The sequence below is a fragment of the Salinifilum aidingensis genome (assembly GCF_054782015.1).
On sequence record NZ_BAAGTH010000004.1, the window covers coordinates 1 to 115,343 of the forward strand.

General features: G+C 71.5%; 92 protein-coding genes and 2 pseudogenes (1 of these 94 running past the window's edge). 56 read left to right on the forward strand and 38 right to left on the reverse strand.

Annotated elements, in window-relative coordinates:
• The 3 genes from dapA to ACYVJE_RS07045 form a co-directional block, all read right to left on the reverse strand.
• A partial coding sequence (gene dapA, locus ACYVJE_RS07035; RefSeq protein WP_461143801.1) for a 4-hydroxy-tetrahydrodipicolinate synthase occupies nucleotides 1–1,111 on the reverse strand: 1,111 nt, incomplete at its 3' end.
• A gap of 240 nt (nucleotides 1,112–1,351) precedes the next feature.
• The gene (locus ACYVJE_RS07040) at nucleotides 1,352–2,740 is read right to left on the reverse strand and encodes an LLM class flavin-dependent oxidoreductase (RefSeq protein WP_461143802.1); all 1,389 of its coding nucleotides are present in this window, start codon (nucleotides 2,738–2,740) and stop codon (nucleotides 1,352–1,354) included.
• Nucleotides 2,741–3,124: 384 nt separating this feature from the next.
• Complete coding sequence (locus tag ACYVJE_RS07045; protein ID WP_461143803.1) at nucleotides 3,125–3,919, reverse strand: IclR family transcriptional regulator; 795 nt, start codon at nucleotides 3,917–3,919, stop codon at nucleotides 3,125–3,127.
• A 596-nt stretch (nucleotides 3,920–4,515) separates the two neighbouring features.
• Here ACYVJE_RS07045 and ACYVJE_RS07050 point away from each other — a divergent pair.
• The gene (locus ACYVJE_RS07050) at nucleotides 4,516–5,154 is read left to right on the forward strand and encodes an MFS transporter (RefSeq protein ID WP_461144025.1); all 639 of its coding nucleotides are present in this window, start codon (nucleotides 4,516–4,518) and stop codon (nucleotides 5,152–5,154) included.
• 315 nt (nucleotides 5,155–5,469) lie between these two features.
• Here the strand turns inward: ACYVJE_RS07050 and ACYVJE_RS07055 are convergent, their stop codons facing one another.
• The 4 genes from ACYVJE_RS07055 to ACYVJE_RS07070 form a co-directional block, all read right to left on the reverse strand.
• A complete protein-coding gene (locus ACYVJE_RS07055) occupies nucleotides 5,470–6,255 on the reverse strand; it encodes a 2-keto-4-pentenoate hydratase (protein ID WP_461143804.1) in 786 nt (261 codons plus the stop codon).
• 1,201 nt (nucleotides 6,256–7,456) lie between these two features.
• Complete coding sequence (locus ACYVJE_RS07060; RefSeq protein ID WP_461143805.1) at nucleotides 7,457–8,986, reverse strand: aldehyde dehydrogenase (NADP(+)); 1,530 nt, start codon at nucleotides 8,984–8,986, stop codon at nucleotides 7,457–7,459.
• A 49-nt stretch (nucleotides 8,987–9,035) separates the two neighbouring features.
• Nucleotides 9,036–9,536: a flavin reductase family protein gene (locus tag ACYVJE_RS07065; protein ID WP_461143806.1), complete on the reverse strand. Its 501-nt coding sequence runs from the start codon at nucleotides 9,534–9,536 to the stop codon at nucleotides 9,036–9,038.
• Nucleotides 9,537–9,569: 33 nt separating this feature from the next.
• Nucleotides 9,570–10,871 (reverse strand): flavin monoamine oxidase family protein, encoded by a 1,302-nt coding sequence (locus ACYVJE_RS07070; protein WP_461143807.1) that lies wholly within the window; start codon nucleotides 10,869–10,871, stop codon nucleotides 9,570–9,572.
• A gap of 432 nt (nucleotides 10,872–11,303) precedes the next feature.
• On the opposite strand from ACYVJE_RS07070, the gene ribA reads away from it, so the two are divergent.
• Nucleotides 11,304–12,518, forward strand: a complete 1,215-nt coding sequence (gene ribA / locus ACYVJE_RS07075; RefSeq protein ID WP_461143808.1) for a GTP cyclohydrolase II — start codon at nucleotides 11,304–11,306, stop codon at nucleotides 12,516–12,518.
• A gap of 114 nt (nucleotides 12,519–12,632) precedes the next feature.
• Here the strand turns inward: ribA and ACYVJE_RS07080 are convergent, their stop codons facing one another.
• Nucleotides 12,633–13,484: a fumarylacetoacetate hydrolase family protein gene (locus tag ACYVJE_RS07080; RefSeq protein WP_461143809.1), complete on the reverse strand. Its 852-nt coding sequence runs from the start codon at nucleotides 13,482–13,484 to the stop codon at nucleotides 12,633–12,635.
• A 191-nt stretch (nucleotides 13,485–13,675) separates the two neighbouring features.
• On the reverse strand, nucleotides 13,676–14,560 hold the full coding sequence (locus tag ACYVJE_RS07085) for a GAF and ANTAR domain-containing protein (protein WP_461143810.1): 885 nt from the start codon (nucleotides 14,558–14,560) through the stop codon (nucleotides 13,676–13,678).
• A 482-nt stretch (nucleotides 14,561–15,042) separates the two neighbouring features.
• Here ACYVJE_RS07085 and ACYVJE_RS07090 point away from each other — a divergent pair, with 482 nt between their 5' ends.
• From ACYVJE_RS07090 to ACYVJE_RS07100, 3 genes are all read left to right on the forward strand, one after another.
• A complete protein-coding gene (locus tag ACYVJE_RS07090; RefSeq protein WP_459156190.1) occupies nucleotides 15,043–15,246 on the forward strand; it encodes a DUF2795 domain-containing protein in 204 nt (67 codons plus the stop codon).
• A gap of 104 nt (nucleotides 15,247–15,350) precedes the next feature.
• The gene (locus tag ACYVJE_RS07095) at nucleotides 15,351–16,385 is read left to right on the forward strand and encodes a baeRF2 domain-containing protein (protein ID WP_461143811.1); all 1,035 of its coding nucleotides are present in this window, start codon (nucleotides 15,351–15,353) and stop codon (nucleotides 16,383–16,385) included.
• A gap of 47 nt (nucleotides 16,386–16,432) precedes the next feature.
• Nucleotides 16,433–16,759 carry a DUF2795 domain-containing protein gene (locus ACYVJE_RS07100; protein ID WP_459156188.1) on the forward strand — a complete coding sequence of 109 codons (327 nt, stop codon included), beginning with the start codon at nucleotides 16,433–16,435 and terminating at the stop codon, nucleotides 16,757–16,759.
• 137 nt (nucleotides 16,760–16,896) lie between these two features.
• Here the strand turns inward: ACYVJE_RS07100 and ACYVJE_RS07105 are convergent, their stop codons facing one another.
• On the reverse strand, nucleotides 16,897–18,039 hold the full coding sequence (locus ACYVJE_RS07105) for a hypothetical protein (protein WP_461143812.1): 1,143 nt from the start codon (nucleotides 18,037–18,039) through the stop codon (nucleotides 16,897–16,899).
• Nucleotides 18,040–18,238: 199 nt separating this feature from the next.
• Between ACYVJE_RS07105 and ACYVJE_RS07110 the strand changes: the two genes are divergently transcribed.
• From ACYVJE_RS07110 to ACYVJE_RS07120, 3 genes are all read left to right on the forward strand, one after another.
• Nucleotides 18,239–18,721 carry a Dps family protein gene (locus ACYVJE_RS07110; RefSeq protein ID WP_461143813.1) on the forward strand — a complete coding sequence of 161 codons (483 nt, stop codon included), beginning with the start codon at nucleotides 18,239–18,241 and terminating at the stop codon, nucleotides 18,719–18,721.
• A gap of 204 nt (nucleotides 18,722–18,925) precedes the next feature.
• Nucleotides 18,926–19,114 carry a hypothetical protein gene (locus tag ACYVJE_RS07115; protein WP_461143814.1) on the forward strand — a complete coding sequence of 63 codons (189 nt, stop codon included), beginning with the start codon at nucleotides 18,926–18,928 and terminating at the stop codon, nucleotides 19,112–19,114.
• Nucleotides 19,115–19,428: 314 nt separating this feature from the next.
• On the forward strand, nucleotides 19,429–21,381 hold the full coding sequence (locus tag ACYVJE_RS07120) for an FAD-dependent monooxygenase (RefSeq protein WP_461143815.1): 1,953 nt from the start codon (nucleotides 19,429–19,431) through the stop codon (nucleotides 21,379–21,381).
• Nucleotides 21,382–21,400: 19 nt separating this feature from the next.
• Here ACYVJE_RS07120 and ACYVJE_RS07125 read toward each other — a convergent pair whose 3' ends face one another.
• On the reverse strand, nucleotides 21,401–22,432 hold the full coding sequence (locus ACYVJE_RS07125; protein ID WP_461143816.1) for a bile acid:sodium symporter family protein: 1,032 nt from the start codon (nucleotides 22,430–22,432) through the stop codon (nucleotides 21,401–21,403).
• A 102-nt stretch (nucleotides 22,433–22,534) separates the two neighbouring features.
• Between ACYVJE_RS07125 and ACYVJE_RS07130 the strand changes: the two genes are divergently transcribed.
• Together ACYVJE_RS07130 and ACYVJE_RS07135 are read left to right on the forward strand one after the other, a co-directional pair.
• A complete protein-coding gene (locus ACYVJE_RS07130; protein WP_459156182.1) occupies nucleotides 22,535–23,386 on the forward strand; it encodes a LysR family transcriptional regulator in 852 nt (283 codons plus the stop codon).
• Between the two features lie 188 nt (nucleotides 23,387–23,574).
• Nucleotides 23,575–24,468 carry a TIGR03620 family F420-dependent LLM class oxidoreductase gene (locus ACYVJE_RS07135; RefSeq protein WP_461143817.1) on the forward strand — a complete coding sequence of 298 codons (894 nt, stop codon included), beginning with the start codon at nucleotides 23,575–23,577 and terminating at the stop codon, nucleotides 24,466–24,468.
• Nucleotides 24,469–24,575: 107 nt separating this feature from the next.
• Here ACYVJE_RS07135 and ACYVJE_RS07140 read toward each other — a convergent pair whose 3' ends face one another.
• The gene (locus tag ACYVJE_RS07140) at nucleotides 24,576–25,664 is read right to left on the reverse strand and encodes a sulfite oxidase (protein WP_461143818.1); all 1,089 of its coding nucleotides are present in this window, start codon (nucleotides 25,662–25,664) and stop codon (nucleotides 24,576–24,578) included.
• Nucleotides 25,665–25,731: 67 nt separating this feature from the next.
• Nucleotides 25,732–27,099, reverse strand: a complete 1,368-nt coding sequence (locus ACYVJE_RS07145) for an aspartate aminotransferase family protein (protein ID WP_459156179.1) — start codon at nucleotides 27,097–27,099, stop codon at nucleotides 25,732–25,734.
• A gap of 259 nt (nucleotides 27,100–27,358) precedes the next feature.
• Between ACYVJE_RS07145 and ald the strand changes: the two genes are divergently transcribed.
• The 3 genes from ald (at nucleotide 27,359) to ACYVJE_RS07160 (ending at nucleotide 31,501) form a co-directional block, all read left to right on the forward strand.
• The gene (ald, locus tag ACYVJE_RS07150; RefSeq protein WP_461143819.1) at nucleotides 27,359–28,474 is read left to right on the forward strand and encodes an alanine dehydrogenase; all 1,116 of its coding nucleotides are present in this window, start codon (nucleotides 27,359–27,361) and stop codon (nucleotides 28,472–28,474) included.
• Between the two features lie 96 nt (nucleotides 28,475–28,570).
• Nucleotides 28,571–30,052, forward strand: a complete 1,482-nt coding sequence (pdxR, locus tag ACYVJE_RS07155; RefSeq protein ID WP_461143820.1) for a MocR-like pyridoxine biosynthesis transcription factor PdxR — start codon at nucleotides 28,571–28,573, stop codon at nucleotides 30,050–30,052.
• Nucleotides 30,053–30,475: 423 nt separating this feature from the next.
• Entirely contained in the window at nucleotides 30,476–31,501 is a 1,026-nt protein-coding gene (locus tag ACYVJE_RS07160) for a phosphotransacetylase (RefSeq protein ID WP_461143821.1), read from the forward strand.
• A gap of 205 nt (nucleotides 31,502–31,706) precedes the next feature.
• Here the strand turns inward: ACYVJE_RS07160 and ACYVJE_RS07165 are convergent, their stop codons facing one another.
• A complete protein-coding gene (locus ACYVJE_RS07165; RefSeq protein ID WP_461143822.1) occupies nucleotides 31,707–33,266 on the reverse strand; it encodes an APC family permease in 1,560 nt (519 codons plus the stop codon).
• Nucleotides 33,267–33,758: 492 nt separating this feature from the next.
• Nucleotides 33,759–34,568, reverse strand: a complete 810-nt coding sequence (locus tag ACYVJE_RS07170) for an IclR family transcriptional regulator (protein ID WP_459156174.1) — start codon at nucleotides 34,566–34,568, stop codon at nucleotides 33,759–33,761.
• 171 nt (nucleotides 34,569–34,739) lie between these two features.
• Here ACYVJE_RS07170 and xsc point away from each other — a divergent pair, with 171 nt between their 5' ends.
• Nucleotides 34,740–36,548 carry a sulfoacetaldehyde acetyltransferase gene (gene xsc / locus ACYVJE_RS07175; protein ID WP_461143823.1) on the forward strand — a complete coding sequence of 603 codons (1,809 nt, stop codon included), beginning with the start codon at nucleotides 34,740–34,742 and terminating at the stop codon, nucleotides 36,546–36,548.
• A 112-nt stretch (nucleotides 36,549–36,660) separates the two neighbouring features.
• Here xsc and ACYVJE_RS07180 read toward each other — a convergent pair whose 3' ends face one another.
• Nucleotides 36,661–37,458, reverse strand: coding sequence for an IclR family transcriptional regulator (locus ACYVJE_RS07180; protein WP_461143824.1), 798 nt, complete (start codon nucleotides 37,456–37,458; stop codon nucleotides 36,661–36,663).
• Nucleotides 37,459–37,557: 99 nt separating this feature from the next.
• On the opposite strand from ACYVJE_RS07180, the gene ACYVJE_RS07185 reads away from it, so the two are divergent.
• From ACYVJE_RS07185 to ACYVJE_RS07200, 4 genes are read left to right on the forward strand one after another with little or no spacing between them, the layout of a single operon-like run.
• Nucleotides 37,558–38,106, forward strand: a complete 549-nt coding sequence (locus tag ACYVJE_RS07185) for a thioesterase family protein (protein WP_461143825.1) — start codon at nucleotides 37,558–37,560, stop codon at nucleotides 38,104–38,106.
• Nucleotides 38,107–38,131: 25 nt separating this feature from the next.
• Nucleotides 38,132–39,292: an acyl-CoA dehydrogenase family protein gene (locus tag ACYVJE_RS07190; RefSeq protein WP_461143826.1), complete on the forward strand. Its 1,161-nt coding sequence runs from the start codon at nucleotides 38,132–38,134 to the stop codon at nucleotides 39,290–39,292.
• 6 nt (nucleotides 39,293–39,298) lie between these two features.
• A complete protein-coding gene (locus ACYVJE_RS07195) occupies nucleotides 39,299–41,380 on the forward strand; it encodes an acetate--CoA ligase family protein (protein ID WP_461143827.1) in 2,082 nt (693 codons plus the stop codon).
• A complete protein-coding gene (locus ACYVJE_RS07200; protein ID WP_461143828.1) occupies nucleotides 41,373–42,158 on the forward strand; it encodes a carnitinyl-CoA dehydratase in 786 nt (261 codons plus the stop codon). Before ACYVJE_RS07195 ends, ACYVJE_RS07200 begins: the two co-directional genes overlap by 8 nt.
• 2 nt (nucleotides 42,159–42,160) lie before the next feature.
• Here the strand turns inward: ACYVJE_RS07200 and ACYVJE_RS07205 are convergent, their stop codons facing one another.
• Complete coding sequence (locus ACYVJE_RS07205; RefSeq protein WP_461143829.1) at nucleotides 42,161–43,810, reverse strand: amidohydrolase; 1,650 nt, start codon at nucleotides 43,808–43,810, stop codon at nucleotides 42,161–42,163.
• 143 nt (nucleotides 43,811–43,953) lie between these two features.
• A pseudogene (locus ACYVJE_RS07210) lies at nucleotides 43,954–44,476 on the reverse strand (APC family permease); the annotation flags it as partial.
• Nucleotides 44,477–44,693: 217 nt separating this feature from the next.
• On the opposite strand from ACYVJE_RS07210, the gene ACYVJE_RS07215 reads away from it, so the two are divergent.
• Nucleotides 44,694–45,626, forward strand: a complete 933-nt coding sequence (locus ACYVJE_RS07215; protein ID WP_461143830.1) for an MBL fold metallo-hydrolase — start codon at nucleotides 44,694–44,696, stop codon at nucleotides 45,624–45,626.
• On the opposite strand, the gene ACYVJE_RS07220 is transcribed toward ACYVJE_RS07215, so the two are convergent.
• Complete coding sequence (locus ACYVJE_RS07220) at nucleotides 45,568–46,536, reverse strand: AraC-like ligand-binding domain-containing protein (protein ID WP_461143831.1); 969 nt, start codon at nucleotides 46,534–46,536, stop codon at nucleotides 45,568–45,570. The two genes, ACYVJE_RS07215 and ACYVJE_RS07220, sit on opposite strands and share 59 nt — an antisense overlap.
• A 211-nt stretch (nucleotides 46,537–46,747) precedes the next feature.
• Between ACYVJE_RS07220 and ACYVJE_RS07225 the strand changes: the two genes are divergently transcribed.
• Together ACYVJE_RS07225 and ACYVJE_RS07230 are read left to right on the forward strand one after the other, a co-directional pair.
• Nucleotides 46,748–48,196: an aldehyde dehydrogenase family protein gene (locus tag ACYVJE_RS07225; protein ID WP_461143832.1), complete on the forward strand. Its 1,449-nt coding sequence runs from the start codon at nucleotides 46,748–46,750 to the stop codon at nucleotides 48,194–48,196.
• A 106-nt stretch (nucleotides 48,197–48,302) separates the two neighbouring features.
• A complete protein-coding gene (locus ACYVJE_RS07230; RefSeq protein ID WP_461143833.1) occupies nucleotides 48,303–49,037 on the forward strand; it encodes a hypothetical protein in 735 nt (244 codons plus the stop codon).
• Here the strand turns inward: ACYVJE_RS07230 and ACYVJE_RS07235 are convergent.
• From ACYVJE_RS07235 to ACYVJE_RS07250, 4 genes are read right to left on the reverse strand one after another with little or no spacing between them, the layout of a single operon-like run.
• Entirely contained in the window at nucleotides 49,026–50,093 is a 1,068-nt protein-coding gene (locus tag ACYVJE_RS07235; RefSeq protein WP_461143834.1) for an electron transfer flavoprotein subunit alpha/FixB family protein, read from the reverse strand. The two genes, ACYVJE_RS07230 and ACYVJE_RS07235, sit on opposite strands and share 12 nt — an antisense overlap.
• Nucleotides 50,094–50,096: 3 nt before the next feature.
• Nucleotides 50,097–50,861: an electron transfer flavoprotein subunit beta/FixA family protein gene (locus tag ACYVJE_RS07240; protein ID WP_461143835.1), complete on the reverse strand. Its 765-nt coding sequence runs from the start codon at nucleotides 50,859–50,861 to the stop codon at nucleotides 50,097–50,099.
• Nucleotides 50,862–50,874: 13 nt separating this feature from the next.
• Nucleotides 50,875–53,391 (reverse strand): GcvT family protein, encoded by a 2,517-nt coding sequence (locus ACYVJE_RS07245; protein WP_461143836.1) that lies wholly within the window; start codon nucleotides 53,389–53,391, stop codon nucleotides 50,875–50,877.
• 37 nt (nucleotides 53,392–53,428) lie between these two features.
• Complete coding sequence (locus ACYVJE_RS07250) at nucleotides 53,429–54,142, reverse strand: GntR family transcriptional regulator (protein WP_461143837.1); 714 nt, start codon at nucleotides 54,140–54,142, stop codon at nucleotides 53,429–53,431.
• A 534-nt stretch (nucleotides 54,143–54,676) separates the two neighbouring features.
• Here ACYVJE_RS07250 and ACYVJE_RS07255 point away from each other — a divergent pair.
• The 9 genes from ACYVJE_RS07255 to ACYVJE_RS07295 all read left to right on the forward strand — a co-directional run bounded on the left by ACYVJE_RS07255 (nucleotide 54,677) and on the right by ACYVJE_RS07295 (nucleotide 63,493).
• Entirely contained in the window at nucleotides 54,677–56,302 is a 1,626-nt protein-coding gene (locus ACYVJE_RS07255) for a BCCT family transporter (protein WP_461143838.1), read from the forward strand.
• Between the two features lie 248 nt (nucleotides 56,303–56,550).
• On the forward strand, nucleotides 56,551–57,267 hold the full coding sequence (locus ACYVJE_RS07260; RefSeq protein ID WP_461143839.1) for a GntR family transcriptional regulator: 717 nt from the start codon (nucleotides 56,551–56,553) through the stop codon (nucleotides 57,265–57,267).
• 2 nt (nucleotides 57,268–57,269) lie between these two features.
• On the forward strand, nucleotides 57,270–58,403 hold the full coding sequence (locus ACYVJE_RS07265; RefSeq protein ID WP_461143840.1) for an LLM class flavin-dependent oxidoreductase: 1,134 nt from the start codon (nucleotides 57,270–57,272) through the stop codon (nucleotides 58,401–58,403).
• Nucleotides 58,400–59,011 (forward strand): amino acid synthesis family protein, encoded by a 612-nt coding sequence (locus tag ACYVJE_RS07270; protein ID WP_461143841.1) that lies wholly within the window; start codon nucleotides 58,400–58,402, stop codon nucleotides 59,009–59,011. Before ACYVJE_RS07265 ends, ACYVJE_RS07270 begins: the two co-directional genes overlap by 4 nt.
• Nucleotides 59,008–59,565 (forward strand): amino acid synthesis family protein, encoded by a 558-nt coding sequence (locus tag ACYVJE_RS07275; protein ID WP_461143842.1) that lies wholly within the window; start codon nucleotides 59,008–59,010, stop codon nucleotides 59,563–59,565. Before ACYVJE_RS07270 ends, ACYVJE_RS07275 begins: the two co-directional genes overlap by 4 nt.
• Nucleotides 59,562–60,323: an alpha/beta fold hydrolase gene (locus ACYVJE_RS07280; protein ID WP_461143843.1), complete on the forward strand. Its 762-nt coding sequence runs from the start codon at nucleotides 59,562–59,564 to the stop codon at nucleotides 60,321–60,323. The genes ACYVJE_RS07275 and ACYVJE_RS07280 overlap by 4 nt, the downstream gene beginning before the upstream one ends.
• Before the next feature lie 5 nt (nucleotides 60,324–60,328).
• The gene (locus ACYVJE_RS07285) at nucleotides 60,329–61,855 is read left to right on the forward strand and encodes an aldehyde dehydrogenase (protein ID WP_459156153.1); all 1,527 of its coding nucleotides are present in this window, start codon (nucleotides 60,329–60,331) and stop codon (nucleotides 61,853–61,855) included.
• 16 nt (nucleotides 61,856–61,871) lie between these two features.
• Nucleotides 61,872–62,399, forward strand: coding sequence for a flavin reductase family protein (locus ACYVJE_RS07290; protein ID WP_461143844.1), 528 nt, complete (start codon nucleotides 61,872–61,874; stop codon nucleotides 62,397–62,399).
• Nucleotides 62,396–63,493, forward strand: coding sequence for a 3,4-dihydroxy-2-butanone-4-phosphate synthase (locus tag ACYVJE_RS07295; protein WP_461143845.1), 1,098 nt, complete (start codon nucleotides 62,396–62,398; stop codon nucleotides 63,491–63,493). The genes ACYVJE_RS07290 and ACYVJE_RS07295 overlap by 4 nt, the downstream gene beginning before the upstream one ends.
• A gap of 110 nt (nucleotides 63,494–63,603) precedes the next feature.
• Here the strand turns inward: ACYVJE_RS07295 and ACYVJE_RS07300 are convergent, their stop codons facing one another.
• The 3 genes from ACYVJE_RS07300 to ACYVJE_RS07310 all read right to left on the reverse strand — a co-directional run bounded on the left by ACYVJE_RS07300 (nucleotide 63,604) and on the right by ACYVJE_RS07310 (nucleotide 66,607).
• On the reverse strand, nucleotides 63,604–64,605 hold the full coding sequence (locus ACYVJE_RS07300) for a proline racemase family protein (protein ID WP_459156150.1): 1,002 nt from the start codon (nucleotides 64,603–64,605) through the stop codon (nucleotides 63,604–63,606).
• 32 nt (nucleotides 64,606–64,637) lie between these two features.
• The gene (locus tag ACYVJE_RS07305; RefSeq protein ID WP_461143846.1) at nucleotides 64,638–65,606 is read right to left on the reverse strand and encodes an ornithine cyclodeaminase family protein; all 969 of its coding nucleotides are present in this window, start codon (nucleotides 65,604–65,606) and stop codon (nucleotides 64,638–64,640) included.
• 95 nt (nucleotides 65,607–65,701) lie between these two features.
• Nucleotides 65,702–66,607 (reverse strand): dihydrodipicolinate synthase family protein, encoded by a 906-nt coding sequence (locus ACYVJE_RS07310; RefSeq protein WP_461143847.1) that lies wholly within the window; start codon nucleotides 66,605–66,607, stop codon nucleotides 65,702–65,704.
• 142 nt (nucleotides 66,608–66,749) lie between these two features.
• On the opposite strand from ACYVJE_RS07310, the gene ACYVJE_RS07315 reads away from it, so the two are divergent.
• The 11 genes from ACYVJE_RS07315 to ACYVJE_RS07365 all read left to right on the forward strand — a co-directional run bounded on the left by ACYVJE_RS07315 (nucleotide 66,750) and on the right by ACYVJE_RS07365 (nucleotide 82,792).
• On the forward strand, nucleotides 66,750–67,424 hold the full coding sequence (locus tag ACYVJE_RS07315; protein WP_461144026.1) for a GntR family transcriptional regulator: 675 nt from the start codon (nucleotides 66,750–66,752) through the stop codon (nucleotides 67,422–67,424).
• 143 nt (nucleotides 67,425–67,567) lie between these two features.
• The gene (locus ACYVJE_RS07320) at nucleotides 67,568–69,187 is read left to right on the forward strand and encodes an adenosine deaminase family protein (RefSeq protein WP_461143848.1); all 1,620 of its coding nucleotides are present in this window, start codon (nucleotides 67,568–67,570) and stop codon (nucleotides 69,185–69,187) included.
• 223 nt (nucleotides 69,188–69,410) lie between these two features.
• Nucleotides 69,411–72,356 carry a BTAD domain-containing putative transcriptional regulator gene (locus tag ACYVJE_RS07325; RefSeq protein WP_461143849.1) on the forward strand — a complete coding sequence of 982 codons (2,946 nt, stop codon included), beginning with the start codon at nucleotides 69,411–69,413 and terminating at the stop codon, nucleotides 72,354–72,356.
• Nucleotides 72,357–72,597: 241 nt separating this feature from the next.
• Complete coding sequence (locus tag ACYVJE_RS07330; protein ID WP_461143850.1) at nucleotides 72,598–73,431, forward strand: alpha/beta fold hydrolase; 834 nt, start codon at nucleotides 72,598–72,600, stop codon at nucleotides 73,429–73,431.
• Between the two features lie 53 nt (nucleotides 73,432–73,484).
• Entirely contained in the window at nucleotides 73,485–74,576 is a 1,092-nt protein-coding gene (locus ACYVJE_RS07335; protein WP_461143851.1) for a class I SAM-dependent methyltransferase, read from the forward strand.
• Nucleotides 74,577–74,600: 24 nt separating this feature from the next.
• Complete coding sequence (locus ACYVJE_RS07340; protein ID WP_461143852.1) at nucleotides 74,601–75,182, forward strand: OsmC family protein; 582 nt, start codon at nucleotides 74,601–74,603, stop codon at nucleotides 75,180–75,182.
• Between the two features lie 584 nt (nucleotides 75,183–75,766).
• Complete coding sequence (locus ACYVJE_RS07345; RefSeq protein WP_461143853.1) at nucleotides 75,767–77,401, forward strand: Na+/H+ antiporter NhaC family protein; 1,635 nt, start codon at nucleotides 75,767–75,769, stop codon at nucleotides 77,399–77,401.
• 178 nt (nucleotides 77,402–77,579) lie between these two features.
• On the forward strand, nucleotides 77,580–78,509 hold the full coding sequence (locus ACYVJE_RS07350) for a pseudouridine-5'-phosphate glycosidase (protein WP_461143854.1): 930 nt from the start codon (nucleotides 77,580–77,582) through the stop codon (nucleotides 78,507–78,509).
• A 15-nt stretch (nucleotides 78,510–78,524) separates the two neighbouring features.
• Nucleotides 78,525–79,409, forward strand: coding sequence for a carbohydrate kinase family protein (locus ACYVJE_RS07355; protein WP_461143855.1), 885 nt, complete (start codon nucleotides 78,525–78,527; stop codon nucleotides 79,407–79,409).
• Between the two features lie 421 nt (nucleotides 79,410–79,830).
• Nucleotides 79,831–81,006 carry a geranylgeranyl reductase family protein gene (locus ACYVJE_RS07360; RefSeq protein ID WP_461143856.1) on the forward strand — a complete coding sequence of 392 codons (1,176 nt, stop codon included), beginning with the start codon at nucleotides 79,831–79,833 and terminating at the stop codon, nucleotides 81,004–81,006.
• Nucleotides 81,007–81,433: 427 nt separating this feature from the next.
• Nucleotides 81,434–82,792, forward strand: a complete 1,359-nt coding sequence (locus tag ACYVJE_RS07365) for an MFS transporter (RefSeq protein WP_461143857.1) — start codon at nucleotides 81,434–81,436, stop codon at nucleotides 82,790–82,792.
• A gap of 138 nt (nucleotides 82,793–82,930) precedes the next feature.
• On the opposite strand, the gene ACYVJE_RS07370 is transcribed toward ACYVJE_RS07365, so the two are convergent.
• Nucleotides 82,931–83,455 (reverse strand): nitroreductase/quinone reductase family protein, encoded by a 525-nt coding sequence (locus ACYVJE_RS07370; protein WP_461143858.1) that lies wholly within the window; start codon nucleotides 83,453–83,455, stop codon nucleotides 82,931–82,933.
• A 153-nt stretch (nucleotides 83,456–83,608) separates the two neighbouring features.
• Between ACYVJE_RS07370 and ACYVJE_RS07375 the strand changes: the two genes are divergently transcribed.
• A complete protein-coding gene (locus ACYVJE_RS07375) occupies nucleotides 83,609–89,950 on the forward strand; it encodes an SDR family NAD(P)-dependent oxidoreductase (RefSeq protein ID WP_461143859.1) in 6,342 nt (2,113 codons plus the stop codon).
• A 167-nt stretch (nucleotides 89,951–90,117) separates the two neighbouring features.
• Here the strand turns inward: ACYVJE_RS07375 and ACYVJE_RS07380 are convergent, their stop codons facing one another.
• The 3 genes from ACYVJE_RS07380 to ACYVJE_RS07390 form a co-directional block, all read right to left on the reverse strand.
• Nucleotides 90,118–91,401 (reverse strand): ABC transporter substrate-binding protein, encoded by a 1,284-nt coding sequence (locus ACYVJE_RS07380; protein WP_461143860.1) that lies wholly within the window; start codon nucleotides 91,399–91,401, stop codon nucleotides 90,118–90,120.
• A 25-nt stretch (nucleotides 91,402–91,426) separates the two neighbouring features.
• Entirely contained in the window at nucleotides 91,427–92,221 is a 795-nt protein-coding gene (locus tag ACYVJE_RS07385; RefSeq protein WP_461143861.1) for a carbohydrate ABC transporter permease, read from the reverse strand.
• A gap of 64 nt (nucleotides 92,222–92,285) precedes the next feature.
• Nucleotides 92,286–93,260 (reverse strand): carbohydrate ABC transporter permease, encoded by a 975-nt coding sequence (locus ACYVJE_RS07390; protein WP_461143862.1) that lies wholly within the window; start codon nucleotides 93,258–93,260, stop codon nucleotides 92,286–92,288.
• A 607-nt stretch (nucleotides 93,261–93,867) separates the two neighbouring features.
• Between ACYVJE_RS07390 and ACYVJE_RS07395 the strand changes: the two genes are divergently transcribed.
• From ACYVJE_RS07395 to ACYVJE_RS07405, 3 genes are read left to right on the forward strand one after another with little or no spacing between them, the layout of a single operon-like run.
• Nucleotides 93,868–94,974: a Gfo/Idh/MocA family protein gene (locus tag ACYVJE_RS07395; RefSeq protein WP_461144027.1), complete on the forward strand. Its 1,107-nt coding sequence runs from the start codon at nucleotides 93,868–93,870 to the stop codon at nucleotides 94,972–94,974.
• Nucleotides 94,975–94,976: 2 nt separating this feature from the next.
• Complete coding sequence (locus ACYVJE_RS07400; protein ID WP_461143863.1) at nucleotides 94,977–95,894, forward strand: DUF6807 domain-containing protein; 918 nt, start codon at nucleotides 94,977–94,979, stop codon at nucleotides 95,892–95,894.
• Nucleotides 95,895–95,944: 50 nt separating this feature from the next.
• Nucleotides 95,945–96,682, forward strand: a complete 738-nt coding sequence (locus ACYVJE_RS07405; RefSeq protein ID WP_461143864.1) for a cupin domain-containing protein — start codon at nucleotides 95,945–95,947, stop codon at nucleotides 96,680–96,682.
• 434 nt (nucleotides 96,683–97,116) lie between these two features.
• On the opposite strand, the gene ACYVJE_RS07410 is transcribed toward ACYVJE_RS07405, so the two are convergent.
• Nucleotides 97,117–97,671: a TetR/AcrR family transcriptional regulator C-terminal domain-containing protein gene (locus ACYVJE_RS07410; protein ID WP_459156133.1), complete on the reverse strand. Its 555-nt coding sequence runs from the start codon at nucleotides 97,669–97,671 to the stop codon at nucleotides 97,117–97,119.
• Nucleotides 97,672–97,774: 103 nt separating this feature from the next.
• Between ACYVJE_RS07410 and bioB the strand changes: the two genes are divergently transcribed.
• The 8 genes from bioB (at nucleotide 97,775) to ACYVJE_RS07450 (ending at nucleotide 106,882) form a co-directional block, all read left to right on the forward strand.
• On the forward strand, nucleotides 97,775–98,848 hold the full coding sequence (bioB, locus tag ACYVJE_RS07415; RefSeq protein ID WP_461143865.1) for a biotin synthase BioB: 1,074 nt from the start codon (nucleotides 97,775–97,777) through the stop codon (nucleotides 98,846–98,848).
• Nucleotides 98,848–100,107 carry an adenosylmethionine--8-amino-7-oxononanoate transaminase gene (locus tag ACYVJE_RS07420; RefSeq protein ID WP_461143866.1) on the forward strand — a complete coding sequence of 420 codons (1,260 nt, stop codon included), beginning with the start codon at nucleotides 98,848–98,850 and terminating at the stop codon, nucleotides 100,105–100,107. The genes bioB and ACYVJE_RS07420 overlap by 1 nt, the downstream gene beginning before the upstream one ends.
• Nucleotides 100,104–101,318 (forward strand): 8-amino-7-oxononanoate synthase, encoded by a 1,215-nt coding sequence (locus tag ACYVJE_RS07425; protein WP_461143867.1) that lies wholly within the window; start codon nucleotides 100,104–100,106, stop codon nucleotides 101,316–101,318. The genes ACYVJE_RS07420 and ACYVJE_RS07425 overlap by 4 nt, the downstream gene beginning before the upstream one ends.
• Nucleotides 101,315–101,989 (forward strand): dethiobiotin synthase, encoded by a 675-nt coding sequence (gene bioD / locus ACYVJE_RS07430; protein WP_461143868.1) that lies wholly within the window; start codon nucleotides 101,315–101,317, stop codon nucleotides 101,987–101,989. The genes ACYVJE_RS07425 and bioD overlap by 4 nt, the downstream gene beginning before the upstream one ends.
• Before the next feature lie 71 nt (nucleotides 101,990–102,060).
• Nucleotides 102,061–102,810, forward strand: a complete 750-nt coding sequence (locus ACYVJE_RS07435) for a DUF427 domain-containing protein (protein WP_461143869.1) — start codon at nucleotides 102,061–102,063, stop codon at nucleotides 102,808–102,810.
• Between the two features lie 108 nt (nucleotides 102,811–102,918).
• On the forward strand, nucleotides 102,919–103,617 hold the full coding sequence (locus tag ACYVJE_RS07440; RefSeq protein WP_461143870.1) for a mycothiol-dependent nitroreductase Rv2466c family protein: 699 nt from the start codon (nucleotides 102,919–102,921) through the stop codon (nucleotides 103,615–103,617).
• A gap of 264 nt (nucleotides 103,618–103,881) precedes the next feature.
• The gene (locus ACYVJE_RS07445) at nucleotides 103,882–106,341 is read left to right on the forward strand and encodes a heavy metal translocating P-type ATPase (RefSeq protein WP_461143871.1); all 2,460 of its coding nucleotides are present in this window, start codon (nucleotides 103,882–103,884) and stop codon (nucleotides 106,339–106,341) included.
• Nucleotides 106,342–106,450: 109 nt separating this feature from the next.
• On the forward strand, nucleotides 106,451–106,882 hold the full coding sequence (locus ACYVJE_RS07450) for a MerR family DNA-binding protein (RefSeq protein WP_459156123.1): 432 nt from the start codon (nucleotides 106,451–106,453) through the stop codon (nucleotides 106,880–106,882).
• A gap of 197 nt (nucleotides 106,883–107,079) precedes the next feature.
• Here ACYVJE_RS07450 and ACYVJE_RS07455 read toward each other — a convergent pair whose 3' ends face one another.
• The 4 genes and pseudogenes from ACYVJE_RS07455 to ACYVJE_RS07470 form a co-directional block, all read right to left on the reverse strand.
• The gene (locus ACYVJE_RS07455; protein ID WP_461143872.1) at nucleotides 107,080–107,406 is read right to left on the reverse strand and encodes a Crp/Fnr family transcriptional regulator; all 327 of its coding nucleotides are present in this window, start codon (nucleotides 107,404–107,406) and stop codon (nucleotides 107,080–107,082) included.
• Nucleotides 107,407–107,518: 112 nt separating this feature from the next.
• Nucleotides 107,519–107,848, reverse strand: a pseudogene (locus ACYVJE_RS07460) (cyclic nucleotide-binding domain-containing protein); the annotation flags it as partial.
• Nucleotides 107,849–107,921: 73 nt separating this feature from the next.
• Nucleotides 107,922–108,365 carry a hypothetical protein gene (locus ACYVJE_RS07465; RefSeq protein ID WP_461143873.1) on the reverse strand — a complete coding sequence of 148 codons (444 nt, stop codon included), beginning with the start codon at nucleotides 108,363–108,365 and terminating at the stop codon, nucleotides 107,922–107,924.
• A 240-nt stretch (nucleotides 108,366–108,605) separates the two neighbouring features.
• A complete protein-coding gene (locus ACYVJE_RS07470; RefSeq protein ID WP_461143874.1) occupies nucleotides 108,606–108,938 on the reverse strand; it encodes a glutaredoxin domain-containing protein in 333 nt (110 codons plus the stop codon).
• A gap of 108 nt (nucleotides 108,939–109,046) precedes the next feature.
• Here ACYVJE_RS07470 and ACYVJE_RS07475 point away from each other — a divergent pair, with 108 nt between their 5' ends.
• The 3 genes from ACYVJE_RS07475 (at nucleotide 109,047) to kynU (ending at nucleotide 112,091) form a co-directional block, all read left to right on the forward strand.
• The gene (locus tag ACYVJE_RS07475) at nucleotides 109,047–109,841 is read left to right on the forward strand and encodes a class I SAM-dependent methyltransferase (RefSeq protein WP_461143875.1); all 795 of its coding nucleotides are present in this window, start codon (nucleotides 109,047–109,049) and stop codon (nucleotides 109,839–109,841) included.
• A 112-nt stretch (nucleotides 109,842–109,953) separates the two neighbouring features.
• Entirely contained in the window at nucleotides 109,954–110,832 is an 879-nt protein-coding gene (locus tag ACYVJE_RS07480; protein ID WP_461143876.1) for a tryptophan 2,3-dioxygenase, read from the forward strand.
• A gap of 23 nt (nucleotides 110,833–110,855) precedes the next feature.
• Nucleotides 110,856–112,091, forward strand: a complete 1,236-nt coding sequence (gene kynU / locus ACYVJE_RS07485) for a kynureninase (RefSeq protein ID WP_461144028.1) — start codon at nucleotides 110,856–110,858, stop codon at nucleotides 112,089–112,091.
• Nucleotides 112,092–112,197: 106 nt separating this feature from the next.
• Here the strand turns inward: kynU and ACYVJE_RS07490 are convergent, their stop codons facing one another.
• The 3 genes from ACYVJE_RS07490 to ACYVJE_RS07500 all read right to left on the reverse strand — a co-directional run.
• Complete coding sequence (locus ACYVJE_RS07490) at nucleotides 112,198–113,109, reverse strand: MBL fold metallo-hydrolase (protein ID WP_461143877.1); 912 nt, start codon at nucleotides 113,107–113,109, stop codon at nucleotides 112,198–112,200.
• Nucleotides 113,110–113,478: 369 nt separating this feature from the next.
• Nucleotides 113,479–115,230 carry an FAD-dependent oxidoreductase gene (locus ACYVJE_RS07495; RefSeq protein WP_461144029.1) on the reverse strand — a complete coding sequence of 584 codons (1,752 nt, stop codon included), beginning with the start codon at nucleotides 115,228–115,230 and terminating at the stop codon, nucleotides 113,479–113,481.
• Between the two features lie 5 nt (nucleotides 115,231–115,235).
• Nucleotides 115,236–115,343, reverse strand: partial view of a maleylacetate reductase and hydroxyquinol 1,2-dioxygenase domain-containing protein gene (locus ACYVJE_RS07500; RefSeq protein WP_461143878.1) — the 3' end only. 1,842 nt of this gene lie beyond the right edge of the window; the window shows 108 of its 1,950 coding nt (coding positions 1,843–1,950); the start codon falls outside the window, past its right edge; its stop codon occupies nucleotides 115,236–115,238.

Below are 115,343 nucleotides of genomic sequence, written 5' to 3' on the forward strand. Positions count from 1 at the left end.
CGGCCACCGCCCGATCCACATCAGCGGCCGTGCCCGCAGGCACACCGCACAACACCTCCTCCGAACACGGATCAACCACCTCGATCACGCGGTCCGACGAAGCCTCCACGAACTCCCCGTCCACGAAGTGCTGGGCCGGTGGGAAGCTCGTCGTGGTGCGCCAGGGGGGCACGTCGCCGGCGCGGCGAACCGCGGCCGCCGTGCTCCCCACCGAGGTGCGCGGGGAGTGCGGCTTCAGCGCGGACACCTGAGCAGAGACCTTCTCCGCCGCGGCGGAGTCGAGCTCGAGCAGCGGCTGCCGGGGCCTGCCGCTGGGCAGTCCGAGCGCGTTCAGCGCCGTCTTGATGGCCGGGATGAACGGTACGGACATCAGCACATCCAGCAACGGGGAAATCCGCGACCACTCGGCGCGGGCGCGGTCGACCTCACCGTCGCGCAGCGCCTTGTGGACGGTGGACAGCTCGGCCGGGAGCACGTTCGCGCTGCCCGCCACGACACCGGCGGCGCCCTCGGTGAGCGCGGACAGCGTGAGCGTGTCCCACCCGCCGAAGGTGGAGACGACGTCGCCGCAGTGGTGGATCAACTGCCGGAGCTGGGAGAGGTCGGCACCGGTGTCCTTGATGTAGCGGATGTTGGCGACTTCCCGGCCGAGCTTGCCGACCAGCTCGGGCGTGAGGTTGACGCCCGTGGCGTCCGGCAGGTTGTAGAGCATGATCGGCAGGTCGACGCTCTCGGCCACCGTGCGCAGGTAATGCAGCGTCTCGTCGTGGGTGAGCGGTTCGTAGTACGGGGCGACGAGCATCAGCACCGAGGCGCCGGAATCCTGCGCGTGCCGCGACAGTTCGATCGCTTCGGTCGTGCTCACCGCACCGGTCTGCGCGACGACCGGCACGCGCCCGGCCGCCTGCTCGACCACGGTCTCCACGACCAGGCGCCGTTCCGCGCCGCTCATCGCGGCGAACTCGGCGGTGGAACCGCAGGCGACGACACCGTCGACGCCGCCGTCGATGCTGTGGTCGACCAGGCGGCGCAGGGCGTGCGCATCGACCTGCCCGTCCGGTGCGAACGGAGTGGGAAGGGCGGTGAGAATACCGCTCAACTGTGCTGACATGCGGGAATCCTCGCTCCTCGTTTCTTCTGGCAGCGCTGTGCCGTGACCGGCAACTGCGAGCACCTGCGCGGCGGGTGGAATGATCGGAGGTCGGGAACGCGGTTCGACGGCGGGTCCTCGCCCGAAGGTGCGGGAACGCGTGAACCGGCTACTGGGGGACGGGTGGCCGCGGGGTGCGGCACCCGTCCTCGAACGCGGTGGATCGTGCGAGCACCGGGCCGTGCCCGCACGCCGCCCGCATCAGCCGTGCGCGGAGGCGGTCTCGCGGATGGAGAACCGGTGTCCCGGGTGGTCCTCCTGCAACCGCGCGGTTCCGGGGCCGTACAGCTTCTCGCGCATCGTCGAGCCCTCGTAGTCGGACCACACGACGCCGCGCTTCTGCAGCTCGGGCACGACGAGCTCGGCGAAGTCGGCGATGTCCTGGTACTTCACGGCATGTCCGAGGTTGAACCCGTCGATGCCCGTTTCGTCCATCCACCGGATCAGCTCGTCTGCGACGGTGGTGGGGGAGCCCACGATCGTCGGCCCGCTGCCGCCGATTCCCAGGAAGTCCGCGATGTCGCGCGGAGTCCACTGCTTGTCCGGGTCCATCTTGGCGAAGAGGTCGATCATGGTCTGCCCGGCGTCGGTCTTGACGTGCTCGAGGGGGACGTCCGGGTCGAACTGGGCCATGTCGAGGGCCGTCCAGCCGCTGTAGCGGGCCATCGCCCCGACGTAACTGACGAGTTCGCGGTAGGACTCGTACTTGGCGCGGGCGAGTTCGTCGGTGGGCGCGCACACCACGTTGAGCATCTGCAGGACCTTCAGGTTCTGCGGCTCGCGCCCGTGCTCCGCGGCGAGCTCGCGCAGCGAGTCGACCTGCCGCTTGAGCGCGGGCGTGGACACGGCGTTGACGAACACCGCTTCGGCGCTCGACGCCGCGAGCGCCCGGCCCCGGGGGGATCCGCCTGCCTGGAAGATCACGGGGGTCCGCTGGGGGGAGGGCTCCCAGAGGGCGAAGCCGGGCACGTCGAAGTACCGCCCGTGGTGCTCGATGTCGTGGACCCGCGAGGGGTCGACGTACATGCCGCGGTCCGCGTCGCGGACGACCGCGTCGTCCTCCCACGAGGACTCCCACAGCTTGTAGCAGACCTCGAGGTACTCGGCGGCCATGTCGTAGCGCTCGTCGTGGGGGACCAGGTTTCCGCTCGCGAAGTTGCGCGCCGCGCTCTGGGCGTAGGAGGTCACCAGGTTCCAGCCCACCCGTCCGTTCGTGAGGTGGTCGAGCGAGGTGAACTTGCGGGCCAGGGCGTACGGGGTCTCGTAGGTGGTCGAGCCGGTCACGCCGAACCCGAGGTTCCGCGTCACGCCCGCCATCGCCGAGATCACCAGGGTCGGATCCAGGGAGGGGATCTGCGCGGCGTCGGAGAGGGCGGCGTTCGCGTTCCCCTCGTAGACGTCGTGGTACCCGTGCGAGTCGGCGAAGAAGATCCCGTCGAACCGGGCCTCTTCGAGCATCTTGGCGTACTCGGTCCAGAACGTGAGGTCCTTGTAGCGGTGGCCCTGGTCGTGCTCGTGCCGCCACATCCCCGCGGAGAGGTGCGCTGGACCTTGGAACTCGAAGGCGAACAGCCGCATCCGTCGTGTCATGACACCATCCGTTCAATATACGAACGTAATGTTCATTTGATGGAGGTCAATGTATGACGGGCACGTGCCCTCGTCAAGAGCGCTCGGAGCCGGCGCGACCTGCCGGCGGGGGCGCGACCCGCCGCGGGGGCGCGACAGGTCGCGCGGAGGCGGGGAGCGGAGTCGCGGGGGCGCCTCCCGGCCCGGTGGGGACGGACCGCGAGCCGGGGAGTGCGGAGCTGCGCGACGGGGAACTGCGAGTGCGGGGCTCGCTGGTCGACGCGCGTCGGTGCTCGACGGGGCGGGTGCCGCCCGCGAACGGCAGCGGAGGGGCTCACCGCGAGGCGTGGTGGTGCACCGGAACCCGGGGAGGGGAGTCCGGCGAGGCGCGGACCGGCGGCGAGCTCAGCCGGACGCGGTGTCGCGCCAGAACAGGTCGATCAAGCGGTCGACGATGCTCTGCATCTGGTGCAGGGCATCGGGGATGTGGGCGCGGCCGAACCGGTTCCGCGGACCGTTGAGGGTCAGGATGGCGACGAGCGTTCCCGCCGAGTCCCTGATCGGGCGGGAGAGCGAGAGCAGCTCGTACTCGAGCTCGTTGTCGATGATGGCGAAGCCCTGCTCCCGCACCTGCTCGAGCTCTTTGAGCAGGGTGGCCCGGTCGGTGATGGTGTGCGGGGTGAAGGCGTCGAGCTCCTCGGGCAGCATCCGCTGCAGCTTGTCGGCGGGTTGCTCCGCGAGCAGCACCTTGCCCGTGGAGCTGGCGTGCATCGGGTAGCGCTGGCCGACCATGTTGCGGGAGAGGACGCCGACCACGTGCGAGCCGGCGGCTTCGGCGATCAGGTCGAGACCGTCCTGCGCGTTCGGCACGGAGAGGGTCACCGACTCGTTGAACGCGTCGGCCAGTTCCTGCAGCAGGGGCTGGGCGTGGGCGACCAGCCCCGCGTAGGGGTCCGCGTGGCGCCCGAGCCGGGCGAGCTCCCAGCCGAGGACGTAGTTGGTGTCGAGCCGGTCCACCAGACCGCCCTGCTCGAGGCTGTGGAGCAGGCGGAACGCGGTCGGCCTGGTCAGTCCCGCCTCCTTCGCGAGGGTGGTGACCGTGGCCCCCGTGCGCGGTTGTGCAGCCAGTTCGCGGAGCAAGCGGACGGCTTTGGTCACCGACTTGTTGGTCATCTCCGCCTGCTCGGGCGCCTCGCCCACTACCGCCTCCTCGAACGCGTCGATGTCCTGGACCGCTCGGGCCAGGGCACACGTTCAGTATAACGTCCGCGTTCACTTAATGGACGCGGGTCGAGTGCATCGCTGCCCTGGTGGCGGCTCGGCAGCGCTCCCGGGGCGTCGGGCCGCGCGTAGCGCGGACGTGAGCTCGGGCGGACGCGGGGAAGCAGGATGCGCAACGTGCACAGCACCGGGGCGCGCTCGGGTCCGCCCGCGCGGGGCAGGCGACGGCCGGACCGGTGGGTGGGCGACGCCGCAGCCGGCCGCCGAGCGCTCAGCAGCTGTTGCTCGGCGACCGGGGGCCGTGCGGCCGCGTCCGCGTTCGCGGCCCGAGGGGGTCGTCGCAGGAGGTCGGAGCCCGGTGAACGGTATCGGGAGGATCGGGTCGCGCTCCTTCGCGAAAAACACATCCGCATCATGAACACTGCGTTTGCCGAATCTGGCTCCCGCCGAACGGCATCGCCTGTTAATGCGGCGCTCTCGAGATGAATTCTTGACGATCCCGAACGGCTCTGCGGCAGCTATCGGTCATCGCGTTCACATTATGAACTTTCGGTGATCCCGGGCATAGGTGCCCGCTGGATCTTCGCCGTTCCGCACCACATCTCGATCCACCTCGCCCGCGGTACTGGCGCGCCACCGCCTTCATCTCGGTGTTCTGGTTCTGCACCGTGACCCCCTACTTCGCGATCGCCACGTTCTCGGCCAGCGTGCTCGAGCAGTACGGGCTCGGCGAGGACGGCCTGGTCGGTGCGATCGGCGTCAACGGCGTGGCATTCGCCGGCGTGGTCGTGTCCACTCTGCTCATCGAGCGCATCGGACGTCGCAAGCTCACCATCCCCCAGCAGTGGGTCTGCGCCGTCGTCCTCGTGGTCATCGGAGTTTGGGCGTCCGCACCGCCGCTGCTCATCCTGACCTGCTTCCTGGTCTTCGCCTTCGCCAACGCCATGTGCACCGCTCTGACCGGCGTCTACCCCGGTGAGGTGCTGCCGACCGAGATCCGGGGCATCGGAACGGGTTTCGCCACGGCCGTCAGTCGCGTCGGCGCCGGTGTCGGTACGTTCCTGTTCCCCTGGGCCATGCAGGACCTCGGCGGAGGGGTGACGATGGTCATCGCCGCGGGGGTTTGCGTCCTCGGCGCCGTCGTCTCCCAAGCCCTGGCTCCCGAGATGACGGGACGCACGTTGAACGACGCCTCCGCCGCGGGCGAGCGATGACGGGAACCGCACCGGTCCTCCGCCGAGCTGGTCCCGGGTGGTCATCCAGGTGATGTGCGGCGTCCTGGCAGCACTTCGCCCGTGCGACCGGGACGGCGGAGCGGGACGACGCCCTCTCCGGCCGCTCGGGGGAGACGACATGGGCGGAGTTGCGGCGACGGCGTGTTGAGTCGCACCCGCGCGGAGAAGCTCCTCGCGGGACACCGCGTTCGATCCAGGGATTTCACGTGGCCGCGCGCTCGTCGTCGGCGAGTGCGAGTCGGGCCGCGCGGCGGAATCGGTGAGCGGGAAGGGTCCGGAACCGAGACCGCGTGCTCACACGAACACGTCGAATTCCACCGTTCCCCAGTTCTCGAAGCTTCCCGACCAGCGTCCGGATTGGTTCATCGGAACCGCTTCCAGGCAGCTTCCGGGAAGGACGACCTCACCGGGGGAGAATCCGATGTCGTAGGTGGCGAGCCTGTTGCACAGCCACGCCGTGGCGGCGAGGGGGTTGCCCAGAATGTTCTTGGTGTTCCCCGCCATCACGCGACGACCGTTGAATTCCAGCGCGCCGCGCGTGCCGCCCAGGTCGACCTCGGAAATGCGCCGCGGGGATCCGCCGAAGATGACCGCTCCCGTCGAACCGTTGTCGGCGAGGGTGTCCGGGAGGTCGATGGCCCAGTCCTGGACGCGGGAGTCGATGATCTCGATCGCTGGAACGGTGTACTCGATCGCGCCGATGACGTCGGCGACTGTGGTGTTGGGACCGCGGAGGTGGCGGCCGAGGATGAAAGCCGGCTCCAGCTCGACGAACGGAGCGATGAAGCGGGCCCGGTCCACCGGGGTGCCTTCGTGCGCGAGCGTCGTGGCGAGCAGGAAGCCGTAGTCGGGCTGGTCCAGGCCGAACGCGTCCTGCATGACCTTCGCGATGTTCCCCAGCTTGTAGCCGACGAGGCGGTCGCCGCCGGCGAGGGCCGCTTCGACGTTGATCCGCTGGATCTCGAACGCGCTGTCCGGGTCGAGACCGGGCCACGTCTTCGTCGGCGCGGTGACCGGCGCGCGCTCGGCCCGCGCGGTGCGCAGCGTCGTGGCGATGTCGCGGAGTTCGGAGGGCTGCATCGGGTCGTCCCCTTCCGGGCTGAGTTCAGGGCGGAGTGAACAGGGGTGTCGGGGGTTCCGCGGCCCGGGAGGAGTTCGGACCGCGGCACCGGGGAGCGCGCGGTTCTCGCGGGAGGCCCGCGCGCTCGATCCGCGTCGCGGTGCGGACGTGGAGCTCGGGGAGGCGAGTCGGGTGCGCGGTGCGCGTTCCACGACCCGTCGCTGAGGAGGTGGGTCTCGTGCTGGCTGAGACCGCTTCAGCCGCGGACCAGCGGTGCGTCGCGCGCGCCGGCCGCGCTCCCCGGCAGGAGCGCGCTGTGTCGTGCGCGCTGCGGCGGATGCCCCGTGGGCAGTTGACTCCGCAGGGGCGCGACCGGCGTTCCGGAGGACGTCCGGTCGTGGTCGGTGCGCGCGAGGGCCCGGCTGGTCATCCGGCCAGCACCGCCGCACGTCCGGCTCGCCGCCGGGGTGGTCGGGCGCGGGGGAGTTCTGCCCTGCTGGTTCGCGCGGTGCGCCGGGCGGCTCGACTGCGGAGCGCTGCCCGGTCCGCTACCGGCGGGGGTCTGCTGGGGCTCGGTACCAGCTCGTCGAGCTGCTCGTGCGGGGCCGAGCGGGGCGAGCCGGACCCGGTGCTCCCCGAACTGCTCGTCGTCGTGGGGAGGCGGGAGGTTTCGTCGTGCGCGCTGGTTTCGCTGCAGCCCGCCGAGATGCGGGCCGGAGCCGAGGGCGCGACGGCGGGCGGGCGCATGCGGTGAGACGGCATTGTCTCCCCCATTTGTCGATCGAACATTTTGTTCGACATGCGAACGTAACTGTGGAGGTGGTGGAGCGGCCCGCCAGCACGAGGCGCTGGTGCGCCGAGCGGTGGGACGTGGGCGCGCGGGGCGGCGCGGTGTTGCCGGCCCCGGGCGCATCGGTGCTGCGCCCGTTGTTCGGGCGATCGCCGGGCGGATCACCGCGGAGGCACCGGCGACCCGCCCGCCTGAGGGCGGTACCCGTGATCGGGACGCGCTCGTGCCGGCCGAAGTCCCTGTCCGGCCGGCACGAGCGAGGAGCGGCTGTTCACGCGCTCCGGGCGCCAGCGCCCCCGCCGTCGCGCGCGAGGGCCACGACCGTCGACGAGCGGCCGCGTCACTGCGGACGCCGGCGGTCGTTCCCAGCGGTGCACCGATCCCGGGTACCGGGGTGGGACCGCCTCGGCACACGGCAGGTGCCGCGGGTTTCACCGCTGCGGCGAGTCCCAGCGGCGCGAAACCCCCGCCTCGTTGACCGTCCTGGGCAGACCGAGCGGGTTCGCCTCGCGGAGAGCGGGCGGCAGCAGGGAGTCCGGCGTGTTCTGGTAGCTCACCGGGCGCAGGAACCGGTCGATGGCCGCCGTCCCCACCGAGGTGTGCGAAACCGCGGTGGTGGCGGGGTACGGACCGCCGTGCTGCTGGGCCGGGGTCACCGACACCCCGGTCGGCCACTCGTTGAACACGACCCGACCGGAGTGCGCTGCTGCCAGTTCCACGATCCCGGAGAGCCGTTCCCGCTCGGCGTCACCGGGTTGGGCCGCGGTGTGCGCGGTGACGGTCAGGCTCCCGGCCACGGCGGCGAGGAGCTCCTGCACGTCCTCCGCGGAGTCGTACTCGGCCACCACGGCGGAGGGGCCGAAGGTCTCCTCCAGGAGGGCGGAGCTGTGCTCGTTCAGGTTCTTCACCGAGCCGGCGTGGAACAACGTCGGCGCGAAGGCGGGGACGCCGGACGGGTCCGCGGACTCGCTCCCGTCGGCGAGCACCTCGACCCCCGGGGTCTTCGCGATCTCGTCGACCCGCTCGCGGTAGCGCTGGGCGATCCCGGAGGTGAGCAGCCTGGCGGCGGGGGCTCGCCCGAGCAGTTCGGCCAGACGTGCCGGCAGTTCCGTGCCCCGCGGCAGCAGGAGCACTCCCGGCTTGGTGCAGAACTGCCCCGCCCCGAGGGTGAAGGACCCCACGAACCCCTCGGCGATCTGCTCGCCGCGCTCGCGCTCCGCCTCGGTGGTGACCACCGCTGGGTTGATGCTGCCGAGCTCGCCGAAGAACGGGATCGGGTGCTCGCGGGAGGCGGCGATGTCGAACAGCGCCCGGCCGCCGGCCACCGAGCCGGTGAACGCGCCCGCGGTCACGCGCTGGTCCTGCAGCGCCCGCACACCCGCCTGCCGGCCGGTGATCACCTCGAAGGTCCCCTCCGGGGCGCCGTTCGCGGTCAGGGCCGAGCGCACGATCTCCGCCGTTCGCTGCGAGGTGCGCGGATGCCCGGGGTGGGCCTTCAGCACCACGGGGCAGCCGGCCGCGAGCGCGGAGGCGGTGTCCCCGCCGGCGACCGAGAACGCGAACGGGAAGTTGCTCGCCGCGTACACGAGCACCGGGCCGAGGGGAGCCAACCAGCGGCGGAGGTCGGGGCGGGGACCGAGGATGAAGTCGGGGTCGTGCCGATCGATGACGATCCGCAGGTAGGACCCGTCGCGCAGCACGTCCGCGAACATGCGCAGCTGGACCGTGGTGCGCTTCAGCTCACCGGTGAGCCTGCCTTCGCCGAGCCCGGTCTCCCGCACGGCCTCGGGGACCAGGGTCGCCGCCTCGGCGTCCAGCGCGTCCGCGACGGCCGAGAGCGCGTACGCGCGCTGGTGCGGGGTCTGCTTCCCCCAGACAGCCCCCGCTGCCGCGGCGGCGTCCAAGCACCGGTCGAGCTGCTCCTGCGTTTCTTCGGGTTCGGTCTGGTCGATCGTGGTCATCCGGGTGCGCTCTCAGTTCCTCGCGTCGCGTCGGGTGTGCTGCTGGGGATCAGATGTCGCGGTACCCGCCGAGGCGGCCGCGGTGGAAGACCAGGGGCTCGCCCTCGCCCTCGTCCATGGCGGAGACGTGCGCGATCACGATGAGATGATCGCCGCCGTCCAGCTCCTGCTCGACGGTGCAGTCGATCCAGGCGTGCGCCCCCGAGATCCGCGGAGCGCCGTCCGCGGATTCGTGCCAGTCCACCGCGGCGAACTTGTCGTCGCGCTTGCTGGACAGCGCCCGGCACACGTCGTTCTGCTCGCTGGCGAGGACGCTGGCGCTGAACCGCGCTGCCGGGCGGATCTTCGGCCAGCTGCTGGAGCTCCGGTCGACGCTGAAGCTGACCAGGGGCGGGTCCAGCGACAGGGATTGGAAGGTCCCGACCACGAGTCCGGCCGGGCCTCCGGTGGGTACCTCGCGCCCGGCCACGACGACGACGCCGGTGGGCAGGTGTCCCATCACGTTCCGGTAGTGGTGCTGGTCGATGGTTGTCGAAGGCGAGATGGTCACGGTCGGATCCCTCCCACTCTCGGGTTGGTTCGGTCAGCGCTGCGGGTCGAGCTGCGCGGTGAGTTCGCCGGCGACGTGCAGGCCGCTCTCGATGGCCCCGTCGATGAAGCCGCCCCACACGTTGGCGTAGTCGCTCCCCGCGAAGTGCAGTGCGCCCTCGGGGCGCTGCTGCGCCCGGAAGTACCGGGTGAGCTGGTGCGGTCGCTGGATCAGCCACGTCTCCCGGGAGTACTGGTCGGCCATCCAGTCGTGTCCGGTGACCTCGAGGACCTCCAGGTCGTCGCGCCACACGCGCAGCGCCTCCTGGACGGCACCGCGGTCGTGGGGGGAGATCTTCCCGGCATCGGCGCCGAACGAGACGAGGACGGCGTCCTCGTCCCCGACGAACTCGGTGCGCACGACCGACAGCGGGTGGCTCGCGGACGAGTAGGCGAAGAACGGCTTGATCGGACCGCGCACGCGGATCCACACCTTGACCCCCCGCGAGGCCGTCCCCTCGCGGCTCGCGGCGCGCTTCTCGGCGCACAGCGCGGGCGAGACGTCCAGCTCACCGAGGACGTTCTGGGGCAGCGTCACGACGGCGCGCCGCGCGTTGATCGTCTCCCCGGCCGCGGTGGTCACAACAGCGCCGCTCGCGTCGTGCTCGATCCTGCGCACCTCGGTGGAGGTTCGGATGTCGGCGCTGGTCTCCGATGCGATCGCCTCGACCAGCGAGCGGGTGCCGGAAGCGAGGCGGAACACCGCGGAGGCCTCGTGCATCAGGTGCCAGGAACCGGCGGTGGCGGCGGTCCAGCGCAGGGCGCTGGCGAACGCGGCCTCGTCGGGGGAGGCGTTGAGGTGCCCCACCCACGCGGCCTCGTTGGCGTTGTACTCCTCCACCGGCAGGTCGAGCTCGTCGAGCTTGTCCCGCACGGTGGCGCCGTCGGCCGACGGGAGTCCCTCTTCCGATGTCGGCCTGTCGGGCCGGGGGACCCATCGCATCGTGCCGGCCAGGAGTCGGCGCATGCCCGGATCGATGAGCTCCATGAAGCCGTCGAGCGTTCCGGTGCGGACCTCGTCGCCGGCCAGCCAGTAGGCTTCTTCGGGGCGCGGACCCCGGGTCACCTCGAGGCCGTAGCGGGTGATCTCGGCCCAGACGTGCGGTTGCACCCAGTGCAGCCACGTGCCGCCGAGCTCCAGGTCCCGGCCGAGCCGGTGGTCCGTCCACACGCGCCCGCCCAGCCTGTCCCGGGCTTCGAGCACGACGACGCGCAGTCGACGCCGGCTGAGCTCGCGAGCGGTGATCAGGCCGGCGATCCCGCCGCCCACCACGACGACATCAGCTTCCTCGGTCACGGGCACTCCCTGGTACTCGGCGTTCGCGGGTGGTTCTCCGGGCAAGGCATCGTTGGCACTACATCATTGGACGCTTTGTTCATTATTTGAACATAACTGCCGATATTGTGGTCCGCGCTACCCCGCTCGTCAAGACCTCGCGGGAACGGAAAATCCGGGGCGTGCACGGCGGGGACTGGTGACGGGCACTTGACGCCCAGTGGAGCGATGTCTATCGTATCTGAATACAGTGTTCTAAATATGAACACTTTGTGGGCGCTCTGCGAGCGCTCTACGGGTGCTCTTGGTGGGCACGATTGATGAACACTCCCGTGGGTGCTCACCGTGCGGCCGCCGCCTCCTCGTGGCGCTGCGGACGAGGCGTCGGCGGGAACCAGCCACGCGCGGTGGAGGGCAGTCACCCGGAACCGATCTACGTCGCAGGAGAAGCCGATGTCGTCGACCCGTGTCGCGGAAGCTGTCGCTGCGCTCGCAGCCGGAGGGAAGGTCCTGGTCGTGGACGACGAGGACCGGGAGAACGAGGGCGACCTGATCATGGGCGCCGAGCACGCGAGCACTGACGACGTCGCCTTCTTCCTCGAGTACACCTCGGGTTTCCTCTGCGTCGCGCTCGACGAGCAGCGCGCCGAGGCGCTCGACCTCGACCTGATGGTCGCGGCCAACACCGAGAGCCAGGGCACGGCCTTCCTCGTCAGCGTCGACTACCGGCACGGGACGTCCACGGGGATCAGCGCCGGGGACCGGGCTGCGACCACCCGCGCACTGGCCGATCCGCTGCTCGAACCGGCGGACTTGGCGCGCCCCGGCCACGTCATGCCGCTGCGGGCCAGGGCGGGAGGGGTGCGGGAACGCACCGGGCACACCGAAGCGGGGGTGGACCTGTGCCGCCTGGCCGGGCTGAACGGCCCCGCTCTCCTGTGCGAGATCGTGACCCCCGACCGGCGGCAGATGATGCGCCGGCCTGGTCTCGACGACTTCGCCGCGCAGCACGGCATCCCGATGGTCTCCATCGCCGAGCTGGTCCGGTGGGTGCGCGACGACGGCACCGGCGTCCGGCGGACCGGCCAGGCCGCGATCCCCACCGACCTCGGCGTCTTCCGGGCCGTCACCTACTGCTCCGAGGCCGAGGGCGTCGAACACCTCGCCCTGGCGATGGGGGACGTCGAGGGCGCCCGGGACGTGCCCGTCCGCTTGCACAGCGAGTGCCTCACCGGTGACCTCCTCGGCTCGCTGCGCTGCGACTGCGGCTCGCAGCTGCGGATGGCGATGGAATCGATCGCCGCCGAGGGGCGGGGCGTCGTCGTCTACATGCGGGGGCACGAAGGACGGGGGATCGGCTTGGGGCACAAGCTGCAGGCCTACGAGCTCCAGCAGCACCACGCGTTGGACACCCTCGAGGCGAACCGGGCGCTGGGCCTGCCGATCGACGGCCGCGATTACCTCCCGGCCGCTCGCATCCTCGCCGAGCTCGGCGTCTCCTCGGTGCGGCTGATGACGAACAACCCGGACAAGTGCCACGCGCTCGCGGAGTGCGGGATCGCGATCAGCGAACGGCAGTCCCTCGAGGCCGTGCCGAACGAGCACAACGCCACCTACTTGGCGGCGAAGCGGGATCGCATGGGGCATCTCCTCCAGCAGCTCGCGTGAGCGCGGACTCGTCGTCCTCGGCACCGCCGGCGCGGGACCGGGCACACCGCGGACAGCTTCGCCGCCGGGTGCGCGCCGCTCCCACCCGCGCCCGGCGGCGAAGCCGAGTTCGGTTCAGCGCTCGGCGATCATGTGGTGGTGCATCTCGCCGATGCCGCGCACGTAGCTGGTGAGTTCGTCGCCGGGTGCGAGGAATTGTTGGGGGCTGCGCCCGAGTCCGACGCCGGCGGGGGTGCCGGTGAAGAGGACGTCGCCGGGCAGCAGCGGGGTGACGCGGGAGAGGCGGGCGATGAGTTCGGGCACGGGGAAGACGAGGTCGGAGGTCCTGCCCTTCTGCCGCTGCTCGCCGTTGACCAGGCAGCCCAGCTCCAGGTCGTCGGGATCGTCCAGTTCGTCGGGGGTGACCAGTACCGGGCCGACCGGGCCGAAGCCGGGGTGGGACTTGCCCAGGCTGAACTGCGGGGCCGAGCCGGCCAGTTGCCGGTCGCGTTCGGAGAGGTCCTGGCCCGCGGTCAGGCCGGCCACGTGCTCCCACCCGGTCTCGGCGGTGACGCGGTGCGCGTGGCGGCCGATGACCACGACCAGTTCGACTTCCCAGTCCACGCGTCCCGGGGGCAGGGCGATCGCGCCGCGGGGCCCGGTCAGCGAGGTGGGGTACTTGGTGAACACCACCGGTTCGTCGGGCACGGCCTGGGCGGATTCGGCGGCGTGGTCGGTGTAGTTCAGTCCGATGGCGAAGATCTGCCGGGGGGCCGGGACCGGGTTGTCGAACGCGTGGGCGGGTGCTTCGACGACCGCCGAGTCGGCGGGGTCGAGGTCGGCGGCGAGTTCCCGCAGTTCGTCCCAGTGCTGGTAGGCGGCCTGCACGTCGGCGGGGAAGTGTCCGCCGCTGGCGCGGGCGATGTCCACGACTCGTCCGGTGTCTTCCACCAGGCTCGGACGCCCGGCGACGTTCGCGAAACGCACGGAGACCCCTCGTTCGTTGCGTCCGGCCGGTGCCGGCTGACCACACGTGTGTACAAGAGGGAGCGCGTTTCGATCAATGCGAACTCGGAAGTTGGTCCGACAAGCGCAAACCGGTGGCGTGCGACTGCGGTGAACGGCGGTGTGCGGACGGAGCCGGCGCGTTGGGGAGGGGCCGGCGGGCCCGCCCCGCGTCACTGCGGAGGGGTCTCCACCGCCGGGTCGCCTCCGACCGCTCGGTCGACGACCTTCCGAGCTACGTCGCGGAGCTTGATGTTGTTGTCCTGACTGGTGCGGCGCAGCAGCGAGAACGCCTCCCGCGCGTCGCAGCCGCGTTGGGCCATGATGATCCCCTTGGCCTGGTCGACCACTTCCCGCGAGGTCAGGGCCTGCTGCAGTTGCTCCTCCATGCGCTGCTTGTCCGCGTGGCGCAGGAGGCACCACAGTCCTGTGGCCGCGAGGTTCGCGACGAGCGTGCCCAGCACGTGGTGTTCGGGGAAGGCGCGGGGGCGGGAGGAGTACAGCGTGATGGCGCCGAGCGGCTTGTCACCCGCCAGCATGGGCAGGGTCAGCGATGAGCCGATGCCCGCCTCGCGGGCGTGGCGCGGGTACTCGCCCCAACGCCGCTCGGTGGCCGTGGAGCTGACCAGCACCGGGTGGTGTTCGCGCATCGCCTCGAGGATGGGGCCGTCTTCGGCCGCGTACTGGGTGTTCTCCAGCTTCGCGTGCGGGGAGCGGTCGGGCAGGATCGACACGAGCGCGTCATCGCGGATCACCGTGACCCCGCACGACTCCACGGTCTCGTCGGCTCGCACCGCCAGCAGCGCCGTTTCCCACAGCACTTCGTCGATCTCCGCCGTGCCCAGCAGCAGGTTGGGGAGCCGGCCGATCCCGGCCGCGAGGTCGGGGATCTTCACGGGGACCTCGCCCGCAGCGGCCGGTCCGGTCGCATCGGGCTCCGGCGCCGCGTCCTCGGGAGTGCGCCCGCGTTCCGCCGAGGAGTCCGCTTCGGGCGAACGCCGGCCGGTCGCCTCCGAGGCCGTCCGGGATGCGTCCGGTCGGTTGGCGTCCTCGGGCACTGGTGAGCTCCTCTCCTGGGCAGTCGAGTCGTTGCACGGTGCGTCCGCTGAGCGCGGGCCGCTCCGGTGCGCCGCGCTCGGGTGAGGGCGAAGCGCGTGCTCCGTCCGAGCGCAGAGGGCTCGCCGCGTGGCCGACCGAGCCCCGGTGCTGTTGCGAGCATCGTACGGGGCGGCCGGTTGCTCCTGCGCAGCCCGGTGTCGAGCGGTGGTGCGCGCACCTCTTCCGCGTGGTTCCCGCTGCGGATCGCCGGAGCTGCTCCTGGCTCCGACCCGGGAGTTCTGCCGCGGTACCTGCGCCGGGTGGGAGTTCGTGGTTTGGCGTGCGCGCTCCGCGGGTAGTACTTCCTGCCAGCAGCAGCGCCGTAGCGCGCCTCGCGCAGCGGTTCGCCGCGCGCGAGCGGACTCCGGAGGAGCTGGGGGCGGTGTTGCACCAGTCGTCGAGGGCCCAGTTGTTGAGAGCGATGGGCAGCGAGGAGGTAACTGTGACGGATGCCGACGAACGGCGGGTCCGCAAGGTCCTGCAGGGTCTGGAGTTCCCGGTGAGCAAGGGCTACTTGCTCGAGTACGCCGACACCCGCGAGGCCGATGCGAAGACGATGCGGGCACTGCGGGGGCTCGCGGACCGCGAGTACACCAGTACCGAGGACGTCGAAGCCGCTGTTCCCCAGCGGCCGGAGCAGTCGTGAGCCCGCCGTCCCGGGCGGAGTGATGAGCTCGTGGCGGTGCTGCAGGAGAGCCCCTCGTCCAGCGCCGGCACCCGACGTCGTACCGACGATGAGGAGGAGAACACGTGGACTTGGCGAAGTTGCGCCCGGTGTACGAGAACGAGGGACCGTTTGCCACGGTCTACCTGGAGGGCCGTTCTCCCGGTGAGGACGCCCAGCAGCAGGTGCGGCTGCGGTGGAAGGGGCTGCGGGAAGCCCTGGCCGCTGAGGGCGCGACTGCCGGAGCGCTGGACGCGATCGATGCGGCGCTGAACCGCTCCGAGTCGGGCGAGGAGCACGGCGACGGTCGTGTTCTCGTCTCGGTGGAGGACGGCCTCGTGCTCGACGAGCCGTGGGACGCCGCGCTCGGCACCGGCGATCACGCGCACTGGACGCGTCTGCCGGAGTTGGCCGCCTACGTCCGGGAGGAGGCCCGGTCGGTGCGCATGCTGGTCGCCGTCATCGACCAGGAAGGCGCGCAGATCCGCCAGGAGGTCTGCGCGGCGCAGCACACCGCGCGCGAGCTCGACGTCGAGAGCGTCGAAGGCGGCGCCGCGGAGGGGGTGCACAAGCCGCGGGGCGGAGCGCTGGCGCACAAGCAGATCCAGCGGCGGGCCGACGAGGCGCTCGAGCACAACGTCGGCGACATCGCCGAGCGGCTGAGCACGCTCCGGAACGAGTTCCACCCCCGAGTGCTGGTGCTGGCCGGCGAGGTGCAAGCGCGCAGCGCGCTGCGGGACAAGCTCCCCGAGGAGCTGGCCGATCTCGTCGTCGAAACCGACAGCAGCGGCCGTGACGACAACGCTTCGGAGGAGGCCCTGGCCGAGCAGATGAGGCGCATCGCCGGCGAGCACAGCGCCAGCAGCGCCGAGGAGCGCGCGGAGCAGCTCAACGCCGGGATCGCCCACGGGCGGGCCGTGCACGGCGATGCGGCAGTGGCCCGGGCCGCCGAGATGGGCGCCGTCGACACGCTGCTGTTCGAGCACGGCAGGCCGGCTGCGCGCGAGGACTTCCTGCTGAAGGCGTGCGCCGCAACGGGTTCCAGCGTCGACCTGGCCGCCGAGGGCACCGGCATGACCGACGGTGTCGGGGCACTGCTGCGCTTCCCCGTCGACGGCTGAGCCAGCACGCCGCACCGCGCCGAGACCGATCAGTTGGGAGAGAAGCGATGAGCACTGACCGCGCGAGCCTGGAAGCGGCCCTGTCCGAAGTGGACTTCCCCGCTTCCAAGGAGGACCTGGTTGCGCACGCGCAGAACCACGGCGCTGACGAGGAGACGGTCCGCTCCCTGCGCGCGTTGCCGGTGGCCGAGTACGAGAACCTGACCGAGATCGTCCGCTCCGTCCCGCTGGACATGGCCGAGGAGGAGGGGCAGTCGAGTTCGGACAAGGCTCAGCAGGCGAGCCGGCACCAGCACAGCGGGCTGGCGGAGCACCAGCGGGAGACCCCGGACAACCCGATCGTCGAGGAGCTGGGCGAGAACCGGGGAAGCTGAGCCCGGAGGAGCACACCCGAACGTCCTGTCGTGCTGCGCCGAGGGGGTTGTGCGCACGTGGAGACCCACGCGCACGACTCGTCTCGGCGCAGCCTCTCCGGTGCGGCCGCAGCGCTCCCGGCGCAGCCGCAGCGTCGTCAGGAACTGCTGCCGGAGTTGCTGCTGTGCTGGGCGCGGCGCTGCTGTTCGCGATAGCCGTAGGCGGCCTGGCGCACGGCCCGGTCGGACTCCAGGCTCGACCCCAGAGCGCCGGCGATGACTCCCATGGTGGTGAATCCCCAGGCCAGGTTGATGTAGGTGCTGACGTGCTCCTGGTGCTGCAGGGTTGAGCTCAGCACGGTGCCGGGGACGAGGAAGGCGGCTGCGGCGATGTTGATGAGGAACAACCCCAGGTACAGGCAGGCGACGCCGATCGACAGCGTCAGCGCGGTCGAGGTGTTGTAGAGCCGGCGCAGCGCGGGGGAGTTGGTGCCGCGCCGCCGTTCCCAGAGCCCGTGCGCGGCGATGAGCCAGAACACCAGCAGGATGATGGACAGCACCGCGGCCAGCACTTGCCGCGGTGCGGCGATGTTGTCGGCCAGCTGCCAGATCGTGCTGGAGGACAGGCCGAACGCGCTCGTGGCGATGGCTGCGACCAGCGCGCTCGACAACCCGAAGACCAACCGCCAGGGGCGGTTGGTGCGCACCATGCCGGAGAGCAACCGCAACCATCCGCTCACCCGGTTGGCGGTGTAGAGCAGTCCTCCTTCGGTGCTGCTGTTCGTGCGGTGCACCGGCGCCAGCGCGTTGGTGAGCCAGCTGTGCAGCCGGTGGTTGCTCGGAGCCGCGGTCGCCTGCTCGCCGCCGTGCTGGAACTCCTCGAGCAGCTGGATCAGCATCTGCCGCATCCGGCGGTAGGGCTGCACCCCGCCCAGAGCAGGCAGCGACACGAGAGCCACGCGGCGGGGCGGGTTGACTCCCGCGATGAGGGGGCGTCGGCGCAGCAGCACGGGCAGGTCCGTCAGGCAGATCGCGTAGACCCACTCGCGTTCGGCGCGGTAGCTCTCCAAGTGCTGCAGCAGCGTCTCGCGTTCGGTCAACCCCGCGGTCAGCGGTTCCGCGACGACTTCGATCGTCCAGGCGTGCCCGGTGCTCTCGTCCAGCCAGTCCGTCAGCTGGGCCGCCAGGCGGGCCCCGACCTGCGCGGGCATGTCCGGGTCGGCGACGATGCCGAGGACGAGCGCACCCTCGCCTTCGCGCGCTCGCACGTCCTGGTCGTCAGGCTGGCCGTCTCGGTCCACGGGAGCTCCTGCGGGGTTCGAACAGCAGCGGGCCGTGCCCGGTGATTGTGGCTCATCGCCGGGGCTCGCGCCGGAAGCGCTGTGCCGGGTCACTTCGGGGAGTGCTGCTGATCACACCTCCGTTCGTCATAGAACGGGAGGATCACGGGTATGCGCGGAGCGCAACGGAAAGACCCGATCGTTGGGAGGACGAGCGAGGATGAGCGGCAGCGCCGAGATCACGAGTCCGTTGAACGATGCGGAACGGGACACCGCTCTCCGCGTGCTGCAGAGCACTCTCGTCGACCTGGTGGACCTGCACCTGGTGGGCAAGCAGGCGCACTGGAACGTGGTGGGGGAGAAGTTCCGCGACGTGCACCGGCAGCTCGACGAGCTGGTCACGACAGCCCGCGGGTTCGCCGACGAGGTGGCTGAACGCGCGGTCACCATCGGCGGCTCGCCGGACGGGCGGGCGAGCACCGTCGCGGGGACTTCGGAACTCGCCTCGCTCGAGGCCGGCTGGAAGGGCGACCGCGAGGTCATCGAGGTGGTCGTGACGTCGCTGGCGGGCATGATCAGCCGCCTGCGCGAGCGGATCGACGAAACGGGCAAGGCTGATCCCGTCACGCAGGACCTGCTGATCAGGATCAGCGGGGAGATCGAGAAGTCCCACTGGATGTGGCAGGCCCAGCTCGCCGGATGAGACCGCCCGGAGGCCGGTCGGCTCCGCCGCGAAGGCGGGGCCGGGCGGTCTTCGCCGGAGAGCGCGCCGGCGGCGGTGCCTCCTCCTCGAGGTGCACCGCGCGGAGCGGGCGGGTACTCCTGTGAGCGGGATCGCCAGGTCCGGTGGATCTGCGTGCGGACCAGCGCACAACACCACGAGCGCGTCGGACGGAGGAGAAGCGCGATGGACGAGCAACGCGAGCACGGCGACGTCGTCGAGGCGTGCGACTGGTGCGGTCAGACCGTGGACCGGGACAACGCTCACTACGAGCGGCACTACGACGGGCAGAGCGAGTCGAACGTGGTGCTGACGTTCTGCAGCGAAGAGCACGGGCGGTTGTTCCGCGAGCACAACGGTCGGGGGTCGGGCTAGCAGCACCGCTCGCGGGGAGGTCGCTCGCAGGGCCGCGCCTCTGCCCGCGGGAAGCTCCGGCTCGAGGGGCCGCACCTGCACTGGCTGCATCAAGGCCTCCGCGGCAACGGCGTCCTGTTCGTCGACCTCGCCGGAGGAGTGCGGCCACGTGGGACCTGCGGTCCCGGGAAACATGTTCTGCACAGCAGAACGTTCTGTCCCGCAGGGCGCAATCGCCGCACGATGGGGCGTGCCACCGCGGAGCTCCGCGGTGGGGATCGGCGACCCTCCGCCCCGAGGGCCCGAGGAGTTCGACGCCCGGAGGAGCCAGACCAGTGCAGTTCTACCTCGACGGTTACAAACCCGGGAACCCGTTCGTCGCGGAGCCCCACCCCTCCCTGGACGAGCGTCCCGCCGGTCTGCCGGACACGGCCGATGTCCTGATCATCGGCTGCGGTCCTGCCGGGTTGCTCCTGGCGGCCCAGCTCGCCGAGTTCCCCGAGCTGCGCACCGTGATCGTCGATCGGCGGGACGGGCCGCTCCAGGTCGGCCAGGCCGACGGCGTCGCGTGCCGCACGGTGGAGATGTTCGAGGCGTTCGGCCTGGCCGACCAGCTCATCCACGAGGGCTACCAGGTCAACGAGGTGACCTTCTGGCGGCCGGACCCCGGGGACGGCGCCTCGATCGTCCGCACCGGACGCATCAACGACGTCGAGGACGACCTCTCCGAGATGCCGCACATGATCGTCAACCAAGCGCGGATGCTGTCCTACCTGCGCGACCACATGCACCGCTCCGCCACGCGCGCCGAGCCCTTCTACGGGCTGCACGCCACCGACGTGCGGGTCGACGCCGACACCACCGCCGAGCACCCGGTCGCGGTCACGCTGCAGCACCTCGAGGACTCCGAGCCGACCGGCGGGACCTCGACGGTCCGCGCCCGGTACGTCGTCGGCTGCGACGGCTCCCGCAGCGCCACCCGGCAGGCCATCGGCCGCCGCCTCGAAGGCGACGCGGCGAACCAGTCGTGGGGCGTCATGGACGTCCTCGCCGTCACCGACTTCCCCGACGTCCGGCTCAAGTCCGCCATCAACTCCGAGCAGGGCAGCATTCTGATCATCCCGCGGGAGGGCGGTTACCTGGTCCGGCTCTACATCGAGCTCGACAACGACCGCGACGCCGAGATGCTCCGCGAGCGCAGCGCGACCCCGGAGAAGCTCACCGCGGTCGCCAACCGCATCCTGCACCCCTACAGCATCGACGTGAAGCACGTCGGCTGGTGGGCGGTCTACGAGGTCGGCCAGCGCCTGTGCGAGCGCTTCGACGACGTCGACGAGGGCGACACCCGCCTGCCGCGGGTCTTCATCGCCGGCGACGCCTGCCACACGCACAGCGCGAAGGCCGGGCAGGGGATGAACGTCTCGATGGCCGACGCCTGGAACCTCGGGTGGAAGCTCGGCACCGTGCTCCGCGGGACCTCGCGGCCCGAGGTGCTGCGCACCTACTCCGCTGAGCGGCAGGAGGTCGCCCGGCAGCTCATCGACTTCGACCGGGAGTTCGCGGCGCTGTTCAGCGAGCGGCCGGACGGCGAGGACGCCGACCCCGCCCGGTTCCAGCGCTACTTCCGCGAGCAGGGGCGGTTCACCGCCGGTGTCGCGGTCCGCTACGAGCCCTCCGCGCTCACCGCGGCACCGACCCACCAGCACCTGGCGGAGGGCCTGCCGGTCGGGATGCGGTTCCACTCCGCGCCGGTCGTCCGGCTGGCCGACGCCAAACCGATGCACCTCGGCCACGCCGCCCGGGCGGACGGTGCCTGGCGCCTCTACGCGTTCGCCGACCGGCCCCACCCCGGCGCCCCCTGTTCCCGGCTGCGGGAACTGGCCGGTTTCCTGGCCTCGGCGGACTCGCCGATCGCCCGGTTCACCCCCGCAGGCGCCGATCCCGACTCGGTGCTCGACCTCCGGGCGGTGCTCCAGCAGGGGCACCGCGAGCTCACCGTCGAGGACCTGCCGCCGGTCCTCCTGCCCCGCAAGGGGCCGTTCGGGCTCGTGGACTACGAGAAGGTCTTCTGCCCCGACCCGGCCAGCGACGTCTTCGATCGGCGCGGCTTGGACCGGGAGCGCGGAGCCCTCGTGGTCGTCCGGCCGGACCAGTACGTCGCGAACGTGCTCCCGCTCGACGCCCGCGCGGAGCTCGTCGACTTCCTCCGCGGAGCGCTGGTCGAGGTCGCAGCGCCCACGACCGCGCCCGGCGGAGGAGCTCGTCCGTCCCGTTCGGACTCGCGGTAGCCCCGCGCCCGCCGCCGAACTACCCCTCGCGGTCCCGCGGGACCGCGGAGCGCGTGAGATCGGGTGCCGCCTCCTCCGGGGCCGCGGCCCTGCGGGCCTGGCCGCGCGCGTACACCGCCGAGACGATCAGCTGCAGCAGGTGGTAGAGCATGACGGGGACGATGACGGCCCCGACCTGCGGCCCGGGGAACAGCGCCCCGGCGATCGGGAGGCCGGTGGCGAGGCTCTTCAACGACCCGCACAGCACGATCGTGCTGCGATCCGTCCGCGGCAGCCGGAGCAGGCGCGTCCCGCCGTGCAGGAGCGCCATCACCGAGGCGAGCAGCACCGCGCCGAGCAGCGCCAGCGACGCCACCTGCGCCGCCCCGACCTCGGACCACGTCCCCGCGGTCACGCTGCTGCTGAACGCCACGTACACGATCAGCAGGATCGAGCCGCGTTCGTAGTGGCTGAGCGCCCGGCGGTTGTTCTCCACGCGCTCACCGATCCACCGCCGCGCGAGCTGCCCCGCGGCGAACGGCACGATCAGCTGGGTGAGCAGGGACGCGACCGATGCCGCGGAGAAGGAGGAACCGGTGGACAGCAGCACCGCGACGAGGACCGGGGTGGTGACGACCCCGAGGACCGTCGACATCGACGCCGAGCAGATCGCCGCCGGCACGTTCCCCCGCGCGGTCGCGGTGAGCGCGACCGAGGACTGCACCGTGGACGGAAGCGTGCACAGGAAGAGGAAACCGACCGCGAGCTGACCGGGCAGCAGGTGCGAGACCACCGGTGCCGACACCAGCCCGAGGACCGGGAACAGGGCGAACGTGCTCGCCAGGATCACCACGTGCAACCGCCAGTGGCGCGCTCCCGCGAGCACGGCGCGCCGCGACAGCCGCGCGCCGTACAGGAAGAACAGCAGCGGCACGGCGAGGTCCGCGAACCACGCCGCGATCGCGGCCGCGGATCCCCGCGCGGGCAGCACCGCGGCCGCGAGCACGGTCGCGAGCAGCGCGACCACGAACCCGTCCGGACGCCATCCCCGCAGCGATACGAGCTGACGCATGATCCTCCTCCGCTGACTGCGCCGAGTCTGCGCTGCGCACGCGGCGGGAGGAACCGCGGAGCACGCACTGACTGCTATCGCGGAACGCGATAACCTCGGTGCGTGTTCGACCCCGTTCTGCTCCGGACGTTCCTCGTCGTCGAGGAGGTGCGCAGCTTCACGCAGGCGGGCGCGCGGCTGGGAGTGCGGCAGTCGACGGTGAGCCAGCAGATCCGCAAGCTCGAGCAGACCGCCGGACGCGTGCTCTTCGACAGGGACACCCACGCCGTCGACCTCACCTCCGACGGCGAGGCGCTGGTCGGGTTGGCCAAGAACATCCTCGACGCGAACGAGCGGGCCTGGAACTACTTCGCCGAGTCCGATCTGCGCGGCCGCCTGCGCCTCGGGATCTCCGAGGACTTCGCGCTGACGCGGCTGCACGAGGTGCTCGCCGACTTCCGCCGCGGGCACCCCCTGGTCGACCTGGAACTCACGGTGGGGCTCAGCGGCACCCTCGACGAGCGCCTCCAGCACGACCAGCTGGACCTGGTGCTGGCCAAACGCCGCCCCGGGCAGCGCCGCGGCCGCCTGCTGTGGCGCGAGCAGCTGGTGTGGATCGCCGCCCCGGGCGTCGTCCCGAACCCGGGCGAACCCGTCCCGCTCATCCTGTACCCGCCGCCGAGCATCACCCGCGAGTACGCGACCGAAACCCTGGAACGGCACGGGTCGCCCTGGCGGGCCTCCTGCACCTGCACCGGGCTCAGCGGGCTGCGCGCGGCCGCGCTGGCCGGCCTCGGCATCGCGGTGCACGCCCGCAGCCTCATCCCCGGCGGGCTGGTCGAGGTTCCCCGCACGGCCGGACTGCCCTCCCCGGGGGAGGTGGAGGTCGTCCTGCTCGCGCGGGAGGAGGCGGGTGACGCCACGGTCGAGGCGCTGAGCGCGGCGATCCTCGACAACGGGGACCGCTTGCGCTGACGGTGCCCGAGCGGTCGGCGCGGGGCGGCGCCTCGGGCGCGCCGGAGCACGCCGCGCCGCCGCGGTGCGGTTGCCGAGGACCCGCCCGCCCACGAGCGGGACGATCCAGCGGCACGGCGAGGCACTTCCGGACAGTCGTGCCGGGTTGAAAGCGCGGAGCTCCGGCGGTGACCGGTAGTCTCCGCGGCATGGCCGACATCGACTTCCGCTCCCGCATCGGCGTCTGGTGGACCAGCGACAGCTGGTCGATCAACGACGTGCTCACCCGCGCCCGCGAGATCGAGCAGCTCGGTTACGCCTCCCTGTTCTACGGCGAAGCCGGTGGCAAGGAGAGCTTCACCCAGGCCGCCGCCCTGCTGGGCGGCACCGAGCGGCTGGTGGTCGGGACCGGCATCGCCAACATCCACGCCCGCAGCGCCCCGGCCGCCGAATCCGGCGCCCGCACCCTCGCAGCGCTGCACCCGGGACGTTTCGTGCTCGGGCTGGGCGTCAGCCACGCCCCGCTGGTGGAGCGCAGCTACGCCGGCACCTACGACAAGCCCCTGAGCACCATGCGGGAGTACCTGCGGACCATGGACGCGGTCCCCGAGCAGGTCGAGCCGGGCGCGCAGCGCCTGGCCCGGCTGCTGGCCGCGCTGGGGCCGAAGATGATCGAGCTGTCCGGTACCGCCGCCGACGGGGCGCACCCGTACCTGGTGACCCCGGAGCAGACCGCGCGCACCCGCGAGCAGCTCGGACCGGATGAGTGGGTGGTCAGCGAGCAGGCCGTCGCGCTCACCGCGGACCGGGAGACCGGTCTGCGGCGCGCGCACCAGCACCTGCACATGTACTCGCAGCTGCCGAACTACCGGAAGTCCTGGTTGCGGCAGGGATTCGACGAGTCCGACGTGGTCGTCGGCGGCTCGACCCGGCTGGCCGAGCACATGGCCGCGATCGGTGGCACCGAGGCGGTCGCGGCGCACGTGAAGCGGCACTTGGACGCCGGCGCCGACCACGTGGTGGTCCAGGTGCTCGGTGACGATCCCGCCGCCGACCCGATGCCCGCGCTGCGCGAGCTCGCCCCGGCCCTCGGGCTGGGCTGAGCACGCCCGCCCCTGCGGCCCTCCCCGACCCGGTGGCCCGTCCGCCCCGCAGCGCGGACGGGCCACCCGCATCCCTCCCGGCACGTCCGCGCCGTTCGGGACGTCGGTCACGCGGTCGCGACGGTGAGCCCGATGCGGTCCCAGGCGGTGTTGAAGTAGCCCTTGGGGTTCCAGAGCGAGGACTCGTGCTCCGGTTGCACGGTTCCCGCGGTGTCCCAGGCCCGCGCGGTGATCTCCACCTCGCCGGGTGCCAGGTCGAGGGTGACGTGCCAGTGGCACCACGACCACGGGCTGGACGGGGAGTCGAGCTCGGCCCGGTGCCAGTTCCGGCCGCCGTCGGCGGAGACGTCCACGCGGGCGATCCCGCGGCCGTCACCGGCCACTGCATACCCCTTGACGGTGGTGGGACCGGCGGTGACTGCGGCCCCGTCCTCGGGGGTCAGAACGGCCGAGTTGACGGCGAGCGGTCCCAGGGCCAGCCCCTCACCGGGCGGGGCGGTGTCGGGATCGACACCTGGCGGCAACAACCGGTACGCGGTGGCCTGGAAGAAGTTCTCCGAAGGGCGTTCCCGAACGGTGATGCGGTCGACCCACTTGACGCTCCGGGCGCCGATGTAGCCGGGGACGACGACGCGGACCGGTGCTCCGTGGACAGCGGAGAGGGGCTGCCCGTTCATCTCCCAGGCCAGCAGCACTTCCTCGCCGGTGGCCTTGGAGAGCGGGACGGAAGCGCCGAAGCGCTGCGGTGGCACGGCCTCGGGGGCGACGTCGGGGGCCTCGAACGCGACGTGGCCGGCTTCGCCGGAGAAACCGGCGGCGCGCAGCACATCGGCCAGGCGCGCACCGGTCCAGGTCGCGTTGGAGGTCGCGCCCCGCCCCCAGGGGTGCCCGGGGATGTCACCGATCTTCATCAGGCCGGAGCGCCGGTTGCCGGCGCACTGCAAGGTGGCCACCACCTGGTGGTGGGTGAAATCGCGTTGCAGCTCCCGCAGCGACAGCTCCAAGGGCCTCTCCACGAGCCCGTCGACCGCGAGCCGCCACGAGTTCGGATCCGGCTCGGGCACCGGGCCGTGGTTGCGCACGTAGAATTCCCCGGCGCTGGTCAGCGGCGACTGCGCCAGCACGGCCTGCGAGGGCTCCGCGTTGAACGGTTCCTGCTGGTGCACGGTCACGTCGCTGCTCTTGTCCCACGACATCGCTGTTCCTCCGGTCATCATGGCCTTTCTCGTCGAGGGATTCGCACGTTCTTGGAGGGGCGGGCGGTCAGGCGGGAATCGCGCTCTCGACGTCGGTGAGCATCCCGTCGATGCCGGACAGCAGCTCGTCCAGCACGTCGCCCTCGGCGATCAGCGGCGGCGAGACCATGAGCATGGTGGCGCCGCGGTCGTCACCTCGCAGGATCACGCCCGTGCGGTGGAACGCCTGCGGCAGGACCTCCCGCAGCACTCGGCGGGACTGCTCGTCGGTGAGTTCGCGTCCCGTTCCGCGGTCGGCCATCAGCTCGATCGCGTAGAAGTAGCCGGTGCCGCGGACGTCCTTGACGCACCGGTGCGCCTGCTGCAGGGAGTCCAACCCCTCGCGCAGCACCGGCCCCCGTGATTCCACATTGGCCAGAACGGATTCCTCGCGCATGGCGTTGATGGTGGCGGCTGCGACGGCCGTGGCCATCGGATGCCCGCCCCACGTCGCGCCGTGGGTGAAACCGCCGCGGTCTCCCGCGTCGAAGAGCTGCTCGACCAGGGGCTCGCGAGCGATCACCCCGCCGAGCGGGGCGTAGCCGGCGGTGGATCCCTTCGCGAAGGTGACGAGGTCGGGCGTGACGCCGTAGCGCGCGCTGCCGAACCACGAGCCGAGCCGTCCGAACGAGCAGATGACCTCGTCGGAGACCAGCAGGATGCCGTGCTCGTCGCAGATGCGGCGGAGCTCCTGCCAGTACCCCTCCGGCGGGACGAGCGCGCCCCGCCCGTTCTGCACCGGTTCGGCGAAGATCGCAGCGATGCTCTCCGGGCCTTCCTCGGCGATCACTTGCTCGATCCGCCTGATGCACTCGAGCTGCGCGGCGGGACCGCAATCCCCCAGCAGTCCCAGGGTGTTCGGCACGTGCCGAACACCGTCCAGCAGGGGTTCGAAGGACTGCCGGATCTTGGGGATTCCGGTGACCGACAGCGCCCCCAGAGTTGTTCCGTGGTAAGCCATTTCGCGACCTATGATCTTGGTCCGGTTCGGCTGTCCGCGGTTGCGGTGGTATTGGCGCACGAATTTCAGCGCGCTCTCGACCGCTTCGGAACCTGAGTTGACGAAGAACGTCGTGGTCAGGTCCCCGGGGGCCAGTTCGGCGATCAGCGAGGCGGTCTCCACGGCGGGCGGGTGCGCCGATCCCCAGTTGGTCGAGTAGGGCAGCAGGTCCATCTGCTTGGCGGCCGCGGAGACGATGTCGCCGCGGCTGTGCCCCAGGTTGACGCAGAAAAGACCGGACAGCCCGTCGAGGAAGCGCCGTCCGTCGCCGTCGAACAGGTGGCATCCCTCGCCGCGCACGAACACGGGCATGCCCCCGTTGCGCCACTGGTCGCCGCGGGTGAAGTGGGGGCCGAGGTGGCGACGCGCCTTGTCCTTGAGCTCTGCGGTGTCCACGCTTCCTCCTTCAGCACTCGTGCGGGGTGCGGCCGGCACCGGGGTCCGTCCCCGGGCGGCCGCCGACTTCGACGATGCCGAAGCTGCGCGCCCTCCGGGGAGAGCCAGTGGCGGAGCGCTCGGCGGGGCCAGATGCCGCGGTGGCTGGACCCCTCCGCGAGTCCGCTTCTGGTGCTTCTCGTGGAACCAGTCGTCACCTCATCGTCGAGCCACCCCGCTGATGGGGTGGCTGATCGACCAGGGCAGATGGGAGCGGAAGATGAAGATCGGTGTTCCTCGGGAGCTGAAGAACCAGGAATTCCGGGTGGCCGCCACGCCGGCGGGCGTCCACGAGCTCACGTCCCGCGGGCACGAGGTCGTCGTCGAACGCGCGGCCGGTGCGGGCTCGTCCATCAGCGATGACGACTACGCGGCCGCAGGGGCGAAGGTGCTCGACTCGGCCGAGGACGTGTGGGCGACGGCCGAGCTGGTGCTCAAGGTCAAGGAACCCGTCGCCGAGGAGTACGGCAGGATGCGCCGGGGCCAGGTGCTGTTCACCTACCTGCACCTCGCCGCCGAGCAGGAGTGCACCCGCGCGCTGCTGGATTCCGGCACCACCGGCGTCGCCTACGAGACCGTGCAGCTCCCGGACGGATCACTGCCGCTGCTCTTCCCGATGAGCGAGGTGGCGGGACGACTGGCGCCCTTCGTCGGTGCGCAGTCGCTGATGCGGACCAGTGGTGGGCGCGGCACGCTGCTGGGCGGGGTTTCCGGTGTGCACCCCGGCCGGGTGGCGGTGCTCGGTGCCGGCGTGGCGGGGATGAACGCGGTCGCGGTGGCCGCCGGAGCCTGGTCGGACGTGGAGCTGCTCGACAAGGACGTGGACAAGCTGCGCGCCGCGGACCGGATGTACCAGGGGCGGATCCGCACCACGACCTCGAACAGCTACGAGATCCAGCGGGCCGTCGCCGAGGCCGACCTGGTGATCGGGGCGGTGCTCGTGCCCGGGGCGAAGGCGCCGAAGCTGGTCACCAACGAGATGGTCGCGCGCATGAAGCCGGGCAGCGTGATCGTGGACATCTCGGTGGACCAGGGAGGTTGCATGGAGGACTCCCGCCCCACCACCCACGAGGACCCCACCTTCCGGGTGCACGACTCGGTGTTCTACTGCGTGGCGAACATGCCGGGATCGGTGCCGAACACCTCGACGCACGCCCTCACCAACGTCACGCTGCCCTACGTGCTGGAGATCGCGGACCGGGGGCTGCGCGGTGCGGTGGCGGCCAGGGGAGAGCTGGCCGGTGGTGTCAACACGGTGGCCGGGCACGTGACGAACCCCGGTGTGGCCGAGGCGCTCGGGCTGGAGTGCGCCTCCGCGGAGCGGCTCCTCGGCTGACCGCCGGGAGGAGGGCGCCGAGGGGTGGTGGCAGCGCTGCGGTGAAGCTACTGTGCCACCCACTCGGTGCGTGCCCGAGAACGTGCGGGAGGAACCATGCCGAGAATGTTGATCGAAATCGACCGAACGTCCGACGAACCGCTGTACCAGCAGGTGCGGCGGGCGATCGAGCACGGGATCGCGGTGGGCACCTTCGACCCCGTGCACCGCCTGCCGAGTTCGCGGGAGCTCTCCGAGCAGTTGGACGTGTCGCGCAACACGATCAACCTCGCCTACCAGGAGTTGATCGCCGAGGGCTTCGTGGACAGCCAGGAGCGGCGCGGGTTGTTCGTCAACTCGGAGATGCGGCCGCACTGCACCGCCCAGGAGCACGACACGACCCCCCGCATCGACTGGTCCCGCCGGATCCGCCGTGCACCCGACGCCGAGGTGCCGCACATCGAGAAGCGCGCGGACTGGCCCCGCTACCCCTACCCCTTCCTCGCGGGGCAGGTCGACGTGAGCGCGTTCCCGGCGCGGTCGTGGGCCCGCTGCTTGCGCGATTCCCTGTTCCACCCGCACATCTACCACAGCCTGCAGGACAGCGTCGCCTCCGACGACCCGAAGCTGGTGGACATGATCCGCAGGCACCTGCTGCCCTCCCGGGGCATCGAGGCGGCTCCGGAGGAGGTGCTGGTCACGGTCGGTTCCCAGCAGGGCCTGGACCTGCTGAGCCGCGTGCTGCTGGGGCCGGGGCAACGGGTGGACATCGAGGACCCCGGATACCTGGACGCCCGGCACATCTTCCTCCGCAGCGGTGCCGCGGTGCGCGGACGGGACGTCGACCAGGCCGGGATGCAGACCCCGGCCTCGCTGCGGGGCACGGATCTGCTGTACCTGACGCCGAGCCACCAGCACCCGACCAACGTGACGTTGAGCATCGGCCGCCGGCACGAGCTGCTGCAGCGCGCCGGGGAGAGCGGCACGGTCGTGGTGGAGGACGACTACGACAGCGAGTTCCGCTACCAGGGGCGTCCGACACCGGCGCTGAAGGCGCTCGACCGCACCGGTGATGCGGTGTACCTGGGCACGTTCTCGAAGTTCCTGTCCCCCGGACTGCGCCTGGGATACCTGGTGGGGCCGGCGCCGCTGATCGCGGAGCTGCGGCAGGTGCGCCGCTACGTCTGCCGGCACCCGGCGGGCCAGCTGCAGCGGGCGCTGGCGCTGCTGATCGAGACCGGGGAGTACCTGCGGTCGCTGCGCCGCTACCGCACCAGGCTGATGCGCAAGTGGGAAGCGGTGTGCGAGGGGGTCAGGCGGCACCTGCCGTGGGAGGAGGCGGTGTTCCCACCGGGAGGCGTGAGCCTGTGGATGACGGGTCCTCCCGAGCTCGACTGCAGGCGGCTCGTCGAAAGGGCCGAGCAGCGCGGGGTTCTCGTCGAGCCGGGGGACATCTTCTTCATGGACCCCGAACGCGGGCGCAACCACTTCCGCATCGGTTTCCCCGCTGTTCCGCTGCGCCGGATCGACGAAGGCCTGCGGGTGCTGGGGGACGTCGCCGGTGAACTCCTCGACGGGAGTTCGAAGAGGACGGGCTGAGCACCTGGTCCCGGATGGAGGATGCCGTCTGGACCTACCCGCGGTGCGCGAACCGAGGTCTCATCGAGGTCCAGTGCGTTCCGACGCGCACCTCCACCGACGAACTGCGATCCCTGCTCGCCGAGGCGACGGTGCTCGGCGGCGGGGTCGTGCTCGCGGCCGGATCAGCCGCGGACTCGTCCCAGGGGCGCGGTGTTCCCCTCGGCGCTCTCCTGCGCCCGGCGACCCGCCGCTCCTGCCGCGCTCGCACGTGCTCCGCAGTCCACTCCGGACGGGCGGACCGGGACCGCGGGGGTCGACCGAGCCCCACCGGGACGCCGGGACTCGGTGACGGGTCCCGGCGGGGAGGCCGGTGCTCCGGTGCGCCGCACCGCGGGAGGTTGCCGTCGGACGTCCGCTTCGACGAGGAGGGAGCGTTCCGCGATGCGCGGCGCGATCAGGTCCGAACAGGTGCACGGGACAAGCGGGTCCGGAGCGGTCGACTCCGGTCCCGTGGTGCGGTGGCGCGAACGGGTGGCGGGGCGGGGCGTGCGCGTCGCCCTGGCCGACGGTGCGGATCCGCGCGCCGTGCGAGCCGCGATCGACCTGCACGAGGAGGGCTTGCTGGTTCCCCGCCTCGTGGGGCGCAGGGAGGAGGTCGAACGGGTCGCCGGAGGCGCGGTGCCCGCGGGCGTGGTCTGCGAGCCGGATGACCTCGCGCGGGATCCGGCCGTGGTGCGGGCGCTGGACGCGGCCTTCGCCGGGCGGTCCCCGGAGGAACGCCGCTCGGCCGCGGCCGACCCGGTGGCGCTGACCGCGGCGGCGCTGCAGGCCGGGATCGTGGACTGCGGTGTGGCAGGAGCTTCGCGCTCGACCTCGGACGTGCTGCGCGCCGGCCTCCGCGTGGTCGGCCTGCAGGAGCACGTGACCACGTTGAGCAGTTCCTTCCTCATGGTGCTGCCGGACGGCCGCGCGCTGACCTTCGCCGACTGCGCGGTCCTGCCGGATCCGGACGAGCGGCAGCTCGCCGACATCGCCACCGCCGCGTCGGCGACGCACGAGGCGCTCACCGGTGCGGAACCGCTGGTGGCCATGCTCTCGTTCAGCACGCTGGGCAGTGCCGAGCACGAGGTGGTCAGCAGGGTCCGCTCCGCGACGCAGCTGGTGCGCCGGCGCCTCCCGGAGATCCGCGTCGACGGGGAGCTGCAGTTCGACGCCGCGGTGGTCGAGGCCGTCAGCTCCCACAAGGCGCCCGGATCGGAGGTCGCGGGACGCGCGAACGTCCTCGTGTTCCCGAACCTGGGTGCGGGGAACATCGGCTACAAGATCACCGAACGGTTCGGCGGCGCAGTGGCCCTGGGGCCGATCCTGCAGGGGTTGCGGGCACCGCTGAACGACCTCTCCCGCGGGTGCAGCGCGGCGGACATCGAGGTTCTCGCCCTGGTCAGCGCGGTGCAGGCGCTCCGCTGACCAGGCCGGGCTCCAGCTGGCCAGGCCGGAGCTGGTGCTCCCACCGCGGGACCGCACCAGCTCCGGCGCGAGCGCGGACAGACCCCTCGCGCTCGACCGGTTCCCCTGCTCGACCGGCCCGGGGCCGAACGGCGCAGCGGAACCGGGCCGGCAGTCGCCGCTGCCGGCCCGGTTCCGCTCATCCGGCCCGCGCTGCGCAGCGCCGTCAGGTCTGCGGGGGCGACGGGTGCGCGTCGGCGGCAGCGGCCCCCGTCGTCGGTCGCCGCGCCTCCTCGCGGCCGGTGCGCGCTTGCGGAACCTCGGGCCCGTCCTCCGCGGGGTGGGGCATGTCGAGGATCAGGTAGTCCAGGTCCCGGGCCGGGATTTCGCGGATCCTCCGCGCCCGCACGGAGTAGAAGGTGGCGCCCAGGGCGGACCAGGCGAGCAGGGCGATCCAGGACGGCGTGCTCAGCGCCGCGGGCGAGGCGGGGACGAGGAGGAGCCCGATGAAGGTGCCGCCGAACAGGGCGCCGAGCAGGCTCAGGGACTTCTTCACCGGTGCGACCGTCGGGGTGACGGGATCCCGGGGGGAGGCGGTCCCAGCGGTGCTCCAGCGGAACAGCCGGTAGGCGACCAGGCACGTGTACGTGTAGGCGATCGCGACTCCGATGGCGGACATGTCCACGATCCACAGCAGCGCCTCCCGGCCGAACCACGGGGTGATCAGGCAGATCAGGCTCGCGAAGATGATGCCCGCCGCGGGCGTGCCGAACCTCGGGTGCACCCGGCCGAAGAGGCGCGGCAGGATGCGCGCCCTGCCCATGGAGAACATCAGGCGGCTCGCGGCGACGTAGAAGCCGTTGAGTCCGGTGAAGATCCCGGCGCACAGAGCCGCGGCGAGGACGAGGGTGCCGAGGCCGCCGAACAGGGTGGCGACGGCGCTTCCCGTGCCCCAGGTCGGTTCTGCGGCGAGGAGGCTCTGCCAGGGCACGGCCGCGGCGGTGGCCACGACCATCATCGAGTAGAACAGCGCCGCCGAGACCAGGGCGAGCACGATCAGCCGGAAGGCCTTGCCCGGGGCGAAGTTGAACTCCTCGGCGGCTTGCGGGACGTTGTCGAAACCGACGTAGGCCCACGGAGCGATCGCGACGATCGCGAGCACGGCCGACCACGGCGGGGTCTCCGGGGTGAACGCGGGCAGGAGGTTGCTCGGCGCGGTGGCGGGATGCGCGAGAACCCCGATGGTCACCAGCACGGCCCCGGCGATCATGGCGAGCACGAAGGCGAACTGCAACCGGCCCGAGACGGTGGAACCGCGCACGTTGAGCACGGCGAAGGCGACGAGCGCCAGGCTGGTGATCAGCACCTCGCCGAAGTGGACCTCCCAGCCCGCGACCTCGTACATGCGCCCCCACTCGACGAGCCAGGGCGCGGTGAACTTCGCGAGCACCCCGAGGGCCGAGGCGTTCAGCGCGACGATGGAGAAGTAGCCCAGCGCCAGGAACCACCCGCACACGTACGCGTGGGTGCGCCCGAGGCCCAGGTAGGTGTAGGCGAACTCACCGCCGGAGACGGGGATCTTCCGGATCAGGAACCCGTAGCTCACCGCGATCACGATCATCAGCGCGCTGCCGATGAGCAGGCCCAGGACGGTGCCGAGGGGGCCGGCGGTGGCGATCCAGTCGGCCGGCAGGACGAAGCTTCCCCAGCCGACCGCCGATCCCAGCGCGATGGCCCAAACCCATTGCGGTTTCAGCGTTTTCGAAAGCTGTGCTCGTTCTTCCACGTCTGGAACTCCTTCTGGCTGTCGCACCGGGATGACGGGGCGTCGAGCAGCGCGGAGGGCGCCCGCTGCCACGGGACCGGTCGGCTGCGTTCGGCGGTGACATCGCGACGCGAGGCCGCGGGCGGGTCGCGTCGGTGGGAGTCCCCTGCGGGGTTCTGCGGATGCGTGCGGCCGCCGCGATGGTGCCGGACCCGGTCTGCGCGTTGTGTCGCGGGTCATAGTAGGGACGACGGGTCCGGCGGCGGAGGTCCAGTTGCCGGGAAAGTGAGCGACCCAGAGTCCTGCAGCGCTGGTGGGGGAGCCGGACCGCGGTCTGCTCGCCGGGGCCGCGGCCCGCTCCCGCCTGGGTCGTGGCCAGCACCCGCCTGCGGCGGGAGGGCTCGCCGGGGCCGCGGCGCGGATCGGGGAGGGCCCCGCCGCGGGCGATCCGCCGCAGCGGTGCGCCCCGCGCGCGGTCCGGCGTTCGGGATCAGGGGTTTCGCTGCTGCGGGGTCAGTCGGCGGAGGCGGACGCGCCCTCCGACTCGATGCGTCCCAGCGCCTCGGCGGCGCGCTGCAGAGCGGGGACCAGCTGCGGTGCCTGCTCGACGCCCAGGCGCATGATCGGTGCCTGGACGGCCACGCACAGGTTGGAGCGACCGGTCCCTGCCGGGACGAGGACGGCTGCGCAGACCAGGCCGGGCAGGAACTCCTCGTCGTCGATGGCGTAGCCGTTCGCGCGGACGCGTTCGAGCTCGTCCTCCAGGGCGTCGAGATCGGTCGCGGTCTTCGGGGTGTACTGCTTCAGCGGCGCGTGGGCCAGGAGTTTGCGCCGCTGCGCCGGGGTCAGCTGGGACAGGATCACCTTGCCGCTGGCCGAGGCGTGCACCGGCACGCGGGAGCCGGGGCGCAGGTAGAACCGCAGCGGTTCGGGCGTCTCGACGCGGTCGAGGTAGACGACCTCGTCGCCGGTCAGGGCGGTGATGTTGCAGCTCTCGCCGATTTCCTCCACCAGCTCGCGCAGCACCGCGTGCCGCGCGCCGTGCTGGGTGGAGTTGAGCAGCAGGTTCTGGGCCAGCCGGCGCAGGCGGCTTCCCGCGGCGTAGTGGCGACCGTCGGCCTGGCGGACCAGCAGGCCGCCGCTCTCGAGCTGCTGCAGCATGCGGTGCAGGGTCGGCTTGGGCACGTCGGTCTCCTCGACGAGTCCCTGCAGCGAGACGAACTCGTCCTTGGCGGCGATCAGCTCCAGCAGCGCGAACAGCCGCATCGCCGGTGTCTCGCCGCCGAGCTCGGCGGCGATCTCGATCTCACGAACTGGTTCCATCGTGTCGCCAGGTTACAGGTACCGGAAATCAGGATGCCAAGTACCGGTCTTCGGTACATCCGTTGACTCGGGTGTGGCTGCGCCTTACCTTTGAGTCCAGTTTCAGGAACTGTGCGTACCGATTATTCGTACTCGATATCTGTTCCGTGCTTCCGGTGAGAGAGGAATCCGATGACTGACAGCACTGCCGGGGCGAACCGAGAGGTCGTGGTCGGCCAGCAGGAGATGACCCCCTCCGAGGCGTTCGTGGAGACGCTGGTCGCCAACGGCGTCACCGACATCTTCGGCATCATGGGGTCGGCGTTCATGGACGCGATGGACATCTTCGCCCCCGCCGGCATCCGCCTGGTGCCGGTGGTGCACGAGCAGGGCGCCGGCCACATGGCGGACGGCTACGCCCGGGTCAGCGGCCGCCACGGCGTGGTGATCGGGCAGAACGGGCCCGGCATCAGCAACTGCGTCACAGCGATGGCCGCGGCGTACTGGGCCCACAGCCCCGTCGTCATCGTGACCCCCGAGGCGGGGACCATGGGCACCGGCCTGGGCGGCTTCCAGGAGGCCAACCAGCTGCCGATGTTCCAGGAGTTCACGAAGTACCAGGGCCACGTGAACAACCCGGCCCGGATGGCCGAGTACACCGGGCGGTGCTTCGAGCGCGCGCTCTCCGAGATCGGGCCGACGCAGCTCAACATCCCGCGCGACTACTTCTACGGCGAGATCAGCACCGAGATCCCGCGGCCGCGCAGGCTCGACCGCGGTCCGGGCGGGGAGCAGTCCCTGTCGGAGGCGGTGGAGCTGCTGGCCGAAGCCGAGTTCCCCGTGATCATCTCCGGCGGGGGCGTCGTGATGGCCGACGGCGTGGCGGAGTGCGAGGCCCTCGCCGAGCGCCTCGGCGCCCCCGTGGTGAACAGCTACCTGCACAACGACTCGTTCCCCGCCAGCCACCCGCAGTGGTGCGGCCCGCTGGGGTACCAGGGCTCGAAGGCCGCGATGAAGTTGCTCTCCCGGGCGGACGTCGTGCTCGCCCTGGGCACTCGCCTCGGTCCCTTCGGGACCCTGCCGCAGCACGGTCTCGACTACTGGCCGACCAACGCCAAGATCATCCAGGTCGACGCCGACCACAAGATGCTCGGCCTGGTCAAGAAGATCGCGGTCGGGATCTGCGGTGACGCCCGGGCCACCGCCGAGGCGTTGACCGAGCGGCTGTCCGGGAAGTCGTTGACCTGCGACGCCACCCGCGAGCAGCGCGCCGATGCGATGCAGGCGGAGAAGGACGCCTGGGAGGCCGAGCTGGACGAGTGGACCCACGAGACCGATCAGTACAGCCTGGACGTGATCGCCGAGCAGGAGGGCGAGCGGGGCAACTGGCTGCACCCGCGGCAGGTGCTGCGCGAGCTGGAGCGGGCCATGCCCGAGGACGTGATGGTCTCCACCGACATCGGCAACATCAACTCGGTGGCCAACAGCTACCTCCGGTTCGAGAAGCCGCGCAGCTTCTTCGCACCGATGAGCTTCGGCAACTGCGGCTATGCGCTGCCGACGATCATCGGCGCCAAGGCCGCGGCCCCGGACCGGCCGGCGATCGCCTACGCCGGGGACGGCGCGTGGGGGATGAGCATGGGCGAGATCATGACCTGCGTGCGCCACGACATCCCCGTCACGGCGGTGGTGTTCCACAACCGCCAGTGGGGTGCGGAGAAGAAGAACCAGGTGGACTTCTACGACCGCCGGTTCGTGGCCGAGGAGCTGGAGAACGAGAGCTTCGCCGCGATCGGGCGGGCCATGGGGGCCGAGGGCGTCGTGGTCGACAAGCTCGACGACGTCGGTCCGGCCCTGCGCAAGGCCGTCGACAAGCAGATGAGCGAGGGCAGGACCACCGTCCTCGAGGTCATGTGCACGCGCGAGCTGGGCGACCCGTTCCGCCGCGACGCGCTGCGCGAACCGGTGCGGTACCTCGACAAGTACAAGGACTACGTCTGATCCGCGCGCGAGGCGCGATCGCCGCCGTCTCCGCGGCCCCGCCCCGGGCTTCCGGGGCGGGGCCGCGTGTCTGCGGGGTGCGGAGAGCGCTCGACGTGCGCGGGTCCCGGCGCTATTCCAGCGTGGCGGCGACCTGCTGAGCCGCTCGGCGTGCCAGGAGGCCCAGTTCGCCGAACCTGCTCTCCGGGACGCGGTCCTTCGGCCCCCACACGCTGACGATGGCGAACGGGCGCCGGGAAGCGTCGAAGACGGGCGCGGACACGCCGTACAGGTGCGGTTCGAGTTCGCCGACGCTGGCGCTGTAGCCCTGCTCGCGGATCTCGGCGAGTTCGGTGCGCAGCGCGGACGCGTCCGTGCGGGTCGTCCCGGTGTACTCGGGCAGGGGGGCGGCCAGGATCGAGTCGACCTCCTCCTCGGGCAGCCACGCGAGGAACGCCTTGCCCGCCGAGGTCGCGTGGATCGGGGTCTGCCGTCCCAGCCAGCGCGCACTGAGCACCACCGGCGGCGTGACCTCGTCCACGTAGGTCAGGCCGAACCGCTGCGCCACGGCGAGGTTGGCGGTCTCGCCGGTGTCGCGGGACAGCTGTTCGAGGATCCCGTGGGACCGGCGCACGAGACCGGTCACGCTCGCGTTCGTGGCCATGCGGGTGACCGCGAAACCGACGGAGTAGCGGTTGGTCGCCGGATCCCGGTCGACCATGCCGTGGTGCTCCAGCGTGGCCAGCAGGCGCCAGGCCGTCGCCCGGTTGAGCTCGCAGCGAGCGGCCAGCTCGGCCGCCGAGAGTCCGTGCGGGGCGGCGGACACCGCGTTGAGCAGCGCTACGGCGCGGTCGAGCGACTGCACCCGCCCGGTCGACGAGGACCGGTGCTGGTCCTGGTCATCGGAGCTGGGGGCGATGTCTGCGTTCATCGTTCCCAGCCTAGTCCGCTCGGACGAGCGGTCTTGACTCACGTCGTCGGCAGCCCTATGTTGCAGGATGCGAACATGGAACGCACGATGTGAAATGACATGGGTGGGAGGACAGTGGACCGGGTCGTTACGCCGTACGAGGGAAGCGGCAGCCGCGAGTGGGACGGTGCTGCGGAGGTCCCCGCACCGCTGCAGCTCCACAGCACCCCGGTGCGCCCCGAGTGGGTCGATTACAACGGGCACATGAGCGAGTCGAGCTACCTGCTCGTCTTCGGCGACAACAGCGACGCCTTCTTCCGCTACATCGGTATCGGCGAGCAGTACCGGGAGAGCGGGCGCTCGCTGTACACAGTGGAGTCGCACATCCACAACAAGCGCGAGGTCGCCGAGGGGGAACCGCTCGCGGTGAACCTGCGGGTGCTCGACCACGACGTCAAGCGGGTGCACATCTTCCACGAGATGCGCCACGGCGGGACCGGCGACCTGCTGGCCACCGCCGAGCAGCTGCTCGTGCACGTCGACAGCGAGCAGGGCAGGTCGTGCGAGATGCCCGAGCACCTGCGGCACCGCCTGGACGCGATCCAGCGCGCGCACGCGGTGCTTCCCCGCCCCGAGGTCATCGGCCGCCCGATGGGCATCCGCCGCTGACCGCCGAGCGAACCGAGGAGCGAACGTGGACTACGAGCTCAGCGACGAGCAGCGCATGGTCGTCGACACCGTCCGCGGCTTCGTGGAGGCCGAGCTGCTGCCGCACGAGGACGAGGTCGAACGGCTGGACGAGGTGCCGGACGGCCTCGCCGCGCACATCCGCGGCAAGGCGCTGCAGGCCGGTCTCTACGCGGCCAACATGCCGGCCGAGCTCGGTGGCGGCGGGCTGGACGCGGTCAGCGCGGTCCTGGTGGAACGCGAGCTGGGCCGGGCGAGCTTCGGACTGCAGATGCTGGTGGCCCGCCCGAGCAACATCCTGCAGGCCTGCGAGGGCGAGCAGCGCGAGCGGTACCTGTTGCCGAGCATCCGGGGCGAGCGGCACGACTGCCTGGCCATGACCGAGCCGGGAGCGGGATCCGACGTGCGGTCCATGACCACCCGAGCGCTGCGCGACGGGGACGACTACGTCCTCAACGGCACCAAGCACTTCATCAGCCACGCCGACGTGGCCGACTTCGTGATCCTGTTCGCCGTCACCGGCACGGAGGAGGGACCGCGCGGGCCGCGGAACGCGATCACGGCCTTCCTGGTCGACCTCGATGCGCCGGGACTGACCGTCACGCGCGGGTCGGACTGCGTCTCGCACCGCGGGTACCACCAGTGCGAGCTGTCGTTCTCCGACTGCCGCATCCCGGCTGCGCAGCGCCTGGGAGCCGAGGGCAGCGGTTTCGAGCTGATGGGCGAGTGGCTCGGAGCCAGCCGGCTCAGCGTCGCGGCGACCTGCGTCGGCCGCGGTCGTCGCGTGCTGGACATGGCCACGAACTGGGCGGCCGAACGCTCCCAGTTCGGCCAGCCCGTCGGCCGGTTCCAGGGAGTCGGGTTCCAGCTGGCCGACATGGCCACGGAACTCGAGGCCGCGGACCTGCTCGCGCTGCAGGCGGCCGCGAAGCTCGACCGCGGGGAGATGACCGACCGCGACGCGGCGATGGCGAAGCTGTTCGCCTCCGAGGCGCTGGCCCGCCTGACCGACCGGGCGGTGCAAGTCTTCGGTGGAGCGGGACTGATGAGTGAACTGCCCATCGAGCGCTTCTGGCGCGACGCGCGCGTCGAGCGGATCTGGGACGGCACCAGCGAGATCCAACGGCACATCATCTCCCGTTCGCTGCTGCGTCCGCTGGGGGCCTGACCGGTGATGGCGACGAGTGACGACCGGCGCCGGCTGATGGCACCCCGGCACATCGCGATGATCGGCGGGGACGCCGCCGCGGAGGCCGTGCGGCAGTGCCGGGAGGTCGGTTTCTCCGGCGAGATCTGGCCGGTGAACCAGCACCGGAGCAGCATCGGGGGACTGCCGTGCTATTCGAGCGTGGGCGAGCTCCCGGCCGGCCCCGACGCGGCGCTGGTGGCAGTCCCCGGGGAGAACGCGCCCCCGGTGGTCGGTGAGCTCTCCGAGCGCGGCGCGGGCGGGGTGGTCTGCCACGCCTCGGGTTTCGCCGAGCACGGACCGCGCGGCGCCGAGCTGCAACGGGCCCTCGTCGCGGCGGCGGGTGAGATGCCGTTGATCGGCCCGAACTGCATCGGCGTGCTGAACTACCTGGACGGTGTGGCGCTGTGGCCGGACCAGCAGGGTGGCCGGCCCGTGCAGCGGGGCGTCGGGATCATCACCCAGAGCGGCAACATCGGCCAGAACATGACGATGCAGCACCGCGGTCTGCCGCTGGCCCAGCTGATCACGGTCGGCAACGGGGCCGGTGCCGGTGTGGCCGAGCTCGTCGAGGGCATGCTCGACGACCCCCGCATCACCGCGATCGGCCTGCACCTGGAAGGCGTCGACGACGTGCCGGGACTGTCCCGGGCGGCGCTGCGGGCCCTGCGGCAGCGCGTGCCGATCGCGGTGCTCAAGTCGGGGGCCTCCGAGCTCGGTGCGCAGCTCAACCTCAGCCACACGAGCTCGCTGGCCGGTGACGACGAGCTGTGCGACGCGCTGTTCCGCCGTTTCGGCATGGCCCGGGTCCACGAGGTGCCCGCGTTCTTGGAGACCCTCAAGTTCCTGCACGTGCACGGGGCCCTTCCGGGGCGCCGCATCGCCTCGGCGAGCTGTTCCGGCGGTGAGGCCTCGCTCGTGGCCGACCTCGCCGAGCGCTGGGGGCTGACCGCGCCGGAGTTCCCGACCCCGACCGCGCAGCGGCTGCAGGACGTGCTCGGGGAGCGGGTGGCGGTGGCCAACCCGCTCGACTACCACACCTACGTCTGGGGCGACCTGCAGGCGCAGACGGACTGCTTCGCGGAGTTCCTCGGCGCGGGGATGGACTGCCACCTGCTGGTGCTCGACGTCCCGCGGGGTGATCGCTGCGATCCCGCGCACTGGTCGACCACCGCGGAAGCCTTCCTGGCGGCGCGGCGGAAGACCTCCGCGGTGTCGTGCGTGGTCAGCAACCTCCCCGAAAACCTCCCGGAGCCGATCTGCGAAACCCTGGTGCACGGCGGGATCGCACCGATGCACGGCCTGCAGGACTGCCTGGCGGCGGTGCGCGCGGCCGCGGACATCGGTGCGGCCCAGGAGTCGGCGCAGTCCAACACCGCGCTGGACGGACGCGCGAACGTCCTCCCCGGCGGCACCGCGTCCACCGTGGACGAGCACACGGGCAAGAGCGTGCTGGCCGAGCACGGCCTGGAGGTGCCCGGAGGTCAGCTCGTCCGGCCGGACCAGGCCGCGACGGCAGCGGCGGGATTGGGCTTTCCCGTCGTGGTGAAGGCCAGCGCGGCCGACCTGGTGCACAAGAGCGATGTCGGCGGGGTCCGGGTGGGCCTCTCCGACCGCGGGGAGGTCGAACGGGCCGTGGCTGCCATGTCGGGCCTCGCCGACGAGTTCCTCGTGGAGCGGGTGGTCGACGGCGCGGTCGCGGAGCTGATCGTCGGCGTGCGGCGGGATCACCGGTTCGGCGCGGCGCTGACGATCGGTGCCGGCGGAATGCTGGTGGAGCTGATCCGCGACGCGGCCACGCTGCTGCTGCCCACCGGGCGCGCGGAAGTCGAAGCGGCGCTGCGCGGACTGCGGATCTGGCCGCTGCTGGCCGGGTTCCGCGGACCGGCGGCCGACGTGCCGGCCGTCGTCGACGCGATCACCGCGATCGCGCAGTACTGCCGCGACAGCCCCGGCCTGGTGGAGCTGGACGTGAACCCGCTGCTGGCGCTGCCCCGCGGCCGCGGTGCGGTCGCGGCGGACGTGCTCATCCGGCGCGATGACGACGATGCGGAGAAGGACGATGGCTGAAGCGGTACGACTCGAGGCCACTGGCGGGGTGCTCACGATCACCCTCGACCGGCCGAAGGCGAACGCGATCGACGTGACCACGAGCAACGCCCTGTACGAGGCGTTCGACCGGTTCCGGCGCGACGAGGAGCTGCGGGTCGCGGTTCTCACGGGCGGGGGCACGCGGTTCTTCTCCGCGGGGTGGGACCTCAAGGCAGCCGCGGAGGGCGAGGCGATCGACGCCGACCACGGGCCGGGCGGGTTCGCCGGGTTGACCGAACTGTTCGAACTGGACAAACCGGTGGTCGCGGCGGTCAACGGGACGGCGGTGGGCGGTGGTTTCGAGCTGGCGCTGGCAGCCGACCTGATCGTCGCGGCCGACCACGCCGAGTTCGCGTTGCCGGAGGTCACGATCGGCGTGGTGGCCGACTCCGGCGGGGTGCTGCGGCTGCCGAAAATCCTGCCGCGAGCCGTGGCCAACGAGATGCTGCTGACCGGGCGCGGGATGGCGGCCGCGGAAGCGCACCACTGGGGACTGGTCAACCGCGTCGTCCCGGGGTCTGAACTGCTGCAGCGGGCGCACGAGCTGGCCGAGCAGATCGCTTCCGGAGCGCCGCTGGCGACGGCGGCCGTCAAGGAGATCACGCGGGCCACCGCCACCACCGACGTCGAAGCGGGTTTCCGCTTGATGCGCAGCGGCGAGCTGCCGGCCTACGCAGCGGTGCTCACCTCGTGGGACGCGGCCGAGGGGCCGCGCGCGTTCGCCGAGAAGCGGGCCCCGCGGTGGCGGGGGTGCTGAGGTCAGCAGCGCCGGTGCACCCGGTCTCCCGCGAACCACGTCTCCAGCACGGTGGTGTCGATCAGGGAGTCGGTGGCGACCGCGAAGGGGTTGCGGTCGAGGACGACGAAGTCGGCGGACTTCCCGGGAACCAGTGAGCCGGTCACGGCGCCCAGGCCCATCGCGCGCGCCCCGTTGATGGTGAACACGGCGACGGCCTCGGCGAGGGTGAGCGCCTGCTCCGGCCAGAGGGCGCCCGGGTGCTGCCCGGTCGGATCGCGGCGCGTGACGAGCCCCTGGATGCCTTCCCACGCGTTCGGGGAGGGGCTGACCGGCCAGTCGGTTCCACCGGCGACCAGCGCTCCCGAGTCGACCAGCGCGCGGTTCGGCTGCATCCGGCCCGCCCGCTCGGCGGGGAGCACCTCGGCGATCGCGGAGGGGATGACGCCCGGGGTCCAGAGGAACGGGGAGATGTCCGCCGCGACGCCGAGCTCGGCGAAGCGCGGGAGGTCGGAGGGGTGGACGAACTGGCCGTGCGCGACCTGGATCACCGGCTCGGTGCGGCCGTGCGCGCGCACCTGCTCGGCGGCGTCGAGCACCGCGCGCACCGCGGCATCGCCCGTGCAGTGCACCTTCGCGGACAGGCCCCGGCGTGCCGCGTCCAGCAGGACGGGGGCGAGCTCGTCGACGGGAACGGTCGTGCTCCCGCGGAAGCAGCAGCCGTGCACGTCGTCGGGGAGGTACGGCTCGAGGAACGCCGCCGTGCGGGTCGGCGGCACCCCGTCGAGGAAGACCTTGACGAAGTCGGGACGGTGGTGCTCGGTGCGGAACTGCTCGGCCCGGTCGAGCAGTTCCGCACCGATCGGGTCGAAACCGAAGACCGGGTCGTTCGCCAGCATCGAGCTGACCACCCACGCCGACAGCCGGCCCGCGCGGTCCAGTTCGGCCAGGGCGCGCATGATGTCCACTGACACCCCCGCGTCCTGGAACGCGGTCACACCGCAGCGGTGGAGCGTGGCGATGCCCGCGGCGCAGGACCGCCGGTGCTGTTCGGGACTCAGTCCCCCACCGGCGCGCATCGCGCGCTCCACCGCGGTTCCCGCCGCCTCCAGCAGGACTCCGGTGGGCTCGCCCGTGACGGGATCGCGCACGATCCGGCCGTGCTCCGGGTCGCTGGTCGTGGCGGTGATACCGGCGAGTTCGAGGGCAGCGGTGCTGACCCACCGGTTGTGCTTGCTGTCGTCCGTGAGCGTCACCGGCCGCCCGCCCGCGGCCTCGTCGAGGGCGCGCCGCGCCGAGGCGTGGCACAGCTGCTCGACGAGCGTCGAGGCCCAGCTGCCGCCGACGATCCACTCGTGCTCGTCGAGCCCCGCGGCGTGGGATCGCACGGCGCGGAGGAGGTCCGTGACGCTCGCGCCCTCGGGCAGCCGCAGCTCGAACAGCTCGGACCTGCCCGCGAGGGAGTGGTGGTTGTGCACGTCGACGATGCCGGGCATCACGAACGCACCGCGCATGTCGCGCACCGCTGTGCGCCGTCCGCGGTAGTCGTCGACGTCCGAGCGCGTCCCGACGGCGAGGATCCTGCCGTCGGCCACGGCGATGTCGCTCGCCCAGGGCAGCGAACCTTCCGCCGTGTGCACAACAGCGTTGGTGATGAGCAGGTCGGCGTGCACGGCTGTGCTCCGTTCGTCGCGGGGCGGGGGGATCGTGCTAGTGAGCCGGGTCGACGTCGTGCGGGTGCACCGTGCTGCTGAGCAGGCGCCCGTACGCTCCGAAGGTGAACTGCACAGGGAGTGCCCCGGTCTCGTCGAGGCCGAAGTTCGAGCACGAGGCACACGCCGAGCACGGTCGCGCTGAACCCGATTCCGCGTCTGCTCAGGACGAGCGCGATGAAGACGGAGACGAGGCTCCACACGATCCAGGGCAGGTCCGCCCCCGAAGACGTCGTTGACCGCAGTGGTGGTGAAGAATCCGCTGGTGCCGATCGCGCCCGCGACGAAGCAGTTGTACCCGAGCATCGCGGCGAAACCGGCCACAAGTCCTGGTGGCCTGCCGAGTCCCTCGACCACGAAGGCGTAGAACCCTCCCGCGTTGCTCATCGTCTTCGACATCTGGGCGTCGCCGACCGCGAACAGCAGCAGCACCGCGGTCGCGGCGATGAACGCCGCCGGCATCCCGCCGCCGTCACCGACCGCGATGCCGATCCCCGCGATCACGACCATTCCGGTCAGGGGTGCTACCGCGGCGAGCACGAGGGAGACGATGCCGGGAACACCGAGCACGTTCCTGGCCGGGTCCGTGCCACCGTCCCGGGAGCACTGCTGATCCGTAGGGCGCATCGCGCTTCTCCGGAGCGGGAGGGTTCGCGTGGTGCCGGTGAGTATCGAGCCCGAAAGGCACCCGGGGCTTGTCCGTGAGCGCGCGAACCTGTGCCGGCAGTGCACGAAGAGCCCGGAGTTCGACTGGAACCGGGCACGATGGCCTCCGCGCTCCGGTGCCCGAGCCAGCTGTGCGCCGACCGCGGACCCGGGTTCCCAGAACGGACAGGAGGTAGAGATGTGCGTGCCGTGCGCTGTACCCGCTGATTCCGAGAACGCGCCTTCCGGTCCTGTGTCGGCGGCGCTCAGCCGGCGTGCGGTGCTGGGCGGCGCGGGAGGGATCGCCGTGACGGCTGGGCTCTCTGCGTGCTCGCCGGGCCGCGGGCCGGCGGAGCCGGCGAGCACGAGTGCCGTTTCCGATGCCGGCGTGCAGGGCGCGCGCTCGGAGCTGGAGCTCGTGCTGCTGGGCACGCAGGCGGGTCCGCCGATCGAACAGGCCCGGGCGGGCATCTCCTCGGCCCTCGTCGTGGACGGCGCGACCTACCTCGTCGACTGCGGGCGATCAGCCACGAGCCAGTTCGCCAGGGCAGGCCTGTCGCTGCGATCGCTGAACTCGATCTTCCTCACCCATCTGCACGCTGACCACGTCAGCGATTACTACAACTTCTTCCTGGGCGGCGGGCACGTTCCGAACACCTCGGGGGACACGCTTTCCGGGCCGATCACGGTCCACGGTCCCGGCCCGGCCGGCGAGTTGCCCCCGAAGTTCGGTGGTGGCGCAGCGCCTGCGGTCAGTCCGGACGATCCCGCGCCGGGAACGGCCGCCATGACGCGGAAGTTGCACGAGGCCATCGGCATCCACGACCGGAGCGTGTCGCGAGCGGAACTCGAGCACATGCTGCAGTCCCACGTCCGGGTCGAAGAGGTCGGAGCAGTGGCGCAGCGGGCGGCGCGGGGGAGCTCGTCCTCTCGCACATCGCGGAGGTCGGCTCGACCGAGCTCGACGTGGACGAGTGGGGCGAGTGGGCCCAGCGGGGCTACGACGGACCCGCGGTGGTGGGCGAAGGCCTGCAGCGGTTCAACCTCGCTTGAACCGCCGGGATCGTCGGGCGTCAGGGCTCGCCGGCACGTGCGCGCGCCTGGCTCGGTGGATGTCCGAACTCGGCCTTGAACACGCGGCTGAAGTGCGCGGCATCGGGGAACCCCCACCTGGCCGCGATCGCGGCGACCGGTCGGTCGGCGTGCACGGGATCGCACAGCTCTCGCCGGCAGCGGTGGAGCCTGCGCTCCCGGATCCAGCCGGCCACGGTCGTGCCGTGCTCCTTGAAGACGTTGTGCAGGTGCCGGGTCGAGACGTAGTGGGCCGCGGCGATCCGGGCCGGACCGAGGTCGGGTGAGGCCAGGTGGGCGTCGATGTAGGCGCGGACCCGGCGCATCAGCCCGTGGCGGGGGTGCTCCGCGGCGTGCCCGGGATCGAGCTCGCGCGCGTACAGGGTGGTGATCAGGCCCAGCGTGTGGTGCGCGACCCGCGCTCCGGTGCCACCGTCGAGCTCCTCGAGGTTGTCGACCAGCCGGGCCAGGAACGGCGCGATCATGCTGCCGACGCCGTTCTCGCCGGACATGCGCACGGCCGTCAGCTGGCTGAGCATCCCCGGCGGGATGTCGACGAGGTTCTTGCCGAACATGAGGACCAGCGTGCGGAAGTCCTCGCCGAAGACCAGCGAGTAGGGCCGTTGGGTGTCGTAGATGGCGATATCTCCCGGTTGCAACCGCGCCTCGCGGTCGTCCTGGACGAGCAGGCCGCTTCCGGACAGCAGCAGGCTGAGCTTGTAGTAGTGCCGGTCCGACCGGGCGATGAGCTCCGGGGTGCGTTCGACCACGTGCGGCGTGGCTGCGACTTCCGAGACGTGCAGGCTGTCGATGTCGCGGGAGCGCAAGCGACCGCGGAACGACTCGGTGCTGCCGGTGGTGACCTGCAGCGGTACGAACGAAGCCGACACGGCCTCGCGGAAGGCGCTGAAGTCCGTGGCGACCGAGGTCGTGACGTCGCTGGCGGGACTGGCCTGTCCGGCACCGATCACAACGCACCTCCGTTGGTCTCGGGAGGAGTGCACTCCGCGGGATCGTGCACACGATCCGTGATGCGGATCGCTTGTGCAAGGGTGCTGTCCGGCGGCCGTCACCCCGAACTGCGTGCACGTGCGGACAACGAGCGGACGCCTCTGCGCAAGACGGGAGCTCGTCGTGCGCGGATCCTTGAGCAGCACGGACTGATGCGGGAGGGAGCGGAGCGTGGAGACTCGAGGGCAGCTGTTCGTCGGGGGCCAGTGGGAGCCGGCAGCCGGCGGGGGTGAGCGCAAGACGGTCGATCCGGCCAGCGGCGAGGTGCTGGGGGTGGTCGCCGAAGCCGCGGAAACCGATGTGGACCTCGCCGTGGCAGCGGCGCGCAAGGCCTTCGAGGACGGTGCGTGGCGGGGGATGCCGGCGGCCCAGCGGGCGCGGGTGCTGTGGCGAGTGGGCGAGCTCGTCGACGAGCACGCCGACGAGCTGGCACGGCTGGAAACACGGGATCAAGGGCAACCGCTCGGCGTGTCCTCGACGGTGAGCGTGCCGATGGCGGCCGAGCACTTCCGGTACTTCGCCGGGTGGTGCACGAAGATCGAGGGCAGCACGACTCCGGTCTCGGTGCCCGACACCCTGCACTACACGCGGCGCGAACCGCTCGGGGTGTGCGCCCTGATCACCCCGTGGAACTTCCCGCTCATGATCGCCGCGTGGAAGATCGCGCCCGCCCTGGCGTGCGGGAACACCGCCATCGTGAAACCGGCCGAGCACACGCCGCTGACCACGATCCGCCTGGTGGAGCTGTGCCGGCAGGCCGGAGTCCCCGCCGGGGTCCTCAACCTGCTCACGGGCGGGGAGGAAGCCGGCCGGGCACTGGTGCGGCACCCCGGCGTGGCCAAGGTGTCGTTCACCGGCTCCACCGAGGTCGGCAAGCAGATCGTGCGCACCTCGGCCGACGACCTCAAGCGCGTGACCCTCGAACTGGGCGGCAAGGCCCCCTCGGTGATCGCCGCCGACGCCGACGTCGACCGCGCGGTGGCGGGCAACCTGCAGGGGGCTCTGCTCAACTCGGGTCAGGTCTGCGCCGCCTACACCCGCTTCTACGTCGACCGGCGGCGACACGACGAATTCGCCGACAAGATCGCGAGCGCCGCCGCAGCACTCGAGATCGGTCCCGGCTTGGACGAGCGGACCCAGCTCGGGCCGCTGGTTTCGCAGGAGCACCTGCGCCAGGTGGCCGACCGCGTCGACCGCGCTCGAGCGGACGGAGCGGTACCGCTGACGGGCGGAACGATGCCGGAGGGGGAGTTCGGGGGAGGTTTCTTCTACCCGCCGACGGTGTTCGCCGGACTGGGCCAGGACGCGGAGATCGCCCGCGAGGAGGTGTTCGGTCCGGTGCTGGCGGTCCTCCCCTACGACGATCCGGCCGAGCTGTCCGAACTCGCCAACGACACCGACTACGGGCTCGCCGCCTCGGTGTGGACGCAGGACCTCGCGACGGCCCACCGCCTGGCGGCGGACATCCGCGCGGGTTCGGTGTTCGTGAACACGTTGCCGCTGCTCGACGCCGCCGCCCCGTGGGGAGGGTTCAAGCAGAGCGGGTGGGGCCGCGAGATGGGCCCGCAAGCCCTCGAAGCCTACACCGAGACCAAGGGCGTGTGGATCGGTCTTACCTGAAACACCGCACCCGGACACTCCCGCCCTCCCGGGAGAAGTGCTCCGTTGAAAGGACCGAGATCACCACCACGTCCGAGCACGTAGCGGCGCCCCCGAGACCGGAGCGGTGGCCGCGCCGGCGCACCCGTTGGATCCGCTGACACCGGCCGAGATCCGCCACACCCGGGAGATCCTCGTCGCCGCTGGCCTCGTCACCGAGACCACCCGCTTCCCCCAGGCGCAACTGGTGGAACCTCCCAAGAGCACCGTTCTCGTCTTCACCGCCGGGGACGCGTTCGACCGCCGGGTGCGCTGCGTGCTCCTGGACATCGGCACCGGTGAGATCGCTGAAACCGACGTCTCGCTGTCCCGGCAGGTCGTCGTCCGGCAGGAGACCGTCGACCCCGTCTCGCACGGCCAACCGCCGATCATGGGTGAGGAGTTCGCGGCCGTCGACGAGATCGTCAAAGCCGACCCCGACTGGCGGGAGGCCGTGGCCCGCCGCGGCATCCGCGATCTCGACCGGGTGTGCGTCTGCCCGTTGTCGGCGGGAGCCTTCGGGATCGAGGGGGAGCGGGGCGGGGCGGATGCTGCGCGCGCTGTCGTCTGGCAGGCGCACGAAGCCGACTCCCCGTGGGCGCACCCCATCGACGGCGTCGTGGCCTACGTCGACGTCACCGAACACCGCGTCCTGCGCGTCAACGACGATTCGGTGCGGCCCGTTCGGCGCTGCCGGCACGCACCGGTGCGTGCCCGCCGCCGGAGGCAGACCCCGCCGCCCGCTCCGCGAGTGCGGGATCTGCCGAATCCGGACGCCGAATCCTCGGTTCGGTCGAGGGCGTGCCGGCGATCAGGTCGGTGAACCCGCGTTCGCCGATCCCTGCGCCTCGACGACCGAGTCGCCGCCCCCGACGGGGGACTCCTCCCGGGGGCGGGGGGTTTGCGCGGCTGCCTGGTCCTGCTGCCGCTCCCGCACCTGTTCGAGCACCGCGGGCAGGACATCGTGCACGTCCCCGATGACCGCGTAGTCCGCGCGGGTGACCAGCGGCGCTTCGGGGTCGGTGTTGATCGCGAGGATGGTCTTGGCACCCATGCAACCCACCCAGTGCTGGCTCGCGCCGCTGATGCCGCACGCGATGTAGAGGTCGGCGGAGATCTTCGTGCCCGTCAGCCCGACCTGGTCGCTGTGCGGCCGCCACCCGGCGTTCGTGGCCACCCGGGAGCAGCCCACGGCACCGCCGAGCAGCCCGGCCAGCTCCTCCAGGTCCGCGAAGCCCTCGGCGCTGCCGACACCGCGCCCGCCGGAGACGATCACGCGGGCCGTGGCCAGCGAAACACCGGAGCCGCGGGACGTGCGGTCGACGAGTCTGCTGTGGATGATCCCGTCGAGGCCTTCGGGGACGAACGTCTCCACGGTCACGTCCGCGGGTGCGCTCACCTCGGCCGCTTCGACCGCACCGGGTGCGAGGCTGGCGAACTTCACCGCCCCGGACAGCTCGGCGTCCTCGAGCAGCATGCCGCCGCCGCGGGACCGGGTCAGGCTCCACACCGGACCCGCGTCCACCGCGACGCAGTTGCTGGCGAACGCCTCGCCCGTGCGCGCGGCCGCGTGGGCCGCGATTTCGTTGCCCCAGTCGCTCGCGGCGGCGAGAACACCGGTGGCTCCGGTGCGGCCGATGAGTTCCGCGAGCGCGGCACCCCGGCACTCGGGTGAGCAGTCGTCCGCGAACGGCCCGTCGATCTGGTGCAACGTGGTGGCCCCGTGCGCGGACAGCGTGCTCGTGAACTCGCCCGCGCCGAACGTGGCCGCGTGCAGGGGGACGTCCAGCTTCCCCGCCAGTTCGCGGGCGAGGGTGAGCGTCTCGCGGGAAGCCCCGGAAACGGATCCGGCTTCCTCTTCGAGGATGACGAGCAGCATGGCTCACACCATTCCTTTCTGGGCGAGGAGGTCCACGACGGAGTCGGCGGCGTCGGACCCGTGCCCGAGCACGACGGTCTCCTGCTCCTTCTCCGGGGGGTGGCGCAGCTGCACCGTGCGCAGCCCGCCCTGCGGAACCTCCGGCTGCAGGGTGCGCAGCGGTGCCTTCTTCGCCCGGAGCCGGCCCTGAACGCTGGGGTAGCGCGGGAGGTTGAGGCCCTCCTTGACGGCGGCGATCGCCGGCAGCGGTGCCTGGTAGATCTCGTAGCCGTCGGCGCTCTCCCGGCGCAGGAGCACGTGCGCGCCCTCGTCGGCGACCTCGATTCCCTTGATGCCGCCGACCACGGGGCGCCCGAGCGCGCACGCGACCCGGATGCCGACCTGGTAGTTGCTCGCGTCGGCCGACTCGTTGCCGAAGAGGACGAGGTCGAAGGCCCCGTTCTCGGACTCCAAGGTTCCGATCGCCTCCGCCAGTGCCGTCGCCGTGGCCTGCGGCTCCTGCGAGGCCTGCTCGACGAGCACGGCGGCGTTGGCTCCCATGGACAGCGCGTACCGCAGTTGCTCCTCCACCTCGGGCGGACCCGCGCTGAGGACGGTGACCTGGCCGCCGTGCTCGGCGGCGAGCCGGACGGCCTCCTCGACGGCGCACTCCTCGTGGGGACCGATGGTGAACCCGAGGTGGCGGGTGTCGATGTCCAGGCCGTCCTCGGTCAGCGACAGCTTCCCGCCGGGTGCGGGTACCCGCTTGATGCAGACGAGTATCTTCATGGTCGTTCCTCCGTCAGGACTTCATCCGCTCGTCGTCGGGGTCGAACAGCGGGGTGCGCCCGGCTCGCGCGACCGTGACCGGGTAGCGCTCCGCCATGTACTCGACGAGCAGCTCGGTGCCCTCCACCGCGTACGGGGCGGGCAGGTAGCTCATGAGCAGGTACTCGCCGAGCGAGGGGGCCGATCCGGCGCTGGTGACGTAGCTCCCGCGGCCCCTGCTGTCGACGATCCGGTCGCCGCCGGGGGTCAGGACCGGCGAGTGCGCCTGCGGGTACCGGCGCACTCCGGCGGAGTCGGTGTGGCTGTCCATCTTCAGCGTGCACAACGTGGCCCCGGGGCCTTCCTCCCTGGCCCTGAGGTAGGGCTCCTTGCCGATGAAGTCGGGCGATTTCACCTTGGGCAGGGCCAGCCCCGCCTCCACGGGGTCGTACTCGCTCTCGAGCTCGGCGCCCATGAGCCGGTAGCCCTTCTCCAACCGGCCCGTCGTGCCGTACACGCCGATCCCCGCGGGCACGACGCCGTGCTCCCGGCCGGCCTCGAACAGCACGTCCCACAACTTCAGCCCCTGCTCGAACGGGGCGTGCAGCTCCCACCCGAGGTCACCGACGTAGGAGATCTTCAGGGCGAGGGTGGGCACCCCGTCGACATCGATCTGCTGCGCCGTGCCGAAGGGGAACGCCCCGGCCGAGACGTCGTCCTCGGCGACGGAGGACAGCACGTCGCGAGCGCGCGGTCCCCAGAGACCGATGGTGCACACCGCCGAGCTCATGTCGGTGAGCGCGACCGACCCGTCCGCGGGGAGGTGGTCGGTGAACCACTTCTTGTCGCGCGCGCCGTCGGCCCCGCCGGCGATGATGCGGAAGTGCTCCGCGCCCAGACGGACGATCGTCAGATCGCTGCGGAAACCGCCGGTGTGGTCCAGGATCGGCGTGTAGATGATCTTGCCGACGTCCTTGTCCACCTGGGCCATCGCCATCCGCTGCAGGTAGTCGAGGGCGCCCGGCCCGGAGACGTCGAACTGCGCGAACGCGGTCAGGTCGATCATGGCCACGCGATCGCGCATGGCGAGGTGCTCGGCGTTGATGATCGGCGACCACCAGCGCGCGTCCCACTCGTGCGGGCGGTCGCTGATGCGGTCGGCGTACTCCTCGAGCAGCGGGCGGTTCGACTCGTACCAGTGCGGCCGCTCCCAACCGCCGACCTCGAAGAACTCGGCCGAGAGCTCGACTTCGCGGGAGTGGAACGGGGAGAGCCGCTGCCCGCGGTTGGACTCCCACTGCTCGTTGGGGTGCACGATCCCGTAGATCTTGTTGAACCCCTCCTTGGCCCGCTCCCGCACGTGCGTCCCGGTGCGCTGGTTCGGGTAGAAGCGGGCGATGTCGGCGCTGTGCAGGTCGATCTCGGTGCTGCCGCGGGTCATCCACTCGGCGAGCAGCCTGCCGACGCCGGGGCCCTCCTTGATCCACACGGAGGCCGCCGACCACAGGCCCTTCACCTCGGGGGTCTCACCGAGGACCGGGCCGCCGTCGGGGGTCATCGACAGCAGACCGTTGATGGAGTGCCGGATCCCCGCCCCGGGGGCGTTCAGGATCTCGGGGAACATCGCGAGGGCGTCCTCCATCTGCGGGTCGAAGTCCTCCTGGGTGAACGGCAGCTGGGTGGGCGAGAGCTGCGCGGCCTCGTAGGAGGGGATGTCGTCGGGATCGTGCAGGATCGCCCGGTGCGCGTAGGAACCGATCTCGAGGTCGGCACCGCTCTGCCGCTCGTACATGAGCGGGTCCATGTCGCGCACGATCGGGTAGCCGATCTCCGAACCGGTCTCGGCGAGCTCCGGGATGGGACCGACGTCGATCAGCTGGTGCACGGCCGGGACGAGCGGGATGCGGGCGCCGGCCATCCTGGCGATGCGCGGGCTCCACACCCCGCACGCGACGACGACCGCGCCGGTTTCGACGTCGCCGCGGTCGGTGCGGACCTTCGAGACCCTGCCGTCCTGCCTGTCGATGCCGGTGACCTCGGTGTTGGCCGAGACGGTCAGCGCTCCGAGCGCCTGGGCCTGCTCCCGCATGAGCGACCCGGTCTGCAGCGGGTCGACCACCGCCGCCGAGGGGCTCCAGAAACCGAGCTTGACGAGGTCCGCGTTGAGGAAGGGCACGAGCTCGGACACCTTCTCGGGGCCGATGAGCTCGGCGTCGATGCCCCACGCCTTCGCCGAGGCCATGCGGCGCTTGAGCTCCTCGACGCGCGCCTCGTTGCGGGCGAGCTCGATGCCGCCCGAGGTGGTCAGCGTGCCCAGCTTCTCGTACTGGTGCATCGAGTCCACGGTGATCGCGGTGATCTCCTTGGAGTGGTCGACGGGGAAGATGAAGTTGGACGCGTGCCCCGTCGACCCTCCCGGGTCGGGGAGAGGTCCCTTGTCCAGCAGCACGATGTTGCGCCAGCCGGCCTGCGCGAGGTGGTAGGCCACTGAGTTGCCCACGATTCCCGCGCCGATGACGACTGCCTCGGCTCGCTCGGGGAGGGTGTTCATGGCGACTCCAATCGGGTTGTCGTGCCTGTCGGCCGTGCTAGAGCACCGCCCGTATCTCCTGTTCGAATTCGGTGACGTGGTCGCGCAGGATCCGCTGCGCCGCCGCGGCGTCGCCCTCGGTGACGGCGGTGAGCAGGTCGCGGTGGCTGTCCAGGGCGTGCCCGAACCGGTCGAGGCGGTCGAGCACGAGGAACCACATCCGCAGGCTGTGCACGTAGTACTCGTCGAGCGTTGCGATGAGGTACGTGTTGTGCGTCGCCCGGTGCACGACGCGGTGGATGAGCAGGTCCAGTTGGAGCAGGTCCCGGGGGCTGGAGCTGATCGTGCGCGCGTCGAGCGCTTCCAGCACCCCCTTGATGGCGTCGCGGTCGTCCTCGGTGGCCCGCCTCGCCGCGAGGTGACCGGCGTGGGACTCGAGCTCCGCGCGCACCTCGCTGATGGCGCTGAGCGCACCGAGGTCGAGCGGGGTCGCGAACGTCCCCCGGCGAGCCACGACCTGCACGAGCCGGTCGTCGGCGAGCTTGCGGAGCGCCTCGCGCAGCGGCGTGCGGCCGACGCCGAGCTCCTCCTGCAGGGCGCGTTCGTCGATCGTCGCCCCCGGCTGGATCCGCAGGGTGATCAGCCGGTCCCGGAGCAGGTAGTACGCCTTCTCGCTGAGGCTGGCCACGTGGTGGCAGCCGGGCTCGAGCGTGACCAGGTCGGGCAGCTGGTGGCCGCCCGCCCCGAGAGCAGTACCTGTGATTCCTGCCACAGATGTATCGTAGGTATATCACGCGCCATGCGCAACGCGTTGCTTCATCCAAAACGGTGTTCTTCGGCCTCACGATCGGTGCAGGGCCCGGTGTTCCCGCGGCAGGGCGGAGAGCAGCGCGGACCGGGGGCTGCGCGAGCGGGAGGTGGTGCCGGTGCGCGCCGCCGCGGGCGGCGCCGAAGGAGCGCACCGGTTCCGCGGGGCGCGGGGCATCGCCCCGGGGTGCGAGCGCGTCGGGCGCGGCGATCGGGATCGGCCCCTCGGCGAGGCGCCATGCGTGCTCTTGCTTGCATGCAACATGTGCCGATGTCGTTCTGCGACTCCGGCGAGGACTGCGCCCGCGGTTGACCGCAAGCAACGATTGAGCGCTGATCACGCGCTTCGCAGGCGGAGGTTCACGACAACAGGAGCCGCACGAGTCGGCATTGACCGCGGTGTTCTTGCATGCAACAGTGTCGCGCATCGCAATCACCCGCTCGCCCTTGCGGGCACGGCGCATCGCGCCGCCCCTCCCGTCGGCTCACGGAGACAACGATGTCTGACACCCCTCCCGCGTTGCCGGAGCGCCGGAGTCCCGGCTCCGTCCTGTACCTCTCGCTGGCCCTGGCCCTGGCCATCGTCGTCTGGGGTGTTGCGGCCGGCGACACGCTGTCCCGCGTCGGATCCGCCGCTCTCGGCGGCATCACCAGCGGGTTCGGCTGGGCCTACCTGCTGGTGTCGCTGGGGTTCCTGGCCTTCCTCCTCTTCCTGGCGTGCAGCCGGTACGGCCGGCTGCGCCTCGGACGGGACGACGAACGTCCGGCGTTCCGCCGGTTCAGCTGGTACGCGATGATCCTCTCGGCCGTGATGGGGATCGGGCTGATCTCCTACGGGGTCGCCGAGCCGATCGCGCATCTCGCCGAACCCCCGCACGGACTGGCCGAACCGATGACCCCGGACGCGGCGGTGCGGGCGCTGCAGTTCTCGTTCTTCGACTGGGGCCTGCACGCCTGGGGCATCTTCGCCGTCGTCGGGCTGGCGATGGCCTGGTCGATGTTCCGCCGCGGCCGCCCCGGCCTGGTCAGCGCGTTGTTCCGGCCGCTGCTCGGGCATCGCGCCGACGGCGCCGCCGGTGTGGCCATCGACGTGTTCGCCGTTCTCGCGACGCTGTTCGGCACGACCACCTCGCTCGGTCTCGGTGCGATGCAGATCAACGGCGGCTTCACCGCGCTGTTCGGGGTCCCCGGATCCGTGCTCGTGCAGTTCGCGATCATCGCGGTCATCACCCTGCTGTTCACCGCGTCCGCGCTGACGGGCGTGGCCCGCGGAATCCGCTACCTGTCGCAGACGAGCATGAGCCTGGGCGCCCTGCTGTTCGTGTTCGTCCTCGTCGCCGGGCCGACGGTCTACCTGGTCAACCTCTACGTGCAGTCCACCGGGCGCTACCTCGGCGAGCTGGTGCCGACCAGTCTGATCACCCCCGCCAGCGGGGACCTGGGATTCATGCAGTCCTGGACCTACTTCATGCTCGCCTGGTGGCTGTCCTGGGCCGCCTTCGTCGGCGTTTTCCTCGCCCGGATCTCCCGCGGGCGCACGGTCCGCGAGTTCGTCCTGGGGGTGCTGCTCGTGCCCAGCCTCGTGTTCTCGGCGTGGTTCGCGGTCTTCGGAGGTACCGCGATCCACAGCGACCTGGCCGGGAGCACCCGGATCGCGGCGGCGGCCGCCGCCGACGCGAACTCGGCCTTCTTCGCGACGCTGCAGACGTTGCCGCTGTCCCCGATCACCTCGACGTTGACGATCCTCCTCGTCGTGCTGTTCTTCGTCTCGGGCGCGGACGCGAACACGTTCGTCCTCGGAATGCTGACCAGCCGCGGGACGCAGCACCCGCCGGCGCGGATCCTGGCCCTGTGGGGCGTGGTGACCGGAGCGGCGGCGAGCTCGCTCCTCGTCGCAGGCGGGTTGGAGTCGCTGCAGCAGATGGTGATCGTCAGTTCGGCCCCGTTCCTGCTCGTCGTGCTGGGAGTGGCGGTCTCGCTCGCGAAGGACCTGGCGGCGGAGGTGGGTGCGCCCGCGGCTCCCGCGCCGGAGGGCGAGGCCGCGCCCCGGTCCTGCGCCGCCCCGGAGGAGGCGCGTGCGGACGGCGCCACCGAGGTCGTCCCCACTGCGGCCTCGACCGAATGAGGCCTCGTGCGGGCCGCGCCGAGCCGCCGCGATGAGGCGGCGCAGCAGCCGCGGGTGCCGCGTGCTCGGACGCGCCCTTCAGAAGCATCATGCATGCAACAGACGTTATTCGCGTGCGCGATTCCGGAGGAGCGGCCGTGCCGACGCAGGTCACCGCTTCCGCGGTTTCCCAGGATTATTTGCACATGCGGGAATTTTCGCCGCCGCACGAGGTTGACCCGGCGCGGAACAGGGGATACGTTGCTTGCATGCAAGAGACAGCGGTCAGTGGTACCGCCGTGCCGTCGAGCGGGAACGGTGCTCAGGCCCGTGTGCTGGACGGCTTGCGGTACGCCATCGTGAGCGGGGCCTACCAGCCCGGGCAGCTGTTGTCCGAGACGGCACTGGCTGCTGAGTACGAGGTCAGCCGCACGCCGGTGCGGGAAGCGCTCAAACAGCTGCAGATCGAGGGACTGGCGGAGATCCGTCCGCGAGTGGGGACGTTCGTGCGGATCCCGACCCGTCGCGAGATCGTGGAGCTGTTCGAGCTCAAGGAGGTCCTGGAGGGGATGGCCGCCCGCCTGCTGGCGGCCCGCGGGCCGGTGCCCGTGCTCGACCACCTCGAGGAGAACATCGCGAAGTCGGACCGAGCCGTCGCGCGGGGGGACACCGACGACTACTCGGAGCTGGTCCACGAGTTCCACGGTCTGCTCGTCACCGGGGCCGACAACACCCGGCTCAGCGCCCACTACCAGACGTTGATGAACCAGCTGGCCTACCACCGCCTGGTCTCGGCGTCGCTGACGCGTCCCGGGCGGCTCGGCGACTCGTTGTCCGAACACCGGCGCGTCCTCGAGCTCGTCCGCGAGAAGGACGGTTTCGGCGCGGAATTCGCCATGCGCGACCACGTTCGGTCCAGCGAGCGGGCGACGATGTCCGCCGAGGACCCGATCACCGGTGGTGACCCACCCAGGGAGGAGTTGTAGCGATGCGGTTTTCCATCTTCCACAACGTCGGAGCACCGGGACGGTTGCACGACGTCGCGGGCGTCTTCGACGAGATGCGCGAGGTGGCCACCCTCGCCGATGCGGCCGGTTACCACTCGATCTGGTACACGGAGCACCACTTCGGGCACGAGGGTTTCGAGCTGGTCCCGAACCCGGTGCTGATGGGCACCGACATCGCGGCCCGCACCTCGCGGATCCGCATCGGTCAGGCAGCGAACATCGTGACGTTCTGGAACCCCCTGCGGCTGGCCGAGGACATCGCCATGCTCGACCAGCTCTCGGGCGGCCGGGCGGAGGTCGGAGTCGGGCGCGGTCTGTACGGGCGCGAGGCCATGAACCTCAATCCGGCAGCGGATCCGCGGGACGCCGAGCAGAACCGGGCCCTGTTCGACGAGACGCTCGAACTCCTCCGCAAGGCGTGGAGCGGTGACTTCTTCGAGCACCAGGGGCGGTTCCACCAGATCCCCGCGCCGGGGATCTCCTGGAACCACCCGCTCTCCCCGGCGTCCCCGGAGTTCGCGGCAGAGGACGGCACCATCACGAAGCTGCAGGTCGTCCCGCAACCGCTGCAGCGCCCGCACCCGCCGCTGTCGCAGGTGATCGACTCCCCCCGGTCGATCGAGAGCGCCGCCCGGGCGGGGATGAAGGGAATCTTCTGGATGCCACCGGTTTCCGAGCTCAAGAACCGGTTCGCCCTCTACCGGGACGCGCTGTCGGAGGCCACCGGGAGCGCGCAGCCGCTCGGCGAGGGTCTGTCGCTGGTGCGCGACGTCTACGTCGCCGACACGATGGAGCAGGCGCGCGCCGATTTCGAAGAGGCCCTGCTGACCTCGTACCGGTGGGTCTGCCACTGGCGCGGGCTGGGCAACCTGAGCGGTCCCGACGAGGACATCACCGGGCGGGACCTGGACTACGACTTCCTCGCCGAGCGCAACCTCCTCGTCGGAACCCCGGACTTCGTCGCCGAGAAGATCCACGAGCTCAGCGACGAGCTGAACCTGCAGGACCTGATGCTGTGGACGACGCACCCGGGCATGGAGCACCGCAAGGCGATGCGCAGCTTCGAGCTCTTCGCCGAGAAGGTCATGCCGCAGTTCTCCGGGGAGAACGCATGAGCGGGGAATTCCGCCGGATCGTCACGCTCGTCGACGAAACGCTGCACGAACTGGGCGAACCCGTGCGGAACCCGACCCGCCGAGCAGCCGCCGTCGCGGTGCTGGCGAACCCGTGGATCGGGCGCGGTGTGCAGGACGACCTCTCGGGGGAGTCCGAGCGGTTGGCGCCGCGGGTCGCGCACGCGCTGTCCGACCGCCTGCTGGCGGCCCTGGGCGGCACCGCCTCCGTCGAGGCGTTCGGCAAGGCCGCGATCGTGGGGCTGGACGGCGAGATCGAGCACGCCGGTGCGCTGATCCACACCCCGTACTTCGGCGACGTGCTGCGCAACCGCACGCGCGGAGAATCGATCATCGTCTTCTCCGACCAGCGGTCCGCGGCCGGGGAGACGCTGAGCGTTCCGCTGTGGCACAAGGACCACGCGGCCACGCGCTCGCACTACCAGACGTTTCCCGTGCGGGTCCCCGACGGTCCGCGGCCGGGGGAGATCGCCGTGATCGCCGCGGCATCGGACGGATCTCGCCCGAACGCCCGCATCGGGGACCGGAAGACCGACGCGGCGGTGGATGACGCCGTCCTCACCCGATCCGATCTGGAGCACGTCTCATGAGCACCTCCATCCGCAGCATCTCGACCACGATCGACGAGACCCTCACCGAAGGCGGCCGTCCGGTCGACCCGGCCGCCCGGGTCGCGGTCGTGCTCGCGGTGATCGAGAACCCTTGGGCCGGAAGGGGTTTCGTCGACGATCTGGGGCCGGGCATCGATGCCGCCGCTCCGGACCTGGGCAAGCTGCTCAGCGATCGCGTCGTCACGGCGCTCGACGCACCCGTCGAAGCGTACGGCAAGGCCGCGATCGTCGGCTTGGACGGCGAGATCGAGCACGGCTCCGGCCTGATCCACACCCTCGAGTTCGGCGATCACTTCCGCGCTGCGGCGCAGGCGAGCACGCTCCTGCCGGCGGTGGAGAAGCGCGCCGCGGCCGGCACGGTCTTCGACATCCCGCTGAAGCACGTGACGGACGCGACGACCCGCTCGCACCACCAGACCGTGGAGGCGCGGCTTCCCGACGCCCCGCGGGCGGACGAGATCGTCATCGGTCTCGCCGCTGCTGCGCAAGGGCGTCCGCAAGCGCGACTGGCCCCGCTGGCGAACGAGTCGTGAGCGGTCCGGCCGAAGTGGTGCTCCTGCACGGCGTGGGGCTGGACCGCACCATGTGGGAGCGCGTGGGGAAGGTCCTGGCCCCGCGCTGCGCGGTCCGCGCACCGGACCTGCTCGGGCACGGGCGAGCCCCCGACGCGGAACCGGGCACGACGCTCGCCGACCTCGCCGCGCCGCTGCACCAGGTGGTTCCCGGATCCACCCCGGTCCACCTGGTCGGGTTCTCGCTCGGCGCCCTGGTGGCCACGCGGTTCGCGCTGGACCACCCGGAGCAGGTGGCTTCGCTGACCCTGGTCAGCGGTGTGGCGGGCCGGTCCGCGGAGGAACGGGCCGCGGTGCGGGACCGCTTGGCAGCAGCCCGCCGGGATCTTCCGGAGACGTTCGAGGCGGCCGTGCAGCGCTGGTTCTCACCGCAGTGGCGAGCTGCGGAACCGGAGCTGGTGGAGCGGGTGCGCGCCGTGCTGCGGGCGAACCGCCCCACTTCCTACCTGGCCTGCTACGCGGTGTTCGCCGAGGCCGACGCCGAGTTGTGGCCGAGCCTGCCGCACCTGTCGCCGCGGGTGGCTGCGCTCACCGGAGCCGGCGATCCGGGATCCACGCCGGAGATGTCGGCGGCGGTGGCGGATCGCGTGCCGCGGGGGCAGTGGACCGCCGTGCCCGGTGCCCGCCACCTGCTGCCGCTGGAGTGTCCGGGTGCTGTCGCCGACGCGATCCTGGCGAACGTCGGCGGCCGCCCGCTCGTATGCCCATCAGGAGCGTGACAACGATGACCGCACTTGCATCTTCGCCCGAATCCGCAGCGCAGGAACACCGACTTCCCCGGTACGAGCACTACATCGGCGGCGAGGAGGTGCCGCCCGCGGAGGGGGAGTACTTCACCAGCGACAACCCGGCCACCGGCCAGCCGTGGTACGAGGCAGCTCGGGGCAGCTCCGCAGACGTGGAGCACGCCGTGGGCGCGGCCAGGCGAACGTTCGAATCGCGTGCTTGGCAACGGCTCTCGCAATCCCGGCGGGGTGCTCTGCTGCGTCGCGTCGGTGAGCTGATCGCCGAGAACGCGGAGGAGCTCGCGCGCACCGAGACCACCGACAACGGCAAGCTGCTGCGCGAGATGAAAGCCCAGCTCGCCGGAATTCCGGAGTACTACCACTACTACGCGGGCCTCGCCGACAAGATCCACGGCGAGACCATCCCCGCCAGCAACGTCGACGTGCTCAACTACACCCTGCGGGAACCCGTCGGGGTGGTCGGAGCGATCACCCCGTGGAACTCGCCGCTCCTGCTGACCACGGCGAAGATCGCCCCGGCACTGGCCTGCGGCAACACCGCGGTGATCAAGCCCTCCGAGTACACCAGCGCCTCGATGCTGGCGCTGGCACCGCTGTTCGAGCGGGCGGGCTTCCCGCCCGGGACCGTCAACGTGGTCACCGGATTCGGCTCCGGTGCCGGTGCACCGCTGGTGGACCACCCCGACGTCGGCAAGCTCTCGTTCACGGGCAGCACCGCGACCGGTGCGTGGATCGCCGAGCGCGCCGGCAAGCGGCTGGTCCGGGCCGGCCTCGAACTCGGCGGGAAATCCCCGCAGCTCGTCTTCGCCGACGCCGACCTGGCCAGCGCCGCCAACGGCGTCATCGCCGGGATCTTCGCCGCTGCCGGGCAGACCTGCATCGCGGGGAGCCGGGTTCTGGTGCACCGTTCGGTGCACGACGAACTCGTGGCCCGCGTGGTCGAGCGCGCGGGCACGATCCGGATCGGGGACCCGGCGGACCCGGAAACCGAACTGGGACCGCTCGCGACCCCGGCGCAGCGGACGAAGGTGGAGGAGTACGTCGCCGCGGCCCAGCAGGAGGGCGGGACCCTCGCCTACGGCGGCGGCCGCCCCGAGACCGGGCTCGGCGGGTGGTTCCACCAGCCCACCGTGTTCACCGGGTTGGGCAACGAGAGCCGCACCTGCCAGGAGGAGATCTTCGGCCCGGTCGTCGCCGTCATCCCCTTCGACGACGAGGACGAGGCGCTCCGCATCGCCAACGACACCAGCTACGGCCTGGCCGCTGGCATCTGGACCAAGGACCTGGGGCGGGCGCACCGCGTCGCGTCCGCGCTCGACGCCGGCACGGTGTGGGTCAACATGTACCGCGCCATGTCCCCGATGTCGCCGCGCAGCGGCTTCAAGAGCTCCGGCCTCGGCGTCGAGCACGGCACCGAGGTGGTCCGCGAGTACACGCGCCTGAAGAGCGTGTGGATCAACACCAGTGACGAACCCGCAAGCGATCCGTTCGTGATGCGGTCCTGATTTCGAGGAGGCCCCGATGACGGAACTGACCCCGACCGTGGGCACCGACGGTGCCGTCGACGAGACCGGACTCCGCACCGCCTTCGGGCGCTTCCCCAGCGGCGTCACCGCAGTGTCCGCACTGGACGGGAGAGGCGCTCCGATCGGCATCGCCGCGAGTGCGTTCGTCCCGGTGTCGCTGGATCCGCCGCTGGTGGGCCTGTGCGTGCAGCACACGTCCACCACGTGGCCCGACCTGCAGCTGCGCCCGCGCATCGGGCTGTCGGTGCTCGGGGATTCGCAGAACCGCGCGTGCCGCCAGCTCGCCGCCCGCAGCGGTGACCGCTTCGCCGGGCTGAGCTGGCAGGCCACGGACGACGGCGCCGTGCTCCTGCACGGAGCGACGACGTGGCTGGACTGCGCCGTGGAGAGCACCGTCTCGGCCGGGGACCACGAGGTCGTCCTGTTCCGGGTGCACCGGCAGTGCGTCCACCCGCAGCACGGACCCCTGGTGTTCCACGCCAGCAGCTTCCACGCCCTCTCCGGTTTGGAGGAGGTCTCGTGAGCGCCGGAGCGCTCGTGGACGACCGGTGCGCGGACGACGCGCTCGGCACCGTCGAGGACGCCCTGGGCTCGTTGCGTTCCGGCCGCCCCGCGCTGGTGGCCGACGAGCGGGAGCCGGCTCGGCCGGGCCACGTCGTGCTGCCGGCGGCGTTGGCGGAGGTCTCCTGGGTGGCGTGGGCGGTCCGGTACACCTCGGGCCTGCTGTGCGCCGCGCTGCCGGAAGACCGGGCCGACGGGCTCGACCTTCCTCCGATGGTGCGGCCCGGTCGTTCCCCCCGTGCCGCGTACACCGTGGCGGTCGACGCCGCCTGCGGTGTCACCACCGGCATCAGCGCTTCCGACCGGACCCGCACGGCCCGCGTGCTGGCCGACCCGCACTCCGGGCCCGGTGATCTCGTGCGCCCCGGGCACGTGCTGGGGCTGAGAACGGGGACCGGGGGACTCCTCGGGTGCCGCGGATTCGCCGAGGCGGCCGTCGACCTGTGCGCGTTGGCCGGTCTCGCCCCGGTCGGGATCGTCTCCGCCGTGGCCGATCCGCCCGAAGGGGCGGAGGGCATCGCTGCGCTCGCGCAGCAGCACGATCTGCCGGCCGTGACGGTGGGAGAGCTCGTCCGGTACCGGCTCTTCCGCGGCGACGGCCTGCGGGGGAGGGTGCAGCGCGGAACGCGGCGCAGCGTCTCCACGCTGCACGGGCAGTTCGACGTGATCGACTACCGCGATCACATCACCGGTGCCGAGCACCTCGCACTCGTCGGCCCGCCCTCGCCCGTCGGACGGCCGCTGGTCGCGGTCCACCGCGAGTGCCCCGCCGGTGACGTCCTGGGCAGCCCCGCCTGCGACTGCCGCCGCCGCTTCGACGAAGCCCTGGCCGACACCGCTGCGCACGGCGGTACGGTCGTCTACCTCCGCCACGGTTCCCGGGACACCGGCTCCGCAGCCGGGGCGGACTGCGGTGGTGCGGCGGCTCCGACAGCGGTCGAGGACGGGGCAGCGGCGGCGATCCTGGCAGATCTGGGCATGACCGGAGCTCGGCTCCGGCGCGGAACCACCGCGCCACCTCCGGCGGGGGCGACCGCGCACCGGACTTCGGGGTGAGCGCTGCGGACCCGGGCTCGTGCGCGGGGTGACCGCCGCCCGCACGAGCGGGCCGGTGCCTGCCACGACGGCGCGGGTGCCGCCCGTCCTACCTGCTGCGGCAGCGGTGGCTACAGCTCGAACCCGGCCGGGAACGGGTCGGCGGGGTCCAACATGTACTGCGCCGTTCCGGTCACCCACGCCCGCCCCGTGATCGTCGGGACCACGGCGGTGTTCCCCGCGACCTCGGTCCGCTCCACCAGTCGACCGGTGAAGGTCGTCCCGATGAAGGATTCGTTGACGAAGTCGCTGCCGAGGTCGAGCTCCCCGCGCGCGTGCAGCTGGGCCATCCGGGCGCTGGTTCCGGTCCCGCACGGGGAGCGGTCGAGCCAACCTGGGTGGATCGCCATCGCGTGCCGCGAGCGCCGGGCGGTCGAACCCGGTGCCTTGAGGTAGACGTGGTGGCAGCCGCCGATCTCCGGCCGCGCCGGGTGCACCGGCGGATTCTGCTCGTTGATCGCGGTCATGATCGCCGTCCCGGCGTCGAGCAGGCGCTGCTTGGCGGCCCGCTCGAACGGCAGGCCGAGGTCCTCGAGATCGACCACGGCGTAGAAGTTGCCGCCGTAGGCGATGTCGTAGGCGACCTCGCCGAAGCCATCGACCGCGACCGACTGGTCCAGCGCCAGCGAGAACGCGGGCACGTTCCGGATGGTGACCGCCTCCGCGTGCCCGTCGGCGACGGCGACCTCGGCGGTGACGAGCCCGGCGGGGGTGTCGAGCCGGATCGTCGTGACCGGTTCGGTGACCGCCACCATGCCCGTTTCGACCAGGACGGTCGCGGTCCCGATCGTCCCGTGCCCGCACATCGGCAGCAGCCCGGACACCTCGATGAACAGGACGCCGCAGTCGGCGTCGGGCCGGGTCGGCGGCTGCAGGATGCTGCCGCTCATCGACGCGTGGCCGCGCGGCTCGCACATCAGCAGCGTGCGCAGGTCGTCGGAGTTCTCCGCGAACCACTGCCGCCGCTCGGCCATGGAATCGCCCGGGAGGACCCCCACACCGCCGGTGACGACCCTGGTGGGCATGCCCTCGGTGTGCGAGTCGACGGCGCTGATGACTCGGGTGGTCCGCATGCTCGTCCCTCCTGGGAAGCCCGTCCTGCGCGTCAGCCGTGGTGCTCGCCGCCGAGGGGATCGTGCAGCTGGGCGGCGACTTCGCTCGCGACGACGAGGTCCTCCCAGGACATGCCGACGCCGGAGAACACCGCGGGGCGGCCCGCGTGCCGGGTGAGGCGCCCGGTGGCGAGGTCGGCGAGGTTGGCCACGTCGGTGCGCTCCCACTCCGCCGCCGGCCGCGCTGCCAGCAGGTTGCCCCCTTCGCGCATCGCCGACGCCCTCCCCTCGACCGCGACGTCCGCGCGCCGGAGCAGCGCCGGCGGCAGCTCGTGGTGGTCGGGACCGTGCGCGCCGACGGCGGCGACGACGGTGTCCGGGCCGACGAGCTCGTCCGCGAACAGCGGCGTCGGTGAGGAGGTGGCGCAGACGACGACCTCGGCGTGCCGGACGTCGTCCCGACTTCCGGCGCGCGCGCCGATCCCGTCGGCCTTGCAGCGCGCCGCGAGCTCGCGGGCCGCCTGTTCCCGGCGGCCGATGAGCACGACTTCGCCGGGGGCGATCACCTCGTGCAGGCAGCGGGCGTGGCGCTCGGCCTGCGGGCCGGTGCCGAACACGACGAGCCGCTCCACCCGGTCGCGGTCCCCGGCGGCGAGCATCTGCCGCACGGCCAGCGTCGTGGCCGCGGGGGTGCGGACGAGGGTCAGCTCCACCGCGTCCATCAGCGCCACCGGCGCGAGGGTCGCGGAGTCGAACAGCACGTACACGCCCTGGATCTTCGGGAGCCCCGCCGCCGGGTTGCCCGGGGCGACCGTGGCGACCTTGACCGCGGCCCGCTCCGCGAGAGCGGTGGGCATCAGCAGGAACTCGCCGTTCGGGGCGGGAGCGGACAACCGGGGGGTGTCGGATTCGGGGTCGACAGAGCCCGCGCGCAGCGCATCGCTCATGAGGTCGACGGCTCGCGCGCTGGAGACGAGCTCGGTGATCTGCTCGGCGTCGACGTAGGGCAGCCGGGTGGTCACGTCGGTCCTTTCGTCGCGGGCGGGTGGAGGTGCGGTGGCTCGACCGCGCTGCTCGGCGCGGGCGGCACCGCGGTGCCACGTCCCGGCGGGGCGGTTCAGCGGTAGCCCTTCGCCAGCACCGCCTTCGTGCCGGCGACGACGCGCTCGGCGACCTCCGGTTCGAGCGGGCGCCGCGGCGGGCGGCATCGTCCGCCCCGGCGGCCGGCGGTGTCCATGGAGAGCTTGATCGCCTGGACGAACTCGGTCTTGGAGTCCCACCGCAGCAGCGAGTGCACGTCGCGGTAGAGCGGCATCGCCCGCTCCAGGTCGGCCGGGTCGCCCGAGGTGGCCAGCTCGTAGATCCGGCGGCTCACGTCCGGCAGCGCGTTCGGGTAGCCGGCGATCCAGCCGACGGCCCCGGCCAGTCCGAGCTCGACGAGGACGTCGTCGGTGCCGACCAGCAGGTCCAGCTCGGGCGCGAGCTCGGCGATCTCGTAGGCGCGCCGCACGTCGCCGGTGAACTCCTTGACCGCGACGATCGACCCCTCGGCGTGCAGCTCGGCGAGGAGGTCCGGCACGAGGTCCACCTTGGTGTCGTACGGGTTGTTGTAGGCCACGATCGGCAGCCCGACCCGCGCGGCGGCCCGGTAGTGCTCGAGCACGGTGCCCCGGTCGGCGCGGTAGGCGTTCGGCGGCAGCAGCAGCACCGTCCGGGCACCGGCCTCGGCGGCCTGCTCGATCCAGCGGCAGGCCTCCAGCGCGCCGTACGCGGCCACGCCCGGCATCACTCCGAACCCCTCGGGCGCGGCCTCGATCGCGGTGGTGACCACGCGGGCGCGCTCTTCCGCGGTGAGCGTCTGGTACTCGCCGAGCGATCCGTTCGGCGCGACGCCGTGCACCCCGTGCTCGGCGAGCCACCCCACGTGCTCGGCGAATCCGTCGTAGTCGACGGACAGGTCGTCGTGGAACGGCAGCGCGGTGGCGACGTGGATGCCGCGCCACGGCTCGTGCTGAGAAGTCATGGCCCCTCCTGATCGGCAGCGGGCAGCGGAATGCTATGTGACATTGCACTGGAGCGGCAAGGCCCGGAGGGTCCGCGCCGGAGGTGCAACGTCACATAGCATCGCCGGCGATGCAGTTGTCCCGGAGGTGTGCCCAGTGACGATGTCGAACATCAGCCGGGTGGATCGCGTCAACCTGCGCGACCGCGTCGCGCGCGCCCTGCGGGCTTCCATCATCTCCGGCGAGCTCGAGCCCGGTGTCGTGTACTCGGCGCCCTCGCTGGGGGCCCGGTTCGGGATCTCGGCCACCCCCGTGCGCGAGGCGATGCAGGACCTGGCGCGGGAGAACCTCGTCGAGATCGTGCGGAACAGGGGCTTCCGCGTCACCGAGATCAGCGAGAAGGACCTGGACGAGATCACCCAGCTCCGGCTGCTCATCGAACCCCCCGTGGTGCGCGCCGTGACACCGTCGATCCCGGACGAGGACCTGCCCCGCCTGCGGGGGTTGGCGCAGGCGATCGTCGACTGGGCGGCGGCGGGGGACCTGGTCGAGTACACCGAGGCCGACCGCCAGTTCCACCTCGAACTGCTCTCGTACGCCGACAACACCCGGATGCGGGAGCTGGTCTCGGACCTGCGGGCGCACACCCGGCTGTACGGGCTGGCGTCGATGCTCGAGCGGGGCGAGCTGGAAGGCGCCGCGCGGGAGCACCTGACGATCGTCGACACCATCGAGTCCCGCGACGAGTCCGCCGTGGAATCGGTCATGCGCGAGCACATATCGCAGACCCGGGGGCGGTGGGCCAAACCGGCCGACGGCGGGCCGAACCCGCGGTGAGGGCGTCCCCCTCCGGCGCGTCCGTGTTCTCGTGATCGTTCCGACGAGTGATGAACTCGTCCGGCTGTGGCGTCCGGGGCGGATGGCGACGAAGGTGATCAACTCGGAAGGGGAGGAAGCCGAAGAACCGCACTGGAGCCCGCATGCCATCCACCACGAACGAGCGAGCGCGCAGGCCCGCGCGACGCCGCAGCGGTCCCCGCGTCCTCGGTCTGGCAGCGGTGTCGCTGCTGACCGCGGTCTCGTTCCCGGCGCTGTCCACGACCCCCGCCCGGGCGGCCGACTGCGATCCCCGGGACCGGGAGTGCCGGGTGAACAGGTACCTGGACGGGATCCGCTCCCAGCCGGAGGAGCTCGCCGAGTTCGCGCGGGCCGTGCCCAAGGGCGGGGACCTGCACAACCACCTGGTCGGGGCGGTGTCCACCGAGTCGCTGATCCGCTACGCGGCCGAGGACGGTCGCTGCATCGACGCCCGTACCCTGGCCTCCTCGCCCGGACCGTGCGAGGCCGGCCAGCGCCCGGCCTCCGACGCGCGGAGCGACCCGGCGTTCCGCCGCGAGGTGATCGAGGCCTGGTCCATGGAGGGCTTCGAGCCGGGCGGGCCCGAGTCCGGGCACGACCACTTCTTCGCCACGTTCGGCAAGTTCTCGGCCGCCGCGGAGGGGCGGACCGGGGACATGCTCGCCGAGGTCGCCACCGACGCCTCCCGGCAGAACCAGTTCTACGTCGAAACGCTGCTGTCGCGCCAGCACGACGGGATCCAGGACCTGGTGGACCGGGTCGGCTTCGACCCGCACACCACCGCGGACTTCCGCCGGCTGCGGCGGGAGCTGCTGCATCACGGCTTCGACGACGTCGAGGACGCCGCCGTCCGCCGGACCGACCGGGACGTCGACCGCGCGCGCGAGCTGCTGAACTGCGGCACACCGCGCGCGAAGCCGGGCTGCGACGTGGAGGTCCGGCTGGACTACCAGGTCGCCCGGGCGCAGGACCCGGCGAACGTGTTCACCCAGTTGCTGCTGGGGTTCGAACTCTCCCAGGACGATCCCCGGTTCGTGGGGCTGAACATGGTCCAGCCCGAGGACGACCCGGTCTCGCTGCGGGACTACACGCTGCACATGCGCATGATCGACTACCTGGGCGAGCACTACCCCGGCGTGCAGGTCACGCTGCACGCCGGGGAGCTGGTGCCGGGGCTGGTCAAACCCGAGGACCTGACCTTCCACATCAACCAGGCCGTCAGCGTCGCCGGGGCCGACCGGATCGGGCACGGCGTCGACCTGCAGCACGAGCACGACTGGCGTTCGCTGGCGCAGCGCATGGCCGCGGACGACATCGCCCTCGAAGCCCCGCTGACCAGCAACTGCCAGATCCTGCGCGCGTGCGGGCCCGAGGAGCACCCGCTGCCCGCGTACCTGGAGCACGACGTGCCGGTCGCGCTGTCCACCGACGACCCGGGGGTCTCGCGCAGCGACATCACCGCCGAGTACCGGAGGGCGGCCGCCCGCTTCGGGCTGAGCTACTCGCAGCTCAAGGACAGCGCGCGCGCCTCGCTGGAGCACGGGTTCATGCCCGGGGAGAGCCTGTGGGCCGATGCCGACACCTACCGGATGAGGCCGGAGTGCGCCGCGCCCGCACCCGGCAGGGGCGCTCCGGTCGCCTCCTGCGCCGAGCTGCTGCGCTCCAGCACCAAGGCCCGGTTGCAGTGGCGGCAGGAGGTGGCGTTCCACGCGTTCGAGGCGCGCTACGCGCATCGCGCGTGAACGCGGAGGCACCACCGGTGGACGTGGCCTGCTCGGCGGGGTCGCCGACCCCCTCGAGCAGGCCGACTGCGACCGCGGTGGTGGAACGGCGGCCTCGGCGGAGGAGCGGTGATGCCGCACCTCCTGCTGCTCGCGCGGCCTTCCGTCGCGATCCTCGCCGCAGCAGCGGGACCCGAACGACGAATCGGTGCAAAACCCCCGCGCAATCCTAGAATGGTGACGGATGCGGTTCCTGGTGCTGGGCTCGGTGGGCGTCCTCGCGAGCGGACGCCGGGTGACGCTCGCGCGCGGTCAGCAGCGCACCATCCTGGCACTGCTGCTCGCCGGCGACGGCGAGGTCGTCTCCGCCGACAGGCTCGTCGACGCGCTGTGGGGGTCGATTCCCCCCGGAACCGCCCGGAAGTCGCTCCAAAGCCACGTCTCCCGGCTGCGCCACCAGCTGTCTTCGCTGGCTCCTGGCGAATCGCCGCCGGTGGACAGCGCGGGCGATGGCTACCGCCCGGACCTCGTCGCCCACGAGTTCGACGCGCGCCTGTACCGCGACCTGCTCGGGCAGGCGCAACGGTGCCACAACCCGTGGGAGAAGCTCGCTCTGCTCGACCAGGCGGAAAGCTACTGGGACGGCCCGGCGTTCGGCGGCTTGTCCGACCACCCGAGCTTGGTAGCGGCGGCACGCCAGCTCGACCAACAGCGCGACGCCGCGGCGGCCGACCGGATCGAGGCTCTGCTTGCACTCGGCATGCACGACGAGGCCCTCCGGGAGTTGCCACGGATGGTCCAGGCCGGACCGCTCGACGAACGGGTCCACGGGCAACTCATGCGCGCCCTCGTGACCGCGGGCCGGCGGGCCGAGGCGCTGGCCACCTTCCGGAAGGTGCAGACCCGGTTGCGCGACGAGCTCGGGATCGACCCGTCACCCGAGTTGCGCGGCCTGCACGAGGAGATCCTGCGCCAAGACACCGCTCCCGCACCTCCCCGAGCACCGCGGATCACGCCGGTGGCCGAACCCACCCGGGAGGCGGATCCGCTGCTGGGGCGGGAACACGACATCGAGACCGTGAGCACCTGGTTGAGGAGCGCCTCGCTGGTGACGCTCACCGGACCCGGCGGCGTCGGCAAGACCCGCCTGGCCGAGCACCTCGTGGAGCACACCGGCCCGGTGTGGCGCGACGGCGTGCTCTCCTGCGTCCTGGCGCACGTGCGGGACGCCGAGGGCGTCGGCGGTGCTCTCACCGCCGCGCTCGCGGTCCAACCGTCCGGCGGGCAGTCGATGACCGACGCGCTGGTGTCGGGACTCGCGGACCGGCACCAGCTGCTGTTCCTGGACAACTGCGAGCACGTGATCGACGCCGTCACACCGCACGTGGAAACGATCGTGGCCGGCTGTCCCGGCATCACGGTGCTGGCCACGTCGCGCGAGCGGCTGCGGCTGCCGAACGAGCGGGTCTGGCCGGTGACTCCGCTCGCCGTCCCGCCCGGAGGAGCGCGGACAGCTGACGTGCTGGCCACTTCGGCAGGCAGCCTGTTCTGCGTGCGGGCGCGGGCAGTGGACCCCGACTTCCGGCTCAGCGACACCAACGCGGGCGTCGTGGCCGAGCTGTGTCGCCGGCTCGACGGCATGCCGCTGGCCATCGAGCTCGCCGCCGCCCGCAGCCGGGCGCTATCGCCCGACGCACTGGTGGACCGGCTCGATCAGCGCTTCGCCGTGTTCGGCGGTGGGCCGCGGCACCAGGGCGGCCGCCACCGCACCCTGGAGGCCGTGGTGGCCTGGTCCTACGACCTGCTGGCCCCGGGGGAGGCCGATCTCTTCGACCGGCTCGCGGTCTTCGCGAGCGCGGTCCCGCTGGTGACGGTCGAGGGCGTGTGCTGCGACGAGCAGCTCCCCCGGGAGGTGATCGCGGGCCTGCTCGGCGAGCTGGTCGACAAGTCGATGGTCGTGGTGCAGCGCGACGGCGACGCGGTGCGCTACCGACTGCTCGACACGATGCGGGACTTCGGCCTGTGCAGGTTGGAAGAACGCGGCATCGCAGAGGCGATGCGGAGGTCGCACGCCGCCCACCACGTGGCGCTGGCGGAGCTGCACGGCCCCCGGGCCCGCGGCCCGGCGGAGCCGGAGGCCGTCGCGGCCATCACCGGAGCGATCGATGACCTGCGTGCAGCCCACGCACGGGCGATCGCCGCGGGCGATGTGGATCTCGCCCTGCGACTGCCCGCCGCGTTGACCGACGAGGTCGTCTTCCGGCTGCGCGACGAGGTGACGACCTGGGCGCGCCGGGCGCTGTCGTTGGCGGGGGCGAACGGACATCCCGCCCGTGCCGGGGCCTTGGTTACGGCGGCCTGGGGAGCGACCAGCCGGGACGAGTGCGACCGTGCCGTGAACGAAGCCTCCGAGGCGTACCGGGCGGCCGAGCCCGGCACTCCCGTCTCGCTGGTCGCGCTGGGAGCGATCGCGACCGCCGCGATGTACGAAGGGCAGCTCGAGACCGTCATCGACCTCGCTGACAGGCACCAGCAGGAAGCCGAGGGGGTCAACTCCGGCTACCATCTGTCCTTCCTGTGGGTGAACCGCATCCTCGGTCACCTCTACCGAGGCGAGATCGAGGCGGCGGCCACCGGCGTTCCCGAGCTCCGGCACGTCGCCGAGCGCTCCGGTAACCCGAGCATGCGGGCCTTCGCCCGTTACTGCGACGGCGAGGTCCACATGGAACGGGATCCGGACCGCGCCGCTGTCGCGCTGGAGGAAGCGGTGACACTCGCCCGCAGTGTCGGCAATCGCCTCATCGAGGGCGTCTCGCTGGTTTGCCTCGCTTCGTCCCTGGGTCGTAGGGGGCAGGTCGATGAGGCGCTGCGCGCATTCCGCGACGTCGTGCTGCACTGGCGGGGCGTCGGCGACCACACCCACCAGTTGACTGCGGTGCGCAACCTGGTGGAGCTGCTCGCGGAAGTGCAGGCCGACGAGCATGCGGCGATCCTCCACGGGGCGGTAACCTCCGGCGTGACCCCGACCTACGGTCTCGAGGCGACGCGCCTCACCCGGGCGTGGAGGAAGGTCGAGGGGCGGCTCGGTCGTGACGCAGCGCAGGCACTGGCCGCGCAGGGGCAGGCGCTCGACGTGCGCCGGGTGGGGGAGGAGGCGCTCGCCCGGATCAACACCCTGCTCGGCGAGTGACCGGGGACTCCTTTCCCGCGGTGTCCCCTCGTGCAGCGTTCTCGTCCCGGCGGCTCCTCCCGCAGCACGGGCACAACCGGATCGCAGCCGGCCCACATCCGGCGTTTGCCACGATGTCGGTGTTTCCGGACACGCGCGCAGGTGCTCGCCGGGGAGGACTGATCTTCCTGCGGCGAGCCCGGCGGCGAACCGAGGACCGCGGCCTTCGCGTCGAGCGGCCCATTCCGCGAAGGAACCAACCATGACCGACGACCGCATTCATCGAACAGCCTCCGCGGACGGCACGCCCATCGCCGGGCGGGTGCGCGGGCAGGGGCCTCCCCTGGTGCTCGTCCCGGGCGGCCCGGCCGACGGCGAGACCGCCTGGAACGCTCTGCTGCCGCACCTGACCGGCCACTTCACCTGCTATGCCCTCAACACCCGCGGTCGTGCTCTGAGCGGCGACAGCCGCGACCACTCCCGCGCACGTCTGGTGGAAGACGTCATCGCGTTCGTGGAGAGCATCGGCGAACCGGTGGTGCTGTTCGGCCACTCGGCCGGAGGCGCGCACGCGTTGGAAGCGGCGTCGCGCACCTCGGCCGTCACCACCCTCGCACTGTACGAACCGACCCTCACCGAACTCGGTGACGAGGACCTGCACGCCCGTTACGCGCAGGCCTTCACCGAGGTGCGGCGCGCGGTCGCCGAGGACAGGTTCACCGACGCCGCGTGGATCTTCCTGGAGGACCTGGCCTTGATCAACGAAACCGAGCGGTCCCTCGTCTCCGAAGCGGACGCGGTGCGCGAGATGGCGCCGCTCGTTCCCGTCGTTCTCGAGGAAGTCGCGCAGTCGGGTCCGCCCAGCCTGTCCGACCTGTCCCTGCTGGAGCGCGTCGGAGTTCCCGTTCTCCTCGTGCGTGGCTCCCGCACGCACTCGTTCTACGCCGGTGTCGTGGACTACCTCGCCGACAGGCTCGTCGACTGCCGGGTGCGCGAGATCCCCGACGTCGGTCATCTCGGCCCCGAGATGGAGCCCGAGCCGGTTGCAGCGGAGCTGGTGCGCCTTCTCGGCCTCGTTGCGCCGCACCGCGGTTGACGTCTCCGCGCCGCCAAACACCGAGTGGTCACCTCGAGCGAAAGGAACGCACCATGACCGCCACAGCACCAGCGCCGGAACTCGAGGAACAGGCGGCGATCCTGCTCGGTCAGGTGGCCGGGTACGCGGGACACCGCACGATCGGGATCGGTCTGCGCTCCGGACTCGTCCGAGCCCTGGCCGACGCACCAGCAGGCGCCACCGCGGACGACTTGGCCGCACGCACCGGCCACGACCAGTTCTACGTGGGCGTGTGGTGCCGCTCAGCCCTCGCCTGCGGCGTCTGCGAGCGGGACGGCGACACCTATCGCCTCGCACCGCACATGGCGACCCTGCTGCTGGACGAGAACAGCCCGTCCTACGCGGGCGGCATCTTCGCGGTCTTCGAGCAGCACGAACTGTTCGACCGGTTCGAGCAGGTGCTCGGCACGGGGGAGCGGATGTGGTGGCACGACACCAGTCCCGAGTGGATCGACGGTGTGTCCCGCTCTGGCAGGCCGTTCTACACCCGGTTGGTTCCCGGAGGGCTCGAGCAGGTCCCGGGGCTCGCGACGCGGTTGGCCGAAGGCGGCGTGATCGTCGACACCGGCTGCGGCGCGGGGCTGGGGCTGGTCCGGCTGGCGGAGCACTACCCCGCCTGCGAGTTGATCGGGGTGGACGGTGACGCCCACTCGATCGAGATGGCTCGGCGCACCGTCGAGGCTGCCGGAATCGCCGAGCGGGTGCGGTTGGTGACCGCGCCGCTGGAGGAATTCACGATCGAGCGGCCGGCCTCGCTGGTGATCAACAACGTCACCATGCACGAGTGCCGCGATATCGACCGGGTCACCGAGCAGATCAAGCGGGCGCTCGAGCCGGGCGGGTTGTTCGTGATCTCCGACTTCCCGTTCCCGGACAGCGACGGGGTCTTGGCGACCGTGCCCGGCAGGGTGATGGCCGGCGTCCAGTTCTTCGAGTGCCAGATCGACGACCAGCTGCTACCTCGCCGGGCCTACGACGCGCTGCTGGAACGGCACGGGTTCACCGACCTCGGCAACACCACGCTGACCCCCGTCCACGCCCTCACCTGGGGGCGCTGGGTCGGAACGCGGAACAACCGGGACGCGGTGACCAGCCGACGACCGAACAACCGCAACACCCGGTGAACACCGACAACGAAGGAGACGACCATGTCCACCACGACTCCGGAGGCGATCGAGCGCAACGGAATCAACGTCACTCAACTCACCGAAACCATCGGCGCGATCCAGAACGATCCCACCATCGCCGCCTTCCGGTTCCGGGCCACCACCGCATGGGAAGGCGGCGGGCACAGCCGGACGACGATCAAGGAGTTCTACGGTGCGGGCACCGAGGACCACTCGCGCGCCGATGCGTTCACACTGGACGGCGATGAGCCTCCGGTCCTCCTGGGCGCCAACCACGCCCCGAACGCGGTGGAGACGGTGCTGCACGCGCTCACATCGTGCCTGACGGTGGGTTTCGTCTACAACGCCGCCGCGCGGGGAATCGAGGTCCGCAGCCTGGACTTCGACGTCGAAGGGGTCCTCGACCTGCACGGGTTCCTCGGGCTCTCGGAAACCACCCGACCCGGCTACCAGCAGATCGAGGTTCGCTACCGGGTCGACGCCGACGCGACCGAGGAGCAGGTCGAGCAGCTGTGCCACCACGTCCAGCGCACGTCGCCCGTGCTCGACATCGTCACCAATTCGGTTCCCGTCACGCTCGTGCGGGCGGAAGACGGTGGCTGAACCTCGGGAACTGGGCGGTACCGGCGGAGGCGCAGCTGCTGCGGCGTGCTGCGCGCTGCTCGAACCGAGCGGGGCGGGGGGCTGGTCGGCACCCGCCGGCCAGACCCCTCGCCCGGCTCGTGAGCGCCGAGGCGCGGTATCAGCCGGTCGAGCCGGACCGGGACATCTGCGCACGCGCCCCCGGCTCCCCCGAGGTCATGCCAGGCTCGCGAGCACGAGTTCTCAGCGATGCGCACTCCTCGAGGAGGTCGGAGAAGTGCGTGCCGGGAGGGGCACCGAGCCGCGCACGCCGTGCGGCCGACCGGTCGCGGGGGTCGTACGCGGCCGAACGAGCGCGTGAGCGGGCCGCGGTCAGGCAGGGGCGCTGCAAGCCCGTGCAACGACCGCGCAACGATCCCCGGTTCGAACGGGGAGTGAAGCAACGGGCGGCGGTTGGTGATCGTTCGTGCGGGGGATACGGTGTTCGTCATCTCCACGTGGTGATCGGGATCACGTTTCCGAGCTGCGCCGGTGGCAGCACGCGGCCCCGCGCAGGCCGTCCGGACACCGGCACTCCGTCCGAGCGTCACGCCGAAAGGAACTCGATGACCGGGACCTGGCCTTCGATACTGCCGCCGCTGCTCGCGATCGGCCTCGCCCTGGTGACCCGCCAGGTCATCCCCGCGCTGTTCGCGGGCATCTGGCTCGGCGCCTGGTTGCTGGGCGGAGCGACCCTCGCCGGGGTGGGCACGTCGCTGGTCGACACGGTCGGTGTGCACATCGTCGACGCGCTGGCCGACCACGACCACATGATGATCGTGGTCGCCACGCTGATGATCGGCGGGATGGTCGGCCTGATCCGCCGCAACGGCGGCACCGACGGCATCGTGAAGGTGGTGACGCACTGGGCGTCCACGCCGCGGCGCGGCCAGGTCGCGACCGGCGGCCTCGGGTTGGCCGTCTTCTTCGACGACTACGCCAACAGCCTCGTCGTGGGCAACACGATGCGCCCGATCACCGACCGGCTGCGGATCTCGCGCGAGAAGCTCGCCTACGTCGTCGACTCCACCGCGGCGCCGGTGGCCACGATCGGTCTGTTCACCACCTGGATCGGGTACCAGGTCGGCCTGATCGGCGACGCCGTCGGCAAGATCGGACTCGAGCAGGGCGCGTTCGCCGTGTTCGTCAGCTCCCTGCGCTTCGCCTTCTACCCGGTGCTGGCGATCCTCTTCGTGTTCGCCATCGCCGCCAGCAGGCGTGATTTCGGCCCGATGGCGCGCGCCGAGCGGCGCGCTCGGGAGACCGGCGCCGTGCTGCGCCCGGGGTCGAACCTCGGATCGGGCGGCGAGGTGGAAGCCGAGCTGAAGCCCGCCGAGCACACACCGCGCCGCTTCCTCAACGCGCTGCTGCCGATCCTGGTCCTGGTGGTGACGACCTTCTCGGGGCTGCTCGTCACCGGCTCCGGTGATTCGGTCCTCGCGCGGATGGGTGCGGGCGATCCGTTCGCCTCGCTGGTGTGGGGTTCGTTGCTGGCCGTGCTGGTGGCGACCGCGATGAGCATGGGGCAGCGCATCCTGACGCTCGCGCAGGTGGTGAACGCCTGGTTCGCGGGCGTGAAGTCCGTGCTGTTCGTGGTCATCATCCTCTCCGCCGCCTGGGCGCTGTCCTCGCTGACCGAGGAGCTCGGCACGGCGGAGTTCCTGGCCGGAGCGCTCAGCGATGCCCTGCCCGCCTCCCTGCTGCCGGCGATCCTCTTCGTGCTGGCGGCGGCGGTCGCGTTCGCCACCGGAACGAGCTGGGGAACCATGGGCATCCTGACGCCGCTCGCGGTCCCGCTGGCGTGGGCGCTGCTGCAGGCCCAGGGCGAGGCGGCGGCAGGTGGGCACCCGATCCTGTACGCGAGCGTGGCGACCGTGCTCGCCGGTGCCGTGTGGGGCGACCACTGCTCGCCGATCTCGGACACGACCGTGATCTCCTCGCTGGCCTCGGAGTGCGACGTGGTCGACCACGTGCGCACCCAGTTGCCGTACGCGCTCTACGTCGGGGCGATCGCGGTCCTGCTCGGGCTCGTACCGGTCGGATTCGGCGTGCCCTGGTGGGTGGCGTTCCTGCTGTCGATCGGCGTGATGCTGGTGGGGCTGCGCTTCCTCGGCAAGCGCGGCCCGGACGCCGAACACCAGGACTCCACCGCCGGGAACGGTGACGCCTCCGAGGACGGGACCACCCCGGCTGCGGGATAGCCGGGACCGGGCGTCCGGGTCCGCGCTGCCCGGACGCCCGGTCCCCTGTGGCGGCGAGCACCCGGCGTGCGGGGTGACGTTCACCGGAACCGAGCGGGCTCAGGTCGTTGGTCGGCGGTGAGCGCGGCGATAAGCTCGCGCGGAGCTCGATCCGTGCCCGTTCCCCGCCAGGAGTGCCATGCCGCGGTCCGATACCTCCGCAGCCGTGTTCGTCTCGGAAGAGGTGCGCTCCGCCCTGCAGGCGGGACGACCTGTGGTGGCGCTGGAGTCGACGATCTTCACCCACGGGTTGCCGCATCCGCGCAACCTCGACGTCGCGCTGCACGCCCGGCAGCAGCTCCGCGACGCCGGCGTGGCTCCGGCGACCGTGGGCGTCGTCGACGGGGTCGCCACGGTCGGGCTGTCCGAGGACGCGCTCGAGCGCCTGGGCACGATGGACGAACCCGCCAAGATCAGCGCGCGCGACCTGCCGGTGGCCGTGGCCAAGGGGCTCGGTGGCGGAACCACCGTGGCGGCGACCGCGTTCCTGGCGCACCGGGCCGGTGTCCCCGTGTTCGCGACGGGCGGTCTCGGCGGGGTGCACCACGGCGCGGCCACGACGTTCGACGAATCCGCCGACCTGGTGGCCCTCGCGCGCACACCGCTGGCCGTCGTCAGCGCCGGCGTCAAATCCGTCCTCGACGTCGGCGCCACGCTGCAGCGGTTCGAGACGCTGAACCTCCCGGTCGTCGGTTACGGCACCACGCGCTACCCCGGTTTCTACGTCACCGACTCCGGGCACGGAATCGAGCACTCCGCTGCGACTCCCGAGGAGGTCGCCGCCGTGGTCGCCGCCCGCGACGCGCTCGGGCTCCGTGCGGCCCTGCTGGTGGCCAACCCGATCCCCGCAGAGCAGCAGCTCCCACCGGAGGAGCACGACAGGTTGCTGGCCGAGGCCTGGGCGGCCGCCGACCGGGAGAACATCACCGGCCAGGACATCACGCCGTACCTGCTCGAGCACCTCCGGCGCGCCTCCGGCGGTCGCAGCCTCGACGTCAACATCGCCGCCTACCGCAACAACATCGCCGTCGCCGCCGACATCGCCGCCGCCATCGCCGAACGCAGGTGAGGGGAGGGGACGGGCATGCTCGGTGTGGTGGGCGACCTCCTCGAGGACGTGGTGGTGCGGTTGGACGAACCGTTGCAGCACGCCACCGACACGGCGGTGGCGGTCCACCGCACGCGCGGCGGTAGCGGAGCGAACGTCGCCGCCCTCGCGGCATCCCGCCATCCCACGCGCTTCCTGGGCTGCGTCGGCACCGATGCCGCGGGTGACGCGCTCGTCGCGCAGCTGCGGCAGGAGGCCGTCGACGTCGCCGTCCAACGCAGCGGCACCACGGGCACGGTGGTGGTCCTCGTCGACGACCGGGGTGAGCGCACCATGCTGCCCGACCGCGGCGCGGCGGTGCTCCTCGAGGACGTCGACCCGGCGTGGACCGCCGACCTGGAACACCTGCACCTGCCCGCCTACTGCTTCGCCGCCGATCCGCTGGCCACCACCGCGTGCGAACTGGTGCGGCGCGTGCACCGGCAGGCGGCCGCGGTGTCGGTGGACGCGTCCTCCACCGGAATGCTGCGCCACTACGGTGCGCAGCGCTTCCTCGCGCTGATGGCCGAGCTCGACCCGGCGTTGCTGTTCGCCGACCGGGACGAGGCGGAGTTCCTGGGACTCGTCCGGCACTCCCGACCGGGTCCGGCGTTGTTCGGGCTGCCGAGGACCACCGCGGTGGTCAAGAACGGTCCGCGGCCGACCACCGTGCTCGTGCCGGGGAGGGGTCCGCTGCGGGTGGCGGTGCCGCCGGTCGGGGGAGTGCGCGACCTCACCGGCGCAGGCGACGCGTTCGCAGCCGGGTTCCTGACCGCGCGCCTGCAACAGGCCGGTCTGCGCGCCGCCTGCGAAGCGGGCCACGCCACCGCTGCACGAGTGCTGAGCTCGCCCGGGGCCTCAGCCGACCCCGCTGCACACTGACGGCAGGTGGTCGGGTCGGGGGTCCTGCCGGCCGCGACCACCGCTCGCCGCCGAGGGAGCGTTCGCGACCCCGATCTCCTCGTTCGCGCTGCCGCGCCGCGGAGCTCGGATCGGTGGTGTCGCAACGGGATTACGCCCATCGGCTGGAACATCTCGGCAACCACGGGGACGACCGCTGGTCGTGCTTGACGGTGCGGAGCCCCCGTGACAACGTACGCAACGTCAGTGATCATGAAGTCGAGAGCAGCGACGACCCTCCATCGCACGGGTGGTCGGTGAGACGGTCCGGGAGGCGAAGGCGCTGGTGGAACGGCGTGTACGAGCCACCGGTGGACTCGTGCGATCCCGCTGTTCCGCCTGGAGTCCCCTTCGCGGGCGGCAGCGTTGATCCGCTCCGCCCGGCAGGAAAGGAACCGGTGGCATGTCGCAACGTCCCTCTCCCGATTTCTGGGACGTAGTCGTCGTCGGTGCTGGTCCGGCAGGAACTTCCGCTGCCAGAGCCGCTGCCGGGCGCGGTTGCGCGGTGCTCCTCCTTGAGCGGGACGGGATTCCGCGGTACAAGACGTGCGGTGGTGGGCTGGTGGGCGGTTCGCTGGAAGCGCTTTCGCCCGGCACGGAACTCAACATCTACGACGAGGTGCGGCGCGTCACGCTGTCCATGAACGGGAAGTCGCCGAAAACGCTGCCTTCGCGGCCGCCGTGGGCGAAGATGGTGTTCCGGGACGAGTTCGACGCGGCGTTGGTGGAGGAGGCCGCACGAGCGGGTGTTTCGGTCCGCGACGGGACAGCGGTGAAAGGCGTGGAGCTGGGCGGCGGCGAGGTCCGCTTGCGGTTGAGCGGTGGCGACCAGGTGCGAGCCGGTGCCGTCGTCGGCGCGGACGGCAGTGCCAGCCGCATCGCGAAGTTCGTGGGCGTGCAGTGCCGACAGGTCGACCTGGCCCTCGAGGCCGAAGTCCCCGTCGACGGTGCAACCGAGAAGGCCTGGAGCGGCCGAGCTCTCTTGGAGTGGGGACCGCTGCCGGGGTCGTTCGGCTGGGTGTTCCCCAAGGGGGACATCTGCACGGTCGGGGTGGTCGGCAGTCGCGGATCGCCGGACGCGACCCGCGGTTACATGCGTGAATTCCTCGACCGCCACCACTTCGCGGACATCGAGCCGGTGCGCAACACCGGGCACCTGACGCGCTGCCGCTTCACCGAGTCACCGCTCGCACGGGGGCCGGTCCTCGTGGCGGGCGATGCGGCAGGACTGGCGGATCCGTGGCTCCGCGAGGGAATTTCGTTCGCCCTGCGTTCCGGGAAGATGGCGGGGCGTGCCGCGGCTTCGCTGGCGGGGTCCGCGCGCGAAGCCGACGTGCGCACCGAGGGGGAGAGGTACCACCGGGAAGTGGACTCCGAGCTGGGGGCGGAAATGCGCGCGAGCGAACGATTGGCGCGGATTTTCACGCGGCACCCGGCGCTCGTGCACACCGCTCTCACCCGGTTCCCGCTGGTTTGGCGACGAGTGGACGACTACCTCACGGGACGGGCGACGATCCCCGAGGTGCTGAATTCTCCGCTGTTCAAACCCGCGGTGGCGGCCATGTCCGCGGTGAGCTAGTTCTGGCCTGATTGCCCGGGGGTCAGCCTCCTCCATTCGACGTCCGATCGAGGCGCGCACCTCCTCGCAGCACGTGAGGCGGACCCGTTTCCGCGCTGCGCTCCGCAGGTGGTGCACGGCATCGTAAGACGGGTATCCGAGCCGGACAAATACGCGTTCGCGAAGGATTCATATCCATATCGCAGCAGCGGAGGCCCGGACCGGTTCAGCGCCCGGACGAGGGCACGTTCCTAGGTGGAACCCGGACAAATGTCCGGTGCGGCGGCGTGCACGTGGATGCCAGTGTCCGCACACCTCAACGGCCGCGATACCGATCCTCCGGAGATCGCAGGGGCAGTCTCCCTCGCGTTGTCGAGCTGCTCCCGCCCGGAGGGCGGATTCCTCGCGCAGTTGGAATCCTGCTGATCTCAACGTCGATGGAGACGCGATGCCCGAAAACAATCCGGATCAGCTCAACGCGAAAAGACAGCGGAGCACTGTCCGCTGGGTGGTCCTCCTGGCGGCGATGACCCTCGTCTTCGACGGTTACGACCTGGTGGTCTACGGCACCGTCGTACCGACGCTCCTGCACGACCCGAGCCAGCTCGGGGCGCTGACGCCCGCCCAGGCGGGGGCGCTCGGCAGCTACGCGCTGGTGGGCGTCCTGGTCGGCGCGCTCACCGCGGGAGCGATCGGCGACCACATCGGTCGCCGCCGAATGGTCCTGACCAACGTCGTCGTCTTTTCCACTGGTATGGGAATCACGGCGATGGCCACGAACATCGCGGTGTTCGGGCTGTTCCGGTTCATCACCGGAATCGGTGTCGGTGCGCTGGTGGCCACGGCCGGTGCCGTGGTCGCCGAGTTCGCCCCGGCCCAGAAGCGCAACCTGCTTAACGCCGTCGTCTACAGCGGTGTTCCCGCCGGTGGTGTGCTCGCCTCGGTGCTGGCCATCGTGGTCACCGACGCGGTCGGCTGGCGCGGGTTGTTCTGGATCGGCGCGCTGCCGCTCGTCACGCTGCTCCCGCTGGCCTGGGCCAAGTTGCCGGAGTCCCCGCGCTGGCTGCACTCCCGCGGGCAGGTCGAACGCGCTCGGGAGATCTCCCGGAAGACGGGCGTTCCGCTCCCGTCCCCCGCGCAGCAACCCGCGGAGGACGCGAACGGGGGGAAAGTGGGATTCGCCGCGCTGGCGACCCGGCGATACGCGTGGCCGACCTTCCTCCTCGGGCTGATGAGCTTCTCGGGTCTGCTGCTGACCTACGGGTTGGACACGTGGCTTCCGGAGATCATGGGGCAGTACGGTTTCGGCGAGTCGTATTCGCTGCTGTTCCTCCTCGTGCTCAACCTCGGCGCGATCTTCGGCAGCATCATCGCGTCGCAGACGGCCGACCGGATCGGGGCGAAGCAGGTCATCGCGACCACGTTCGGGATCGCTGCGCTCTCCCTGTGCCTGCTCGCGCTGGAACTGCCGCTCGTCGTGCTGCTGGCAGGGGTGGCGATCGCAGGATTCGGCACGATCGGCACCCAGGTGCTGGTCTACGGGCTCGTCTCCAACTACTACGGGACCAACGCTCGCGCGGCGGGCGTGGCGTGGTGCGCCGGGTTCGGCAGGCTCGGCGGCATCGCCGGCCCCGTCCTCGGCGGCGTCCTGATCGGCATGGGACTGGGCGGACAGCTCGCCTTCGTCCTGTTCGGCGGGATCGCCCTGCTCGGGGCGCTGGTGACGCTGCTGGTTCCGCGCAACCGGTCGGGCGCCGAACTCGCCGGGGCTTCGCCGGAGGCCGCCCCGGCTCCGACGCGGTCGTGATCTCCGGCGCGACGCACCGCCGCTGAAGGCCCGGGGCATCGGTCGGGGCGGACTTCCGCCCGGGCCGATGCCCCTTGCGGGCGACCGCGGATCGACCTCGCCGCGGACGCACCTGCCGGGCGGTTCGGCGGTGTCGGCTCACGGGTGCCGCTCCGCGGGTGATCCTCCTGCCGGGTCGTGGTCGTGGTCGTGGTCGGGATCGGGCCGAAGGTGGAACACGGGAAGCTCCCGCCCGGAGAGCCGGGTGTAGGTCTCGTACGGTGGCCAGGTCTCCAGCGCGATCGGCCAGCTGCGGCTCCGTTCGTGCCCCGTCAACAGAACGGCCCGCACCGGGAAGGTGGCGCCGTCGAGGGTCACCGCAGCACGGGGCTCGCACCGCAGGTTGAACGTCCACTGCGGATGGTCGGCGCGGCCGCCGTGCGATCCGAGGACGAGGTAGCCGCCCTCGTGCGGCGTGTAGATCAGGGGCACCGCGCGGGGCGAACCGCTCCGGGCCCCGGACGTGTGGAGCAGGAGCAGGGGGATGCCGAGCGCACCGGTGATGCTGCGCCGCCCCTTGCTGCGGAGGAGGAGGGCGCGCTCCGCGGGTGCGAGCCGCAGCGCCAGTTCACCTGCCCACCTGTGGTGGCTCAGGCGCCGGGCCAGCCGGGTCAGCGGACGCAACGTTCGCGCTCCGCGCGGAGGACGGGGCGTGCGAGCGCGGTACCTGGCCGAGGCGTCAAGTGCCCGTCCGGTCGACGCTGCGTGGGATGTCTCAACGGTTCCTCCTCGAACGGAGTATTTTCGATCTTCGCGGGGCCCTACTACGTTTCCAGCATGCCTGAGCGCGGAATCAGCGGCGCCGATGACCGCCGACTGCAGTACGAGCCCATCGCCGTCGTCGGCATCGGTTGCCGGTTCGCCGGCGGGGTGGACTCCCCGGACGCGCTGTGGAGCGCCCTCCGGGAGGGCCGCGACATGATCACCGAAGTGCCACCGGACAGGTGGGACGTCGACGAGGCCTACGATCCGGAACCGGGCGTTCCCGGGAAGACGGTGTCGAAGTGGGGCGGTTTCCTCGACGACGTCGGTGGTTTCGACCCGGAGTTCTTCGGCATTTCCGCGCGCGAGGCGGAAGCGATGGACCCCCAGCACCGCCTGCTGTTGGAAACGTCCTGGGAAGCCCTCGAGAACGCGGGCGTTCGGCCGCACGCACTGGGGAACTCGCCGACCGGGCTGTTCCTGGGCGTCTCCGGTCAGGACTACATGATGCGCACGCCGGACTCGGAACTGTTCACGAATCCCTACGCGATGACGGGGAACGCGCGCAGCATGGCAGCGGGACGCATCTCGTACCTGCTGGGGTTGCGCGGCCCGAGCGTGGTCCTGGACTCCGCGTGCTCCTCCGGCCTGGTCGCGACCCACCTCGCCGCGCGGAGCCTGCAGACCGGGGATGCCGATCTCGCCCTGTGCGGCGGGGTCAACCTGATCTTCGGGCCCGAGACGACGATCGCCTTCTCCAGCTGGGGGATGCTCTCGCCCGCCGGCCGGTGCCGGGCCTTCGACGCCGACGCGAGCGGCTTCGTCCGGGCCGAGGCCGCCGGCGTGCTCGCGCTCAAGCGGTTGTCGCACGCCGAACGCGACGGCGACCGGGTGCTCGCCGTGCTGCGGGGCTCCGGGGTGAACCAGGACGGACGCTCCAACGGGATCACCGCTCCCTCCGGTGAGGCCCAGCGCTCGCTGCAGCAGCAGGTGATCGAGCGCGCCGGGGTCGACCCGTCCGGCGTGGGCCTGCTCGAGGCGCACGGGACCGGGACCCCGGTGGGCGACCCGATCGAGTTCGCCGCGCTGGCGGACAGCTACGGTCGCGGTGCGCAGCCGTGCGCGCTCGGATCGGTGAAGACGAACATCGGGCACGCGGAGACGGCCTCGGGCATGGCCGGGGTGATCAAGGCGATCATGGCGCTGCGGCGCGGCGAGGTTCCCGCCAACCTGCACTTCAACGCGTGGAACCCCGAAATCGACCACGAGGGGACTCGGTTGTTCGTCCCGACGAGGACCGAGCCGTGGCCGGTGGACGAGGGCCCCAGGCTCGCCGCCGTGTCCTCCTACGGCTTCTCCGGGACCAACGCGCACGTGCTCCTCGAGCAGGCGCCCGATCCCGACCCGGCCACCGCGGCGGACGAGCACGGCGACCGTCCGGTGCTGGTGCCGATCTCGGCGAGTTCGCCCACCTCGCTGTCCGACACCGCCCGGCGCATCGCCGGGTGGCTCGAGCGGGGCGGGACGCCCCCGGCGCTCACCGACGTCGGATACACCCTCGCCGTCCGGCGCGAACACCGCACCGCGCGCGCGGCGGTCGTTGCGACCGACCCGACTGAACTCGTCGGCCGCCTGCGCGCGGTCGAACGCGGCGAGCCCGCCGCCGGGGTGGCGGTCGGTGCGGACAAGGGCGGGCGCCGCGGGGATCCTGTGTGGGTCTTCTCGGGACAGGGATCGCAATGGCCCGGGATGGGGAGGCGGTTGCTCGCGGAGGAGCCGGCCTTCGCCGAGACCATCGCGGAACTCGAACCGCTCATCCGCGCGGAGTCGGGTTTCTCGCTGCGCGAGGTGCTGGTCGCCGACGAGATCACCACGAGGATCGACCAGGTGCAACCGGCGCTGTTCGCCATGCAGGTGGGCCTGGCAGCCGTGTGGCGCTCCTGCGGGGTGCGGCCGGGTGCGGTGATCGGGCACTCGATGGGCGAGGTCGCCGCCGCAGTGGTCAGCGGCGTGCTCTCCCCGCAGGACGGCGTCGCGGTGATCTGCCGGCGATCCCGGCTGATGCTGGAGCTGTCGGGTTCGGGAGCGATGGCGTCGGTCGACCTGCCCCGCGAGGACGTGGAGCGCGAACTGGCGGCGGCGAACGCTCGGGAGGTGGTCGTCGCCGTGCAGTCCTCCCCGGAATCCACCGTGGTCGCCGGGGCGACCTCCGAGGTGCGGAGCTTGATCGCCCGCTGGGAGGAAGCCGACCGGTTGGTGCGTGAGATCGCGGTGGACATCGCCTCCCACTCGCCCCAGGTCGACCCCATCCTGGAGCGTCTGGTCCGGGGACTGTCGGACCTTTCGCCGCAGGAGCCGACGATCCCCTTCTACAGCACCGTGAACCCCGGCCAGGACGCGACTTTCGGCGCGCGGTACTGGGCGGAGAACCTGCGCCGGCCGGTCGGCTTCACCGACGCCGTGTCGGCGGCGCTCGCCGACGGTCACCGCGTGTTCGCAGAACTGTCCCCGCACCCCCTGCTGACGCGCGCGATCGGCGACACCGTCACGGCCCACCACGCCGACGCCGCCGTCGTCGGGGCGCTCCGCCGCGGCGAGGACGAACGGGAGCACCTGCTGGCCGCGATCGGCGAGGTCCACTGCGCCGGGGCCGACGTGGACTGGGCGCGGCACCACCCGCGGGGCGCGCTGCTCGACGTGCCGCTGCCGACGTGGAACCACCGGTGGCTGATGAACTCCGGCGAGGAGGGCGCGAGTCCCGCGGTGGGGCATCCGCTGCTGGGCGCGCACGTCGAGCCCCCGAAGGGCGACGGCGAGCACGTGTGGCAGGCCGAGGTCGGCGTCGAGGCCCAGCCGTGGCTGGCCGACCACCAGGTGCGCGGGACGCCGATGATGCCCGCCGCCGGCTACGGCGAGATGGCGGTGGCCGCGGCGGCGGACGTGTTCGGCGCGGACACGCGGGTGGAGGTCGCCGACCTCACCTTCGACAACGCCCTCGTCCTGGACGGGGACGTGCCGGTGTCCACGCTCGTGGAGAACACCACCGAACGAGGCGGTTCGCTGCGCGTGCTCAGCCGCGGTGCGGACGGCGCCCTCGTCTCCCGAGCCGGCGGCACGTTGCAGGTGCTCGACGCCGAATCCGAGGCCGAACGCGTGGACATCGATGCGCTGCTGGACGCGCATCCGAACAGCGAAGGCCCGGACGACTACTACGCGTACCTGCGGGGCCTCGGCATCCAGCACGGGCCCGGCTTCGCCGCGCTCACCGCGATCCACCGCGCCGGAGCCGAGGCCAGGACCGTGCTCACCGAGGTGCGCTTGCCCGCCGAGCGGCGTTCGGAAGCGGAGTCCTACCGGGTGCATCCCGTGCTGCTGGACGCCTGCCTGCAGACGATCGCGACGCACCCGGAGATGATGGACCAGTCCGGGCTCTTCCTGCCGCTGGCGATCGATTCGCTGCGCGTGCTCGGCGACGTCCGCAACGCCCGCTACTGCGTGGCGCGTCTGCACGCTGTCGGTGATCGCCACTGCCTCGGCGACGTCCGACTCGTGGACACCGAGGGCGCGGTGCTCATCGACGCTCGCGGTGTCCGGTTCGGCACGTCGGTCGAGGATTCCCCGGAGCGGATTCTCCAGCAGCGACTGCTCGCCGTGGAGTGGGAGGAGGCACCCGCGCCCGAACCGGCGGGCGAAGCCGCCGGCCGGTGGCTGGTGGTCGCCGAGCCCTCCGACGCGGTCGGTTCGGAGACCGCCCACGGCATCACCGCCGGACTGGGGGAGCGGGGCGGCACGGCCACCGCGGTCGCCGAGAAGGCACCTGAGGAGCTGGCAGCTGGGGTGCGCGAACAGCTCGAGAACGGGCGGATCCGCGGGGTGGCCTTCGTGACCGGCCCGGGCACGGACACCGGCTCGGCTCCCGCGGCGGCCCGCCACCGGATGAGCCGGCTCATCGCGCTGGCGCAGGAGATCACAGAGCACGAGGGCGACTCCGCCCCCTCGCTGACCGTGCTGCTGCACGGTGCGCAGCCGGTGCTCGAGGACGACGGAACGGACCCCGCGCAGGAGCCGCTGCGCGGGCTGGCCAAGGTCATCGGTCACGAGCACGAGGAACTGGACGTGTCCGTCGTCGATGTCGCCGGGGCCACCGCCGAGCGCTTGGTCGGCGAGCTGGTGGACGCGCCGCCCGAGCAGGACGAGGTCGCCTGGCGCGGTGAGACCCGCTACCTCGCCCGCCTCCGGAACAGCCCGCTGGCGATCGACGACCGCCAGCACCGGAGCGTCCACTTGGGACGGGACGGCGTCGGGGTGCAGGCGGCGCGCAACGGCGAGCTGGACACGCTGGAACTCGCGGCGCGCTCCCGAGCCAGTCCGGGACCAGGCGAGGTGGAGATCGAGGTCCACGCGGCGAGCTTGAACTACGTGGACGCCCTCAACGCCATGGGCGTGTACCGCACCGTGGACGACTCGCCCCCACCGCTGGGAGCGGACTGCGCGGGCGTGATCGCGCGCGTGGGGTCGGACGTGACCGACTACCGGCCCGGTGACAGGGTCGCCGCGATGATGTGGGGCGGCCTCGCCTCGCACCTGACGGTCTCCACCGGCAACGTGTTCACCGTTCCCGACCACGTCTCGATCGAGGACGCCGCCACCATGCCGGCGGTCTACCTGACGGCGTGGTACGGGCTCAGCCACCTGGCCCGGTTGCAGGCGGGCGAGCGGGTGCTCGTCCACGCGGCGACCGGCGGCGTGGGGCTGGCCGCGATCGCCATCGCACGCGCGCGCGGTGCCGAGATCTTCGCCACCGCGGGCACCCCGGAGAAGCGGGCGTACCTCACCGAGCTGGGCATCGAGCACGTGATGGACTCGCGTTCGCTGGACTTCGCCGACCGCGTCCGGGAGATCACCGGTGGTGAGGGCGTCGACGTCGTCCTCAACTCGGTGACCGGTCCCGCGCAACGAGCCGGGGTCGCGCTGCTGCGCACCGGTGGGAGGTTCCTCGAGATCGGCAAGCGGGACATCTACGCCGACCACAGGATCGGACTGTCACCCTTCCGGCACAACATCGTGTTCGCGAGCATCGATCTCGGACTCGTCGTCGACCAGCTCGCCTCGCTGACGGCCGACATGATGGGCGAGATCGGGCAGCAGGTCGCCGAAGGCATCCTCCCCCCGCTGCCCCGCACCACCTACGCGGTGGACGAGCTGCCCGACGCCCTCCGCGCGCTCGGCGCGGGGCGGCACATCGGCAAGGCGGTCGTGCGCATCCCGCGCGACGGCGCTCGGACGGTGCCGGTGGAGCCCGCGGATGTCCCCGTGGTCCGGACCGGCGGAGCATACGTCGTCACTGGTGGTCTCGGCGGGCTCGGTCCGGTGGTGGCGCGGTGGCTGAGCGACGCCGGCGCGGCCCGGGTGGTGCTGAACGGCCGCCGTGCACCGGACGAGGAGACCAGCGCGGTCCCCGACGAGCTCCGCGGGGCCGGCACCGACGTGCGGGTCGTGCTCGGTGATCTCGCCGAACCGGAGACCGCGCCACGGCTGCTCGCCGAAGCCTCCGAGGGAGGGGTCCCCGTGCGCGGCGCCGTGCACGGTGCGGCGGTCGTCGAGGACCACGTGGTCTCGCGGCTCGACGAGGACGCGGTGGACCGCGTGTGGCGCCCGAAGGCCCTCGGCGCGTGGAACCTCCACGAGGCGCTGGGCGCCGGTGGGCACGAGGACGGGCTCGACTGGTTGCTGCTGTTCTCCTCGGCCGCCGCTCTCATCGGCAACCCCGGTCAGGGCGCGTACGCGGCGGCCAACGGATTCCTCGACGGCCTCGCTACCGCGCGGCGCGCGCGAGGCCTGGCCGCGACCAGCGTGCGTTGGGGCGCGTGGGCCGAGCACGGCCGCGGCGCGGTGATGGAGCAGCGGGGCTTCGCGATGATCAGGCCCGAGGAGGGGATCGAGGCGTGCGATCGCCTGCTGCGGCACGGGCGTTCCCGCATCGGCTACCTGCCCACCGCTGACGGGAGTTGGCTTTCCGCGGTGGGTGAGAAGGCGCGCAGCTCCGCGTTCTTCGCTCCCCAGATGGCGCGGTCGGACGGTGATGAGAACGAGTCGGGGATCGATCGCGACCTGCTCGCACGCCTGTCCGAGGTGGACGCGGAGGACAAGCTGAACGCGCTCACCGGCTTCGTGATCGAGCAGGCTGCCGCGATCCTGCGGGTGGACTCCGCCGGTATCGCCCCGGAGCGGTCGCTGCTCGACTACGGCCTGGACTCGTTGATGGGGTTGGAACTGCGGACCAGGCTCGACAAGGCCCTCGGGGTGCGGATTCCCACCAAGAAGCTGTGGTCCATCCCGCAGCCGGAATCCCTCGCCGGCTACCTGGCGGAACTGCTCGGCGAGCCCGTCGCCGGGGCAGGGGGTGAGGGGGCGTAGGCACCGCTCGCCGGTGCTCGCGAGCTGCGGCTTCGAGGCTGCCCGCGGTCAGCGGCCGCTCCGAAGGGCGCGCTGCTGGCCGCGGGCCGAGCACCGGTGAGTTCCCGGGCGGGGACCGGTCGGGTAGTGGTGGTGTTCTGCCTCCCGCTGCGGGAACCGCGGTGGCACTACCCCGTGGCCACCCGGAGTTCGCTGCTGAACTGGTCGATGCCTTCCGGAACCGACATGCGTCCGAAGAGGACCTTCTCGTTCACCCGGCGAGTGACTTCCTCGACTTCACCGGCGCCGGCCGGCGGAAGTTCGGGTGGGGACTGCACGCTGTCCTCGATCTCCGGGATGAACTGCGCGTAGCTGCGGTCCGCTGGCGGGAGCTGATGCAGGACGCGCTCACGAAGTCGCAGGTTCGCCGGCAAGCTCCGGTCGACGAGCATCAGGTCCGCCACGCGCGGATCGTTGACCAGAAAGTTGACGAACCGCGCGGCTTCCACGGGATTTCGAGTACCTGCGGCGATCGACCAGAACATCCCGTTTTTGAGGTACGTGCCCGGTTGTTGCCGCGCATCACCCGGAATGCGCAGGATGTGCAGGTCGGTCCCGGATGCTTCGCTGAGCAGGGGCAGTTGGTTGTTCCAGAAGAAGCCCATCGCCGCCTTGTTGGTCCCGACCAACGTCTGCTCCAGACCTGCCAGGCTGGTTTCCACTGTGATCGACGGAGGAGGCGCGGCCCCGGAACGCACCAGGCCGGTCAGATAACGCCACCACTCATCCGCGGTGCGCTGGGTGAACCCGGCCCCACCGCTCTCGGCGTAGAGCGCTTCTCCCCGCTGGCGCGCGTAGATCTCGAACAGCGTGTCGGCCGCGGCCGGGGGTGCTTCCACGCCGTACACCCCGTTCTCGGTGCCGTCGCTGATGCGCTGCGTGATCTCCGCGAAATCCTGCCACGTCCAGGTGGCGCTGTTGGGCAACGGCACGTTCGCGCGGTGGAAGATCTCCGGGTTCGCGGCCAGGCACAGCGCGTTGGAGCCGACCGGCAGGGCGTACATGTCCTGACCGATGGCCGTCGAGTCCATCGCCGAGCGGTCCAGATCCCTGGTGTCGATCACCTCCGACAGGTACCGGTTCAACCGCAGCAGAACTTCGTTGTCCGCGTATTCGCGAACGAACCGGGCGTCGTGCTGGATTATGTCCGGCGCCCTGCCGCCGGCGACGTTGGTGGCGAGCCGATCCCAGTAGTCGCTCCACCCGGTGTAATCCGATTCGATCCGAACGTGCTGATTCTCCTGCTCGTAGACCGAAATGATCTCGTGGGTGTATTCGTTCCGGGCGTCGCCGCCCCACCAGGCGAAACGCAGAGTGACCCGACCGGTCGGCGTGGAGCTGCCGCATGCCGAGGTCCCGAGGGCCAGCGCTCCCGCTCCGGCGGTCAGGCCGAGAAGCCGTCTCCGTGACATCACGCGCACAGCAGTAACCTCCGATTCACTTGAACCCCGTGGTCGCGAGACCCCGGACGAGATACTTCTGCCCGGCCAGGAAGAAGCCGAATATCGGGCCGAGCGAGAGGACCGACATGGCGAACAGAGGACCCCACGGTGTTTGCGTCGTGGCGTCCACGAAGGTGCGCAGGGCCACCGGAACCGTGTACATGTCGGGGTCTGTCAGGAAGATCAGCTGGCTGAAGAAGTCGTTCCAGGTCCAGATGAACGTGAAGATCGCGGTGGTGGCCAGCGCCGGAGTGCTCAGGGGGATGACGACCCGCCAGAAGATCCCGAAGTGGCCGCATCCGTCGAGACGGGCGGCCTCGTCCAACTCGCGGGGGATGCCGCGGATGAACTGCACCATCAGGAAGACGAAGAACGCGTCAGTGGCCAGGAACTTCGGGACGAGAAGCGGCCAGAACGTGTTGATCAAGCCGATCTGGGAGAACAGGATGTACTGCGGAACGATCAGCACGTGGATCGGCAGCATGATGGTGCCCAACATGATCGCGAACCACACGCGTTTGAACCTGAATTCCAGGCGTGCGAACGCGTAGGCGGCGGACGAGCACGCCAGCAGGTTGCCGGCGATCGCCCCGCCCACCACGATCAACGAGTTCACGATGTAGTGGCCGAAGTTCCGGTCCAGACCGCTCCAGCCTTCCGGGTAGTTGCCGGCAGTGACGTTTTCCGGGAGCAGGCCGGGGTTGCGGAAGATCTCCGCGGTCGGTTGGAACGAGCTGCTGAGCATCCAGATCAGCGGATACAGCATCAGCAGGCCGAACAGGATCAGCACCAGGTGAGTGCCCCAGCGCCGTCTCGGCCGTGGGCGGGGTGACGCGGGCTCGGGCACAGCCTTCTCATTCGTCGCCATAAAACACCCAGAACCTCGAAACCAGGAAATTCGCGGCGGTCAGTGCGGCCACGATCAGAAGCAGCACCCAGGCCAGGGCCGATGCGTAGCCCATGTCGAAGTTGCCGAAGCCGCGCTCGTAGATGTAGAGCGTGTAGAACAATGTCGAATCGGCGGGTCCGCCGGTTCCGTTGCTGACGACGAACGACTGGGTGAATGCCTGGAACGCGATGATCGTTTGCAGGATCAGGTTGAAGAAGATGATCGGGCTGAGCAGCGGCAGGGTCACGGAGAAGAATCGACGTACCGGTCCGGCCCCGTCGATCGCGGCGACTTCGTAGTACGCGTTCGGCAGTTGCCGCAGGCCGGCCAGGAAGATCACCATCGGTGAGCCGAACGTCCAGACGTTCAGGATGATCAGCGTGCCCAGTGCGAAGTCCGGATGTGAAACCCAACCTGGCGCGTTCTCGATGCCGAAGAACGACAGCGCACTGTTGATCAACCCGTCGGCGCCGAAGATCTGCCGCCACAGGATCGCTACGGCCACGCTGCTGCCCAGCAGCGATGGCAGGTAGTAGACGGAGCGGTAGATTGTCAGCCCGCGCAGCCCGCGGTCCAGAACCATCGCCAGCAGCAGGGCGAAGCCGAGTTGCAGCGGCACGGACACGAACACGTAGGTGAACGTGACCCGCAGTGCCTCGTAGAACCGCGGGTCGGTCAGCATGCGCTGGTAGTTGTCCAACCCGGCCCACTGTGGCGCAGAAAGGAGGTTGTAATCGGTGAAGGAAAGGTAGGCAGAACCCAGCACCGGACCGATCGTGATCAGGAACAGGCCGAGGAACCAGGGGGCCAGGAAGACGTACGGCACCACGCGTGCGGGAAGCTCCGGCGATCGCGGTCGCCGCCCTCGTGCCGATTTCCCCGCAGCCGCTGGTGCGTCGGGTTCAGCGCGCGTCTCGGTTCGTTCGCCGGCCGTCGACATGGAGTGATCACCTCGCGAACCTCGGGTGCGCGGTGCGCCGGCGCCGTGCTCGGACTTCTGCACCGCTGACTGCGTCGCGGTTTCCGGAACGGCCGGTTCGGGCGCGCTTACCTACCATGGACTTCTCCTTTTTGGCAGGTCACCGGCGGGTGTGGCCGGCTGAGCAGCGGCGAGTTGTCGGATGCCACAAATGTGCGGCCGATGCTGCTAATGGTGGGAATGCGCTTTCCGACGGTATCCGACGACTGTCGCCCGGTCAACGAGTCGGCGACGTCGCGCACCAGCTTCCGCGTTCGCCCTGCCGGGGAGTGGCAAGCGCGGCATCTGCCGCGATCCGCTGCGTACTTCCGGACTCACCCTTCCGCGCGGCCCTTTCCAGCTACGGATCCCTCTACTGAGGACGGATTCGTCCGCCCGGGGGGGAGGTGTTGCTTCGGGTGGGCCCGGCCGGTGACGCCCGGAGCGCACTCGCGCTGCCGTCGGAGTCGACGCCCGCTGGTTGCGATGGGTCGGTTTCGCCTCTTGTGGTCGGTGCAACAGCAGCGGTATCTTCGCGTTGCTCGTGAAAGCGTTTTCCAGACCTGGAAGGGCGGGAGGAGCAGCCACGTTGACCGCATCCCCTCGTCTCCGCGCCGCCGTCGTCGGCACCGGAGGCATCGCCGCCAGACACCGGACCGCCTACGCGGAGCTGCGCGGAGATGTCGAACTGGTCGCCGCAGTCGACGTCGACGGCGAGCGCGTCCGCGAATTCTGCAGCACGACCGACGGTGCCCGGCCGTACGACGACCTGACGGACATGCTCGCCGCGGAGCGGCCGGACTTGGTCTCCGTGTGCACACCGCCGTCGCTGCATCGCGACGCCGTGCTGACCTGCCTCGAAGCTGGTGCGTGGGTGTGGTGTGAAAAGCCGCCGGTGCTGTCGCTGTCCGAATACGACACCATCGCCGCAGCAGAGCGTTCTGGCGGGCCTCACGTATCGTTCGTGTTCCAACACCGCTTCGGTGCCGCCGCCGAGCACGCTCGCAATCTGCTCCGCTCCGGAGAACTGGGCGAGCCGGCAGTGGCGCACTGCCAGACCACCTGGTACCGCGACGCCGCGTACTTCCAGGTGCCGTGGCGCGGCAAATGGGAAACCGAAGGTGGTGGCCCCACGGTCGGGCACGGCATCCACCAGATGGACCTGCTGCTGCATCTGCTCGGCCCCTGGGAAGAAATCAGCGCGATGACGGCCCGGCTCGTGCACGACGTGGAAACCGAAGACGTCTCCACCGCCCTGGTGCGGTTCTCCTCGGGAACGGTGGCCACCGTCGTCAACAGCGTTCTCTCGCCCGACCAGGTCAGTCGCATCCGCCTGGACTGCACCGAGGCGACCGTCGAGCTGACGCACCTCTACGGCTACGGCAACGACGACTGGACCTACGTTCCCGCACCGCACGTGGACGATGAGCAGCGCGTCGCGCGGTGGCGCACACCTGCCGAAGACCACCGCAGCTCGCACACCGCGATGCTGCGCAGGCTGATCACAGCGCTGCGCACCGGCAGGCGGCCAATGTGCAGCGGGGAGGACGGCCGTGCTGCCCTGGAGCTGATCACCGCCCTCTACAAGGCCGCCAGCACCGGAACCACCGTCCGCTCGGGGGAGATCGATGCTTCCGATTCCTTCTACACCGCCTTGCACGGCGGTTCCCCCGAACTCCTGATCGGAAAGGAATGAGGATGGGTGAGAGCATCGCCGTCACGCACGAGCACGGCGAGCGGATCGCCGTCGCCTGCGGGGCCGTCGAGCTGATGTCGTACGTCTACCGCCCGGACCCGGTGGCCTTCGAGTCGCCCAAGCCCTACGCGCACCCGCTGCGCACGCTCGCCGGTCACGTCGTGACCGGCTACCGGCCCCACGACCACAGGTGGCACAAGGGCCTGCAGATGACCGCCAGCCACGTTTCCGGGCAGAACTTCTGGGGCGGCAACACCTATGTGCCCGGCGCCGGGTACCAGGAGCTGCCCGAGCGCGTCGGGGCGATGCGCCACGACGCGTTCGACTCCGTCGACGTCGCCGACGACCGCCTCGACCTCGTCGAACGGCTCACGTGGACGGCGCACGGCGGCGCGGAGTGGGCCGGCGAGCGGCGCGCCGTCTCGGTGCACTCGGTTGATCCCGCCGCGGGCACGTGGGTGCTCGACTGGTCGATCGAGCTGACCAACCTGTGCGCGGGCCCTCTGCACTTCGGCTCGCCGACGACCGCCGGTCGGGAGATGGCCGGATACACCGGGCTGCACTGGCGCGGACCGCGCGAGTTCACCGGTGGCGACGTGCTCGGACCCGGCGACCTCGGTGGGGAGGGCATGATGGGCCGGCAGGCACCGTGGCTGGCCTTCGTCGGCGAGCACGACGCCGCGGACGCGCACTCCACCCTCGTCTTCGCGCACGCGCCCGACAACGACGCGGCCATCCACGAATCGCACTGGTTCGTCCGCTCCGCGCCCATTCCCGTCGTGGCGTTCTCCTGGGCCTTCTTCGAGGAGTTCGCGCTCGAGCCCGGTGCGCGGTTCCGCTACCGCTACCGCGTGCTCATCGCCGACGGCGCCTGGGACCGCGCACGCGTCGAACGCGCCCTCACCGCGCACCCCTGGTGAGAGCCACGCTGCACTGTCTTGACCGTTCCACGCCGCAGGAGGTCGATGAGATGACGTATTCCGCCCCGCTGCCCGGTGCGATCGGGATATCGCACCTGAGCGCGTACGAATGGCAAGCAGAGGACGGCGTGTGCGGCGGCAGTCCCCACGTGCACCTGGTGTGCACGGAGGCCTACGTGGTCACCTCGGGCAGGGGAGCGGTGCAGACGCTCACCGTCGGCGGGTACCGCGAGACCCCGCTGGAACCGGGCGTGATCGCGTGGTTCACACCCGGCACCGTGCACCGCATGGTCGCCGAGCAGGAGCTGCGGGTCACGGTGCTGATGCAGAACGGCGGTCTTCCGGAAGCCGGTGACGCGGTGTTCACGTTCCCGCCGGAGGTCCTCGCCGACTCCGCGGAGTACGCCCGCGCCGCAACCCTGCCAGCGGGGTCCGACGCGGAGGAGGCGGCGCGACATCGGCGCGATCTCGCCGTCTCCGGCTACCTGGACCTGCGGCGGTCGTTGCTCGACGGCGACGCGGAACCCCTGCGCGCGTTCCACCGCGCCGCGGCCGCACTGGTCGCACCCTGGGTGGAGCACTGGCGCTTCCGGTGGCGCGACGGTGCGCTGGCCGCGGCGAACCGCAGCGGTGAGCACATCGACGCGCTGCTCGCGGGCGATCCCTCACATCTGGCGGCGTCCGAAGTGCACAGCAGCGGGCCGTCGAAGTGCGGCGGGTACGGCATGTGCGGTAGGCGCAGCGAGTACGAGATCCCCGGGGTGACCTTCCCCTACGGCGGGGAGTGAGCAGGAGTTCGCGTATTCCTGGAGCGATCCCGACCGCTCCGTGGACGAGCGGCAGCGGTACCAGCTCGACCGCACCCGGCTGGGCGTCCCGGCGGACCGCGGAACGCTCCGCGGTGTTGCTGGCCAACGACGGCGGTGCGTCGCCGGGGATCCCAGCGTTCGCTCGATCGTCCTCATCGGACCGGGTGCCGAGGATCCACGTATGTTCCTGGGGGCGCTACTCCTACCCCGACCACGTTCTCCCGCGCTTTTCCGGATCCGGACCCGGTATCGCCGTACTGTCCACGACGGAGGATCCGCGCCCGAATTGCCCGATGTGTCGGTGTCTCACGCGCGGGGGTGCCCGGAGTGCAGGCAGGGCTGGTCGAAGCGGTGCAGGCCGGCGGGACGCCGGTCGTCCTCGTCTCCGGACGCCCCTGCGCCCTCCTGGTGGGTCAACCGCCGACCCTGGCCCGGAGGCCGTCGAGCACGAGCTCGAGCCCGCGCTCGAAATCAGCGGGTCCTCCGGGCGTCCGGTCGATCGCTCCGGCGCTCGTGGCCTGCAGCGCGGTCTGCTCCTCCGTGGTGTGCCCGAAGACGAGGTGCAGCAGGGCGCGGGTGGCGACGTCGACCAGGTCCTCGGGCAGGCCGCCGTCGCGCAAGGCCTCCCGCAGCTGCTCGGTGGGCTCGCCGGCACCGAGGCCGAAGGTGTGCGCGGTGACGACCACCTCGGCTCCGTCCCGGTAGGCGAGCATCGCGTCCCGGAGCTCGCCGCAGAGCTCGACCACGCGCTGGTCCCACGCCTGCGCCCGGCGGGGGCGCCGGCCCCGGCGCACGATCTCGTCGGCGATCGCGGCCAGCAGCGTCTGCTTGTTCGGCACGTGGTGGTAGAGCGCGCTCGGCTGCACGCCGAGCTCGGTGGCCAGCCGCCGCATCGTCAGCGACTCCAGCCCGTACTCGTCGAGGACCGCGAGGGCGCGGTCGATGACATCGCTCCGGTGGTAGCGCACGTGAACCCTTCCCGTTTGACCGCTCGGGCCTCCCAGTATAGCCTGAACAGCGTTCAGGTGAACGCCGTTCAGGTCGCCGCACCAGCCGACACCGGGAGGAGCCATGAGCCCCACCTTCCACGAGCTCGCCGACGGGGTCCTCGGCGGGACCCCGGCCACCCCCGAGGACGCCCTCGCGGTGCTGCGCGCCGACGAGTCCGAGCTGATGGACGTGGTGGCCGCAGCCGGCAGGCTGCGCCGCGCGCACTTCGGCAACACGGTGAAGGTGAACTACCTGGTCAACCTCAAGTCGGGCATGTGCCCGGAGAACTGCAACTACTGCTCGCAGGCGCTCGGCTCCGACGCGCCCATCCTCAAGTACTCGTGGCTGTCGAAGGACGAGGCGCTCGAGCAGGCCGGCGCGGGGATCCGGGGCGGGGCCGGCCGAGTCTGCCTGGTCGCCTCGGGGCGCGGCCCGTCCTCCCGGGACATCGACAAGGTCACCGAGATGGTCGGAGCGCTCAAGGGGGAGAACCCCGACGTCGAGGTCTGCGCCTGCCTGGGCTTCCTGAAGGAGGGGCAGGCCGAGCGGCTCAAGGACGCCGGGGTCGACGCCTACAACCACAACATCAACACCGCCGAGAGCAACCACGCCAACATCGTCCAGACCCACACCTACGACGACCGGGTCGACACCGTGCAGAAGGCGAAGGGCGCGGCGCTCTCGCCCTGCTCCGGCCTGATCGCCGGGCTGGGCGAGACCGACGAGCAGCTGGTCGAGGCGCTGTTCGCGCTGCGGGACCTGGACTCCGACTCGATCCCGGTCAACTTCCTGATGCCGTTCGACGGAACCCCGTTCGAGGACACGTGGGAACTCACCCCCGCCTACTGCGTGCGGGTCCTGGCGATGGCGCGCTTCGTCTGCCCGGACAAGGAGGTCCGCATCGCCGGCGGCCGCGAGATGCACCTGCGCTCGCTGCAGTCGATCGCGCTGCACGTCGCCAACTCCCTCTTCCTCGGCGACTACCTCACCTCGGAAGGGCAGGAGGCCAGGGCGGACCTGGAGATGATCCGCGACAACGGCTTCGTCGTGCTGGGGTCCGAGGAGGAGCGAGCCCAACGGGTCGAACAGCCGGAACCGATCGACCCGTCGATCCGCCGCCGCGGAGCGGGCACCGACGTCCTGCCGAACGCCTGATGACTCCCGGGGAACTGCTCGCGTACGACCGCGAACACCTGTGGCACCCGTACACCTCGATGCTCGACCCCGCTCCGACGCGGCTGGTCACCGGCGCGTCGGGGAGCCGGATCAGCATCGACGGCGTCGGCGAGGTGGTCGACGGCATGGCGTCGTGGTGGTCGGCCATCCACGGCTACCGGCACCCGGCGCTCGACGAGGCGCTGCGTCGCCAGGTCGACCGGATGTCGCACGTCATGTTCGGCGGGCTCACCCACGAACCGGCGGTCGAGGTGGCCCGGCGCCTGGTCGAGCTGACGCCGGCAGGTCTCGACCGCGTCTTCCTCGCCGACTCCGGCTCGGTGAGCGTCGAAGTGGCGATGAAGATGGCGCTGCAGTACCAGCGCGGGGCCGGCCGCCCGGAGCGGACCCGCTTCCTCACCGTCCGCGGCGGTTACCACGGCGACACCTTCGACTGCATGAGCGTGTGCGACCCGGAGGGCGGCATGCACGCGATGTGGTCCGGGCTGCTGCCGGAGCAGGTCTTCGGCGAACGCCCGCCCCGGCGAGGCGGTGACGTCGAGGCGTGGGCCGCGGGTTTCCGCGCGCTCGCGGCCGAGCACTCCGACCGGCTCGCCGGGCTGGTCGTGGAACCGCTGCTGCAGGGTGCCGGCGGGATGCACCCCTATCCGGCCGAGTGCCTGCGGGTCTTCCGCGAGGTCGCCGACGAGCACGGGCTGGTGCTGGTCTTCGACGAGATCGCCACCGGATTCGGCCGCACCGGAACGCTGTTCGCCACCGAGGCCGGCGGGGTCGCGCCGGACGTGCTGTGCCTCGGCAAAGCGCTCACCGGCGGGTACATGACGATGGCAGCCGCGCTGTGCACGTCCGAAGTGGCCCGCGGACTGTCCACGAGCGACTCCGGCGTGCTCATGCACGGGCCCACGTTCATGGGCAATCCGCTCGCCTGCGCCGTCGCCGCGGCGAGCCTGGACCTGCTGGCCAGCGGTGGCTGGGCGGACGACGTGGTGCGGATCAACACCGGTCTGCAGCAGCTGCACGAGATCGACGCCGTCGACGTGCGCGTGCTCGGCGCGGTCGGCGCGGTGCAGCTCGAGCACCCGATCGACGTGGAGAAGGCGACGGAAGCGGCGTTGTCCCGGGGAGTTTGGCTGCGCCCGTTCCGCGACCTCATCTACACCATGCCGCCCTACGTGTGCACCGACGAGGACATCGCCGCCATCTGCGCGGCGATCGCGGCGGCTTCGGAGGCCGCATGATCGACGACGGGGCCGGGACTGATCGTGCGGGCCGACCGGGTGCGGGTGTCCCGCAGGGCACCGGAGGCCGCACGAGCGGATGGGACGAGTGGTTCGCCGAGCAGCGGGTCGCGCGCGAGGAGGCGGGCCTGCAGCGCGTGTTGCGGCCGCGGGCGGTCCGCGAGGAGGCCGTCGACCTCGCGGGCAACGACTACCTGGGGCTGAGCGGCCACCCCGACGTGCGGCAGGCCGCCGCCGACGCCGCGCTCGCCTGGGGCGCCGGGGCGGGTGCCTCCCGGCTGGTCACCGGCACCACCGCGCTGCACGTCGAGTTGGAGCGCGAGTTCGCCGAGTTCACCGGGCGCGCGGCGGCGCTGGTCCTCTCGACCGGGTACCACGCCAACCTGTCCGCGGTGACGGCGCTGGCGGACAAGCACTCGCTGATCATCTCCGACGCGCACGTGCACGCCTCGCTGATCGACGCCGCGCGGATGTCCCGGGCGGCGATCGAGGTGGTCGGCCACAACGACGTGTCCGCGGTCCGGGACGCGCTGGCCGGTGCCGGCGGCCGGCGGACGATCGTGCTGACCGAGTCGGTCTTCTCGGTGCTCGGTGACGCCGCCCCGCTCGCGGACCTGGCCGCGGCCTGCGCCGAGCACGACGCGCTGCTCGTCGTCGACGAGGCGCACGGGATCGGCGTGCTCGGCGACGGCGGCCGGGGACTGGTGCACGAACACGGCCTCGCCGGGCATCCGCACGTGGTGATGACCGCGACGCTGTCGAAGGCGCTCGGTGCGATGGGCGGAGCCGTCCTCGGCTCCGCCGCGCTGATCGACCACCTCACCAACCGGTCCCGCCCGTTCATCTTCGACACCGGCCTGGCACCGGCGCCCACCGCCGCGGCGCTGGCCGCGCTCCGGCAGCTGCGCCGGCACCCCGAGTTGCCCGCGCAGATCCACGAGCGCGGTGGCGAGCTGGCCGACCGGCTCGGAGTGCCGCGGTCGGACGGCGCCGTGCTCTCGGTCCCGATGCCCTCGCCGCGGACCGCGGTGGCCGCGCAGGACGCGGCGCTGGCCTCCGGTGTCCGCGTCGGGTGCTTCCGGCCGCCGTCCGTGCCGGACGGGATCTCGCGGCTGCGGATCACCAACCGCAGCGGCCTCGACGACGCGCTCTGGGCGCGGGCCGCGCACGTGCTCATCGGTGTCGTCGACGACCACCGGGGGCGCTCGTGATCACCATCGTGACGGGCACCGACACCGGTGTCGGCAAGACCGTGGCCACCGCGGCGCTCGCCGTCCGCTCCGGACCGGGTGCGCTCGTCGTCAAGCCGGCCCAGACCGGCGCCGCCACCGACGAGCCCGACAGCTCCGCGGTGCGGCACCTCGCCGGCTGCGATGTCGTCGAGCTCACCCGGCTCGACGACCCGCTCGCGCCGGACACGGCCGCCCGGCTGCGCGGTGTCGGGATCCCCCCGATCAGCGAGCACGCCGCCCGCATCCGCGAGCTGGCCGCGACCCGCGAGACCGTGATCGTCGAGGGATCCGGCGGTGTCCTGGTCCGGCTCGACACCGACGGCGGCACGCTGCCGGACCTCGCCGCCGAACTCGCCCGGGACCACCCGGTGCGGGTGTACGTCGTGACCCGCCTCGGCCTCGGCACCCTCAACCACACCGCGCTCACCGTCGACGCGCTGCGCGGGCGGGGGTTGGAACCGGCCGGGCTGGTCCTCGGCGCGGTTCCGGGGGAGCTCGGCCTGGCCGAGGAGTGCAACCTCGCCGAGCTGCCGCGCGTGAGCGCAGTGCCGATCGTGGCCGCTCTTCCCGAGGACGTCGGTGGCCTCCCCCCGGAACGCTTCCGGGAGCGGGCCGCCTCGTGGCTGGCAGGCCACCTCGCGGAGAGGTGATCACCGGCGGTTCCGTCGCCGACCTCCCGCGTCCCCTCGCCGGCGGCGCGCGCGTGCGTCACGATGGCGGTATGAGCACGACATCGGAGGCGGTGCGCGTCGAGCGGTCCGCGAAACGGGTGCGGGCCTACCTCGGCGGGCGCCTGGTGGTGGATACGCGACGCCCGGTGCTGGTGTGGGAGAAGCCGTACTACCCCACGTACTACCTGCCGGCAGCGGACGTCCACGCGGTGCTGGAACCGACTGGCACCGCCCCGGGACGTGCGGATCTCGGCAGCGGCGAGGTCTTCCACGTGCAGGTGGGGGAGGCCCGGGCCGCGGAGGCCGCGGTCCGCTACCCCGAGTCCGCCGTCGGCGAGCTGCGCGACCTGGTGCGCATCGAGTGGGGCGCGATGGACCAGTGGTTCGAGGAGGACGAGCCCGTGTACGTGCATCCGCGCGATCCGTACACGCGCGTCGACATCCTCGAGAGCTCGCGGCACGTGGTGGTGCGGATCGGCGGTGTCGTGGTCGCGGATTCGCACCGCCCGCACGTCCTCTTCGAGACCGGGCTGCCGCCGCGGTACTACCTGCCGCTGACCGACGTGCGCGTCGACCTGCTGCGCCCGTCCGAGCACCGGACCCGGTGCCCGTACAAGGGGACCGCGTCGTACTGGAGCGCGGTCATCGACGGCACCGAGCACACCGATGTCGTGTGGTGCTACCGCGCGCCCCTTCCCGAGAGCCAGAAGATCGCCGGTCTCGCCTGCTTCTACGACGAACGCGTCGACACCGAGGTGGACGGGCAGCCGCAGGAGCGCCCGCGGACCCCGTTCTCCTGAGCGACTCCGCCACCGGCGCCCGCCGCGGCGCGGGCGCAGGCACCGGTGGGAGCGTCGTCGCCGGGGCGTTGCCGCGCGCGACCAGTCGCGAATGCGAGGTGCAGGAACGTGCGCGACGAGCACATCGAGTTCTTCTTCGACCCGGTCTGCCCCTTCTGCTGGGTCACCGCGCAGTGGGTGCGCTCGGTGGCCGCGCAGCGCCCGCTCGGCGTGCGGTGGCGTCCGCTGTCGCTGCGGGTGCTCAACGAGCCGATCGGCTACGAGGGCAAACCGGCCGCCTACCCGCAGGCCCACCAGCGCGGGCTGGAGATGCTCCGCGTGGTCGCCGCGGCCCGGGCCGCGCACGGCGACGAGGTGGTCGGTGAGCTCTACCGGGCGCTGGGCGAGGCGGTCTGGAACGTCGAACCGCCCGCGGAGGAGAGCTTCGAGGCCGTGCTGGCGAGCACCGCCGCCGGGCGCGACCTGGCCGGCGTGCTCGAGTTCGCCGGCCTGCCCCGCGGACTCGCCGAAGCGGCCGCGGACGCGGGCTGGGACGCCGAGCTGCGCACCGAGACGGAGGAGGCCGTCCAACGCGCCGGTGGTGGCGTGGGCACGCCGGTCCTGTCGTTCGACCCGCCGGACGGGCCCGCCCTGTTCGGTCCGGTCATCGATCGCGCCCCGGAGAGTGGTGAGGCCCTGCGGCTGTGGGACGCGACCGCCACCCTCGCCCGCTGGCCGGGGTTCGCCGAGCTCAAGCGCAGCCTGCGCAGCTTCCCGGACACGCCGCTGAGCAGTCGCATCTCCGGGACGGGCACGCAGGTGCGGTGACCGCGGAGGCAACGGGGCGGCTCGGCCGTCCCGCACCTCGTGCACCGGGTCCGACCTGCGGGGTCAGCGCGCCGAACCCGCGACCACCCCTGCGGATCGCCGTCCCCGTGCCTGCTGCGTGAGCGCGGCGGCGCACGGTACCCATCCGGTCGGCGCAGGAGTTCCGAAGCCCGCCCGTCCTCGAGGTTGACCTTCCCCCGAGGGCGAGGTTCTAGCTTGCCTCCCAGCGGGAAGAACCAGCTTCGCAGGCCAGGAGGGCGAGCGATGAGCACGGCCACCGAGGAACGTACGCAGCTGTGGGAGTCCGAGCCGAGTCCGCATCCGGGGCACCGGCGGGTCCGGGCGAAGGTCGCGGGCCTGCACTGCTCGTTGTGCACGGGCACGATCGAGAAGACCCTCGGCCGGCTGGACGGGGTCGGCCAGGTCGCGGTGAGCCTGACGCACGAGCAGGTGCTGGTCGACTACGAGGCCGAGCGGATCACCCCGGAGCGGATCCTGGGCGACCTGCGCGACGTCGGCTACGAGCTGTACGACCCGCGCAAGCTGCGCGCCTTCGCCGACGAGGAGCGCGACCTCGTCCGCGAGGGAAAGCGGTTGCTGGGTGCGGTGGCCGCGAGCCTGACCGCGATCGGACTCATCGCCGAGCTCGCCGGGATCTGGTCGGTGCTGGTGCCGCTGACCGTGGTGGCGTTGATGGTGCCGGTCTCCTACGCGGTGCTGCGCCGCGCCGGCCGGGCGGTGGCGGGGAGCGGCGCGCTGGCCGTCGTGGCACCCGGGGTGGCCGCGCTCGTCCTGCGCGGCACCGGTGCGCTGGACCCACCGGTGCTCGGCTGGGTGGCCGGACTCCTGGCCGCGGCCGTGGTCGCCGGGGTGGCCCCGCACATCCTGCGGATGGCCTACCAGTCCGCGCGGCGCGGCGTCCTCAACCAGCACGTGCTGCTGGAGGTCGGCGCGTTCGCCGGCATCACCGGTGGCGTGATCGGGCTGACCGGCCTGCTGCCCGGGTACCCCACGGCGGCGTTCTTCGCCGTGTCGGTGCTGGTGGCGAACTACCACGTCTTCTCCGAGTGGCTCTCGCTGCTGGTCAAAACCCGCTCCAGCCAGGCGGTCAAGAAGCTGCTGGACCTGCAGCCCGACCTGGCCCGCGTGGTGGGCGCCGACGGCGCCGAATCCGAGGTGCCGGTCGAGGACGTCGCAGTCGGCCGGCGCATCCGCATCCGCCCGGGCGAGCGCGTCCCGCTGGACGGCCGCATCGTCTCCGGGGAGTCGGCGATCGACTTCTCGCTGGTCACCGGTGAAGCCGTGCCGGCGGAGCGCGGCCCGGGCGGCGAGGTCGTCGGCGGGGCGATCAACGGCACCGGCAGTCTGGTGGTGGAGGTGGCGGCGACCGGCGCGGAGGGGTTCCTCGCCCAGGTCGTCCGCCACGTGGAGGACTCCCGCGCGCTCAAGCCGGGCATCCTGCACCTGGTCGACCGGGTGCTGCGGATCTACACCCCCACCGTGCTGACGATCTCCGCGCTGGCGCTGCTGGTCTGGCTGACCGGCACGTGGGTGTTCGCCGGCGAGCCCGACGTGCGCCGGGCGGTGTTCGCCGCGCTGTCGGTGCTGGTGATGGGCTACCCCTGCGCGGTGGGCATCGCCGCTCCGCTGGCCATCGTGCGCGGCACCGGGCAGGCCGCGGACCGGGGCGTGGTGATGCGCACCGGCGAGGCGTTCCAGACCTTCCGGCTGGTGCGGGCCGTCGTGCTGGACAAGACCGGCACGCTCACCGAGGGCAGGCCGACCGTGCGCGACGTGCGCGCCACCGCCACCGGCGAGGACGAGCTGCTGGAGCTGGCGGCAGCGGCGGAGCAGCACTCCGAACACCCGCTGGCCCGCGCGATCGTCGACACCGCCCGGAACCGGGGCGTGCCCGTGCCCGAGGCCGAGGACTTCGAGTCGGTCCCCGGTGCCGGGGTGCGCGCCACCGTGCGCGGGCGGGACGTGCTCGTCGGCAAGCCGGAGCTCCTCGCGGAGTCCGGTGCGGACACCGCGGGGCTCGCTGTGCGGAGCGAGCAGCGGGAGGACTCCGGGCACACCGTGATCGCCGTGGCAGCCGGTGGAGCCGTCCTCGGAGCGCTGGCGCTGGGCGACGAGCCGCGCCCGGACGCCGCCGAGGCGGTCGCAGCCATGCGCGAGCGCGGTGTGGAGCCGGTGCTGGTCACCGGGGACGACGAGCGGGCGGCGCGGTACGTCGCCGCGCGCCTCGGCATCGACGACGTCCGTGCCGGCGTGCGCCCGGAGGGCAAGGCCGCCATCGTGCGCGAGCTGCAGGCCGGCGGCACGCGGGTGGCCGTGGTCGGCGACGGCATCAACGACGCGCCCGCGCTGATGCAGGCCGACGTGGGCATCGCCGCCGGTGGCGGCACGGACATCGCCGTGGAGTCCGCGGACGTCGTGCTGCTGCGCGAGGACGTGACCGCCGTGCTCGACGCCCGGGAGGTCAGCGCCCGGGCCTACCGGCGCACCCGGGTGAACGTGGGCTTGGCGTTCACCTTCAACGGCATCGGGATCCCGCTGGCCACCACCGGGCTCGTCTACCCCGTGTGGGCCATGATCGCCATGGCCGCCTCGGTGACCTCCATCTTCGTCAACTCCATCGGCACCCGCCCGTCGCTGCTGCTGGAGGCCGTCGGCAGCCTCGGCCGGATCGATCCGGACGCGGGGGAGCGCACCACCGGGTGAACTGCGCTTTCGCCGAGGCCGCGGTGCTGGTGGGCCCCGGCTTCGAACGGAGGGGGCCTCGAACGGAGGGGCGACAATGGGCGGACGAGCCCGCGAAGGAGGGATCGCCATGGTGCACACCGTCGGCGGCGCGGCCGGGATCGTCGGGGTCTCGGCCAAGGCCATCCGGTTGTGGGAGGCCAAGGGCCTGCTGCCCGCGGCCGAGCGCACCGCGTCCGGCTACCGCCTGTTCACCGACGGCGACATCGCCGTGCTGCAGTTCATCCGCCGCGCCAAGACCCTCGGGCTCACCCTGCCGGAGATCAAGAACATCCTCGACCTGCAACGCCGGGGAAGCGTGCCGTGCGACCGGGTCACCGCGCTGCTCGACGAGCGCATCAACGACATCGACCGGACCCTGGTCGAGCTCCGCGCGCTCCGCACCACGCTGGCCTCCGTGCGCGAGAACGCGCGCAACGACCAGCGCCGCGGCGCGAGCGCCACCGTCTGCCGCATCATCGAGACCCCGGCCGAGCACGGTGACGCGGGCTCCGAGGCGTAGCTGCGTGCGGAGAGCAGCGCTGCTCTCCGCGAACCGCCCCGCGTGAGCAGCCGGAGCGGGGCGCACCGGTCGGGACCCGCGGTGCTCGCCGGGAGGAGGGAAGGTTCCGGTGCGGACGCCGGGCGTGCGCGCCCGGCCGTGACGCTGCCCTCCGCGCAGCGGTGGATCGTGCGGCAGTTGCCGGTGCTGTGCCGCGTTCACACCTCCGGCGGGGAGCCGCCGGGAACCCGGCCGCCGCTTTCGGCGTAGGTCAGCAGCCGCTTCCGGTCGGTGACGGTGATCTTCCCGCGGTGCAGCCGGACGAGTCCCCGCTCGGCCAGCTCCCCCAAGGCGGTGGTGGTGCGTTCCCGGGTGGCGTTGGCCAGACCGGCGAGCTGGTGATGGGTCAATCGGACCGGTTCGGGGGCGGTCTCCGGCGGAGCCCCCTTCGTCAGGGTCCACAACGTGCCGGCCAGTCGCTGCGGGAGGCTCTTCGACGCCAGGTCGGTCAGGCGGCGTTCGAGCTCGGCGATCCGCTCGGTCATGGATCCGCTCGGTCATGTGCTCGACGATGCGGGTGGCGATCCGCGGGTCGGCCAGCAGCAGCTGCCGCACGTCGTGCAGACCCATCAGGCACAGTTGCGACGGTTCCAGGGCCTCGGCCCAGTCCTCGCCCATCCGCAGTCCGATGAGCGGGAGGTCTCCGAACACGGTGCCGCGGCCGAGCAGCGCGGTGGTCACGGTCTGTCCCGCGGAGCCGATCCGGTACAGGCGCACCCGGCCGCGCTTGATGATGAACAGCGCCTCGGCCGGGCGCTGCGGGCTGTAGAGCACTTGCCCCGCAGGGACGTCGCGCAGCGGGGCACGCGCTCCCAGGTCGGCCATCTCCCGCCGGGAGAGGCCCTGGAAGAGGTCGACTTCGGACAAGCAGTAGTGGTTCTCGTGCACCGGCAGGTCCTCCGGCGATGGTGGGGCACTGGCCACCATCGTCCCGCCTCGGCGGTTGTCCAGCCGCTCGAGGTGCGGCGCCGCAGGACCGGTGCTTACGCGCAGTGCCCGGTCACGCGCGCTGCTTCCGGTGCCGGATCCCGTAGAAGACCAGTGCGGTGACGATTCCGTAGAGCAGGTGCCCCAGCAGGCTCTGCGCGGCGCTGGTGCCCATCTGCAGCACGGGCATGCCCAGCCCGGCTGGCATGAGCAGCAGGCCGCCGAGCACCCACCAGATCACGCCGTAGACCAGACCGGACCCCAGCAGCGGCCAGAACTGCGCCACCGGTACCAGCAGCCCGAAACCTGCGCCGAGGATCGCGGAGATCGCCAGGTGCACGACAGCTCCGACGGCGGCGCTCCCGCTGCCGACGAGCATCGCGACCATGGGCAGCATGCCCATCATCGCCATCAGAACGCCGAACACGATTCCGCCGCCGATCCCGGCGACGGCCCCGTGGAGAACGCGGGACGCGACCACCTGCACCGGGTGGGCGGGATGAGCGGTGGTGGACATGGCAGACCTCCCGTGCCGAATCCGCGAGCCCGTTCCGGATCGCGAGCCCGTCCGGCCCAGCATGCGCTCCGCGGCCCGGTCCGTTCGGTGACCGCCGTTACACAACGAGGTCCTACCGGGGGTGGGCACCGACGGGCGCGTCGGCCCGGTCCGGTGCCCGAGGTCAGCGATCCCGCTCGTCAGCGGGCGAGCGGGATGGCGCGCGCCGAACCGGGGACCGGACGAGGACCTCGCCCGGTCTCACCGCCGGCGCCGGAAGAGGCGGAACGCCCGGCCCCGCGCGGGTTCCCCCTCGTCGAGCAGGTGCGGTGCGTGCTCGCGGACGGCGGCGCGGACCTGCCGGAAGCTCGGGTTGACCAGGGCGTGCTGGCCGACGAAGACCGTGGGAACGGTCTCGTCGCCGCCGGTCGCCGCCCGCACGCGCTGAGCGGCCCCGCGGTCCTTCCAGATGTTGACCTCCCGCACGGGCAGGGCGCTGCGGCGCAGCGGCACCCTGAGCGCCATGCAGAACGGGCAGCCGGGGCGCCAGTAGAACTCGACAGCGCTGGGCGAGTCGTCGTGTTCCGCGTTCATCGTGCCTCCACGAGGGCCTCGGTACGCATGCTCCCATCCCGGCGAGCCGGTCGTCGCGCTCGAGTGCACCGGTTGCGGGGGAGAGGTCGCAACGGAATTGTCAGCCCCGTGACGAACGACTCCGCGCCGGACAGCTCCGAGGACCGCGATGCCGCCTGGCGGCACTACCTCGCGGATTTCCACGACCGCAAGTCCGGTGTCACCGAACGGGTGCTCGGCCGCGTGGACGGTTCGCCGCACGCGTGGTTGGTCGCCCCCCTGCGCGGCACCGCGGGCAGGATCGTGGATGCCGCGTGCGGCTCCGGACCGACGCGGGAGCACCTGGCCGGGCGCGACTGGGTCGGCGTGGACCTCAGCGCCGGGGAGCTGGCCGCGGCCGCGGCCGCCGGGCGGGGACCGCTCGTGCGGGCCCGCGCCGATGCGCTGCCGTTCGGCGACGGTGCTGCTGGTGCCGTGTGCGCCGCGCTGTCGCTGCAGGTGCTCACCCCGCTGGAGGCCGTGCTGGCCGAGTTCAGGCGCGTCCTGCGGCCGGGTGGTCTCCTCGTCGCCCTGGTGCCGTCCCGGATCGGAGTCTCGCCGCAGGGCTGGCTCGGCTGGGCGCGAGTGCTGCGGGCCCTCGGCGCCACGGGCCAGCCCTGGCCCAACCCGCGCGCCTGCGACGGCCTTCCCCGCATCCTGGCCGGGCACGGGTTCGAGGTCCGCAGCACCGAGCGGCGGATCTTCCGGTTCCCGGTGGAGACCGGTGAGGCCGCCGCACTGCTCGTCGACAGCCTGTACCTGCCGGGCACTGGCGCTGACCGCCTCGAGGCGGCCAAGGGGGAGCTCGGGCGGTGGGCGCGTCCGGGACGGAGGCTTCCGCTGCCGCTGCGCCGGGTGCTCGCCCGGTCGCCGCGGTACCGATGACGCCGCGGTGGTCCGCCTGGTTCTCGGCGTCCTGCGTTACTTTGACGACCGCCTGCATGCTGCAGCACGACCTGACCGAGGTCCGAGGCGCGCGTGATGTGAGGAGATCCGCATGGCCGAGGCGAGCAACACCCGCCCCGTCGAGGAGCAGGTCGTGCGCGACTTGCGCGACAAGCTCACCTACGGGAACTACCTGCGCCTGGACCTGCTGCTGTCGGCACAGCAACCGATCAGCGAGCCGGAGCACCACGACGAGCTGCTGTTCATCATCCAGCACCAGACCTCCGAACTGTGGCTCAAGCTCGTGCTGCACGAGTTGCGCGCGGCCCAGGAGCACATGGCCGGCGACCGGCTGCGGTCCGCGCTCAAGGGCCTGGCCCGGGTCAAGCACATCCAGCGCACGCTCACCGAGCAGTGGTCGGTGCTGGCCACCTTGACCCCCTCGGAGTACGCGGAGTTCCGCGGTTTCCTGGGCAGTTCCTCGGGCTTCCAGTCCGCCCAGTACCGCGCCGTCGAATTCGTCCTGGGCAACAAGAACGAGGACATGCTCGAGGTGTTCAGCCACGACGAGGAGGCCCGCGCGATGCTCGTCGAGCTGCGCGACCGGCCGAGCATCTACGACGAGTTCCTCCGCTACCTGGCCCGCTGCGGACACCCGGTGCCGGAGTCGCTGCTGGAACGCGACGTTCGGCAGGCGCACACCTTCACCCCCGAGCTGGTGCCGGTGATCCGCGGCATCTACGAGGCGCCGAAGGAGAACTGGGAGGCCTACGAGACCTGCGAGGAGCTGGTGGACCTGGAGGAGAACTTCCAGATCTGGCGCTTCCGGCACCTCAAGACCGTGGAACGGGTGATCGGGTTCAAGCGCGGCACCGGCGGCTCCAGCGGGGTGGCCTTCCTCGAGCAGGCGCTGGACCTCACCTTCTTCCCCGAGATGTACGCGGTGCGCACCGAGATCGGAGCGTGCGGAGTGCAGGACGCGCAGCAGTGACCTGGCAGACCGGAGGGAAGACCATGCTGGACCGCGCCGCCGCGCAGGAGAAGGCCCGCGCCCTGGACGAGACCGATCCGCTGCGCGCGCACCGGGCGGAGTTCCTGCCCGCCGGGGAAGGCGACGTCCTCGCCTACCTCGACGGCAACTCGCTGGGCCGCCCGATGCGGGCCACCGCCGAGCGGATGGACGAGTTCATCCGCGAGCAGTGGGGACGGCGGCTGATCCGCGGTTGGAGCGACGGCTGGCTCGACTGGCCGCAGCAGGTCGGCGACCGCCTCGGCCGCACCGCGATCGGTGCCGGCGAGGGGCAGGTGGTGGTCGCCGACTCGACCACGGTGCTGCTCTACAAGCTCGCCCGCGCCGCGGTGGACGCCCGTCCGGGACGCACCGAGATCGTGCTGGACACGGACAACTTCCCGACCGACCGCTACGTGCTGGAGGGCATCGCGGCCGAGCGGGGCCTGGACCTGCGGTGGATCACCACCGACCCGGCGGCGGGGGTCACCGCCGAGCAGGTCGCGGCGGTGGCCGGACCGGACACGGCGCTGGTGGTGTTCAGCCACGTGGCCTACCGCTCCGGGTACCTGGCCGATGCCGCGACGATCACCCGCACCGCGCACGACGCGGGCGCGCTGGTGCTGTGGGACCTGTGCCACTCGGTCGGTTCCGCGCCGGTGCAGTTGGACGACTGGGAGGCCGACTTCGCGGTCGGCTGCACCTACAAGTACCTCAACGGCGGGCCGGGCGCGCCCGCGTTCGGGTACGTGAACCGGCGCCACCACGGCAGGGTGCACCAGCCGATCCGGGGCTGGATGGGTCACCGCGAGCCGTTCGCGATGGGCCCGGGCCACCAGCCCGCCGAGGGGGTGCGCGGCATGATCAGCGGCACGCCCCCGATCCTGGCCATGATGCCGCTGGTGACCGGTCTGGACGCGCTCGAAGAAGCCGGTATCGGGGCTGTGCGGGAGAAATCGCTGGCGCTGACGGGCTTCGCCCTGGAGCTGGCCGACGCCTGGTTGCTCGACCGGGGCGTGGAACTGGCCTCGCCGCGCGAACCGGCGCGCCGCGGCGGCCACATCACGTTGCGCCGCGGGGACTTCCGCGCGGTCAACGACCGGCTCTGGGAGCGGGGCGTCATCCCCGACTTCCGGGCTCCGGACGGCATCCGAATCGGACTGTCACCTCTGAGCACGAGCTTCACCGAGGTCTACGACGGACTCTCGGTGCTCGCCGATCTCGTCGAATCCGGTGCGTAGCGGTGACATCGCCGCTACCTCCGACGCCAGCGTAAATGACATGGGTATCGACCATCATCGCACCTCGCCTTCCGCGCTGAACAGGGCTCCGTGCGCGGCGGAGCCCTCAGCTCACCGCATGGCGCTGCAGATCGTCGGCCACGATGACGCGGCCGTCGAAACCGCGCTGGGCTTGATGGCGCCACCGTTCATCGGACACCGAGGACGGTGGGGCCGGGGCGAGGTGGCTCAGCACGAGGGTGGCGACGCCGGCTCTCTGGGCGAGGGAACCGACCGCCGCTGCGGGTGTGTGGGACTGGGTCAGGTGGGCGATCTTGTGGTCAGGCGTGCCGTTGGCGCGGTACCACTCGATGTCGAGGGCTTCGTGGACGAGGACGTCGGCTCCGGTTGCGAGTTCGACGATGTTGTCGCTGGCGGCCGTGTCGCCGGAAAACACGACCGAGCCGTGGTCGGTGTCGAAGCGGAAGGCGAACGCGGGAAAGACGGGACCGTGCGGGACGAGCACGGCGGAGACACGGACGCGGTCGTCTTCGGTGACAGCGAAGGGTTTCATGCGGGGTGCTCGGTTGTGGACGGGATCGGCGCCCACCTCGGGCAGCGCGATCTCGTGCAGGTCGATGAGCGTCCGGACGTCTCTGATCCCCGTATCGCGGACGAAGAGATTGCTGCTGTAGGCGGAAGCCCGGTGCGCGTGCTCGGTGAGGTCCGCCAGGCCGGGGGTGGGGTTTTCGAGGGCGATCGTCGGCGCCTGCTCGTTGACGCCGGTGCGCGGGAGGCGTCCGGCAGGACCGGGGCCGTGGACGCTGACCGGGGACAGGATGCCGTCGCCTTCGGCCGCGTCGTTCGGCCCGAACCCCGCGAGGAGGAAGAAGTTGTAGAAATCGCACACGTGGTCGGCGTGCAGATGCGTGATGAATATGGAACGCAGGTCGCGGAACTCGAGTTCGGCTTTCTTGTACTGGGTGACGGAACTGCGACCGCAGTCGACGACGTAGTTCTTGCCGTGGACGCTGAGCACGCTGGAGATGCCGGCGCGGCCCGGGTGGACCGGTGGCCCTGCAGCTGTGCCGAGGAACGTCAGCTCAACTCCGGAGAGGGAACGTGCGGTGCGCCCGGAGGATACGGGGGAGCTGTCGGAACACCCGGTGCCGAGCAGCGCGGCTCCGCCGACGGCGGTGGCAACCAGGGACCGGTGCAGAACGGTTCTGCGGGGAACGCTTGCGCGGACTCCGTTGTCCATGACGGATCGTCTCCCATCCTGGGATGAATTGCGCACCTGGGGTCGAGAGGACAAGCGCGAGGCGGTGAGAGGCGGGGGCGGACGCCTCCGTGATCGCGTGCCGGGTGGTTCGCCCGGAACCACCCGGCACGGGTAGGCCGCGCCGAGTCAGCGGTGCAGGACCGCGGCGAGCGCGGCGTGCAGCTGTTCCTGCGCCTCGTCGTGGGTGCGCGGTGCTGTGCTGCAGCGCCAGGCGATGTAGCAGTCCGGGCGGACGAGCAAGCACCCCCGTTCGCCGATCTCAGCGGTGCGGTGCCAGTCGCCGTAGGCGTCGCGGGCCCCGGGGCCGTCGATCGTGACCAATCGAACGGGAAGCCCGAAGCGGTCCTGGCAGAACTGGGTGGCCGATTGCCAGGCAGCGCCGGACAAGCCCGTGACGACGGTGAAGTGCCCGCCTCCGACCAGGTCCAGTGTGGATTTCCGAATGCCGTTCTCGTCGACCAACCAGACGTGCGGAAGTTTGGCGCCGGGGCGCGTGGTCGGTTGGTGGTGCAGCTCGGGATCTCCGATCCACTTTTCCTCGTCGTCGGCACCGCGGACGGCGCTGGAGCGGTAGCGCTGATTGAGCTCGACTCCGTGGGCGTTGAACTCGTAGTTCTTCAACTCGATGGCCTCGCGCAGGGCGCGGCGGCGTTTCTCCCCTTCCTCGGTCTTCTCGCGGCAGGCGGCCAGCCCCGCGGTGATGGTCTCGTCGTCGACCTCGCCGCTGATGCCGAGCGCTTCGAAGACGGGCCCGAACTGGTCACGGCTGAGATTGGCCCGTTCGACGATCTGCCGGCCCACCGGGGCGCGTTCCGCACCGTAGGTCTCCAGCAGTCCCGGGCCGGCGTGACCGCTGATCACGGCCGCCAACTTCCAGGCGAGGTTGTAGGCGTCCTGCACGGAGGTGTTCGATCCGAGGCCGTTCGACGGCGGGTGCCGGTGCACGGCGTCTCCAGCGCAGAAGACGCGGTGTGAACTGTACTCAGCGGCGTAGTTGTGGTTGACCGTCCACAGCGAACGGTCGGTGATCGTCACGGGGATTCCGGGGTCGCCGAGGAGGTCGTGCACGATCTCGCGCGCCTCGTGCTCGCCGAGCTCGGCGGGCGGGTCGTCGATGTCGTACCCCCAGGTCACCATCCACTTGTGCCAAGGGCGGACCATTCGCACCAGTCCCATGCCGATACCACCCGTGTGCGCGCCGGGACGCATGATCCAGTACAGGACGCTGGGCCGATGCGCGACGTGGTGGCTGAGATCGGCTTCGAAGACGATGTTCATGCTGCCAGCCTTGCCCTCCTGGCCGACGAGGGGCAGGCCGATCTGCTCGGCGACGCGGCTTCGCGCTCCGTCGGCACCGATGAGGTAGCGGGCGCGCAGGGTGAACTCGTCGCAGCGGACGCGATCCCGGAACCGGGCCGTGACACCGCCGGCGTCCTGCTCGAGGGAGAGGAACTCGGTGTCCATGCGCACCGCGGCCCCGCGTGCGGCCGCACGCGCGACCAGGATCGGTTCGAGGTGGGTTTGGGGGAGATCGAGCATGGTGCAGGGGCTGGCGGCGCCGTATTCGGTCGCCGAGCGCTCGCCGGTGCCCCAGCTGCGGATGCGGCCGATCTCGTCGCCGGCCAGAGAGGTGCACAGCACGGTGTCGCCCATCAGCTCCGGCGGGGTGCCCTGCTGGACGGCCTCCCCCTCGACTCCGAGGTCGCGCAGCACCTCCATGGTGCGCTGGTTGGTGATGTGCGCTCGAGGGGTGTTGGCCACCCAGCCGTACTTGTTGACCAGTGTCGTGCGGACGCCGTAGGTGGCCAGCAGCAGGGCGGCAGAGCCCCCGGCCGGGCCGGCCCCGACGACGAGGACGTCGGTGTCGTAGTTGTCCATCGTGCTCAATTCTCGCTCCCGTCGCTGTCTTCGGTGGTGGGAGCCACGTGGAACGTGAAGTCGAGGGCGCGCCAGGCCCCACCGATGTCCCGCCCCGCCGGTGCCGGGTCGCT

Coding starts and splice junctions, on each gene's coding strand:
- ACYVJE_RS07450 (WP_459156123.1), top strand. CDS start 106,451: ATGGTGCACACCGTCGGCGGCGCGGCCGGGATCGTCGGGGTCTCGGCC.
- ACYVJE_RS07110 (WP_461143813.1), top strand. CDS start 18,239: ATGAGCGGCAGCGCCGAGATCACGAGTCCGTTGAACGATGCGGAACGG.
- ACYVJE_RS07185 (WP_461143825.1), top strand. CDS start 37,558: ATGGGTGGGAGGACAGTGGACCGGGTCGTTACGCCGTACGAGGGAAGC.
- ACYVJE_RS07465 (WP_461143873.1), bottom strand. CDS start 108,365: ATGTCCACCACCGCTCATCCCGCCCACCCGGTGCAGGTGGTCGCGTCC.
- ACYVJE_RS07310 (WP_461143847.1), bottom strand. CDS start 66,607: ATGACTTCTCAGCACGAGCCGTGGCGCGGCATCCACGTCGCCACCGCG.
- ACYVJE_RS07345 (WP_461143853.1), top strand. CDS start 75,767: ATGACCGGGACCTGGCCTTCGATACTGCCGCCGCTGCTCGCGATCGGC.
- ACYVJE_RS07055 (WP_461143804.1), bottom strand. CDS start 6,255: ATGCAGCCCTCCGAACTCCGCGACATCGCCACGACGCTGCGCACCGCG.
- ACYVJE_RS07170 (WP_459156174.1), bottom strand. CDS start 34,568: ATGGAACCAGTTCGTGAGATCGAGATCGCCGCCGAGCTCGGCGGCGAG.
- ACYVJE_RS07300 (WP_459156150.1), bottom strand. CDS start 64,605: ATGCGGACCACCCGAGTCATCAGCGCCGTCGACTCGCACACCGAGGGC.
- ACYVJE_RS07375 (WP_461143859.1), top strand. CDS start 83,609: ATGCCTGAGCGCGGAATCAGCGGCGCCGATGACCGCCGACTGCAGTAC.
- ACYVJE_RS07495 (WP_461144029.1), bottom strand. CDS start 115,230: ATGGACAACTACGACACCGACGTCCTCGTCGTCGGGGCCGGCCCGGCC.
- ACYVJE_RS07335 (WP_461143851.1), top strand. CDS start 73,485: ATGACCGCCACAGCACCAGCGCCGGAACTCGAGGAACAGGCGGCGATC.
- ACYVJE_RS07480 (WP_461143876.1), top strand. CDS start 109,954: ATGGCCGAGGCGAGCAACACCCGCCCCGTCGAGGAGCAGGTCGTGCGC.
- ACYVJE_RS07445 (WP_461143871.1), top strand. CDS start 103,882: ATGAGCACGGCCACCGAGGAACGTACGCAGCTGTGGGAGTCCGAGCCG.
- ACYVJE_RS07060 (WP_461143805.1), bottom strand. CDS start 8,986: ATGACCACGATCGACCAGACCGAACCCGAAGAAACGCAGGAGCAGCTC.
- pdxR (WP_461143820.1), top strand. CDS start 28,571: ATGCCGAGAATGTTGATCGAAATCGACCGAACGTCCGACGAACCGCTG.
- ACYVJE_RS07390 (WP_461143862.1), bottom strand. CDS start 93,260: ATGTCGACGGCCGGCGAACGAACCGAGACGCGCGCTGAACCCGACGCA.
- ald (WP_461143819.1), top strand. CDS start 27,359: ATGAAGATCGGTGTTCCTCGGGAGCTGAAGAACCAGGAATTCCGGGTG.
- ACYVJE_RS07315 (WP_461144026.1), top strand. CDS start 66,750: ATGTCGAACATCAGCCGGGTGGATCGCGTCAACCTGCGCGACCGCGTC.
- ACYVJE_RS07330 (WP_461143850.1), top strand. CDS start 72,598: ATGACCGACGACCGCATTCATCGAACAGCCTCCGCGGACGGCACGCCC.
- ACYVJE_RS07425 (WP_461143867.1), top strand. CDS start 100,104: ATGATCGACGACGGGGCCGGGACTGATCGTGCGGGCCGACCGGGTGCG.
- ACYVJE_RS07235 (WP_461143834.1), bottom strand. CDS start 50,093: ATGCTGCTCGTCATCCTCGAAGAGGAAGCCGGATCCGTTTCCGGGGCT.
- ACYVJE_RS07435 (WP_461143869.1), top strand. CDS start 102,061: ATGAGCACGACATCGGAGGCGGTGCGCGTCGAGCGGTCCGCGAAACGG.
- ACYVJE_RS07240 (WP_461143835.1), bottom strand. CDS start 50,861: ATGAAGATACTCGTCTGCATCAAGCGGGTACCCGCACCCGGCGGGAAG.
- ACYVJE_RS07260 (WP_461143839.1), top strand. CDS start 56,551: ATGCAAGAGACAGCGGTCAGTGGTACCGCCGTGCCGTCGAGCGGGAAC.
- ACYVJE_RS07355 (WP_461143855.1), top strand. CDS start 78,525: ATGCTCGGTGTGGTGGGCGACCTCCTCGAGGACGTGGTGGTGCGGTTG.
- ACYVJE_RS07400 (WP_461143863.1), top strand. CDS start 94,977: ATGGGTGAGAGCATCGCCGTCACGCACGAGCACGGCGAGCGGATCGCC.
- ACYVJE_RS07115 (WP_461143814.1), top strand. CDS start 18,926: ATGGACGAGCAACGCGAGCACGGCGACGTCGTCGAGGCGTGCGACTGG.
- ACYVJE_RS07255 (WP_461143838.1), top strand. CDS start 54,677: ATGTCTGACACCCCTCCCGCGTTGCCGGAGCGCCGGAGTCCCGGCTCC.
- ACYVJE_RS07455 (WP_461143872.1), bottom strand. CDS start 107,406: ATGACCGAGCGGATCGCCGAGCTCGAACGCCGCCTGACCGACCTGGCG.
- bioB (WP_461143865.1), top strand. CDS start 97,775: ATGAGCCCCACCTTCCACGAGCTCGCCGACGGGGTCCTCGGCGGGACC.
- ACYVJE_RS07320 (WP_461143848.1), top strand. CDS start 67,568: ATGCCATCCACCACGAACGAGCGAGCGCGCAGGCCCGCGCGACGCCGC.
- ACYVJE_RS07290 (WP_461143844.1), top strand. CDS start 61,872: ATGACGGAACTGACCCCGACCGTGGGCACCGACGGTGCCGTCGACGAG.
- ribA (WP_461143808.1), top strand. CDS start 11,304: ATGTCGTCGACCCGTGTCGCGGAAGCTGTCGCTGCGCTCGCAGCCGGA.
- ACYVJE_RS07380 (WP_461143860.1), bottom strand. CDS start 91,401: ATGTCACGGAGACGGCTTCTCGGCCTGACCGCCGGAGCGGGAGCGCTG.
- ACYVJE_RS07140 (WP_461143818.1), bottom strand. CDS start 25,664: ATGTCGTGGGACAAGAGCAGCGACGTGACCGTGCACCAGCAGGAACCG.
- ACYVJE_RS07365 (WP_461143857.1), top strand. CDS start 81,434: ATGCCCGAAAACAATCCGGATCAGCTCAACGCGAAAAGACAGCGGAGC.
- ACYVJE_RS07100 (WP_459156188.1), top strand. CDS start 16,433: ATGAGCACTGACCGCGCGAGCCTGGAAGCGGCCCTGTCCGAAGTGGAC.
- ACYVJE_RS07285 (WP_459156153.1), top strand. CDS start 60,329: ATGACCGCACTTGCATCTTCGCCCGAATCCGCAGCGCAGGAACACCGA.
- ACYVJE_RS07135 (WP_461143817.1), top strand. CDS start 23,575: ATGGCCGACATCGACTTCCGCTCCCGCATCGGCGTCTGGTGGACCAGC.
- ACYVJE_RS07275 (WP_461143842.1), top strand. CDS start 59,008: ATGAGCACCTCCATCCGCAGCATCTCGACCACGATCGACGAGACCCTC.
- ACYVJE_RS07125 (WP_461143816.1), bottom strand. CDS start 22,432: ATGCGTCAGCTCGTATCGCTGCGGGGATGGCGTCCGGACGGGTTCGTG.
- ACYVJE_RS07340 (WP_461143852.1), top strand. CDS start 74,601: ATGTCCACCACGACTCCGGAGGCGATCGAGCGCAACGGAATCAACGTC.
- ACYVJE_RS07215 (WP_461143830.1), top strand. CDS start 44,694: ATGTGCGTGCCGTGCGCTGTACCCGCTGATTCCGAGAACGCGCCTTCC.
- ACYVJE_RS07325 (WP_461143849.1), top strand. CDS start 69,411: ATGCGGTTCCTGGTGCTGGGCTCGGTGGGCGTCCTCGCGAGCGGACGC.
- ACYVJE_RS07265 (WP_461143840.1), top strand. CDS start 57,270: ATGCGGTTTTCCATCTTCCACAACGTCGGAGCACCGGGACGGTTGCAC.
- ACYVJE_RS07360 (WP_461143856.1), top strand. CDS start 79,831: ATGTCGCAACGTCCCTCTCCCGATTTCTGGGACGTAGTCGTCGTCGGT.
- ACYVJE_RS07350 (WP_461143854.1), top strand. CDS start 77,580: ATGCCGCGGTCCGATACCTCCGCAGCCGTGTTCGTCTCGGAAGAGGTG.
- ACYVJE_RS07420 (WP_461143866.1), top strand. CDS start 98,848: ATGACTCCCGGGGAACTGCTCGCGTACGACCGCGAACACCTGTGGCAC.
- ACYVJE_RS07245 (WP_461143836.1), bottom strand. CDS start 53,391: ATGAACACCCTCCCCGAGCGAGCCGAGGCAGTCGTCATCGGCGCGGGA.
- ACYVJE_RS07470 (WP_461143874.1), bottom strand. CDS start 108,938: ATGAACGCGGAACACGACGACTCGCCCAGCGCTGTCGAGTTCTACTGG.
- ACYVJE_RS07180 (WP_461143824.1), bottom strand. CDS start 37,458: ATGAACGCAGACATCGCCCCCAGCTCCGATGACCAGGACCAGCACCGG.
- ACYVJE_RS07405 (WP_461143864.1), top strand. CDS start 95,945: ATGACGTATTCCGCCCCGCTGCCCGGTGCGATCGGGATATCGCACCTG.
- xsc (WP_461143823.1), top strand. CDS start 34,740: ATGACTGACAGCACTGCCGGGGCGAACCGAGAGGTCGTGGTCGGCCAG.
- ACYVJE_RS07195 (WP_461143827.1), top strand. CDS start 39,299: ATGGCGACGAGTGACGACCGGCGCCGGCTGATGGCACCCCGGCACATC.
- kynU (WP_461144028.1), top strand. CDS start 110,856: ATGCTGGACCGCGCCGCCGCGCAGGAGAAGGCCCGCGCCCTGGACGAG.
- ACYVJE_RS07040 (WP_461143802.1), bottom strand. CDS start 2,740: ATGACACGACGGATGCGGCTGTTCGCCTTCGAGTTCCAAGGTCCAGCG.
- ACYVJE_RS07270 (WP_461143841.1), top strand. CDS start 58,400: ATGAGCGGGGAATTCCGCCGGATCGTCACGCTCGTCGACGAAACGCTG.
- ACYVJE_RS07200 (WP_461143828.1), top strand. CDS start 41,373: ATGGCTGAAGCGGTACGACTCGAGGCCACTGGCGGGGTGCTCACGATC.
- ACYVJE_RS07160 (WP_461143821.1), top strand. CDS start 30,476: ATGCGCGGCGCGATCAGGTCCGAACAGGTGCACGGGACAAGCGGGTCC.